This window comes from Magnetospirillum sp., from assembly GCA_027532905.1.
Lineage (GTDB): Bacteria > Pseudomonadota > Alphaproteobacteria > CACIAM-22H2 > CACIAM-22H2 > Tagaea.
On the sequence record JAPZUA010000001.1, the window covers coordinates 569,110 to 682,582 of the forward strand.

General features: G+C 65.7%; 109 protein-coding genes and 1 riboswitch (2 of these 110 running past the window's edge). Of the genes, 38 read left to right on the forward strand and 71 right to left on the reverse strand.

The window, feature by feature from the left end; all coding sequences use genetic code 11:
• Together O9320_02710 and O9320_02715 are read left to right on the forward strand one after the other, a co-directional pair.
• On the forward strand, positions 1-424 hold the end of the coding sequence (locus O9320_02710; GenBank protein ID MCZ8309735.1) for a metal-dependent hydrolase. Its footprint begins 692 nt before the window's first position; only the last 424 of its 1,116 coding nucleotides appear in the window; its start codon lies beyond the left edge, outside the window; it ends in the stop codon at positions 422-424.
• A gap of 31 nt (positions 425-455) precedes the next feature.
• Entirely contained in the window at positions 456-686 is a 231-nt protein-coding gene (locus O9320_02715; protein MCZ8309736.1) for a cyclase, read from the forward strand.
• Here O9320_02715 and O9320_02720 read toward each other — a convergent pair.
• Both O9320_02720 and O9320_02725 read right to left on the reverse strand, forming a co-directional pair.
• Positions 683-982 (reverse strand): transcriptional regulator, encoded by a 300-nt coding sequence (locus O9320_02720; GenBank protein MCZ8309737.1) that lies wholly within the window; start codon positions 980-982, stop codon positions 683-685. The two genes, O9320_02715 and O9320_02720, sit on opposite strands and share 4 nt — an antisense overlap.
• Position 983: 1 nt before the next feature.
• Entirely contained in the window at positions 984-1,952 is a 969-nt protein-coding gene (locus tag O9320_02725; GenBank protein MCZ8309738.1) for a sodium-dependent bicarbonate transport family permease, read from the reverse strand.
• 111 nt (positions 1,953-2,063) lie between these two features.
• Between O9320_02725 and O9320_02730 the strand changes: the two genes are divergently transcribed.
• Both O9320_02730 and O9320_02735 read left to right on the forward strand, forming a co-directional pair.
• Positions 2,064-3,467 carry a sodium:proton antiporter gene (locus O9320_02730; protein ID MCZ8309739.1) on the forward strand — a complete coding sequence of 468 codons (1,404 nt, stop codon included), beginning with the start codon at positions 2,064-2,066 and terminating at the stop codon, positions 3,465-3,467.
• Between the two features lie 30 nt (positions 3,468-3,497).
• Positions 3,498-4,904 (forward strand): sodium:proton antiporter, encoded by a 1,407-nt coding sequence (locus O9320_02735; protein MCZ8309740.1) that lies wholly within the window; start codon positions 3,498-3,500, stop codon positions 4,902-4,904.
• Here the strand turns inward: O9320_02735 and O9320_02740 are convergent.
• The 6 genes from O9320_02740 to carA form a co-directional block, all read right to left on the reverse strand.
• Complete coding sequence (locus O9320_02740; protein ID MCZ8309741.1) at positions 4,897-5,214, reverse strand: RNHCP domain-containing protein; 318 nt, start codon at positions 5,212-5,214, stop codon at positions 4,897-4,899. The two genes, O9320_02735 and O9320_02740, sit on opposite strands and share 8 nt — an antisense overlap.
• Positions 5,211-6,515 (reverse strand): chromate efflux transporter, encoded by a 1,305-nt coding sequence (gene chrA, locus O9320_02745; protein ID MCZ8309742.1) that lies wholly within the window; start codon positions 6,513-6,515, stop codon positions 5,211-5,213. Before chrA ends, O9320_02740 begins: the two co-directional genes overlap by 4 nt.
• A gap of 27 nt (positions 6,516-6,542) precedes the next feature.
• The gene (locus O9320_02750; protein ID MCZ8309743.1) at positions 6,543-7,451 is read right to left on the reverse strand and encodes a rhodanese-like domain-containing protein; all 909 of its coding nucleotides are present in this window, start codon (positions 7,449-7,451) and stop codon (positions 6,543-6,545) included.
• Between the two features lie 152 nt (positions 7,452-7,603).
• Positions 7,604-8,077 (reverse strand): transcription elongation factor GreA, encoded by a 474-nt coding sequence (greA, locus tag O9320_02755; GenBank protein MCZ8309744.1) that lies wholly within the window; start codon positions 8,075-8,077, stop codon positions 7,604-7,606.
• Between the two features lie 153 nt (positions 8,078-8,230).
• Complete coding sequence (carB, locus tag O9320_02760; GenBank protein ID MCZ8309745.1) at positions 8,231-11,482, reverse strand: carbamoyl-phosphate synthase large subunit; 3,252 nt, start codon at positions 11,480-11,482, stop codon at positions 8,231-8,233.
• 3 nt (positions 11,483-11,485) lie between these two features.
• On the reverse strand, positions 11,486-12,655 hold the full coding sequence (carA, locus tag O9320_02765; GenBank protein ID MCZ8309746.1) for a glutamine-hydrolyzing carbamoyl-phosphate synthase small subunit: 1,170 nt from the start codon (positions 12,653-12,655) through the stop codon (positions 11,486-11,488).
• 197 nt (positions 12,656-12,852) lie between these two features.
• Here carA and O9320_02770 point away from each other — a divergent pair, with 197 nt between their 5' ends.
• Positions 12,853-13,410, forward strand: coding sequence for a TetR/AcrR family transcriptional regulator (locus O9320_02770; GenBank protein MCZ8309747.1), 558 nt, complete (start codon positions 12,853-12,855; stop codon positions 13,408-13,410).
• Here O9320_02770 and glcF read toward each other — a convergent pair.
• The 4 genes from glcF to ykgO form a co-directional block, all read right to left on the reverse strand.
• Positions 13,399-14,700 (reverse strand): glycolate oxidase subunit GlcF, encoded by a 1,302-nt coding sequence (gene glcF, locus O9320_02775; protein MCZ8309748.1) that lies wholly within the window; start codon positions 14,698-14,700, stop codon positions 13,399-13,401. The genes O9320_02770 and glcF overlap by 12 nt on opposite strands.
• An 11-nt stretch (positions 14,701-14,711) precedes the next feature.
• On the reverse strand, positions 14,712-15,917 hold the full coding sequence (locus O9320_02780) for an FAD-binding protein (GenBank protein ID MCZ8309749.1): 1,206 nt from the start codon (positions 15,915-15,917) through the stop codon (positions 14,712-14,714).
• Positions 15,918-15,932: 15 nt separating this feature from the next.
• On the reverse strand, positions 15,933-17,414 hold the full coding sequence (locus O9320_02785) for an FAD-binding protein (GenBank protein ID MCZ8309750.1): 1,482 nt from the start codon (positions 17,412-17,414) through the stop codon (positions 15,933-15,935).
• A 142-nt stretch (positions 17,415-17,556) separates the two neighbouring features.
• A complete protein-coding gene (ykgO, locus tag O9320_02790; protein ID MCZ8309751.1) occupies positions 17,557-17,682 on the reverse strand; it encodes a type B 50S ribosomal protein L36 in 126 nt (41 codons plus the stop codon).
• 230 nt (positions 17,683-17,912) lie between these two features.
• Between ykgO and O9320_02795 the strand changes: the two genes are divergently transcribed.
• Positions 17,913-18,506, forward strand: a complete 594-nt coding sequence (locus tag O9320_02795; GenBank protein ID MCZ8309752.1) for a DedA family protein — start codon at positions 17,913-17,915, stop codon at positions 18,504-18,506.
• A gap of 5 nt (positions 18,507-18,511) precedes the next feature.
• Here O9320_02795 and O9320_02800 read toward each other — a convergent pair whose 3' ends face one another.
• Genes O9320_02800 through araD form a run of 6 tightly spaced genes read right to left on the reverse strand, consistent with a single transcriptional unit; the run spans position 18,512 to position 23,408 of the window.
• Entirely contained in the window at positions 18,512-19,474 is a 963-nt protein-coding gene (locus O9320_02800) for a methyltransferase domain-containing protein (GenBank protein ID MCZ8309753.1), read from the reverse strand.
• Between the two features lie 2 nt (positions 19,475-19,476).
• A complete protein-coding gene (locus O9320_02805; protein ID MCZ8309754.1) occupies positions 19,477-19,779 on the reverse strand; it encodes a hypothetical protein in 303 nt (100 codons plus the stop codon).
• 38 nt (positions 19,780-19,817) lie between these two features.
• A complete protein-coding gene (locus O9320_02810) occupies positions 19,818-20,153 on the reverse strand; it encodes an AzlD domain-containing protein (protein MCZ8309755.1) in 336 nt (111 codons plus the stop codon).
• On the reverse strand, positions 20,150-20,887 hold the full coding sequence (locus O9320_02815; GenBank protein MCZ8309756.1) for an AzlC family ABC transporter permease: 738 nt from the start codon (positions 20,885-20,887) through the stop codon (positions 20,150-20,152). The genes O9320_02810 and O9320_02815 overlap by 4 nt, the downstream gene beginning before the upstream one ends.
• Before the next feature lie 5 nt (positions 20,888-20,892).
• Positions 20,893-21,693 carry an aldolase/citrate lyase family protein gene (locus O9320_02820; GenBank protein ID MCZ8309757.1) on the reverse strand — a complete coding sequence of 267 codons (801 nt, stop codon included), beginning with the start codon at positions 21,691-21,693 and terminating at the stop codon, positions 20,893-20,895.
• Positions 21,693-23,408, reverse strand: coding sequence for an L-arabinonate dehydratase (araD, locus tag O9320_02825; protein ID MCZ8309758.1), 1,716 nt, complete (start codon positions 23,406-23,408; stop codon positions 21,693-21,695). Before araD ends, O9320_02820 begins: the two co-directional genes overlap by 1 nt.
• Before the next feature lie 149 nt (positions 23,409-23,557).
• On the opposite strand from araD, the gene O9320_02830 reads away from it, so the two are divergent.
• The gene (locus O9320_02830) at positions 23,558-25,795 is read left to right on the forward strand and encodes an alpha-xylosidase (protein MCZ8309759.1); all 2,238 of its coding nucleotides are present in this window, start codon (positions 23,558-23,560) and stop codon (positions 25,793-25,795) included.
• On the opposite strand, the gene O9320_02835 is transcribed toward O9320_02830, so the two are convergent.
• The gene (locus O9320_02835) at positions 25,744-26,544 is read right to left on the reverse strand and encodes an amidohydrolase family protein (protein ID MCZ8309760.1); all 801 of its coding nucleotides are present in this window, start codon (positions 26,542-26,544) and stop codon (positions 25,744-25,746) included. The two genes, O9320_02830 and O9320_02835, sit on opposite strands and share 52 nt — an antisense overlap.
• Positions 26,541-27,494: an aldose 1-epimerase gene (locus O9320_02840; protein MCZ8309761.1), complete on the reverse strand. Its 954-nt coding sequence runs from the start codon at positions 27,492-27,494 to the stop codon at positions 26,541-26,543. Before O9320_02840 ends, O9320_02835 begins: the two co-directional genes overlap by 4 nt.
• A 78-nt stretch (positions 27,495-27,572) precedes the next feature.
• Here O9320_02840 and O9320_02845 point away from each other — a divergent pair, with 78 nt between their 5' ends.
• A complete protein-coding gene (locus tag O9320_02845; GenBank protein ID MCZ8309762.1) occupies positions 27,573-28,340 on the forward strand; it encodes an SDR family NAD(P)-dependent oxidoreductase in 768 nt (255 codons plus the stop codon).
• Positions 28,341-28,420: 80 nt separating this feature from the next.
• Positions 28,421-29,638: a hypothetical protein gene (locus O9320_02850; protein MCZ8309763.1), complete on the forward strand. Its 1,218-nt coding sequence runs from the start codon at positions 28,421-28,423 to the stop codon at positions 29,636-29,638.
• Here O9320_02850 and O9320_02855 read toward each other — a convergent pair.
• Positions 29,635-30,027, reverse strand: coding sequence for a RidA family protein (locus tag O9320_02855; protein ID MCZ8309764.1), 393 nt, complete (start codon positions 30,025-30,027; stop codon positions 29,635-29,637). The two genes, O9320_02850 and O9320_02855, sit on opposite strands and share 4 nt — an antisense overlap.
• Before the next feature lie 78 nt (positions 30,028-30,105).
• Between O9320_02855 and O9320_02860 the strand changes: the two genes are divergently transcribed.
• Both O9320_02860 and O9320_02865 read left to right on the forward strand, forming a co-directional pair.
• Positions 30,106-30,909 (forward strand): creatininase family protein, encoded by an 804-nt coding sequence (locus O9320_02860; GenBank protein MCZ8309765.1) that lies wholly within the window; start codon positions 30,106-30,108, stop codon positions 30,907-30,909.
• Between the two features lie 11 nt (positions 30,910-30,920).
• Complete coding sequence (locus O9320_02865) at positions 30,921-31,475, forward strand: hypothetical protein (GenBank protein MCZ8309766.1); 555 nt, start codon at positions 30,921-30,923, stop codon at positions 31,473-31,475.
• Here the strand turns inward: O9320_02865 and O9320_02870 are convergent.
• The 5 genes from O9320_02870 to O9320_02890 form a co-directional block, all read right to left on the reverse strand.
• Positions 31,472-32,287, reverse strand: coding sequence for an ABC transporter permease (locus O9320_02870; GenBank protein MCZ8309767.1), 816 nt, complete (start codon positions 32,285-32,287; stop codon positions 31,472-31,474). The genes O9320_02865 and O9320_02870 overlap by 4 nt on opposite strands.
• Positions 32,274-33,206 (reverse strand): ABC transporter permease, encoded by a 933-nt coding sequence (locus O9320_02875; protein ID MCZ8309768.1) that lies wholly within the window; start codon positions 33,204-33,206, stop codon positions 32,274-32,276. Before O9320_02875 ends, O9320_02870 begins: the two co-directional genes overlap by 14 nt.
• A gap of 6 nt (positions 33,207-33,212) precedes the next feature.
• Positions 33,213-34,682: an ABC transporter substrate-binding protein gene (locus O9320_02880; protein ID MCZ8309769.1), complete on the reverse strand. Its 1,470-nt coding sequence runs from the start codon at positions 34,680-34,682 to the stop codon at positions 33,213-33,215.
• Positions 34,679-35,146, reverse strand: coding sequence for a DUF1636 domain-containing protein (locus O9320_02885; GenBank protein MCZ8309770.1), 468 nt, complete (start codon positions 35,144-35,146; stop codon positions 34,679-34,681). Before O9320_02885 ends, O9320_02880 begins: the two co-directional genes overlap by 4 nt.
• Before the next feature lie 111 nt (positions 35,147-35,257).
• Positions 35,258-35,454, reverse strand: a riboswitch (cobalamin riboswitch).
• Between the two features lie 4 nt (positions 35,455-35,458).
• Positions 35,459-36,082 carry a DUF1826 domain-containing protein gene (locus O9320_02890; protein MCZ8309771.1) on the reverse strand — a complete coding sequence of 208 codons (624 nt, stop codon included), beginning with the start codon at positions 36,080-36,082 and terminating at the stop codon, positions 35,459-35,461.
• 116 nt (positions 36,083-36,198) lie between these two features.
• On the opposite strand from O9320_02890, the gene O9320_02895 reads away from it, so the two are divergent.
• From O9320_02895 to O9320_02910, 4 genes are all read left to right on the forward strand, one after another.
• Entirely contained in the window at positions 36,199-37,158 is a 960-nt protein-coding gene (locus O9320_02895; protein ID MCZ8309772.1) for a GTP-binding protein, read from the forward strand.
• 184 nt (positions 37,159-37,342) lie between these two features.
• Complete coding sequence (locus O9320_02900) at positions 37,343-38,581, forward strand: extracellular solute-binding protein (GenBank protein ID MCZ8309773.1); 1,239 nt, start codon at positions 37,343-37,345, stop codon at positions 38,579-38,581.
• A gap of 75 nt (positions 38,582-38,656) precedes the next feature.
• Positions 38,657-39,529: a sugar ABC transporter permease gene (locus tag O9320_02905; GenBank protein MCZ8309774.1), complete on the forward strand. Its 873-nt coding sequence runs from the start codon at positions 38,657-38,659 to the stop codon at positions 39,527-39,529.
• Positions 39,529-40,356, forward strand: coding sequence for a carbohydrate ABC transporter permease (locus O9320_02910; protein ID MCZ8309775.1), 828 nt, complete (start codon positions 39,529-39,531; stop codon positions 40,354-40,356). The genes O9320_02905 and O9320_02910 overlap by 1 nt, the downstream gene beginning before the upstream one ends.
• A 26-nt stretch (positions 40,357-40,382) precedes the next feature.
• On the opposite strand, the gene O9320_02915 is transcribed toward O9320_02910, so the two are convergent.
• From O9320_02915 to pdxH, 7 genes are read right to left on the reverse strand one after another with little or no spacing between them, the layout of a single operon-like run.
• Positions 40,383-41,120, reverse strand: a complete 738-nt coding sequence (locus O9320_02915; protein MCZ8309776.1) for an SDR family NAD(P)-dependent oxidoreductase — start codon at positions 41,118-41,120, stop codon at positions 40,383-40,385.
• Between the two features lie 33 nt (positions 41,121-41,153).
• The gene (locus tag O9320_02920) at positions 41,154-41,510 is read right to left on the reverse strand and encodes a hypothetical protein (GenBank protein MCZ8309777.1); all 357 of its coding nucleotides are present in this window, start codon (positions 41,508-41,510) and stop codon (positions 41,154-41,156) included.
• 7 nt (positions 41,511-41,517) lie between these two features.
• A complete protein-coding gene (locus O9320_02925; GenBank protein MCZ8309778.1) occupies positions 41,518-41,796 on the reverse strand; it encodes a hypothetical protein in 279 nt (92 codons plus the stop codon).
• Positions 41,797-41,848: 52 nt separating this feature from the next.
• A complete protein-coding gene (locus O9320_02930) occupies positions 41,849-42,676 on the reverse strand; it encodes a universal stress protein (protein MCZ8309779.1) in 828 nt (275 codons plus the stop codon).
• Positions 42,677-42,734: 58 nt separating this feature from the next.
• Positions 42,735-44,213: an AAA family ATPase gene (locus tag O9320_02935; GenBank protein MCZ8309780.1), complete on the reverse strand. Its 1,479-nt coding sequence runs from the start codon at positions 44,211-44,213 to the stop codon at positions 42,735-42,737.
• A complete protein-coding gene (locus O9320_02940; protein MCZ8309781.1) occupies positions 44,213-45,136 on the reverse strand; it encodes a cation diffusion facilitator family transporter in 924 nt (307 codons plus the stop codon). Before O9320_02940 ends, O9320_02935 begins: the two co-directional genes overlap by 1 nt.
• Positions 45,133-45,759, reverse strand: a complete 627-nt coding sequence (gene pdxH, locus O9320_02945) for a pyridoxamine 5'-phosphate oxidase (GenBank protein ID MCZ8309782.1) — start codon at positions 45,757-45,759, stop codon at positions 45,133-45,135. The genes O9320_02940 and pdxH overlap by 4 nt, the downstream gene beginning before the upstream one ends.
• 111 nt (positions 45,760-45,870) lie before the next feature.
• Here pdxH and O9320_02950 point away from each other — a divergent pair, with 111 nt between their 5' ends.
• The 5 genes from O9320_02950 to O9320_02970 all read left to right on the forward strand — a co-directional run bounded on the left by O9320_02950 (position 45,871) and on the right by O9320_02970 (position 50,199).
• Positions 45,871-46,338 (forward strand): RT0821/Lpp0805 family surface protein, encoded by a 468-nt coding sequence (locus O9320_02950; GenBank protein ID MCZ8309783.1) that lies wholly within the window; start codon positions 45,871-45,873, stop codon positions 46,336-46,338.
• A gap of 123 nt (positions 46,339-46,461) precedes the next feature.
• On the forward strand, positions 46,462-47,304 hold the full coding sequence (gene fabI, locus O9320_02955) for an enoyl-ACP reductase FabI (GenBank protein ID MCZ8309784.1): 843 nt from the start codon (positions 46,462-46,464) through the stop codon (positions 47,302-47,304).
• Positions 47,301-48,374, forward strand: a complete 1,074-nt coding sequence (aroC, locus tag O9320_02960; GenBank protein ID MCZ8309785.1) for a chorismate synthase — start codon at positions 47,301-47,303, stop codon at positions 48,372-48,374. The genes fabI and aroC overlap by 4 nt, the downstream gene beginning before the upstream one ends.
• Positions 48,371-48,949, forward strand: coding sequence for a hypothetical protein (locus O9320_02965; protein ID MCZ8309786.1), 579 nt, complete (start codon positions 48,371-48,373; stop codon positions 48,947-48,949). The genes aroC and O9320_02965 overlap by 4 nt, the downstream gene beginning before the upstream one ends.
• On the forward strand, positions 48,949-50,199 hold the full coding sequence (locus tag O9320_02970) for a nucleoside:proton symporter (GenBank protein ID MCZ8309787.1): 1,251 nt from the start codon (positions 48,949-48,951) through the stop codon (positions 50,197-50,199). Before O9320_02965 ends, O9320_02970 begins: the two co-directional genes overlap by 1 nt.
• On the opposite strand, the gene O9320_02975 is transcribed toward O9320_02970, so the two are convergent.
• Genes O9320_02975 through O9320_02990 form a run of 4 tightly spaced genes read right to left on the reverse strand, consistent with a single transcriptional unit; the run spans position 50,193 to position 54,129 of the window.
• Positions 50,193-50,930: a TlyA family RNA methyltransferase gene (locus O9320_02975; protein MCZ8309788.1), complete on the reverse strand. Its 738-nt coding sequence runs from the start codon at positions 50,928-50,930 to the stop codon at positions 50,193-50,195. The genes O9320_02970 and O9320_02975 overlap by 7 nt on opposite strands.
• Positions 50,927-52,927, reverse strand: a complete 2,001-nt coding sequence (gene dxs / locus O9320_02980) for a 1-deoxy-D-xylulose-5-phosphate synthase (protein ID MCZ8309789.1) — start codon at positions 52,925-52,927, stop codon at positions 50,927-50,929. Before dxs ends, O9320_02975 begins: the two co-directional genes overlap by 4 nt.
• A gap of 8 nt (positions 52,928-52,935) precedes the next feature.
• A complete protein-coding gene (locus tag O9320_02985; GenBank protein ID MCZ8309790.1) occupies positions 52,936-53,832 on the reverse strand; it encodes a polyprenyl synthetase family protein in 897 nt (298 codons plus the stop codon).
• A 30-nt stretch (positions 53,833-53,862) separates the two neighbouring features.
• On the reverse strand, positions 53,863-54,129 hold the full coding sequence (locus O9320_02990) for an exodeoxyribonuclease VII small subunit (GenBank protein ID MCZ8309791.1): 267 nt from the start codon (positions 54,127-54,129) through the stop codon (positions 53,863-53,865).
• Positions 54,130-54,354: 225 nt separating this feature from the next.
• Between O9320_02990 and O9320_02995 the strand changes: the two genes are divergently transcribed.
• Positions 54,355-55,599: a hypothetical protein gene (locus O9320_02995; GenBank protein MCZ8309792.1), complete on the forward strand. Its 1,245-nt coding sequence runs from the start codon at positions 54,355-54,357 to the stop codon at positions 55,597-55,599.
• A gap of 48 nt (positions 55,600-55,647) precedes the next feature.
• Positions 55,648-56,805 (forward strand): serine protease, encoded by a 1,158-nt coding sequence (locus tag O9320_03000; GenBank protein MCZ8309793.1) that lies wholly within the window; start codon positions 55,648-55,650, stop codon positions 56,803-56,805.
• Positions 56,806-56,818: 13 nt separating this feature from the next.
• Here O9320_03000 and sthA read toward each other — a convergent pair whose 3' ends face one another.
• The 12 genes from sthA to O9320_03060 all read right to left on the reverse strand — a co-directional run bounded on the left by sthA (position 56,819) and on the right by O9320_03060 (position 68,854).
• Complete coding sequence (gene sthA, locus O9320_03005; GenBank protein ID MCZ8309794.1) at positions 56,819-58,240, reverse strand: Si-specific NAD(P)(+) transhydrogenase; 1,422 nt, start codon at positions 58,238-58,240, stop codon at positions 56,819-56,821.
• A gap of 16 nt (positions 58,241-58,256) precedes the next feature.
• On the reverse strand, positions 58,257-58,697 hold the full coding sequence (locus O9320_03010) for a CBS domain-containing protein (GenBank protein ID MCZ8309795.1): 441 nt from the start codon (positions 58,695-58,697) through the stop codon (positions 58,257-58,259).
• Positions 58,697-59,722, reverse strand: coding sequence for a patatin-like phospholipase family protein (locus O9320_03015; protein ID MCZ8309796.1), 1,026 nt, complete (start codon positions 59,720-59,722; stop codon positions 58,697-58,699). The genes O9320_03010 and O9320_03015 overlap by 1 nt, the downstream gene beginning before the upstream one ends.
• A 73-nt stretch (positions 59,723-59,795) precedes the next feature.
• Positions 59,796-60,572 carry an ABC transporter ATP-binding protein gene (locus O9320_03020; protein MCZ8309797.1) on the reverse strand — a complete coding sequence of 259 codons (777 nt, stop codon included), beginning with the start codon at positions 60,570-60,572 and terminating at the stop codon, positions 59,796-59,798.
• On the reverse strand, positions 60,569-61,390 hold the full coding sequence (locus O9320_03025; GenBank protein ID MCZ8309798.1) for an ABC transporter permease: 822 nt from the start codon (positions 61,388-61,390) through the stop codon (positions 60,569-60,571). Before O9320_03025 ends, O9320_03020 begins: the two co-directional genes overlap by 4 nt.
• Before the next feature lie 2 nt (positions 61,391-61,392).
• Positions 61,393-62,439, reverse strand: a complete 1,047-nt coding sequence (locus tag O9320_03030) for an ABC transporter substrate-binding protein (GenBank protein MCZ8309799.1) — start codon at positions 62,437-62,439, stop codon at positions 61,393-61,395.
• Positions 62,440-62,542: 103 nt separating this feature from the next.
• Positions 62,543-63,472 (reverse strand): histone deacetylase family protein, encoded by a 930-nt coding sequence (locus tag O9320_03035; GenBank protein MCZ8309800.1) that lies wholly within the window; start codon positions 63,470-63,472, stop codon positions 62,543-62,545.
• Positions 63,473-63,528: 56 nt separating this feature from the next.
• Positions 63,529-65,034: an FkbM family methyltransferase gene (locus O9320_03040; GenBank protein MCZ8309801.1), complete on the reverse strand. Its 1,506-nt coding sequence runs from the start codon at positions 65,032-65,034 to the stop codon at positions 63,529-63,531.
• A complete protein-coding gene (locus O9320_03045; protein ID MCZ8309802.1) occupies positions 65,027-65,776 on the reverse strand; it encodes a pyridoxine 5'-phosphate synthase in 750 nt (249 codons plus the stop codon). The genes O9320_03040 and O9320_03045 overlap by 8 nt, the downstream gene beginning before the upstream one ends.
• The gene (gene pdxA / locus O9320_03050; protein MCZ8309803.1) at positions 65,773-66,780 is read right to left on the reverse strand and encodes a 4-hydroxythreonine-4-phosphate dehydrogenase PdxA; all 1,008 of its coding nucleotides are present in this window, start codon (positions 66,778-66,780) and stop codon (positions 65,773-65,775) included. The genes O9320_03045 and pdxA overlap by 4 nt, the downstream gene beginning before the upstream one ends.
• A 13-nt stretch (positions 66,781-66,793) precedes the next feature.
• Positions 66,794-67,579 (reverse strand): phytanoyl-CoA dioxygenase family protein, encoded by a 786-nt coding sequence (locus O9320_03055; protein MCZ8309804.1) that lies wholly within the window; start codon positions 67,577-67,579, stop codon positions 66,794-66,796.
• A 99-nt stretch (positions 67,580-67,678) separates the two neighbouring features.
• Positions 67,679-68,854 carry an EAL domain-containing protein gene (locus tag O9320_03060; protein MCZ8309805.1) on the reverse strand — a complete coding sequence of 392 codons (1,176 nt, stop codon included), beginning with the start codon at positions 68,852-68,854 and terminating at the stop codon, positions 67,679-67,681.
• A 215-nt stretch (positions 68,855-69,069) separates the two neighbouring features.
• Here O9320_03060 and O9320_03065 point away from each other — a divergent pair, with 215 nt between their 5' ends.
• The 6 genes from O9320_03065 (at position 69,070) to O9320_03090 (ending at position 77,457) form a co-directional block, all read left to right on the forward strand.
• Positions 69,070-70,194 (forward strand): efflux RND transporter periplasmic adaptor subunit, encoded by a 1,125-nt coding sequence (locus O9320_03065; GenBank protein ID MCZ8309806.1) that lies wholly within the window; start codon positions 69,070-69,072, stop codon positions 70,192-70,194.
• A gap of 50 nt (positions 70,195-70,244) precedes the next feature.
• Complete coding sequence (locus tag O9320_03070) at positions 70,245-73,418, forward strand: efflux RND transporter permease subunit (protein ID MCZ8309807.1); 3,174 nt, start codon at positions 70,245-70,247, stop codon at positions 73,416-73,418.
• Between the two features lie 23 nt (positions 73,419-73,441).
• Entirely contained in the window at positions 73,442-74,569 is a 1,128-nt protein-coding gene (locus O9320_03075) for an FAD-binding oxidoreductase (protein ID MCZ8309808.1), read from the forward strand.
• A 91-nt stretch (positions 74,570-74,660) separates the two neighbouring features.
• Positions 74,661-75,293 carry a hypothetical protein gene (locus tag O9320_03080; protein MCZ8309809.1) on the forward strand — a complete coding sequence of 211 codons (633 nt, stop codon included), beginning with the start codon at positions 74,661-74,663 and terminating at the stop codon, positions 75,291-75,293.
• A gap of 5 nt (positions 75,294-75,298) precedes the next feature.
• On the forward strand, positions 75,299-76,267 hold the full coding sequence (locus tag O9320_03085; protein MCZ8309810.1) for a cation diffusion facilitator family transporter: 969 nt from the start codon (positions 75,299-75,301) through the stop codon (positions 76,265-76,267).
• Positions 76,268-76,653: 386 nt separating this feature from the next.
• Positions 76,654-77,457: an inositol monophosphatase gene (locus O9320_03090; GenBank protein MCZ8309811.1), complete on the forward strand. Its 804-nt coding sequence runs from the start codon at positions 76,654-76,656 to the stop codon at positions 77,455-77,457.
• Here O9320_03090 and O9320_03095 read toward each other — a convergent pair.
• Complete coding sequence (locus O9320_03095; protein MCZ8309812.1) at positions 77,427-78,896, reverse strand: hypothetical protein; 1,470 nt, start codon at positions 78,894-78,896, stop codon at positions 77,427-77,429. The two genes, O9320_03090 and O9320_03095, sit on opposite strands and share 31 nt — an antisense overlap.
• 20 nt (positions 78,897-78,916) lie before the next feature.
• On the opposite strand from O9320_03095, the gene O9320_03100 reads away from it, so the two are divergent.
• Entirely contained in the window at positions 78,917-79,813 is an 897-nt protein-coding gene (locus O9320_03100) for a hypothetical protein (GenBank protein ID MCZ8309813.1), read from the forward strand.
• Here the strand turns inward: O9320_03100 and O9320_03105 are convergent.
• From O9320_03105 to O9320_03145, 9 genes are read right to left on the reverse strand one after another with little or no spacing between them, the layout of a single operon-like run.
• Complete coding sequence (locus tag O9320_03105) at positions 79,810-80,739, reverse strand: NAD-dependent epimerase/dehydratase family protein (GenBank protein MCZ8309814.1); 930 nt, start codon at positions 80,737-80,739, stop codon at positions 79,810-79,812. The genes O9320_03100 and O9320_03105 overlap by 4 nt on opposite strands.
• Positions 80,740-80,742: 3 nt before the next feature.
• The gene (pelG, locus tag O9320_03110) at positions 80,743-82,134 is read right to left on the reverse strand and encodes an exopolysaccharide Pel transporter PelG (GenBank protein ID MCZ8309815.1); all 1,392 of its coding nucleotides are present in this window, start codon (positions 82,132-82,134) and stop codon (positions 80,743-80,745) included.
• The gene (gene pelF, locus O9320_03115) at positions 82,134-83,681 is read right to left on the reverse strand and encodes a GT4 family glycosyltransferase PelF (GenBank protein ID MCZ8309816.1); all 1,548 of its coding nucleotides are present in this window, start codon (positions 83,679-83,681) and stop codon (positions 82,134-82,136) included. Before pelF ends, pelG begins: the two co-directional genes overlap by 1 nt.
• On the reverse strand, positions 83,678-84,808 hold the full coding sequence (locus O9320_03120; protein ID MCZ8309817.1) for a hypothetical protein: 1,131 nt from the start codon (positions 84,806-84,808) through the stop codon (positions 83,678-83,680). Before O9320_03120 ends, pelF begins: the two co-directional genes overlap by 4 nt.
• A complete protein-coding gene (locus tag O9320_03125; GenBank protein MCZ8309818.1) occupies positions 84,805-85,794 on the reverse strand; it encodes a GAF domain-containing protein in 990 nt (329 codons plus the stop codon). Before O9320_03125 ends, O9320_03120 begins: the two co-directional genes overlap by 4 nt.
• Complete coding sequence (locus O9320_03130) at positions 85,782-87,377, reverse strand: hypothetical protein (protein MCZ8309819.1); 1,596 nt, start codon at positions 87,375-87,377, stop codon at positions 85,782-85,784. Before O9320_03130 ends, O9320_03125 begins: the two co-directional genes overlap by 13 nt.
• A complete protein-coding gene (locus tag O9320_03135) occupies positions 87,374-90,520 on the reverse strand; it encodes a hypothetical protein (GenBank protein ID MCZ8309820.1) in 3,147 nt (1,048 codons plus the stop codon). Before O9320_03135 ends, O9320_03130 begins: the two co-directional genes overlap by 4 nt.
• Positions 90,517-92,775, reverse strand: a complete 2,259-nt coding sequence (locus O9320_03140) for a hypothetical protein (protein MCZ8309821.1) — start codon at positions 92,773-92,775, stop codon at positions 90,517-90,519. Before O9320_03140 ends, O9320_03135 begins: the two co-directional genes overlap by 4 nt.
• Positions 92,772-93,581, reverse strand: a complete 810-nt coding sequence (locus O9320_03145; GenBank protein ID MCZ8309822.1) for an endo alpha-1,4 polygalactosaminidase — start codon at positions 93,579-93,581, stop codon at positions 92,772-92,774. The genes O9320_03140 and O9320_03145 overlap by 4 nt, the downstream gene beginning before the upstream one ends.
• Before the next feature lie 301 nt (positions 93,582-93,882).
• On the opposite strand from O9320_03145, the gene O9320_03150 reads away from it, so the two are divergent.
• A complete protein-coding gene (locus tag O9320_03150) occupies positions 93,883-94,116 on the forward strand; it encodes a hypothetical protein (protein ID MCZ8309823.1) in 234 nt (77 codons plus the stop codon).
• Between the two features lie 22 nt (positions 94,117-94,138).
• On the opposite strand, the gene O9320_03155 is transcribed toward O9320_03150, so the two are convergent.
• From O9320_03155 to O9320_03175, 5 genes are read right to left on the reverse strand one after another with little or no spacing between them, the layout of a single operon-like run.
• The gene (locus O9320_03155) at positions 94,139-94,747 is read right to left on the reverse strand and encodes an SPOR domain-containing protein (protein ID MCZ8309824.1); all 609 of its coding nucleotides are present in this window, start codon (positions 94,745-94,747) and stop codon (positions 94,139-94,141) included.
• Between the two features lie 47 nt (positions 94,748-94,794).
• Complete coding sequence (locus O9320_03160; protein ID MCZ8309825.1) at positions 94,795-95,586, reverse strand: hypothetical protein; 792 nt, start codon at positions 95,584-95,586, stop codon at positions 94,795-94,797.
• The gene (gene hrpB / locus O9320_03165; GenBank protein MCZ8309826.1) at positions 95,586-98,084 is read right to left on the reverse strand and encodes an ATP-dependent helicase HrpB; all 2,499 of its coding nucleotides are present in this window, start codon (positions 98,082-98,084) and stop codon (positions 95,586-95,588) included. Before hrpB ends, O9320_03160 begins: the two co-directional genes overlap by 1 nt.
• Positions 98,075-98,368, reverse strand: a complete 294-nt coding sequence (locus O9320_03170) for a DUF3572 domain-containing protein (protein MCZ8309827.1) — start codon at positions 98,366-98,368, stop codon at positions 98,075-98,077. Before O9320_03170 ends, hrpB begins: the two co-directional genes overlap by 10 nt.
• Before the next feature lie 7 nt (positions 98,369-98,375).
• Positions 98,376-99,209 carry a methyltransferase domain-containing protein gene (locus tag O9320_03175; GenBank protein MCZ8309828.1) on the reverse strand — a complete coding sequence of 278 codons (834 nt, stop codon included), beginning with the start codon at positions 99,207-99,209 and terminating at the stop codon, positions 98,376-98,378.
• A 29-nt stretch (positions 99,210-99,238) separates the two neighbouring features.
• Between O9320_03175 and O9320_03180 the strand changes: the two genes are divergently transcribed.
• The 6 genes from O9320_03180 to O9320_03205 are packed head-to-tail and all read left to right on the forward strand — an operon-like array spanning position 99,239 to position 103,431.
• Positions 99,239-99,436 carry a DUF2842 domain-containing protein gene (locus O9320_03180; protein MCZ8309829.1) on the forward strand — a complete coding sequence of 66 codons (198 nt, stop codon included), beginning with the start codon at positions 99,239-99,241 and terminating at the stop codon, positions 99,434-99,436.
• Positions 99,437-99,450: 14 nt separating this feature from the next.
• Complete coding sequence (locus O9320_03185) at positions 99,451-100,305, forward strand: RibD family protein (protein ID MCZ8309830.1); 855 nt, start codon at positions 99,451-99,453, stop codon at positions 100,303-100,305.
• Positions 100,298-101,260 (forward strand): zinc-binding alcohol dehydrogenase, encoded by a 963-nt coding sequence (locus O9320_03190; GenBank protein MCZ8309831.1) that lies wholly within the window; start codon positions 100,298-100,300, stop codon positions 101,258-101,260. Before O9320_03185 ends, O9320_03190 begins: the two co-directional genes overlap by 8 nt.
• A complete protein-coding gene (locus tag O9320_03195) occupies positions 101,253-101,657 on the forward strand; it encodes a 6-carboxytetrahydropterin synthase (protein ID MCZ8309832.1) in 405 nt (134 codons plus the stop codon). Before O9320_03190 ends, O9320_03195 begins: the two co-directional genes overlap by 8 nt.
• Entirely contained in the window at positions 101,654-102,667 is a 1,014-nt protein-coding gene (locus O9320_03200; GenBank protein ID MCZ8309833.1) for a glycosyltransferase family 4 protein, read from the forward strand. The genes O9320_03195 and O9320_03200 overlap by 4 nt, the downstream gene beginning before the upstream one ends.
• Positions 102,664-103,431, forward strand: a complete 768-nt coding sequence (locus tag O9320_03205; GenBank protein MCZ8309834.1) for a class I SAM-dependent methyltransferase — start codon at positions 102,664-102,666, stop codon at positions 103,429-103,431. Before O9320_03200 ends, O9320_03205 begins: the two co-directional genes overlap by 4 nt.
• Here the strand turns inward: O9320_03205 and O9320_03210 are convergent.
• From O9320_03210 to O9320_03220, 3 genes are read right to left on the reverse strand one after another with little or no spacing between them, the layout of a single operon-like run.
• Positions 103,358-104,815, reverse strand: a complete 1,458-nt coding sequence (locus tag O9320_03210; GenBank protein MCZ8309835.1) for an FkbM family methyltransferase — start codon at positions 104,813-104,815, stop codon at positions 103,358-103,360. The genes O9320_03205 and O9320_03210 overlap by 74 nt on opposite strands.
• Positions 104,812-106,419, reverse strand: a complete 1,608-nt coding sequence (locus O9320_03215; protein MCZ8309836.1) for a hypothetical protein — start codon at positions 106,417-106,419, stop codon at positions 104,812-104,814. Before O9320_03215 ends, O9320_03210 begins: the two co-directional genes overlap by 4 nt.
• Complete coding sequence (locus tag O9320_03220) at positions 106,416-107,363, reverse strand: glycosyltransferase family 2 protein (protein ID MCZ8309837.1); 948 nt, start codon at positions 107,361-107,363, stop codon at positions 106,416-106,418. Before O9320_03220 ends, O9320_03215 begins: the two co-directional genes overlap by 4 nt.
• Before the next feature lie 56 nt (positions 107,364-107,419).
• Here O9320_03220 and arfB point away from each other — a divergent pair, with 56 nt between their 5' ends.
• The gene (gene arfB / locus O9320_03225) at positions 107,420-107,839 is read left to right on the forward strand and encodes an alternative ribosome rescue aminoacyl-tRNA hydrolase ArfB (GenBank protein MCZ8309838.1); all 420 of its coding nucleotides are present in this window, start codon (positions 107,420-107,422) and stop codon (positions 107,837-107,839) included.
• On the opposite strand, the gene O9320_03230 is transcribed toward arfB, so the two are convergent.
• Together O9320_03230 and O9320_03235 are read right to left on the reverse strand one after the other, a co-directional pair.
• On the reverse strand, positions 107,836-108,759 hold the full coding sequence (locus O9320_03230; GenBank protein ID MCZ8309839.1) for a pseudouridine-5'-phosphate glycosidase: 924 nt from the start codon (positions 108,757-108,759) through the stop codon (positions 107,836-107,838). The two genes, arfB and O9320_03230, sit on opposite strands and share 4 nt — an antisense overlap.
• Entirely contained in the window at positions 108,756-111,080 is a 2,325-nt protein-coding gene (locus tag O9320_03235; protein ID MCZ8309840.1) for a xanthine dehydrogenase family protein molybdopterin-binding subunit, read from the reverse strand. The genes O9320_03230 and O9320_03235 overlap by 4 nt, the downstream gene beginning before the upstream one ends.
• Before the next feature lie 80 nt (positions 111,081-111,160).
• Here O9320_03235 and O9320_03240 point away from each other — a divergent pair, with 80 nt between their 5' ends.
• A complete protein-coding gene (locus O9320_03240; protein ID MCZ8309841.1) occupies positions 111,161-111,895 on the forward strand; it encodes a DUF2877 domain-containing protein in 735 nt (244 codons plus the stop codon).
• Here the strand turns inward: O9320_03240 and fdrA are convergent.
• Both fdrA and O9320_03250 read right to left on the reverse strand, forming a co-directional pair.
• Positions 111,887-113,401 carry an acyl-CoA synthetase FdrA gene (gene fdrA / locus O9320_03245; GenBank protein MCZ8309842.1) on the reverse strand — a complete coding sequence of 505 codons (1,515 nt, stop codon included), beginning with the start codon at positions 113,399-113,401 and terminating at the stop codon, positions 111,887-111,889. The two genes, O9320_03240 and fdrA, sit on opposite strands and share 9 nt — an antisense overlap.
• A protein-coding gene (locus tag O9320_03250) for a DUF1116 domain-containing protein (protein ID MCZ8309843.1) crosses the window boundary here: on the reverse strand, positions 113,401-113,473 show its final stretch. The gene runs 1,346 nt beyond the window's last position; only the last 73 of its 1,419 coding nucleotides appear in the window; its start codon lies off the right edge, out of view; its stop codon occupies positions 113,401-113,403. The genes fdrA and O9320_03250 overlap by 1 nt, the downstream gene beginning before the upstream one ends.

Here is a 113,473-nt window from a genome sequence, read left to right on the forward strand (position 1 = left end):
CGGCTTTGCAACGGCGGACCAGAAAGACGCGATCGCGTGGCTGTGCTTCGTGCGTCCCCAACATCCGGCGATCGACGTCGCTTTGGCGACCCCGGAAGGCAAGCTGTTTGCTTGGTTTGCGATGGGCGAGGTGTGGCCGAGCCTCGCTGCAGCCGACGACGGCTCGACCGTGGTGCGGCTCACCGATCGGCGCTACGGCGTGCCAGGGCCGACCGCGCAAGGCTGGTGGGGCATCGAAATGCGCATCGCCGCCGACGGCAGTATCGCCGAAGCGCCGCGCCGCATCAATCTGCCGCGCGGCGCCGACGGCAACGCGATCGGCCAGCTTTTCGCGGCATCGCGCGGGGAAGCAAATGCGTTGTTTGCGCAAGCCGAGAGTGCCGAGGAGGCGGCCGAGAATTGCCGCACGTCGCGCAGCGGTTAGGTCTGCTTTCGCGAGCGAGAGGGCGCACAGAATGGATGAGGCAACCACAGACAAGCGCGTCTGCTTCGATTTCGAGATCGATTTCTCGAACGGCGGCGGCCTTCAAGGGCAAGGGTTCCGGCTCGACATCGACGGCGACAACATCACAGACGCAGAGCTGGCCGCCTACATCGTGAAAGACTTGCGGCTGTTGATGGTGGGAAGCGTCCGGATCCTGAAGAAGTCGATCATCACCGAGCGGCACAAACGGCGCGCGGACTAAACGTATTTATCGCCGCGCAGAACCGACACGTCGCCGAGCCACGCGATCGTCGCGAAACGCGGGAAGTAATGCTCCGAAAGCCGGGCCATGATTTTTTCGGCCACGGCTTCGCTGACCACCGCGTCGATGCGCAGATTGAGCTCGCCCACCCGGCCCATGCGCTTGCCGCGCGAACCTTGGCCGTGTGCTTCGACCATCGTGTAGCCGGAAGCGCCCAGCCGCATCATGTCTTCGGCGATCTTCGGGGCCACGACCTCTTCGGCCACAACGGTGATGAGTTTAAGCGCCACAGTCATGTCACGGACCTTTCAGCATCTGCGCGAAGGCAAAGTAAAGCGGCAATCCCACCACCAGATTGAACGGAAACGTGATCGCAAGCGACGCGGTCAGATAGAAGCCCGGATTGGCCTCGGGCAACGCAATGCGCACGGCGGCAGGGGCGGCGATATAGGAGGCGCTCGCCGCGAGCACGCCAAGGATCGTCGCCCCGCCGACCGACAGGCCGATCTCGTAGCCCACAAACACGCCGAGAATGCCGTGCAGAACCGGCATCACAATCGCAAACGCAATCAGGAACGGGCCGACCTGCTTGAAGTCGCCAAGGCGGCGAGCCGCAACGAGCCCCATATCGAGCAAGAATAGGCACAGCGCCCCCTGGAACGGATCGGCGAAAAAGGGTGCGACCGATTTGTAGCCGGTAGGCCCGGCCAAAAAACCGATCGCAAGCCCGCCCACCAGAAGCACGATGCTTTTGCCCGCCAGCACTTCGGGGAGCGCAGAGCGCCAATCGCCGTCGGCCGCACCCTTGAGCTTGGCGAGAAGAAGCGCCACGACGATGGCCGGCACTTCCATGACCGCAAGCACGGCCGGCATGAAACCTTCGGCCGGCAATCCGGCCGACTGCAGATAGGCCGTGGCCGCAATGAAGGTGACGGCCGAGACCGAGCCGTAGTGAGCCGCGATCGCGGCCGCGTTCGATGCGTCGAACTTGCCGAGCCTTGTCAGGATGTAGAACGACCAGAGCGGGATCGCCGTGCCGAGCCCGAAGCCTGCGAGCAACGCCAGTATCACCGTACCGAACGGTGCAACCGACAAGGCCACGCCACCTTTGAGGCCGATCGCGAACAGCAGATAAATCGACAGGGCCGTATAGACCTGGTCCGGGAATTTGAGATCGCTGCGCACCAAATGGGCAAGCGCGCCCAGCACGAACGACAGCACCATCGGCGACAGGAGGTTGAGGCGAACAAGTTCGAGCGTCGTCATGTCGGGGAAACTCGCAAGCGCAGAACTACAGCAACGATACGCAGTATGGCCGGGCAATCCGCTCGCCACAATGGCTTGGCTTTCGCCATTCGGGTAGGCATATTCGCGCGCATGAAAATTCTTCCGATTGCCGTCGCGCTCGTCTTTGCCGCCTTCCCCGCCCTTGCCGCTTCGGCCGACGCGCCCAAGCTCGCCGGCGAATTGATGGGCCTTGCCTGGGTCTTGCCGTTTGCCGCGATCCTGCTTGGCATTGCGTTGGGACCGCTGCTCGCGGCGCATTTTTGGCATGCGCATTACGGCAAATTCGCGGTTGGCTGCGCAGTCGCATTTTTGGCACCGTGCGCCGCGATCTTCGGCGCCGATGTCGCACTCTACGAATTTCTGCACACGATGCTGCTCGAATACATTCCGTTCATCGTGATGCTGTTTTCGCTTTATGTCGTGGCCTGCGGCGTGCGGTTGCGCGGCGATCTGGTCGGAACGCCGGCACTCAATACCGGCATGTTGGCCTTCGGCACGTTGATCGCGAGCGTGATGGGCACGACGGGTGCGTGCATGCTGCTGATCCAGCCGATGCTGCGCGCCAATGCGTGGCGCAAAAAGAACGTGCACGTGTTCGTTTTCTTTATCTTCCTGGTCGGCAATATCGGCGGCAGCCTGACGCCGCTGGGCGACCCGCCGCTCTTCATCGGCTTTCTGGAAGGCGTGGACTTCTTCTGGACCACAAAGGCAATGCTGGCGCCGATGCTGCTTGTCGCGGTCCCGCTGCTGGTCGCTTTCTACGCGCTCGACAGCTATTTCTATCGCGGCGAAGGAACGCCGCCCAAACCATCGGGCGAAGCCTTCGCGGTCGAAGGCAAGATCAATCTGCTTCTGCTGGCGGGCGTCGTCGCGGCTGTGCTCATGTCGGGCGTATGGCGCCCGAATCTACCCGTCGAGATCTACTACACGCCGGTCGCCCTCGAGAGCATCGTGCGCTCGGTGCTGCTGCTGGCCCTTGCCTGGGCCTCGCTCGTGCTGACGGACAACGACAGCCGCATGGCGAACGGATTCAGCTGGGAGCCGATCGCGGAGGTCGCCAAGCTCTTCGTCGGCATATTCGTGACGATCGTGCCCGTGCTCGCGATCATCCGCTCGGGCCAGGACGGCGCCCTCGGCGGGCTCATCGCCCTGCTCAACAGCAACGGCCAGCCCGACAATCTGATGTATTTCTGGATCACGGGGATCCTGTCGGGATTCCTCGACAATGCGCCCACCTATCTGCTGTTCTTCAACCTCGCGGGCGGCGATCCCGAAACGCTGATGGGGCCGCTTGCGACCACATTGCTGGCGATCTCCTGCGGCTCGGTCTTCATGGGGGCGCTCACCTATATCGGCAACGCGCCCAATTTCATGGTCAAAGCGGTCGCCGAAAAAGCCGGCATCAGGATGCCCAGCTTCTTCGGCTATATGCTGTGGTCGTGCGCGTTCCTGCTGCCGCTTTTTGCGCTCGTCACACTGGTCCACTTTCGCTAGGTTCGAAAAAAACCAAGCGGAGCCGGGTCGATGCGCGTTGCTGGATTAGCCGTTGCGTTCCTTCTGATTGCCACACCTGCCCTCGCCGCCGAAGGCCTCGACGGCTCGAAACTCGGCATCGTCTGGGCCGTGCCGTTCGTCGGCATTCTGCTCTCGATCGCGATCTTGCCGCTCGCTGCCCCGCAGCTTTGGCACCATCATTACGGCAAAATCGCGCTCGGCTGGGCGCTGGCATTCCTGCTGCCCTTCGCCGCAATCGCCGATCTCGACACAGTCGCGGAGACGACCGCGCATGTGCTGCTTGGCGAGTACATTCCGTTCATCATACTGATCGGCACGCTGTTCACGGTAGCCGGCGGCGTGCTGCTGCGCGGCAACATCCACGGCAGTGCGGCCACGAATACGGGCATGCTTGCCATCGGCACGGTGATTGCGAGCTTCACCGGCACCACGGGTGCCGCCATGCTGATGATCCGGCCGATGCTGCGCGCCAACGACAATCGCCGCCACAACGCGCATGTTTTCGTGTTTTTCATCTTCCTCGTCGCCAATGTCGGCGGCAGCCTCACCCCGCTCGGCGATCCGCCGCTGTTCCTGGGTTTCCTCAAGGGTGTCGATTTTTTCTGGCCGACCGTGCACCTGTTCTTGCCGATGCTGACGGTGACCGTGCTGCTGCTCGTCGCGTTCTATTTCGTCGACAGCTACTACTACCGCTTCGACACGCATCTGCCGCCCAAGCCCGATCCCACGCCGGACACGAAGCTGCGCCTGGAAGGGCGCCTCAATCTGCTGCTGCTGGGCGGCGTGGTCGGTGCCGTGCTGCTGTCGGGGGCTTGGAAATCGGGCGTCGCATTCAAAGTTCTCGGCGTGGCGCTGACGCTCGAAGGACTGGTGCGCGATGTGCTGCTGCTGAGCTTGGCAGCCGTGTCGGTCGCGGCAACCTCGAAGCAGGTGCGCGACGACAACGGCTTCAGCTGGGGGCCGATCCTCGAGGTCGCCAAGCTGTTCTTCGGCATCTTCGTGACCATCGTGCCGGTCATCGCGATGCTGCGCGCAGGCACGGACGGTGCCTTTGCGGGCCTCGTGCATCTCGTGACAAGGCCCGACGGCACGCCCAATGTTGCGATGTATTTCTGGATGACTGGCATCCTGTCGAGCTTCCTCGACAATGCGCCGACCTATCTCGTGTTTTTCAATCTCGCAGGCGGCGACCCCGAGACGTTAATGGGGCCACTCGCGGCCACGCTTGCCGCGATCTCGGCCGGGGCCGTGTTCATGGGGGCGAATTCGTATATCGGCAACGCGCCCAATTTCATGGTCAAGGCCGTGGCCGAAGAAGCGGGCGTGCGCATGCCGAGTTTCTTCGGCTACATGGGCTGGGCGTTCGTGTTCCTGATCCCGTGTTTTGCGCTGACGACCTGGCTCTTCTTCATCTGACGCGCGCTTGGGCGGCCGCGCGCGCCACGGCGAGCAGCGCGTCGCGGTCGTCGGCAGCGGCACTCTTGCAGCGCCGCTCGGTGCCGCAGGTCTCGCAGGTATGCGTCAAGGTCCAGCCGCCGCGCGCGGGCTCGACCGCGACAGGCCGCATCGCCCCGCCGCATTCGGCCGCCCGGTCGCCCGGATTGACGTCGACATGGCGCGACCACAGGCAATGCGGGCAATGGTTGGTGTAGCCGTCGCCGACCACATGCATGCCGCAATGGCCGCACGCAAAATCCTCGATGCGGCGTTGGAAGCGTTTGCTCATAGCCCCGACAAATAGCGCGCAAGGCCGAAGGCGGCGCCTGCGATCACCAGCCAATGGATCGCAAGGCCGACGCGCACAAGCAGAACAAGCGCCACGACCGCCACCGCAATCGCGACGTGATCGATACCGCTTGCGGGCCAGAATACGGCCTGGCCCAGAAACACGCCGAGATTGAGAATCACGCCCACGACCGCGGCGGTGATTGCCCCCAAGGCGGCCGAAGCGGCCTTGTTCTCGTGCAGGCCCTCGACGTAAGGGGCACCTGCGAGAATGAACAAAAAGCTCGGCAGGAAGGTGACGTAAGTGGTTAACAGCGCCGCAGCGGCCGCGGTCGTCAACGGGTCGGCCGCACCGGCGTTCCAGCCCGCGAAGAACCCGACATATTGCAGCACCAGAATGAGCGGCCCGGGCGTGGTTTCGGCGAGTGCCAAACCGTTCAGCATGTCGGCGGGCGTGAGCCAGCCATAGAGATTGACTGCCGCGTCCGCGACATAAGGCAGCACGGCATAGGCACCGCCGAACGTGACGAACGCCGCTTTTGTGAACAGCGCCGCCACGTCGGCAAATGGCTTCGCTCCCATCATGAACAACACGCCCACGACCGGGATCGCCCACAGCACGGCGAACACCGCACAGAGCCCCGTGAAACGCAACATCGGCCGTGCCGGCAGCAACACATCGTCCGGCACGTCGCCGCCCGCCGCGCTCGCGTGCCCGCCGGCCGCAAAGGGCGAGGTCGCATCCCCGCGCGCTGACAGCACGCCCACCAAAGCCGCTGCAGCAACCACCCACGGAAAACCGATGTCGAGAAAATGGATGGCCACGAAGGCTGCGACGGCAAGCGCCGCCGCTTGCCAGGTCTGCAGCGCCTTCTTGCCGATGCGCCAGACCGCGTGCAGCACGACGGCAACGACGACGGGTTTGAGCCCGTCGAAAATCGCACCCACCGCGCCCGTCTCGCCGTGCACGGCCGCAATGTAGGAAAGTACGAGCATGCACAAGGCACCCGGCAGCACGAACAGCGTTCCCGCCGCAACCCCGCCCCACGTACCGTGCAGGCGCCAGCCGATATAAGTTGCAAGCTGCTGCGCCTCGGGGCCCGGCAGCAGCGTGGCGAAGGAAAGCCCGCGCAAGAAGCTGCGCTGGCCGATCCAGCGCTGCTTGTCGACGAGATCGTGCTGCATCATCGCGATCTGGCCCGCAGGACCGCCGAAGGACAGGCAGCCGAGCTTGAACCAATAGGCGAGTGCGGTGCGGTAGCTCGGCCGGTCGCCGAAAGCGGGGGCGGAAGCGTCGGGCATATGCGCTCCTGTGGAATGAAATCGTTTCTAGCGTGTTGCGTCTTTAGCGGTCACGGGCTTGCCCATCGCGCGCCAACCGACGATGCCGGTGTCGAGATAGTCGGCATCGTAGCCTTGCGCGCGCAAGGCGGCAGCCGTGTCCTGGCTGAAGGAGAATCCGTAGACGCAATAAACCACGAGTTTGCGCCCCTTCGGCAGGCCCGCTTTGGCGCCGTCCGGCTCGGCCGGGTCGATGCGCATCGCACCGGGAAGAATGTCGGATGCCGCCACAAAAGCCGGCCCGCGCCTGGCATCGACAAATACGCCATCGAACCCGTCGAGCGCTTCGATCGCCACGGCATGCAGGGCAGCGGACGGCATACTGTCGCGCCAGCGCATCGCCGCCCGCGTCCAATCGATCGTCGCCATGAACGCATCGACATAGCGCCCGGCATCAGCACCGTAGTCGAGATGGTAGGCATGCTCGTACATGTCGAGGGCGAGCAGCGGTGTCGCACCCGCAAACCCCATCGCATGGTCGGCTCCCCATTGGATCACGAGGCGCCCGTCGCGATTTTCGCGCGCCAGCACGACCCAGCCCGAACCACCCGCCAACGCTTTGGCGCAGGCCGCAAAACGTGTGTGCCATTCTTCGAAAGACCCGAAATCGCGCGCGATTGCCGCACCAAGATCGTTGGGCACCGGTGTCGCCGGTGCCAGCGCCTCGAAATAGATCTCGTGCAGCACCATCGAATTGTAGGCAATGAGCTCGTGATGCTTGAGGCCGTTCCACTCGAATCCAGGCGCAGCCGGATCGAGTGCCTTGAGCCGTGCGGAGATCGCGTTCAGCCGCTTTACGGCGCCCGCATAGTTGTTGGCGTAATGGCTGGCGACGAGTTTTTCGCTGAACCCCGGATAGGATTCGGGCTTGGCGGCCAAGGGCTTCAGATAACGCATGTCCATCTCCTCTCAAGCCGAACCTGCTTTGCAGGCTCGCTCAAAAGGCAGCGCTTGGACGAGCGGATCGTCTTGGAAAACTCGGGGCGACTGCCGACGGCCCCGCGTAATTCGGGATATACGCGCAAAAGCCGCGGCAATGCAAGTCTCGCTTACTTGAAGCGGACCTTCATGATTTCATAGGCCTTGCTGCCGCGCGGCGTGGTCACTTCGACCGTGTCGCCGGCCTGCTTGTTGATGAGGGCGCGCGACAGAGGCGAGGTGATCGAGATGCGGCCCTTCTCGACGTCGGCTTCGTCGGCACCGACGATCTGGTAGGTGGCCTCTTCGTTCGTGTCGATGTCGGCCAGCGTGACCTTGGCGCCGAACTTGATGTGTTTGCCCGAGAGCGACGCCACGTCGATGATCTCGCCGCGGCTCACCTTGTCCTCGAGCTCGCCGATGCGCCCTTCGATGAAGGATTGGCGTTCGCGCGCGGCATGGTATTCGGCGTTTTCCGAAAGATCGCCGTGGTCGCGGGCTTCGGCGATGGCGCGAATGACGGCCGGACGCTCGACGGTTTTGAGGTTCTTAAGTTCCGCTTCGAGGCGTTCGTAGCCCTCGCGCGTCATCGGAATCTTGTCCATTGCTTGCCGATCCGTGCCCTAACGCTTCCTGTTTTTGCGTCGCCGATTTTGCATCGACGCCAGCCGCCCAAAGCGAGCCATCAACGCTGGTCCATCGCGGGCGGTCTTCCATGACCGGCCGTCGCGCAAGACCCGCTGGTGAGGGGATCGCCGTCAGAAGGCCCCTTTAAAGTACGCTTGCAGCGGCGCAACTTCAAGACTGCCGGCGCGGAGTGCCGAGATCGCCTCGCCGGCCGCGCGCGCCCCTGCCAAGGTCGTATAGTAGGCAATCCCGCCCATCAAGGCGGCATGGCGTAGGCTGAACGAGTCAGCAACAGCCTGCGCGCCGTCGGTCGTATTGAACACAAGGTGAACTTTGTTCGATTTGATGGCGTCCACGATATGCGGACGGCCTTCGAGTACCTTGTTCACGTGGACGACGTCGATCCCGTTTTTGCGCAGGAACACGGCCGTTCCCCCGGTCGCCATCACGCCGAAACCGAGTGCGACCAATTTTCGCACCGGTGCGAGGATCGCCTTTTTATCGGCATCGCGCACCGACACGAACAACGTGCCGGCGGTGGGGAGCTTCTGCGAGGCGCCGATCTGCGCCTTGGCAAAGGCGTGGCCGAAATCGGCATCGATGCCCATTACCTCGCCGGTCGATTTCATCTCCGGCCCCAAGATCGTGTCGGAGCCGGGGAAGCGGGCGAACGGAAACACGGCTTCTTTGACCGCGACATGGTCGAGCTTGCGCTTCTTGAGCTTGAAGCTTGCAAGGCTCTCGCCCGCCATCACGCGCGCGGCGATTTTGGCGATCGCAACGCCCGTCGCCTTGGCCACAAACGGCACCGTGCGCGAGGCGCGGGGATTGACCTCAAGCACGTAGACGCGCCCCTCTTTGACCGCGAACTGCACGTTCATGAGCCCGACCACGCCAAGCCCGCGCGCCAGGGCCGCCGTCTGGCGCTCGATCGCGTCGAGAATTTTCTTGGGCAGCGAATAGGGCGGCAGCGAGCACGCACTGTCGCCCGAATGGATGCCCGCCTCTTCGATATGCTCCATGATGCCCGCCACGTGCACGGTCTCGGCATCGGCCACCGCATCGACGTCGACCTCGATCGCGTCCTGCAGATAGCTGTCGATCAGTACCGGGTTTTTGCCCGAAACGCGCACCGCTTCGGCGATGAAGCTGCGCAGCTGGTCGACCGAATGCACGATCTTCATCGCGCGCCCGCCGAGCACGTAGCTCGGGCGCAGCAACACGGGATAGCCGATGCGTGCTGCTTCCGCTTCCGCTTCGACGGCCGAAAATGCCGTGCCCGAGGCGGGCTGCTCGAGCCCGAGCTGCGACAAGAGCTTCGCGAAACGCTGGCGATCTTCGGCCAGATCGATCGCGTCGGGCGTGGTACCCAGGATCGGAATGCCGGCTTCGGCCAACGCATCGGCGAGGCGCAGCGGCGTCTGGCCGCCGAACTGGCAGATCACGCCGAGCACCTTGCCGTTGCTCTGCTCGCGCCGCACGATCTCGATCACGGTCTCGGGTGTCAGCGGCTCGAAATAGAGCCGGTCGGCCGTGTCGTAGTCGGTCGAGACGGTCTCGGGATTGCAGTTGACCATGATCGTCTCGAAGCCCGCCTCGCGCAGTGCATAGACCGCGTGCACGCAGCAATAGTCGAACTCGATCCCCTGGCCGATGCGGTTGGGCCCGCCGCCCAGGATCACGACTTTGGTGCGGTCGGTGGCGTCGTCTTCGCTCTGCGCCGCACCGAATGCGGGCGTTTCGTAGCTCGAATAAAGATAGGGCGTGAGGCTCGCAAATTCGGCCGCACAGGTGTCGATGCGCTTGAACACAGGCACGACGCCTTGCGCGCGGCGGGCTGCCGTCACTTCCGCTTCGCTTTTGCGCGCAAGCTGGGCGAGCTTCGCGTCGCCGAAGCCCATCTGCTTGAGCCGCGTCCAACCGGCGGCGTCCTTGGGCAGGCCGGCGGTTTTGATCGCGGCTTCTTCGGCGACCAGCTCTTCGACCTGGCGCACGAACCACGGATCGAAGCTCGAAATGCGGCAGATGTCTTCGACATTGAAGCCGAAGCGCAGCGCCTGCGCGATCACAAGCAAGCGGTCGGGCGAGGGCCGTGCGAGGGCCGCCACGATCGCCTCGCGGATCTTGCCCGCATCGTCGTCGGGGATGTCGATCTCGTCGAGCCCGCTGAAGCCCGTCTCCATCGAGCGCAGCGCCTTCTGCAGCGCTTCCTTGAAATTGCGGCCGATCGCCATCGCCTCGCCGACCGACTTCATCGAGGTCGACAGCAATTGCGGCGTGCCCGGAAACTTCTCGAACGTGAAGCGCGGCATCTTGACCACGACGTAGTCGATGGTCGGCTCGAAGGCGGCGGGCGTGACACCCGTAATGTCGTTCTTGAGTTCGTCGAGCGTGTAGCCAACCGCGAGTTTGGCCGCGATCTTGGCGATGGGAAAACCCGTTGCCTTCGAAGCGAGGGCGGACGAGCGCGACACGCGCGGATTCATCTCGATCACGACCATTCGCCCGGTCTTGGGATCGACCGCGAACTGCACGTTCGAGCCGCCGGTGTCGACGCCGATCTCGCGCAACGTCGCGATCGAGGCGTTGCGCATGATCTGGAATTCTTTGTCCGTCAGCGTCAGAGCGGGGGCCACCGTCACGCTGTCGCCGGTATGGATGCCCATCGGGTCGATGTTTTCGATCGAGCACACGATGATGCAATTGTCGTTGCGGTCGCGCACGACCTCCATCTCGTATTCTTTCCAGCCCAGCACGCTTTCTTCGACAAGCGTCGAACCGACGGGGCTTGCGCGCAACGCGCCGAACACGATCTGCTCGTATTCGTCCACGTTGTAGGCAATGCCGCCGCCCGTGCCGCCCATCGTGAAAGACGGGCGGATGATGGCGGGCAGGCCCACCGCTTCAAGGGCGGCCTTGGCGTCGTCCATGCTTTTGACGAGCACGGATTTGGGACTTTCCAGGCCGATCTTCGACATCGCGTCGCGAAAGCGCAGCCGGTCCTCGGCCTTGTCGATCGCGTCGCGATTGGCGCCGATGAGCTCGACGCCGTATTTTTCGAGTACGCCTGAATCCGCGAGCGCCATCGCGACGTTGAGCGCGGTCTGCCCGCCCATCGTGGGCAGCAGCGCATCGGGCCGTTCCTTGGCGATGATCTTCTCGACGATGTCGGGCACGATCGGCTCGACGTAAGTGGCGTCCGCCAGCGACGGATCGGTCATGATCGTGGCCGGGTTCGAATTGACCAGCACGATGCGGTAGCCCTCTTCCTTGAGGGCGCGACAGGCTTGCGTGCCCGAATAGTCGAACTCGCACGCCTGCCCGATCACGATGGGCCCGGCCCCGATGATGAGAATGGATTTGATGTCGGTGCGCTTGGGCATGTGTCAGGCCGCCTTCGAGTTGGTCATCAATGCCGTGAAGCGCGCGAACAGATAATGCGCGTCTTGCGGGCCGGGGCTGGCTTCGGGGTGGTACTGCACCGAGAAGGCCGGGCGGTCGAGGCAGCGCAAGCCTTCGTTGGTCTGGTCGAATAGCGACACGTGCGTAACCTTGGCCAATGCGGGCAGCGTTTCGGGCAGCACCGCAAAGCCGTGATTCTGGCTCGTGATCTCGACCTTGCCGGTTTCGAGATCTTTGACCGGATGATTGGCCCCGCGATGGCCGCGCGCGAGTTTTGTGGTCTTCGCACCCAAAGCAAGGGCCAGCAATTGATGGCCCAAGCAGATGCCAAAGATGGGAATACGCTTGTCGAGCAGCGCCTTGATCGTCGGCACGGCGTACACACCCGTCGCCGCCGGATCGCCGGGGCCGTTCGACAGGAACACGCCGTCCGGCTTGTGGCGCAACACGTCTTCGGCGGTGGCTTGGGCGGGCAGCACCGTCACTTTGCAGCCGGCTTGCGCCAAGCAGCGCAGGATGTTGCGCTTGGCCCCGTAGTCGAGCGCGACGACGTGGAACTTGGGTTTCCCCAATTTGCCGTAGCCTTTGCCGAGCGCCCACACGGTTTCGTCCCAGGCGTAGCTTTGGCGCGCGGTCACTTCCTTGGCGAGATCCATGCCTTCGAGGCCCGGCCATGCGGCGGCCTCTTCGACCAAGGCACTCGCGTCGATCTTGCCGTCGGGGCGATGAATGAGCGTGCCGTTGGGCGCACCCGCATCGCGGATATGGCGCGTGAGGGCGCGCGTATCCACGCCGCAAATGCCGGGGATGCCGCTCGCCTTCAGCCATGCATCAAGCGTTTGCGTCGAACGGAAATTCGACGGAGCGGTGATGTCTTCGCGCAGCACGAGCCCGCGCGCGGCCGGCACCAAAGTTTCGATGTCTTCGGGGTTGGTCCCGACATTGCCGACATGCGGGAACGTGAAGGTCACGATCTGGCCCGCATAGGATGGATCGGTCAGAATTTCTTGGTAGCCGGTGATCGAAGTGTTGAAGCACACCTCGCCGGTCTTCTTCGCGGCGGCCCCGAGCCCCTTGCCCCAGAAGATCGTGCCGTCGGCCAGCGCCAAAGCGGCAGTTGCACCAGGCGGCGGGCTCGATTTGCGGTTGGGCATCGGCGATCTCCTCGAACGGCGGTGGGCGCGCAATGCGAGCCGTCTACGCAAATCGCCGCCAGCCGGTCAATCGCCGCTTTTCCACAGCCCAAAACCCTGATTCAACGACATTTTTCGGCGCATGGTCGCCTAGCGCCATGCTTCCGCCCGCGCGAATCACTGGCGTTTTGTGGACTGTTTGGATAAGTCTGTACCAAATGGTAAAACAAATTGCCGAACGCGCCGATTTGCTGCCAAAGCTCGCCCAGCTCTTCCGTCGGCGCGGCTACGAGGGCACGTCGCTTGCCGCGATCGCGACGGCAACGGGTTTGGGCAAAGGCAGCCTCTACCATTTCTTCCCAGGCGGTAAGCCCGAGATGGCGCAAGCCGTGCTCGACGAAACGGCCGCGTGGTTCGCGCGCGAAATCCTTGGGCCGCTGCGCCATCCAGGCCCGCCGCGCGTTGCCATTCGCGAAATGTGCCGTGCGCTCGAGGCGCATCACAAGGGTGGAACGCAGATCTGCGCCTTCGCACTTTTCGCGGCCGACGAAACGCAAACGCTGTTTGCGGCCCCGTTGCGCGCGCATTTCCAGCAATGGATCGAAGCGTTGGCGCGCGTGCTCGTGCTTGCGGGCCGCGGTGCGGCTGCCGCGCGCACCGAAGCGTTCGATGCGGTCGCCTGCGTGCAGGGCGCGATCATTCTGGCGCGTGCGGCCGAAGACGGGCGCGTCTTTGCAGGTGCCGTGGCACGGCTCGAAGCGCGGCTATGCGCCTAACGCGGCTGGCTTCGGCCCGCCGGTCGCCCAATCCATAAGCTCGACCGTGTGCACGACCGGCATGTCGGCGGCCGCTGCGATCTGCGCCATGCAGCCGATATTGCCGGCCGCGACGAGGCTCGCACCCGTGGCCGCAAGATTAGCAACTTTGCGCGCCTGCAATTGCTTGGCGATTTCGGGCTGCATCAGATTGTAGGTGCCGGCCGAGCCGCAGCACAGATGCCCCTCGGCCGGATCGCGCATCGCAAATCCGGCATCGGCGAGCAGCTTGCGCGGGACCGAACCCAGCTTCTGCCCATGCTGCAGCGAGCAGGCGGAATGGTAGGCGACGACAAGCGCCTCGGGCGCCTTTGCCGCCGGCTTCAAATCGCGCAGAACTTCCGAAATGTCGCGCGCCCGGCTTGAGACGGCCTCGGCCATTGCCTTCAACTGCGCGTCTTCGCGGAACATGAAGCCGTAATCCTTGACCGTAGTTCCGCAGCCCGACGCGTTGACGACGATCGCGTCGGGGCCGCGCCCGCTCCACATTCCCATCCAGGCGCGGATATTGGCCGCCGCCGAAGCGTGGCTCGCATCGACATTGCCCATGTGGTGCGTGAGCGCCCCGCAGCAGCCCGAGCCGGGGGCGATCGCGACCTCGCAGCCAAGCCTTGTGAGCACGCGCACGGTTGCTTCGTTGATCTGCGGGGCCAGCACTTGCTGGGCGCAGCCTTGCAGCAGGGCTACGCGCATTTTTGTTTCGCCTTGCGCTGGGAAAATCCGCGCGTCGCCGATCTGCGACGGCGACGGAATCGCGGTCGGCGCCATTTCCAACATTGCGCGCAGGCGTGCGAGCGGCCCGGTCTGCGGCAGCAGTCCCTTCAAAGGCCGCGCAAGCAACGCCCCGACAAGCGCCACGCGAAAACGCTGGGGATGCGGCAGGATTGACGCCAGCACACGACGCAGCAGCCGCTCGTGCCACGGCCGCACATAGGTCGCCTCGATATGCGCGCGCGCATGGTCGACGAGATGCATGTAGTTCACGCCCGACGGGCACGTCGTCATGCAAGAAAGGCACGAGAGGCACCGGTCCACGTGCTTGACCGTGCGCGCATCGGCCGGCCGGTTCTTCTCGAGCATGTCCTTGATCAGATAGATGCGGCCGCGCGGACTGTCGAGCTCGTCGCCGAGCAGCGTATAGGTCGGGCACGTCGCGGTGCAGAAGCCGCAATGCACGCATTTGCGCAAGATGGCTTCCGACGCCTTCATGTCGGGATCGGCCAACTGCGCGAGGGTGAAATTGGTTTGCATCTGGGGCGCTCTCAGTAGGCTTCCGACAGGCGGCCGGGATTGAGGATGCCCTTGGGGTCGAACTGGGCTTTGACGCCGCGATTGAGGGCGGCCACACCCGCCGACGGCGGCTCGAACACGGGCACGGCCAAGCGCAACGCATCGGGCGCGCGCATCAAGGTCGCGTGGCCTTCCGAAAAGCTTGCACGAATGGCGGCGGCGTGCGCATCGCCCGAGGCGGGCACGGCCAGCCACACGAGGCCCCCACCCCAATCGCAGAACCAATCCGCGTCGGGTGCGGCCGCCGCAACGGCGGGTCCATGCGTGGGGGCGACCGACACACGCCAAATGGCGGCGTTGCGGTCGGGCAGCAGGGAAGCGACGTCGCGGATCTCGCGCCAGAGTTTGAGGCTGCGCATCGTATGCAGTTCTTCGACAGGTCCGAACGCGCCCAAGTTACGGCACAAGGCTTCGCAGCGGGCCGCAACCGAAACGGCCGTACCCTCGACGCGGATGGCGGTCACGCTCGCACTTGCCTGCGCCACATGGTCCACACTCGAGCGTGCTGCCGCACGCTTGGGCAGATAGGCGGCCCCCGACACTTCCCACGGGCTGTTGAGCGCGTCGGCCATCGCAGCGACGGCCTTGGCGGGATCGAGGCCGAAGACGAGCACGTTGCGCGTCTTGGCACCGGCTGGCATCACTTTGACCGTGACGCGGTCGAGAACGGCAAGCGTGCCCATCGAACCTGCCACGATCTTCGGCAGATCGTAGCCGGTCACGTTTTTTACGACTTTGGACCCGGCCTTGAATTCCTCGCCGCGCCCCGACACGCCCGAGAATCCCAAGAAATGGTCGCGCGCCGCGCCCATCTTGATGCGCCGCGGCCCGCCGAGATTGGCGGCCAAAGCGCCGCCGATGCTGCCGCTGTCGGCCTCCGCGATCCCGTAGAGCGCACCCAGATCCGGCGGCTCGAAGGCCAACATTTGCGCGCGCTGTTCGAGCAGCAGCAGAATGTCGCGCATCTTGGTGGCGGCGTTGCAGGTCAGCACGAGCTCTTCGGGCTCGTATTCGACGTCGCCCGCGAGTGCGGACAAATCGAGCGTGCGCGCGGCCTTCGTCGGCCGGCCGAGCGATACCTTGGTGCCGAGACCCTGCACGCGCAGCGTCTCGCCTTCGGCGGCCGCGTAGGCGACGCACTCTTGCAGCTGTTTGGCGTTTGTCGGTTTGAAATCCATTGGCGGATACAGCCGTCAGAATCGCGGCAGATCGGGGAACGGCACTTGGCCCTTGTGCACGCGCATGCGGCCCATCTCGGCGCAACGATGCAACTGCGGGAATACTTTGCCCGGATTGAGCAGCCCGTCGGCGTCGAACGCGCATTTGAGGCGCATCTGCGTGGCGAGATCGTCTTCGTCGAACATCGCGGGCATGAGGTCGCGCTTCTCGATGCCAACGCCATGTTCGCCGGTCAACACGCCGCCCGCCGCCACGCACAGGCGCAGAATATCGGCCCCGCACGCTTCGGCCGCCAACAACTCGCCGTCCTTGTTGGCGTCGAACAGAATGAGCGGATGCAGATTGCCGTCGCCCGCATGGAACACGTTGGCGACACCCACGCCGTGCTTGGCGGCAATGTCGGAAATGCCGCGCAGCACGTCGGCTAGGCGTTTGCGCGGGATGGTGCCGTCCATGCAGATATAGTCGGGGCTGATGCGCCCCACCGCCGGGAACGCCGCCTTGCGCCCGGCCCAGAAGCGCATGCGCTCCTCCTCCGATTCGGAAATGCGGCTCGTGACGGCGTTGTTCTCGCGCGCGATACGCTCCACGTTCGCGATGAGCTCGTCGACTTCCGCCTGCGGCCCGTCAAGTTCGACGATGAGCAGGCTTTCGACGTCGAGCGGGTAGCCGGCGTTCACGAAGGCCTCGGCCGCATGGATCGCGGGTTTGTCCATCATCTCGATGCCGCCGGGCACAATGCCCTCGGCGATGATCTGCGCCACACAATTGCCGCCGTCTTCGAGCGAGGGGAAGCCCACGAGTACTGCGCGCGCGGTCTCGGGCTTGCGCAGCAGGCGCACGGTCACTTCGGTAACGACGCCCAATAGCCCTTCCGAGCCCACCACAATGCCAAGGAGATCGTAGCCGCCCGCATCGAGATGCTTGCCGCCGAGCCGGATCACCTCGCCCGCCATCGTCACCATCTCGAGCCCAAGCACGTTGTTCGTGGTGAGGCCGTATTTGAGGCAATGCACGCCGCCCGAGTTTTCGGCGACGTTGCCGCCGATCGTGCAGGCGATCTGCGACGACGGATCCGGCGCGTAGTAGAAGCCTGCATGCTGCACGGCCTGGGTGATGCCGAGATTGGTGACCCCCGGCTGCACGCGCGCACAGCGATTGGCGAAATCGATATCGAGCACCTTGTTGAACTTCGCCATGCCGAGCAAAATGCCGTCTTCGAGCGGCAAGGCCCCGCCTGAAAGGCCGGTTCCAGCCCCGCGCGGCACGATCTTGATGCCGTTGGCTTGGCAGTATTTCATGACGGCCGCGACTTGGCCCACATTCGAGGGCAGGACCACGACCATCGGCAATGCGCGGTAGATGTTGAGCCCGTCGCACTCGTAGGCGCGGCGCTCTTCTTCGGCGTCGATGACGCCCTCGCCGGGCACGATCGTGCGCAGATCGGCCACGATCTGGCTGCGGCGCGCCAGAATCGCGGCATCGGGTACCGGCATCGTCGGCATTGGCGGTCTCCCAGGGACGTCGTTTAACCGACTATAGAAGAGGGAGCCGCCGGGCAGTCAAAAGAAAACCCGCGCCGGGCGGACCGACGCGGGATTTTTCCGCGATACAGAAAAAGACGCGCGCGCGACTTGGTCAGCCCTGGCGGGCCTTGAAGCGCGGGTTCTTCTTGTTGATCACATAGACGCGGCCCTTGCGACGGACGATCTTGCAGTCCTTGTCGCGCTTCTTGGCCGACTTCAGGGAGTTTACGACCTTCATGGCACGTCTGTTCCAGCGATAAAGTTGCGCGTCCGAGCCGGTTTTCCCGGCCCCGAAAGAGCGCGGAACATAGGGGGGTATGCGCCGCCTGTCAACCCGCCCAAAACCCTTTGATAAAAAAGTGAATACAGGAACGGGACCGATAGACAGGCGGCATCCCCGCCCCTAGGATGCCGCCCGGCGTTGCCGAAGAACCGGTGCTTCCCCAACCCGGCGACCAGAAGAAGTCGATGATCGAGTGGATCGAAAGTCACGGCGAGTGGTTCTACCTGATCACGTTCGTTTGGACCTTCTTCGAAGGCGAAACTTTCGTGATTTTCGCCGGTGTCGCGGCCCAGCTCGGCATTCTGCGGCTCGACTATCTGATCGCCTGCGCTTGGGTCGGCAGTTTTCTCGGTGACAATCTCTATTTCTGGCTCGGTCGGCGCTACGGCGATCGGCTGGTCGCGCGCTTTCCGCGCATCAAGCCCGGCACGGATCTCGCCATCCTGTGGCTCAAGAAATACAATACCGGCTTCATCCTGAGTTTCCGCTTCATCTATCTCGTGCGCAATTTCAGCTCGTTTGCCTGCGGCATGAGCGGCATCTACTGGCCGCGCTTCATGCTGCTGAATTTTATCGCCGCCGGCGTGTGGGCCACGACTTTCGCCGGAGCGGGCTATCTGTTCGGCGTAGTGTTCACGGAAGCCGCTCTGCCGATCAAGATCGGCGTCTTGTGCGTGTTCGGCAGCCTGATCGGCTACGCGATCTACATGCACCGCAAAAACAAGAAGACGACCGAAGCGCTGAAAGCGGCCGAAGCCGGAATTCCGCCGGCGCCCTAGAAACGCTAGGCCTTTTTGGCGGCCACGATCCGCACGACGCGCAGGTCGCCGCTGTCCATCGCCGCCAAGCGCCGCGCCCACAATTTGGCCTCGCCCATCAAAGCCTCGCCTTCAAGCGCTTCGAGCTGGCCGCGCGAAACGAGCCGGTCGATCTGCGCCCAGCCGACGAGGAGTTCGGCGCGGAACGCGGCCGTAAAATCCTCGTTGGCGGCAATCGCGAGGCCAGCCGCCTCGATCTGGGCGGCGAACTGCGCTTGCGTCGAAAGGCGCGGGGCCGTCGCCTCGCCAAGACGATAAGCGTCGAGGGCCGCCCCGTGCGCGTCTTCGCGCGCGATCGCCCAATCGAAGACGACGAGCTTGGCGCCCGGCTTCATGCCGTGGGCGAGGCGCGTGAGCAGCTTGGGCTTGTCCGAAATCAGCGAGAAAACGTTGCGTACGAGCACGCCGTCGTAGCGTTTGGGCTTGAAGCTGCCTTCGGCCACGTCGAGAAAGCCGATCGGGGCTTTGCTCTCGAGGCCGGCGGCACGCGACAGGGCAGCCCCGTTCTGCGCAAGCTCGAGCGACAGATCGTAGCCTTCCATCCATGCCCCGCTTGCTTGCGCAAGCGCACGCGTGCCGCCCCCGAGCCCGCAGCCGAGATCGAGGCCGATCGCGTCGCGGGCCAGCGTCAGCGGGACCGCCAGCTTCAGCACGAAATCGACGGCACCCGGAAACGTGAAACCGTCGCCCCACACGAGTTGGGCTACCTTGATGCGTTCGCGCGACCACTGGTCTTTGACCACGACCTTGCCGGTCATTGGCGGCTTGATCGGATCGGGGTGTGCCGCCTCTTGTGCGGAAACCGGTTCGGCCTGCTGCCCTGCCGCCGCCGGCTTGTCGTATTCGTAGCCTTCCCACCAGGCATGAAGGCGCGCGCGCAATTCGGGCTTCAGGATCTTGCCCGACTCCTTTTTGGGCGGATCGGCCATCGTCAATCGACTTCGCGAATGCCGTCGCGCGGCGGTGCGAAACGCGGGCGCGCACCGCCCGTGCCCAAGCCAAGTGCAATGAGCTCGCCCGCCTCGTCGAACGTCAGCAGCACCACGTCGCCCGCAGGGTTGCGCGCCTCGACGCGGTAGCAGCCTTCGACCAAGGTCATCTTTTCGAAACCGACGAAGCCCATGTCGAGCAGCCGGTCGGTGACCTTGTTGACGGTCGCGCGCTCGAAGCCCGACGCTTTGCACGACGGACCGTCGGACGGCGGGGTCTGCGCGACCGCCGCCGCAGCTGCCATGCACAAAACGATAGACAGAAAGAAACGACGCATAGCGCCTAGCTTAGCACGCCGCTGGCCGCCGCCGCGATAACGGCGGCGGCGGCAAAACAGCCCGCGAACAGGCTGCGCCCGAACAGAACATACGTGCCGAGCGCCGCTGCACATGCGCCCAAACGCACCACGAGTGCGATCTCGCGCAGTTCGCCAGACGGAAACACGACGAGCCGTACGACCAAGGCCGCCAGAATCGCGTAGGCGACGGCGGCGAACCATTCGAACAGCAGCCCGTTGGGATCGAGCCTGCCGCCGACCGCCACGCCGAAGCCGCGCCAGAAATACGTCGCCGCTGCGGCCGCCACCGCCGCCCCGTAGAGCCCGAGTTCCGCACTCATCGGCGCACCATCGCATAGCGGTAGAGTGCTGCGAGCGTGCCGCCGCCAAGACCCGCGATCAGCAGGCTCCATTCGGGGCTGTAGAGATGGGCGGGCACGCACAGCGCCCCCCCCGTCAGCAATGCGACAAGCCGCGTGGCGTCGCGGGCGCCCTGCGTGCTCTGCAAAAACAGCAGCAGGAAATAGACCGGATTCAAAAACACCAGGGCGAGCGTGAGCGACACCGGCAACTCGGCCGCCGCATAGAACCCCACGACCGTGCCGACAAGCGAGGCCGACCACAGCACGAGCGAGCAGCCGATGAACCAGCTCAAACGGTCGCTTCGCGCCATGTTCGGCGCTTGCGCCATCGTCATTGCCCAGCACGTGACGGCCACAAAAAACGCCGACGCGTAGAGCCGCCACGCCGGCCGGCCAGGGGCTGCCACCAGCGGCATCATCGCAACCGTCATCGGCGCCAAGCGCATATTGGCAAGCCCGACCGCCAGCATGATCGCAAGCACGCCGGATCCAGCGAGGTAAAGCTCGACCAGCACCACCTGCCCCGGCAAGGCCCAGGCCGTCAGCGTGTTGAACAGGGCGAATTCGAGGCTGAGTTCGTGCGCACCCACAAGCGAGCCGAAGCCGACATACGAGGCTCCGAGCACAAGGGCCGGCGCCAACGCCGCCGCGCGTACGCCCGCAAACAAAGCGCCGCGCGGCCCAAGTTCGGGCGGCGTGATGTCGTCCCTCACCTGCGTCAATACGGCCCCGTCGGTTTGGCGGGGGCGGCGTTCTGGCCGCGCAGGGCGGCAAGGAACTCGGTGGCGCGGCTCACCATCATGCCCATGTCCGACGCGACCGCGACGTAGCTGTAGCCCATCGCGATGAACTTGCCGACCATGTCGGGATTGGGGCCGACGATGCCGCAGGGTTTTCCGAGCTTCCTGGCTTTGGCGGCGCACTCGGCCAAAGCGGCTTGCACGTTCGGGTGTGCGATGTCGCCCAGATGGCCCATGGCGCCCGACAGATCGCCGGGGCCGACGAACAAGGCGTCAACGCCTGGGACTGCTGCAATCTCGTCGATGCGCGATGCTGCGGCCGGCGTTTCGATCTGGCAGATCACGCAGATCTCGGCCGACGCGTTCTTGAGATAGCCGGGTACTGTGCCGTAGCGCGAGCCGCGATGCACGGCGGCTATGCCGCGAATGCCGTCAGGCGGATAGCGCGTGGCGGCCACCGCGCGGGCGGCTTCGTCGGCGTTTTGAATCATCGGGAACATCAGCGTCTGCGCGCCGATGTCGAGCGCACGCTTGACCGGGACCGCGTCGTTCCAGGGGATGCGCGTCACGGCCGAGGCGCCCGTGCCGGCCACGGCCTGCAGGGAGGCGTAGGTGCGCTCCCAATCGAGCGGCACGTGCTCCATGTCGATCACGAGAAAATCGAAGCCCACACAGCCCAAGGCCTCGGCCGTGGTCGTCCCGCCCGACATGATCCAAGTGCCGACCATCGGCGGTACGCGCAGCAGGTTCTGCTTGAAGAGGTTCTTGGGCATATCCATCAGAAAATCTCCGGTTCGGGCACTGGTGCGCCCTGTTCGAGGAAATCGAAATCCGCACCGTCGTTGGCCTGGCCGATATGGCGTTCGAGCAGCACGCCGTAGCTGCGCGCATAGCGCAAGGGCGGCGGGGCCCAAGCGGCTTTGCGGCGCGCAAGCTCGGCGTCCGACACGTCGAGATGCAGGCGGCGCGCTTCGACATCGAGCTCGATGAAGTCGCCATCCTGCACGAACGCAAGCGGCCCGCCGACATGCGATTCAGGGGCGACATGCAGCACGCAAGTGCCGTAATGCGTGCCGCTCATGCGCGCGTCGGACACGCGCACCATGTCGCGCACACCCTGCGCCAAAAGTTTTTTGGGGATTGGCAAAGCACCCCATTCGGGCATGCCAGGGCCGCCCTTGGGACCCGCACCCTGCAACACAAGCACGCTGTCGGCATCGACCGGCAAGGCGGGATCGTCGATGCGTGCGGAGAGATCGGCGTGGTTCTTGAACACGACCGCGCGTCCGCGATGTTTGGCCAAACGCGGATCGGCGGCCGAAGCTTTGATGACCGCCCCGTCGGGAGCGAGATTGCCGCGCAGCACGGCGATGGGCGCACCCTTCGTGACAGGATTGGCAAGCGGGCGGATCACGTCGGCGTCCCACACTTTGGCGCCTGCGACGTTCTCGCCCAGCGTCTTGCCGTTGACCGTGCGGCAATCGAGGGCGAGCCGGTCCTGCAATTGCGCCAGCAAAGCGGGCAGGCCGCCTGCGAAGAAAAAATCTTCCATCAGATTGTCGCCGGCCGGGAACACGTTGGCGAGCACTTGCGTTTCACGGCCTGCCGCGTCGAACGCGTCGAGATCGAGCTTCAAGCCCGCCCGACGCGCGATGGCCACCACATGTACGACCGCATTGGTCGACCCGCCCAACGCCATTAGTGTTACGAGCGCGTTCTGCAAAGCGCTTTGCGTGAAAATGTCGGCGGGTTTGAGGTCTTCGGCGATCATGGCGACGATGCGTTCACCCGCTGCGTGCGCCATGCGGGCATGGCCCGAATCCGACGCGGGAATCGACGACGCCCCCGGCAGCGTGAAGCCGAGCGCTTCGGCGATCGCCGTCATGGTCGAGGCGGTCCCCATCGTGTTGCAGGTACCGATCGTGCGCGTCATGCGGCTTTCGAGTTCGATCCAATCCTCCGGGCTGATTTTGCCCGCGCGCAGCTCGTCCCAGAATTTGCGCGTGTGCGTCCCCGCCCCCACCTTCTGGCCGCGCCAGCGCGCGTTCGACATCGGGCCTGCGGGCACGTAGATCGCCGGCAAGCCCATCGAGATTGCCCCCATCAGCAGGCCCGGCGTGGTCTTGTCGCAGCCGCCGAGCAGCACGGCCCCGTCGATCGGGTGCGAACGCAAGAGCTCCTCGACCTCCATCGCCAGAAAATTCCGGTACATCATTGTGGTCGGCTTGACGATGACTTCGCCCAGCGACAGTGCCGGCAATTCGACCGGAAAGCCGCCCGCCTGCCAGATGCCGTCTTTGACCTTCTGCGCGCGTTCGCGCAGATGGATGTGGCACGGGCTCATCTCGCTCCAGGTATTGACGATCGCGACGACGGGCTTGCCCATGAAATCCTGGCGCCGGAATCCCATCTGCTGGGTGCGCTGGCGATGAGCGAAAGCGCGCATGTCGCTTGCCATGTACCAACGCGCGCTGCGCAATTGCTTCGCCGCCACCGTCTGCCCTCCCCCGGTATCGTTCGTTCGCGGCATCGTAACGAGGCGCGCGGCCGGGTCCAAGGAAAACGACCGGTCGATTTTTGCGGGGCCAATGACTATTGTGGCGCCGTTGCACCCAAAAACGGTCAAGCCCTCGAGAAGCAAACGTGCAAATCGATTTCACGCAATATCTGCGCGCCGAAACCCTGACCCGTGCCGCCGATACGCAAGCAGCCATCGTCTTCGAGACCGAGATCGGGCCGCTTGCGATCGCCAAACATGGCGGCGACTGGCGCTTGACCTTCGGCGTCTCAAGCCTTCCCGACTATGCCCTCGTCGACGCTTCGGCCTATGTGCGGCCCGCATGCGTCGAAACGGCACCGGGGCGCTATCGCCTCGGCGACGATTGCGAATGGCTCGAGATCACGAGCGCGCCCGTGCGCGTGCGCGTCGGCCGCAAGGGCTGGCTCGACGATCCGCTGACGTCGCTGACCGACGAACATTTCCGCGGCTGGACGCGCCTGCCCGCGTTTGCGCGCGGCCCCGAAGGCTGGCTTGCGGCCTTTGCACTCGACAGCGGCGAGCCGGTCTACGGGCTTGGCGAAAAATTTGGCCCCCTCAATCGGCGCGGCCAGTTCGTGACCAACCGCATCGAAGACGCGCTCGGCGTCAATACCGAGCTCTCCTACAAATCGATTCCGTTCCTGTGGGGTCTCAAGGCGGCGGGCGGCTGCTGGGGGGCGCTCGTGAACACGCCGGCACACGTGCACCATGCGGTCGGGTATCCGCAATGGTCGCATCGCAGCTACGCCGTGCTGTGCGAGGATGCGCAGCTCGATCTGTTTTTGCTGTGCGGGCCGGATCCAGCGCACGTGCTGGGGCGCTGCGCCGAGCTCACCGGCAAACCCGCTTTGCCGCCTTTCTGGTCGCTCGGCGTGTGGCTCTCGCGCGCCTATTACCGGACGGAAGCCGAAATCCTGGCCGCCGCCGACGAATGCCGCGCCTCGGGTTTTCCCGCCGACGTGATCACGTTCGACGGCCGCGCCTGGATGGTCGTCGAAACGCGCGCCACGCTCGACTTCGATCCCACGCGCTATCCCGATCCCAAAAAGACGATCGACAGACTCAAAGCGCAGGATTTCAAGATCTGCTGCTGGGAGTATCCGCTCGTTTCGATCCACAATGCCGAATATGCCGATCTGGAAAGGCGCGGCCTTTTCCTGCGCGAGGCCGACGGCAGCCCGCATGTCTACGATTGGGACGTGAAGCCCGGCACCTCGCCCTTCGGTGCGGTCCTCACGCCATTGCCGCCCTCGGGCATTCTCGATTTCACCAATCCCGAAGCGGTCGCGTGGTGGAAGGCGCGCCACGACCGGCTCTGGGCCTTGGGTGTAGACACGATGAAGACCGACTTCGGCGAGCAGGTGACGGACCGCGTCGTTGCGCACAACGGCGACAACGGGCGGCGCCTGCACAATGTCTATCCGCGCCTCTACAACCAAGCCGTATTCGAGGCGACCTCCGCCGCCAAGGGCCGCGAGAATGCCTGCGTGTGGGGCCGCGACGGCTGGATCGGCGCGCAGCGTTTCCCCGTGCAATGGGGCGGCGACCCGCAGACCGACTGGGAAGGCATGGCGGCATCCATCCGCGGCGGCCTGTCCTACGGGCTTTCGGGCGTGCCGTACTACTCGAGCGACGTCGGCGGTTTCTACGGCTCCAAGCAGCCCGAGCCCGAGCTCTATCTGCGCTGGATCGCAGCTGGCGTCTTCTGCTCGCATTTCCGCTTCCACGGCATCGGCATCCGCGAGCCGTGGAGCCTCGGCGACGAGGTCGCGCGCCATGCGCGCGCGTGGCTCGACCTGCGCTATCGCCTGCTGCCGTATCTGTGGGGCTGCATCGAGATCGCGACGCGCACGGGCCTGCCGGTCATGCGTGCGATGGCGCTCGCCTTCCCGCGCGATCGCGCGGCACGCGCCTTCGAAGAGCAATTCATGTTCGGGCCCTCGCTGCTGGTCGCACCCATTCTGAAGCCGGGCCATGCCGTGGAAGTTTGGCTGCCCGAGGGCGGCTGGTACGATTTCTGGACCGGCCAGCGCGTGGAAGGCGGGCGCATGCTGCGCATCCACAATGTGCCGCTCGACCGCTTGCCGGTCTATGTGCGCGAGGGCCATATCGTCGCACTGGGCCGTCCAGTTTCGCATACGGGCCAAATCGACCGCAAACATCCGATCGCGGAAGTGCGCGCCTACGGCATGCCGGCGAACGAGCCGGTCGCAGGCGACGGCGTGTTGTCGCTGCGCTTCGAGGGGCCGCGCGTCTATCTGTCGGGTGCGGGGGACGCGAGCTTGCGCCTCTACGACTGCACGGCCACGCGCGAATCGGCTGCGATCGCCTTCGGCCGATAGAGCGCCACGGCGTTTTCGTAGAAGGCTTTGCGCGAAAGTTCCGGCCCCAGCACGCCCGCGACGAGCGCCATGTCGGCCGGTTCGAACGGGCGGCGCGCGCGCGTGGACGGCATGTCGGTGCCGAACATCAGCGCGTCCGGGTTGGCGGCGGCGACCTTTTCCATCGCAATTTCGGGATCGACGAACACGCGCCCGAAGCCCGTAGCCTTGACCTTGGCCCCGGCCTTTGCCAGTGCCACAAGCCGTGCAAGGCCGCCTTCGCTCAAACCCAGATGGTCGATCACGAGCTGCGGCAAATCGCCGAGTGCGTCGATCTCGGACGGGCGCAAGGCCGCAAGGTCGGCATAGAGCTCGACATGCCAGCCGCACAATTTATGCACACGCCGCGCAAACGCCGAAATCGCCGCGAAACTCTCCGAGCCGCCGCGATGCTGGTTGAAACGCACGGCGCGCACGCCCGCCTCGTCGAGGGCCAGGAGCTCGTGGTCGAGCGTGGAGGCCGGCAGCTGCGTCACCCCCACAAAAGACGGTCCGAGCTTGGCCAAGGCCGCAACCATGTAATCCTGGTCGAACGCCTGGAACGAGCCCGACACGATCGCCCCGCCGACGATGCCGAGCGGGGCCGCGGCAGCACAATACTCCGCGGCCCCGAAGGCGGGCGGCAGATAGCCGTCGTTGGCGACAAGCGGGAAATGCGGATCGACGATGTGCAGATGCGCATCGAACACGGGACCAAAGCCAAGCGTCACGCCGACAACCTCGAAAACGAAAAAGCCACAGTTCCTTTCAGCGTCTCGCCGGGGGCGAGCACGACGGTGCCCGTATCGGCATGGCCCTTGGCCAACATGTTGAGCCCGTCGTTGCGGTTCGAAACGGGCTCGATGCAGAAAAACGGCTTGCCCGGCGGCACATAGACCACTAGATGGCCGAACACCGGATCGGCTGCAATGTCGAGTGCGAGATCCCATTCGGGCCACTCGATGCGCGCTTGGCCGGTCCAGCCGGCAAAACAATTGTCGAGCGACAAGGCGGCGACGAGTTTGCCCTCGGCCATGTTCCAGGCGGGCGGGACGGGATCGAGCGAGATCGGCATCATCGCCTCGTCGTTGCGCCACACGCCGGTGGTTGCCGCCACCACGCGGGTACCTGCGGCACGCTGAAAATACGGATGCAAACCAATTCCGGCCGGCATCGGGCTGGTTCCGGTATTGGCGATCTCCAGCGTCTGGGAAAAGCCGCCGTCGCGCGCCGCGAAGATCTGGCGTGCTTCGAAGGCGAACGGCCATTCGGCGACTTGGTTGCCGGTCGCGGCGTGCACGAGCCGCAGCGTCGCGTTCGCGTCGTCGGCCGATTCGACGTCCCACGCGCGCTGCCAGCCAATACCGTGGATCGAATGCGGATGGCTGCCGAAATTGGGCGCCAAGCGATAGCGCTTGCCCGCGAAATGCAGCGTGCACTCGCGCATGCGGTTGGAATAAGGCAGCAGCGCAAACGAACCCGCCAGGCGCACGTCGCGTGCGGCCAAGGCTGCGTCGGACATGCGACGCAGCGGCTCGATGCCGCCAGGCGTGGCCTCGCTCGGCCAGCCAAGATGGAGCCCCGCAAGCGCACCACCGACTTCGGGGGCGATGTCGAGCGCAAATGCGCCCGCGCGTAAGGTCAAAAGGCCCGAGATGACGGCGGACGAAGTTTGCGGCACGATCCGATTCCAGAGACGATTGGTCCGAAGACAGTTGAAACGAAGCACGAAGTCTAGCGCAAAAACGGGGGGAACGGCATGTCCGGATACGCGATCTATCCAAGCCTCAAGGGACGCGGCGTTTTCGTGTCGGGCGGCGGCTCCGGGATCGGAGCAAGCTTCGTCGAGCATTTCGCCGCCCAAGGGGCGCATGTCGCCTTTGTCGATCTGGCCGAAGACGCCTCGGCCGCCCTCGTCGACAGAATCGCGGCGGCGGGCCATCCCAAACCCTTTTTCCAGCGCTGCGACGTGACCGACACAGCCGCCTACCAGAGTGCGATCGCGGCTGCGAACACGGAAGTTGGGCCACTGCGTGTGCTCGTCAACAATGCCGCGCGCGACGACCGCCACAAAATCGACGACGTGACGCCCGAATACTGGGAGAAGTGCCTTGCGGTCAATCTGAAGCACCAGTTCTTCGCGATCCAGGCGGCGGCCCCCGCGATGCGCGAAGCGGGCGGCGGCTCGATCGTGAATATGGGGTCGGTATCGTGGATGCGGTCGCGCGACATTTTCATCGGGTATGCGACGTCCAAATCGGCGATCAACGGCATGACGCGCAGCCTCGCGCGCGAGTTGGGACCTGGCAATATCCGCGTCAATTGCCTGGTACCCGGTGCCATCGTGACCGAACGCCAGACCGCCTTGTGGCGCAATCCCGAGGAGGATGCGCGGTTCTTCGAACTGCAGTCGCTCAAGTTTCGCTTGGGCCCGCAGCATTGCGCGCGCCTGGCCTTGTGGCTCGCCGCCGACGATTCCGACGGCTGCACGGGCCAGAACTTCATCGTCGATGGCGGGCTCGTGTAGGCGAGGTTGCGTGCGGTTGCGCGAATCAGGCCAGTCCAATAGGGTCGAACCCCGATCCTCGCCACAAGGTCGCCTTACACGTGAACGAGCCGCGCAAGAAAAAATCGCTATCGCCGATTCTCGATCAGATCGCCTATGGCGGATCGTCGGTGGCGCTCAACCTCATTCGGCTGACGGCCCTGGCGCGCGACCGGCACATGTTCCGCCAGGAAAGCCTCAACCGCACCGTAATCTTCAAATACCCGAATTTCGAACAGCAGATCGCCGAACAGCCGGCCGCCCCGCCGCCGAGTGCTGCAAAGCCAAGCGCGCCCAAGCCCGCACCGGCCCCCAAGCAAGCCGAGCCGCCGGCGCCGCCCGCACCCGAGCGGCCCATCGAAACCGCGATCTACGTGCCGTACGATTCCGAGCAGATCGGGGCTGGTGGCTACGGCATCTATCTGCGCCAGCGCGAATTCGAACGGCTGCTCAAAGACCATGTCGGCATCGATTTCGAAACCAAGAGCGAGGCCTTCGAGCGCGACGTCGCGATTCTGCGCACGATCGACTCGGTGCCCTCGCTTGATCCGTTCCTGCTCAAGAGCGCGTTGCTCAAATACAGCGCCGACATCCATCCCGCCTATTTCGCGATCTCGGAAGCCGAAGAAGAGAGCATCAAGGGTCTCATCGCCAGCAAGGTCAATCCGATCGTGGCGCGCGCCCTCGGCCTTAAGGACGTCGCCGACGTCAACGAGCGCTCGCAGCGCTTCCTGCAGGCTTTGTGGGATCCCTCGATGCCGGAGGCCAAGCTGTTCGTGTCCGCCTTCGGCATTTCGGGCGACCAGGCGTCGCTGATTTTTGAAGGCTGGAAGGGTGTCACGTTCTACGAGCATACGTTCACGCGCAACCTGCACCAGGTCGCGGGCGTGCTGCGCTGGCTCACCTCGCCGGACGCCACGCCGCTCGATATCCGCGAATTCAAGCACTACAAAGACCAGCAGGACATGTTCCGCCAGGCGGTCGTGAAAAAGCTGCGCAATCTGATTTCGAACGTGAACGGCATCTTCGCCGAATACACCGAATGCCACGGACAGTTCCTGCACGGGGGCGACGCCAAGCCGTTCCGCAATTTCCTTGCGGGCGTCTACCGGCGCTACTGGGTGCTCGGCTACTGCTCGATGGCCGTCTTGCACACCTGCAACATCCACGAACGCTTCATGCGCGAGGCGATCCAGAATCGCCTGCGCTTCGAGCAGATCGAAGACATGCTGAAGCGCATGGATGCCTCGCTCTCGAGCCAGGCGAACGCGTCGATTTAGGCACCTTCGCGCGCCGCCACGATCTCGATCTCGACCTTGAATTCAGGCCGCGTGAAGCCGCCCACCATCATCAGCGTCGAAGCGGGCGGCGGATAACCTTCGAACCAGCGGTCGCGCGCGTCCATGTAGGGCTTGAAGTCGTTGCGGTCGAGCACGAAGGCGTTCACGCGCACGACGTTCGAGCGATTCATGCCGGCGCCTTTGAGGATCGCGTCGAGATTGGCGAAGATGAGATCGCATTGCGCATCGATGCCTTCCGGCACCGAGCCGTCCTTCGCGATCGCGAGCTGGCCCGAGCTGAACAGCAGCCGGCCCGGCATGTCGACGGCGATGCCGTGCACGTAGCGCGCCAGCGGGGCGGCAAGTTCGGGCGGGGTCAATCTCTCCATGTCGCGTGCACTCCCTGGCGTCGATGCGGGGAAGCGACTATATAACGGCCGACTTCGAAAAACAGGGAGCGACGGCAGATGGCGCAGGCATGGCGGTGGTGGCTCGACATGACGACCGAGGATTTCCGCGGTCTCGACCCTTCGAAAACGGTGGCTTTGCTGCCGGTCGCGGCGGTCGAACAGCACGGGCCACATCTGCCCGTGTCGGTCGACGCCACGCTCAATCGCGGCATCGTCGAAGCCGCGACCGCGCATTTCGAGCCCGATCTCAAAGTGCTGATCCTTCCGCAGACCGACATCGGCAAATCGAACGAGCATCTGGCGTTTCCGGGCACGCTGTCTTTCTCCGGCGAAACCTTGATCCGCATCTGGACCGAGATCGGCGAATGCGTGCACCGCGCGGGCATTCGCAAATTCGTGATGTTCAACAGCCATGGCGGCCAGCCGCAGATCATGGACATCGTCGCGCGCGATCTGCGCGTGCGCCTCAAGATGGCGGCGGTCGCGGCCTCGTGGTGGGCCTACGGTATGCCCGAGGGCCTGTGGCCGACGCCGGAAATGAAATTCGGCATCCATGCGGGCGGTGTGGAAACCTCGATGATGATGCATCTCGCCCCGCATACGGTGCGCGGGGACAAGATCGCCAATTTCAAGCCGGGCCAGCTCGATCTCGCCGAACATTTCAAGCTGCTGACCTACACAGGCTCGAGTGCGCTTGCCTGGCAGAGCCAGGACCTGCATCCGTCGGGGGCCGTCGGCGACGCAACCGACGCGGATGCGGCGCGCGGGGCGAAAGTCGTCGACCATGCCGCGCGCAAGCTTGCGTCCCTACTGGCCGAGGTGGCACGCTTCCCGCTTGACCGCATCAAGGACTACGCGTAACGGGTCTTCCCATGCCGCGCTTTCGCGACCAATCGCTGATCCCGACCGAAGCCGTGCGTTTGACGGCCTTGGGCGAATTGGCGCGCGCGGAAATGAGCTTGGGTGCTTTGTCGGCGGCCGTGCGCGGCTTCGTCTCCAGGCTCATGGGCCCATCGCTCGACGTTTTGGGCCTGTCGATCGAACAGCTGCGGTACGAAGACCTCGTCGAGCCGCGCGGCAAGCGGGCCGGGCCGGGGCAGAGCCTGTCGGCCGACACGGTGCTGGCCCTCACCGACAAGGGCCGCGAAAAACTGTGCGACATGCTACGCAGCCCCGTGCGGGCACCCATGACCGATCTTTCCAAGATGGTCGTCGCCCTCAAAATGCGCTTTCTCGATCTTCTGCCCGAAGAAGATCGGGGTCCCCAAGTCGAGCAGCTCGTCGAAATGGCCGAGATGGAAATCGCCAGGCTGCAGGACCTTGCCGCACGAAACGCCGACGGTCTCTTGGGCGAATGGCTCGCGCACGACATCGGCGAAGCCATGCGTTGGCGCGACTGGTATCGCGACCATCTGGCGAAGCTCTAAGGCGACGAAACGCGCGCCGGCGCATCCTTGTCCCAACCGATCGCTTCGCGCAGCGCCACGCACAGCAGCACGATCGCCAGTCCCGGCCACAGCATCAAAGTCGGTTGGTCGAACATCATCAGCCGATATTCGAACAGCATCGCCCCCCAGTCGGGCCGGCTCGAATCCGCCCCCAACCCCAGAAACGCAAGCGCCGAATACGCGATCACGATGCGCCCTATCTTGGCGCCGAGATAGGCGAGTTGGGTGTCGAGAATGGCCGGCAGCACGTGGCGGCGCAGCAGATGCGCCGAGCCCGCCCCGAGTGCGGTCGCAGCCCGAACATAGGTTTCGCCGCGCGCCCGTTCGGCAAGGCCGAAAGCCAGCAGCGCATGCGGCCCCCAAGCCCCCGCCGCCAGGGCCAATCCCACGACAAGCGTACCGTTGCCGAACATGGCGACGATCGCGATCGCCGCGACAAGGTTCGGCACCACGCTCGCGAATTCGGCCGTCCGCAGCAGGACAGCACGCGCAAATCCCTGCAGCGACGACGCCAGAATGCCCACCGCCATGCCGACGCCGATGCACACGCTCGCGACGATCGCAACCGCCCCGAGCGTGTTTGCGAACCCGACCAAGATGCGCGACAGCACGTCGCGGCCCAAATGGTCGGTGCCCATCGGATGGGTCCACGACATGCCGACATTGCGCAGCGTCAGATCGACTGCATCCGGCGCGTAAGGCTGCCAGAGCGCAGCAACGGCGGCGAGTGCCGCGAGGCTCGCCAGCAGGGCCGGCGAACGGCGCACGCCCGACGGCCTATGGTGCGACATCGCAAAACCCGCCTGGTGCGACGAGGCGACGCGCCAAACGCGCCGCGAGCGAGGCCAGCAGCATCCAGGCGACCGCGACCATAAAAAACGCCTGCAGCACGAAAAAATCGCGCACCGCAATACTGTCGACGACGAACTGGCCAATGCCGGGCAGGCCGAAAACGGTTTCGACGACGGCCGTGCCCCCGACGACGGTGCCCGCCTCGGCAGCCGCCGTCGAAAGCAACCCAAGCGCTGCATAGCGTCGCCCTTGCTGGGCGACGACGCGCGCGCGCGGCGCACCGCGTGCAAGGGCGGCGCGCACATAGTCGCTGCGCGCCACCTCGCGCAGGCCCGCGCGATAGACCTGGGCGAGCGGACCCAGCACGGCCAGCGCCACTACGGCGATCGGCAGCACATAGCGCTGCGGTCCCGCCTCGAACAGCGCGATCGCGCGCAGCTCGACCGCAAATACCCAGATCAGCAGGCAGCCGAGCCAGAATCCGGGTACTGCCTGCGCGCCGAGCGTGGCCGCGTCGAGCACGCGGTCCTGCCAGCCGTGCGGGCGCGCGGCCGCCGCCTCGGCGAGCGGTCCTGCGACGCCAAGCGCCAGCGCAAACGCGCCGAACCCCACCGTCAGCGTGACCGGCAGACGTGCGGCGAATTCCTCGAAGATCGGGCGGCCGGTGCGGAAGCTTGTGCGCCAGTCGCCCGCCAAAAAATCGCCGAGCCACGCCGCATATTGTCCCGGCAAACTGCGGTCGAGGCCCCATTGCGCATGCAGGGCCGCCACGGTCGCAGGATCGGCCGCCTGGCCCTGCGCCAGCAGCAGCAGCACGGCCGGATCGCCGGGCATTGCGCGCACGATGAAAAAAGCGAGTGCCGAGGCGGCCAGCAGATGAATTGCCGCGCGCCCAACCTCGCCCAAAATGCGGCCCAACGCCGTTCAGTCGCGCGCGCGCAGATCGGCGCGCACGATGTAGTAGTCCGACGGATAGGGCACGTAGTCGGCCACGCGCGCCGACAGCCCGACATGCCAGACCGGCGTCATCAGATAGACGACGGGCGCTTGCGCGAAGACCAGCGCTTCGGTCGCGCGCACGGCTGCGATGCGCGCGGCCGGCGCGTCGGTCGTGCGCAGCCGGTCGAGGGCTGCGTCGATGCTTGCGTCGGCGATGCCGGTGAAATTGGTCGGCCCTTGGCTGCGCAGATACTGCTCGAGCACGTAGGCGCCGTCGCCGCCGGGGGCCGCATGCATCGCCCAAAAAGCCATTTCGAAGCGCTTGGCCTGCAACTGCGGCGTGATCGCCTCGCTCGTTTCGAGGCGCACGCGAAAGCCGAGCCGCTCGAGTTGGGCGCGCAAGACCGGGGCAAGTGTGACGAAATCTGGGCGTTGCGGATAGGCGGTCAGTACGAATTCGAGTGGGCGGCCGTCTTTGAAGCGCTGGCCGTTCGCTCCCGCGATCCAGCCTGCCGCGTCGAGCAGACGTGCTGCCTCAACCGGATCGGTCAGGCGCCTTTCGGGCGTCGCGAACGGGAAGAAGCGCGGATACATGCCGGTCGCGACTTCGCCGCCGCGCACCGCTTCGACCAGCTGCGCGCGGTCGACGCCAAGATCGACAGCACGGCGCACGCGTACATCGTCGAAGGGTGCGCGCGCCGTGTTGAGAAACGCCATGTACTGGTAGGCGACCGGCGTCGATTTGACGCTGAGGCCGGCACGGCGCGCGAGCCGCGGCAGCGTTTCGACCGCAAGATTGAACGCGATGTCGATCTCCCCGCTTTCAAGGCCCAGCGCCAAGGTCTGCGTGTCGGCAACGCGCCGCACGACAACGGGCGGCCGCGCGGCCGGCACGCGATAGTGCGGATTTGGCTCGAGGCGCAGCAATTCGCCGCGCCGATACTCGACCGCGCGATAGGGACCGGTGAAATGGAACCGTTCGCCCGCGACGCGGTAGACGACAAGCGGAAATTCGGCCAGCACGCTGTCGGCCGCAGCCAGCGGCAATTCGGTGCGCAGACGCACGGCATGCGCGCCCAGAATATCTATTTCGACGTGCCCGGTCTGCGCGCGCGCGCGCGGATTTTCGCGCGTCGAGCGCACGAACGCGTCGCGCAAGGCAGCCGCATCGAACGGGCTGCCGTCGCCGAAGCGCACGTCGTCGCGCAGCTCGATGCGCCAGGCCTCGCCGTCGCGTACCACGCTGCGCGCGAGGTTCGGCACGATGCGGCCCTCGCGGTCGACCGTGAACAAAGTTTCGGCCAGCCCGTGCGACTGCAAGGCCCAGCCCGCACTGCCCTGCGCTGGATCGAGCGATTCGGCGATGAATGTCTGCCCGACGACGACGGGCCGTTGCGCCAGGGCCGGCGCTGCGGCGACGAACGAAAGAAAAGCGAGAAAGAGCAGACGGATCATTTTGCGTCTCCGAATTGGGCTTCGATATGCACGGACGTATCGACCAAAGGTCCGCACCAGCCGGGCGGCGGCACGCGCGCAAGGATGCCCGCACGCAAGGCCGCAGGACGCTCGAAGCGTTCCATGAGGCCGTCGGGACGGGCGAGGTAAAGCGCGAATGCGTCGGCGACGGCTTCTGCGTCGCGCAGTGCCACAAGGTCGCCGAACAGATAGGTGAAGCGCCCCGGTGCGCTGAACGCGACCGCACAAGGGCGTTTGCACTGGCTGATGCAGCGCACGTTACGGCGCACCGCATGCGGCGTCGCGCGCACAGCCAACGCGCGATCGACCGCTTGCGCCAGAATGGCGCCGGGCCGCGCACCCTCCGACTGGCTCCAGTCGGGCGGACGGCACAGCACACAAATGTCGAGAATCGGCGCGTCGAAAACACGCCTCGGCACAATGCCGTCGGAACAGTCGCTCATTGGTCGGCCTCGCGGCAACGCAGCACGTCGTCCGCGAACCAAAGCCGCTTGGCGTCCGGTTTCCCGAACGGCCTTTTGGCTCCATCGGGGCACCCCGCCCGACGTGTACGCGACGCGACTACACTCGCCGGCAGGTCTCCTGGCTTGCGGGTCTGGGCGGACGCGCCGCCTTCCCGGTTGCCCAGTGGCGAGATGACGCGCCGCTCGCCGCTTACAGTTGCGGGGGCAGCCGCAGAATCGGCGCGCAAACCGCGCCTCACTGCATTCCCTATCAATTCCCGAAGGAAACCGACGGATCGACGTTCGCAGACGTCAGGCATCGGCGTCAAGCGCGCGATCGACGACAAACACGAGGCGCGGTGCGCGCGGGCTCGCGGGCGGCGAGCGGTGCACATGGCCTGCCCCCGCGCGCGCAGGATCGGCTTCGCCACGAAAAAAACCGACGGCGTAGAGCGGCAAGCGCTTCACCTTCGTCGGATCGGGTACGATGCGCCGGTTGTCGCCGCAGCCCAAGGCCGCCCTGTCGACGTCGCCGTCCTCGACATATTCCGTGCCCCCGCCGGCATAGGTCGTGATCGCCCGCAGATCGACGACGTCGATATGGAAAAACTTGCAGCCCGGACCGACGATGCGCGCAAAGCGGAGTTTGAGGCGTGCAGCATCCGTGCGCGCGACATATGCGCGCGCAATATCGGCCATATCCGTTGCTAGCGCTGCGTCCGCGACGTGACGGGCAAGTGCGGCCGCGACGTCGTCGCGATCCGCCGGAAATTCGAACGACGGATCGGGACCGAAGCGAAGGGCCGCAACGGCGCGACGCACAGCCTCCGCCGGGCGGCGCAGATCGACGATCGGACCGCAGGCCTGAGAGTCGCCGCGCGAAATCCCGCCGATCGCACGCATGTTCGGCGCGCATGCGCCCATCGCACCATCCATCGAAACGCTCCTCGGCGCCGGGCGCCTTGAAATTTGTTATGTTATACTATAACTATCGTGGCCGCGAACAATGGTCAAGCTGCCGCGCCGCCGTCCGCGCGAAAAGGAGCGCTGAAATGTCCGAAATTCCCGTCACAGTCCTGACCGGCTATCTGGGAGCCGGCAAAACCACGCTGCTCAACCGCATCCTCGGCGAAGACCACGGCAAGAAATACGCCGTCATCATCAATGAATTCGGCGAAGTCGGCATCGACAACGAAATCGTGGTCGGCGCCGACGAAGAGATATTCGAGATGAACAATGGCTGCATCTGCTGCACGGTGCGCGGCGATCTGGTGCGCATCATCGGCGGTCTAATGAAACGCGCGGGCAAGCTCGACGGCATCATCGTCGAGACGACCGGTCTTGCCGATCCGGCACCGGTCGCGCAGACGTTTTTCGTCGACGACGAGGTGCGCGCCAAGACCCGGCTCGACGCGATCGTCGCGGTTGCCGATGCGCGTTTCCTGATCGACCGGCTGGCCGACAGCCACGAAGCGGAGGAGCAGATCGGGTTTGCCGACGTGGTGCTGCTGAACAAGATCGACCTTGTCTCCCCCGCCGAACTGGCGCAAGTCGAAGCGCGGATCCGCGCGGTCAACCCCTACGCAAAGCTGCACCGAACGCAGCGAAGCGAGATTGCGCTGTCCGATATCCTCGATCGCGGGGCCTTCGACCTCGGCCGCATTCTGGCGCTCGAACCGGATTTTCTCGAAAGCGACCACGCGCACGAACACGATGCGGCGATCGGTTCGGTCAGCGCCGTCGTGGACGGCCCCGTGGACGTCGAAAGATTCCAGAAATGGATCGGCGGCGTGCTTGCGGCACAGGGCCAGGCAATCCTTCGGTCGAAAGGGATCCTTGCAGTCGCGGGCGCCGACCAGCGTTTCGTCTTCCAAGGCGTGCACATGCTTGCCGACAGCGCATGGGGCAAGACTTGGCAGCGCAACGAGGCCCGCGTCTCGCGCCTGGTCTTTATCGGCCGCGATCTCGACGCGGCAGCGCTCAAAAGCGGCTTTGCGGCCTGTGCCGCCTAAAGCAGCTGCCTTCTGACGGTCGCGTCGCCGATATCGGCGTCGCATAGCTGGCAGCTGCCACCCGCGGCCTCGAGGCGCACGGCGTTCCACAAAACGTCACAATTCCGAAACCCGGCGAGAACACGCGCGTGGCAAATCCGTTGGATGCGCGCCCGGACTGGACGCGCCGAAACGGAGAAAAATTATGCGCAAACCCATCGCAGCACTTGCTGTTGCCGCGGCATTGGCCGTCGGCGCCGTCGACGCCCAAGCCCAGGATCGTCTGGTCATTGCCGGGCGCGACGCCGCTTTCGGCACCGCCCTCGCCCGGATGGTCGAGGCCTACCAGCAGCGCAACCCTTCGGTTCGCATCGAACGGCTCGAATTGCCCGGCGGCCCGCTCTACGAGCGCATCGCCCTCAATGCCCGCGAACGCGCGCGCGCCCTCGACGTGGTGATGCTCGACGACATCTGGGCGCCCGAGTTCATGGCCAACAACTGGCTCGCCGACCTCGACCGCCTGGGCGGCGTTCCGGGCACTTTCGTGAAGTCGGCCGACGCCGTGTCGCGCAATCCGGTCGGCACCGGCCCGCGATTTGCAGCCCCGATGGTCGGCAATGTCGCGATGTTCGCCTATCGCGCCGATCTGCTCGCCAAACACGGGCTGCAGGCGCCGCGCAGCTGGACCGAAGTCGCCGCCGTCGCGCGCACGATCCAAGAGCGCGAACCGGGTGTGGCGGGTGTGGCGTTCCGCGGCATTCGCGGCAACCCGATCGTCACGGGCTTCCTACCGATTCTGGGCGCTTTCGGCGGCGAAATCATCGACTCGCAAGGCCGCGCTGCCCTCGATTCGCCCGCAGCTCTTGCGGCACTCGAACAGTTTCTGGCCTTGCGCCCGCTCGCACCGCGCGGCGTGGAAACCTGGAACGCGACCGAGGTGCGCGAAGCGATGGAACAGGGCCGCATCGCGATGTCGGCCGAGTTCTGGCCCGGCTGGGCCGGCACGCTCGACGACGCGTCGCGTTCGCGCGTGGTCGGAAACGTCAACCTCGTTTCGCCGCCGGGTCAGACGCGGGGGCCTGCCCCCATGCTCGGCGCCTGGATGCTCGGCGTCGCCGCCGACAGCCCGAACGCCGCACGCGCGCTCGACTTCATCCGCTTCGTCGTGTCGGCGGAAAACCAGAAACGCATTGCGATCGAGACCGGCAACCCGCCGACCTTGGCCGCACTCTATGCCGACGCCGATTTGGTGCGCCAGTTCCGCTGGTATCCCGCACAGCTTCAAGCACTCGAGAACGCGGTCGCACGCCCGCGCATCGCGCAGTGGAACCGCGTCGAAGCGATCTTGGGCGAGCATCTGCAGATGGCGCTCGTCGGCCAGGCGCAGCCACGCGAAGCGCTCGCCGAAGCCAACCGCGAAATCCAGCGCGCGATCGCGCGCTGAGACGGAACGGGAAGCGGACCGGGCTGCGGCAGACGTCGCCGCCCGGCCTCGCATCGCTTCGCTCGATTTAGTCGGATGCGCGCGCTAAACCGCCCCTGGCTGCTGCTCGTACTGCTTGCACCGGCGGCTGCACTTTTTTTGCTGCTGACCGTTTACCCGTTGGCGCGCGTGTTTTTGCTGTCGTTTGCGGCAAGCGACCACGGCTTCGAAGGTGCCCGGTTCGTCGGCCTGGAAAACTACGCCGAACTTCTGCAAGGGCGATCGTTCCGCCGGGCGGCCTGGAACACGGCTTTTTTCGCCCTCGTCGCGACGGTCGCCGAAGTGTTGGTCGGTCTGGGCCTCGCCCTGCTGCTCGACCGCGCTTTTGCGTTTCGGCGCGCGCTGACCCTGGTGGTCCTGGCGCCCTATGTGCTCTCGACGATCGTCGTCGCGGCGATCTGGCGCGCCTGGTTCCACTACGATGTCGGGTTTCTGAACAACACGCTACGTGCCCTTGGACTCGACGGCGTGCCGTGGCTTTTCGACCCGAATATCGCCTTGCTGTCGATTGCCCTGGCCGATGTCTGGCAGAACGCGCCCTTCTGCTTTCTTATCCTCTATGCGGGCTTGCGCTCGGTCCCGCCCGAGCTCTACGAAGCGGCGCGCATAGACGGTGCGGGCGCATGGCTGCGCTTTCGCGACATAACCCTGCCGCTGCTGCTCCCCTATCTGTTCGTGGCAGCCCTGATGCGCACGCTCGACGCCTTCAAGCTGTTCGACAAAGTCTACGCCATGACCGGCGGGGGTCCCGGCAACGCGACCGAAACCCTGTCGATGCACGTGCATCGCCTGGCCTTCCGCTTCTTCGACATCGGGCTCGCGAGTGCGGCGGCCGTCGCGATGATCCTCGTGGCGGGCACGCTCGGCGCTGCATACGCCGTACAGCTGCTGCGGTCGGAGGCTCGGTGATGGACAATGACCGGCCTGCGGGGCTTGTTCGCGTAGTCTCGGCGTTTGCCGTCGCAGCCCTGTTCGCCCTGCCGCTCGTCTGGGCATTGGCGACGTCGCTCAAACCGTCGGGCGAGTATGTTTCGGCGTCGGCGGCATTGCTGCCGCGCGAATTCACGCTGATGCACTACGAGGCGCTTGCGGACTCGCGCGTCTGGCGCTTGGCGCTGAACAGTCTCGCCGTCACGCTCGGCACCACGGCGCTGGCGCTGGCTGCCGCCCTGCCGGCCGCTTACGCGCTCGCGCGCTTCGACTTTCCGCACCGCCTCGACGCGCTCTTCCTTGCCTTCGTGCTGCTCGTGAAGCTCACGCCGCCGATCGTGCTCGCGGTTCCGCTCTACCAGGTGCTGCGCACGCTCGGCCTGCTCGACACGCTGGCCGGGCTCGTTCTCGTCAACCAGATCTACGCGATGCCATTCGCACTCTGGATGCTGCTGGGCTTCGTTCGCGACGTACCGTTCGTCTACGAAGAAGCGGCCGCCATCGACGGTGCCGGTCTCGCACGGCGGATCGTCCAGATCGTGATCCCGATCCTGGGGCCGGGGCTCGCCGCAACCGGCGTGCTGGTGGCGATCGCGGCCTGGAACGAGTTTCTCTTCGCGTTCCTGTTCCTGCAGTCGCCCGCGAATTTCACGCTGCCGACCTATGTCGCCACGCGCATCAACGAGGACGAAACGCTGTGGGGCCAGCTGTCGGCGATCGGCGTTCTAGCGTCGCTGCCGATCCTGGCGCTGATCGGCTTTGTGCATCGCGCGCTGTCGCGCGGCTTTGCGGGCGGACTGAACTGAACTGAAAGCCGCTTCGGCCAAACTGCCTAAAGCAGCTGCTGGCCACCGGTCACAAAAATTTCGCTGCCCGTCACGTAGCCGAAATCGGCGTCGCACAGCCGGTAGATGACGCCCGCCACCTCGGCCGACGTGCCCATGCGATGCATCGGGATGCGCGTGATCAAGGGTTCGTAGTCGGCCGAGATCATTTCGGTTTCGATCTCGCCGGGGGCGACGGCGTTCACGCGTACGCCCAGCTGCGCGAACTCGACCGCCATCTCGCGCGTGAGGCCGGAGAGGGCGGCCTTCGACGTCGAATAGGCCGAGCCCGCAAACGGATGCGCGCGATGGCCCGCGATCGAGGTGATGTTGACCACGGCCCCCTTGGCGCGCGCCAAAGCGCCCGCAAAGCCGCGCGCGAGTTCCAGAGGCGCGAAAAAATTGAGCTCGAACACCCCGTACCAGCCCGCGATTTCGCCGTGCAGCACGCCGAGGCGCTCTTTGTAGGTCGTCTTGGGGCTGATGCCGGCATTGTTGACGAGCGCATGCAGCGGTCCGTCGCCGAGGATCTCGGCGACCTCGGCCACGAAGCGACGGCGCTCCTCGGGCTTCGACAGGTCGCACGGGATGTGGTCGGTCCAATTCGGATCGAACCGGCAATTGGCCGGCACATCCTCGCGCGAACAGGTGATGAGCCGCCAACCCTCGGCGGCAAAACGTTTGACGGTGGCATGGCCGATGCCCTTGGAGGCTCCGGTCAGAACGATCGTGCGCGATTCTGTCATGGCAGACAGGTTAGCGGCTGCCGCCGCAGATGGCTAGCGCACGGAAACGATGCGGAACGGCCGTGCGACGCCGTCATGCTCGGTGATCGTCACGTACTCGCCCGGCACAAACGCATGCCGGTCGAACTTGAAGATGGGTTCGTCGTCCGCGTCCCCGCGCGCATAGGAGAAGGACCAACGCCCGTTTGCGTGCACAAGCAAGCCGTGCTCGTCGGCCGCACCGCGCCAGTAGCGGCGCACGGTGCAAAGCTGGCGCAATTCGGCCCAGCGGGCGGCATCGAAGTTTCCGTGCGCGTCGAGCGGGGCGGCGAATTCGTAGCCGCACGCGGCGTCGCCTGCGGGCGACTCTTTCGTGCGCGCAAGTTCGAGCTGGATATGTTTGAGCGGCATGGGGCGTTTATCCTGTCTTGGCGGCGTTGTTTTCGGGGTGGGTGTCGCAGAAATGGCGAATCGTCGCGCGCAATTCGGCCGCGCGCGCAAAATCGCCGCGCGCACTCGCGGCTTCGAGCTCGTCCAAGATGAGCCGCTTCAGGCGCTGCGAGCCGTCGGGCAAATGGACCAGCCAATTGCCGAGCTCGAGAGCCGCAATCTGGGACAGACGCTCATGATCCGCGATCGCGCGGATCTCGTCGGCCGTCAGGTCGGATAACGCAAGACAATCAATCCAAGCGAGCATTGTACGCCTCCATCGTTCGATGTGGCTGTCCGGTGTCGCTTCTTGCTAAGGGCTAGTGCGCCATCAGCACCGGCAGATCGGCATGCTGCAGAATGTGACGCGTGACCCCGCCGAACACGAGCTGGCGCAGGCGACTGTGCGTGTAGGCCCCCATCACGAGCAGGCCGCAGCCGTGTCGGCGCGCTTCGGCCAGCACATGCGGGCCTGCCTGGATGGTCGGCACGTCGGCACGCGCGATTTCGATCTTGAGGCCCTGGCGCGCCATATAGGCTTCGAGCGGCTTGGCGTCGTTTTCGGCGACGTTTTTGCCCGCGACGATCGCGACGATCTTGGCGGCCCCCGCCATGAAAGGCAGGCCTGCCCCCAACGCGCGTGCGGCCTCGCGGCTGCCGTTCCAGGCAAACGCAATCGGCTTGCTCAAATCCGTCGGGCCGGCAGGCGGTGCGATCAACACCGGGCGGCCGGTTTCGAGCAAAGCCGTTTCGAACGCGACGGTTGAGGCGATGGCTTCGTCCTCGATCGGGCGCGGCAGCACGATGAGGTCGCTGAAGCGCCCATTGTGCATGATCGAATCTTCCTCGGAGCCGGACGGCTCGACCAAAGCGCTCGACACGCCCGCCTCTTTCGACCAGCTCTCGAAATGCGCGCGGGAAGCGGCACTGCGGCGTGCCAGATCCTTTTCTGCCGCGACGACGATCTGCTCGACGAGCGCGCCCGAAGCGCCCTCGCCCACGAACGGGATTGCGTCGCGCGGGTCGCCCGCCGCGTGCAGCGCGTCGACATGGCCCGCGAATTTGCGCGCAACAGCCGCCGCACATTCAAGTGCGCGCAGGTCCGACGCGGTTCCGGCCAAAGGCACCAAGAGATGTTTGTAGGGCATGTGCGTTCTCCCTCTTCTTTCGAACTACTCTACTACGTTACGCCTTTCGCACGGTTTTTCATTTGACCTGGCGCAAAAGTGCCGCGGCCAAGGTGCGTTCGGGCGGTCCACCGGCATCGATCGTTTCCCAGTCGCCCGCATCGGCACCCAAGCCAGACTGGAAGCGCACAACCGCTTCGTCGGCGTCCGAAGCGTCGCCCGCCCGCGCACCCACGCGCGCCAAGCGGATCGGCTCGGGACAGTCAAGCCACAGGCCGATGAACCTGCCCGGCGGGGCAAGGGCGGCCACGGCCGCGCGCCCGGCCGCATCGGCATAGACCGCATCGACGATGACCGAATGCCCGGCGCCAAGTGCGGCCTGCGCGCGCTTATGCAGGCTCGCATAGACCGCCGCACTTGCCTCTTTTGTGTAAGCCGATGGTGGCAGCTTCATTTCGGGTGCGAGCCCTGCAAGGCGCTTGCGCTCGACGTCGCTGCGCAGCACGAGTGCGCCCGGTGCGGCGCCGACCGACGGGGCCAGGGCGGCGGCAAGCGCACTCTTGCCCGTGCCCGACAAACCTCCCACGGCAATGAGGCGGGCGGGCGGCGGCGATAGAAAGCGGGCGGCCATGTCGAAGCAGCTTTGCGCTTCCTCCATCGCGCCTGCCATCGCACGCGTCTTGGCCTTGACGGCGGCGCGCAAGCTCAAGAACAGCGGCAGCAAGGCGAGCCCCGCCTCGTCCGGTCGGCGCTGCAAATAGCGGGACAAAGTCTGGCTCGCAAAATCGCTGCGGCCGACTCGCAGCCAATCGACGAGCAGGAACGCCACGTCGTAGAGCGTGTCGATGCACGATATGCGGTCGTCGAACTCGATCGCATCGAAGGGCACGGGCTTGCCGCCGAGCGTAGTGATGTTGCGCAAATGCAGATCGCCATGGCAGCGCCGCACATGGAAGTCGGCGGCGCGTGCGGCGATCAGCTGCGCGTGTGCGGCGATCTGTGCGGCCGTCTTCACGTCGAGCGCGACACAGGCAGTGCCGTCGAAAAAGCGCACGAGATCGACCGCGTTGCCGGCCCGCGTCCAGTCGAGATCGGCAACGCTGCCATGCGCTGGCGTCGTCTCGGCGGCCGCATGAAACGCCGCAATCGCGTCGGCAAGATCGCGCACGTCGTCGGCTGCGATGCTGCCTGCGGCAGCACGCGCATCCCACAACGCATCGTCTGGGAAGCGGCGCATCACGACGACCCAGTCGACGATCTCGCCGTCGCCGTCGAACGTCAGCCGGTCGCCGACTCGGCGGACGGCGCGGATGTCGAGATAGAGCGCGGCCGCCGTGCGCCGGTTCACGGCAAGCTCGGCCGCGCACGCGGCATGGCGCTGTTCGAGCGTCGAGAAATCCACGAATGGCAGCGTGACCGCGCGTTTGAGCTTGTAGGCGAATTCGCCCGCCAGAAACACGGCCGACAGATGCGTGTCGATGCGTTCGACCGCAAGGGAAGGCTGGCCGTAGCTGGCGGGATCGGCAAGAAAGGCCAGCGTGGCGGCCTGGTCGTCCATCACGCGGCCGTCGGGCGATGCCGTTCGACGATGTTGTCGGGATCCATGTGCGCGATCACGTCGGCCCCCGGAAAGGCCGCTTCGATCGCCGCTTCGACCGTATCAGCGGCTGCGTGCGCGCGCAGCAGGCTGAGGCTGCCGTCCATCTCGAGATGGATCTGCACATGGATGCTCGAACCGTTGGCGCGCGTGCGCAGCTCGTGCGCGTCTTTGACGTCCGGGACCGCGCGCGCGATGGCGAGGATGCGATCGCGCGTGGCCTCGGGCAGTTCGCGGTCCATGAGATGATCGAGCGACTGCGCCCCGATCGTCCACGCCCCGCGCAGGATGAAAGCGCCGATGGCAAGGCCGCACAAAGGATCGATGAGGTCGATGCCGAACCACATCGACGCGAGCAGCGACAGGCCCACGCCCCCGTTCAGCAGAAAATCCGACATGTAGTGCATGCGATCGGCCCCGATGGCGACCGAGCCCGTGCGCGCCACCACGTGGCGCTGGTACTGCACGAGCGCGAAGGTCAACGCCATCGAGAGGGCCGTCACGGCAAGGCCGATCTCGCCCTGTTCGATCGCGACCGGCGCCCATAGCCGATGCAGCGCTTCGGAAAACAGCAGCAAAGCCGAGCCCGCAATGAAGGCCGACTGCACGAGGCCTGCGACGGCCTCGGCCTTGCCGTGGCCGAAGCGATGTTCTTCGTCGGCCGGCACGAGCGCCTGGCGCACGGCCACGAGATTGACGAGCGAGGCCGCGGCATCGAGCAGCGAATCGAGCAGGCTCGACAGGATCGACACCGAATCGGTCACGATCCAGGCCGCAAGCTTGCCGCCGATCAGCACGCACGCCACCGCGACCGACGCGTAGGTCGCATGGCGCATCAAGCGACCGCGCGCCTCCGGGGATAGCGGGGCGGCGCTTTCGCTCACGGGAACAGCCGCTCGGTTGCCCAAGCGCCGTCGGAAGCCGGGCGGTAGACGATACGCTCGTGCAGGCGGAAGGCGCGGTCGGCCCAGAATTCGATGGTCTGCGGCGAAATACGGAAGCCCGACCAATGCGGCGGGCGCGGCACTTTGCCGAGCCCGAATTTGACGCCGAATTCGGCGACACGCCGCTCGAGCTCGAAGCGGCCGGCCAGCGGGCGCGACTGGGTGGAGGCCCAGGCGCCGATCTGGCTGCCGCGCGCGCGGCTGGCGAAATATTCGTCCGCCTCGGCGTCGGACACGGGCGCCACCGTGCCCTGCACGCGCACTTGGCGGCGCAGGCTCTTCCAATGGAACAGCAGCGCCGCCTTGGGATGGGCGGCAAGCTCGGTGCCCTTGCGGCTCTCGAGATTGGTGTAGAACACGAAGCCGCTGCGGTCGTAGCCCTTCATCAGCACCATGCGCAGCGACGGCATGCCGTCCGGCCCCACGCTCGCCAGCGCCATGGCATTGGGATCATTGGGCTCGCTCTTTTCGGCTTCGGCGAACCATTCGGCAAAGCGGCGATAGGGATCGACGCTGGCGTCGAGTTCGGGGGCGGGGGCATCGGGGCTGGAATTTTCGAGCATAGCTCCTAAATAGTCCGAGATGCGCAGCCGGTCTATGGGCGGAATAGCCGCCATGAGCCGTGCGTTTAGCTGTGGACCGGCTTTGCCGGCAAAGACCCAAAGGGGATAAACATGCGCGCTCTCAAGATTTTCACGGTTGCAGCCTTGGCTTTGGCGTTGGCGGCCTGCCAGGACGGCGGCAACAAACAGACGATCGGTACGGTTTTGGGCGGTGTGGGCGGTGCGGTCGCGGGTTCGCAGTTCGGCGGCGGGCGCGGCCAGCTCGTCGGTACGGCCATCGGCACGCTGGTTGGTGCCTTTTTGGGCAACGAAATCGGCAAATCGCTCGACAAAGCCGACCAAACAGCCGCCCAGCGCGCAACCCAAACGGCGTCCAGCGCCCCGATCGGCCAGAAAATCACTTGGTCGAACCCCGATTCAGGCAATTCCGGCGCGGTTACGCCGACGCGCGAAGGCCGCGATGCCTCGGGTGCGCAGTGCCGCGAGTACCACACCACCGTAAATGTCGGCGGCAAGCAGGAAGAAGCCTACGGCACGGCCTGCCGCCAGGCCGACGGAACCTGGAAATTCGTCAACTAAAGCAGGCAATTGCGGCGAATCCCCGAGCCGATCCGCAATCGGCGGGGGTTCGTCGTTGAACAAGCACCCGGTTCGTGTAGGATGCGCGCTTCTTTCGCGCGTGCACATAACGGACTTGGTGAAATGAATCAATCGCATGGCCTCATGGCCGGCAAACGCGGCCTGATCATGGGGGTTGCCAACGATCGTTCGATCGCGTGGGGAATCGCCAAGGCCGTTGCGTCACACGGCGCCCAACTCGCTTTCACGTACCAGGGCGAAGCGCTCGAAAAGCGCGTTCGCCCGCTTGCCGAACAGCTCGGGGCCGCGCGCCTGCTCGAAGCGGACGTCACAAACGCGGCCTCGCTCGACGCGGCATTCGCAAGCCTCGCGGCCGATTGGGGCACGCTCGATTTCGTCGTGCACGCGATCGCCTATTCGGACAAAGAGCAGCTCAAAGGCCATTACGTCGATACGACGCGCGAGAATTTCCTCAATTCGATGGACATCTCGTGCTTCTCCTTCACGGATGTGGCGCGGCGCGCTCTGCCCTTGATGCCGAACGGCGGCTCGCTGCTGACGCTCACCTATATCGGTGCCGAGCGCGTGACGCCGCACTACAACGTGATGGGTGTCGCCAAGGCGGCCCTTGAAGCGTCGGTGCGCTATTTGGCAGCCGATCTCGGCCCCCGCAATGTGCGCGTCAACGCGATTTCCGCCGGCCCCATCAAGACGCTGGCGGCCTCCGGGATTGGCGATTTCCGCTACATTCTCAAATGGAACGAGCTCAACGCGCCGATGCGCCGCACCGTCACGATCGACGAGGTCGGCAATTCGGGCGTGTATCTGCTCTCCGACCTCGGTGCCGGTGTGACGGGCGAAACGCTGCACGTCGACAACGGCTACCATGTGGTCGGCATGATGGCGACGGAGTCGGCCGGCGAAATCGCCGAGCTCCTGTCCAGCTTCAAGAACAAGGGCGGATGAGCGCCAACGCGTTCGGAACGCTCTTCCGCTTCTCCACTTGGGGGGAGAGCCACGGACCGGCCATCGGCGCTGTCGTGGACGGCGTGCCGCCGCGTCTGCCGCTCAGCGCGGCCGACATCCAAAGCTATCTCGATCTGCGCAAGCCCGGCACGTCGCGCTTCGTGACCCAACGCCGCGAGCCCGACCAGGTCGAAATCCTGTCGGGCGTGTTCGAGGGGCTCACGACCGGCACGCCGATTTCGCTGCTGATCCGCAACGAGGACCAGCGCTCCAAAGACTATTCCGAGATCGCCGAGACCTTCCGCCCCGGCCATGCCGACTACACTTACTGGGCCAAATACGGCATTCGCGACTATCGCGGCGGCGGGCGTTCGTCGGCGCGCGAAACCGCAAGCCGTGTCGCCGCAGGGGCCATCGCGCGGCTGATCTTGGGCAAGCAGATCGTGCTGCGCGGTGCGGTCGTGCAGATCGGCTCGCACAAGATCGACCGCCGCAATTGGGACTGGGCGCAGACCACACAGAACCCGTTCTGGTGCCCCGATGCCGCCGCCGCCCAAGCCTGGGAAGGTGTGCTCGACGCCACGCGCAAATCGGGCTCGTCGATCGGCGCCGTAATCGAGATCGTGGCCGAAGGGGTGCCGCCGGGCTGGGGAGCACCCCTCTACGGCAAGCTCGACAGCGATCTTGCTGCAGCCCTCATGGGCATCAACGCGGTGAAGGGTGTCGAGATCGGCGACGGGTTTGCCGCCGCCGAATTGTCGGGCGAGGAAAACGCCGACGAAATGCGCGCGGGCAACGACGGCCCGATCTTCCTGTCGAACCATGCCGGCGGCATTTTGGGCGGCATTTCCACGGGCCAGGCGATCGTGGCTCGTTTTGCCGTGAAGCCCACAAGCTCGATCCTGTCGGCCCGCCGCACGATCACGACCAAGGGCCTCGACACGGAAATCTCGACCAAAGGCCGCCACGATCCGTGCGTGGGCTTGCGCGCCGTTCCCGTGGGCGAGGCGATGGTTGCGTGCGTGCTTGCCGACCACAAGCTGCGCCATCGCGGCCAAGTCGGGCCGTGACTTCGAGCGACGAAAGGCGTGCCGCCGCCGCCGCATTGACCAACGCGGCGCTGGGCAAAACCAAATTGCCGCTGCTGGTCGTGCGCCGCTCGCGCCGCCATGCCGGCTTCGGCCTGCTTATGGGCTCGCTGATTTTCGGCTTCGCGGTCGCCGTCGTGTGGTCGGCGGTCGAAAGCGGCGACGCGATCGGCGGGCCGCTGCTGCTGCTCGCCGTCGCAGCCTGGTACGGCGTGCAGACCGGCAAGATCTTCCGCGACGACAGCCCCAAACTCGTGATCGAGCGCGCGGGCCTTGCCATGCCGGGCGTCGCCCCCCATCCGATCCCATGGGCGCACATCGGCGAAATCCGCATCGCGACCGGCTTTCGCGCGCTCGGCGGCGGGCGCATCGATATCGGGCTCGACGTCGAAGCATTCGCGAGCCTCACGCTCGGCCAGCGCTGGATGGGCGATCCCATCGTCAAGCGCGCGGGCCTGTCGCCCGTCGTGTCGGTGCTGGCCGCAAGCCTCGACACGGACGCACGCAAGATCCTCGACGCCATGCGCCATTACTGGCCGCCCGAGGACAGCAACTGATGGAACGGCTGCAGGCCGCCTTCGGGCTGTTTGCCCTGCTCGCAATCGCGGCCGCTTTGTCCGAAAATCGCCGCGCCATCGATTGGCGCCGCGCGGGCCTTGCCTTCGCCGCGAGCATCGCCGCCGCCTTGCTGTTTTTGAAGGTGCCGTTTGCGGCCCAAGCGTTGGGCCTGCTCAATGTGCCGGTGCAAGCCGTGGCCGACGCCACTCGCGCGGGCACTTCTTTTGTGTTCGGCTATTTGGGCGGCGGGCCGTTGCCGTTCGCCGAAGCTTCGCCGGGCGGGGCGTTTGTGCTCGCCCTGCAGGCCTTGCCGCTCGTGCTTGTCGTCTCGGCACTCACCACGCTTTTGTTCCATTGGGGCGTCTTGCCGAAGATCGTGCGCGCTCTTTCGTTCGTGCTCGAGCGCAGCCTCGGCGTGGGCGGAGCCGTAGGCCTTTCGACCGCCGCCAACGTGTTCGTCGGCATGGTCGAAGCGCCCTTGTTCATCCGCCCGTATCTCGCCCGCCTCACGCGCGGCGAATTGTTCGTCGTGATGGTGGGCGGCATGGCCTCGATCGCGGGCACGGTGATGGTGCTCTACGCAACCATCGTCGGCCGCGTGGTGCCCGACGCGTTCGGTCATATTCTGGTGGCTTCGCTGCTCTCCGCACCCGTCACGATTCTGATTGGCCGCATCATGGTGCCCGATGCCGCCGCCACGCGCACGGCGGCAACGCTCGACGCAGGCGAGCCGATCGCCGTCAGCGCGATGGACGCGATCGCCAAGGGCACGTCCGCCGGTCTCGAATTGCTGCTGAACATCGTTGCGATGCTGATCGTGCTGATCGCGCTCGTGGCACTCGCCAATTCCGCCCTCGGGCTGCTGCCCGAGATCTTCGGCGCCAAGCTCACGCTCGAGCGCGCGTTGGGCTGGGTCATGGCGCCGATCTGCTGGCTCATGGGCATTTCCTGGGCCGAAGCCGCAACGGCCGGCGCGCTCATGGGCGTGAAAACCGTGCTCAACGAGTTCGTGGCCTATGTGCAGCTTGCCAACACGCCCGCCGAAGCGTTATCGGACCGCGCGCGCCTGATCCTCGTCTACGCGCTGTGCGGCTTCGCCAATTTCGGCTCGCTCGGCATCATGATCGGCGGCCTTACGACGATCGCCCCGCAGCGTCGCGCCGAGATCGTGGCCCTCGGCATGAAATCGCTGGTCGCGGGCACGCTCGCAACCTGCTTCATGGGTGCGCTCGTGGGCGCGCTTTACTGAATCTTCCGCGCCGCCACCAGAAACTCGCGATTGCCTTCGGGGCCGAGGATCGGGCTCGGCTCAATGCCCAGCACCGCGAAGCCGAGTGTGGGCAGCCACGCGGCGATGCGCGCGCACACTTCGTCGTGCAACGCCGCATCGCGCACGACGCCGCCCTTGCCCACGCGCGCGGGACCCACTTCGAATTGCGGCTTTATCAATGCGACGACGCTGCCGCCGATCTTGAGCAATGCCAACGCGGCAGGCAGCACGGTTTCAAGCCCGATGAAACTTGCGTCGCACACAACCATGTCGACTTGCTCGGGGATTTCGGCCGCACTCAAGCGCCGCGCATTGGTCTTCTCGAGCACCACGACGCGCGGGTCCGTGCGCAGCTTCCACGCCAACTGCCCCTGCCCGACATCGACCGCATAGACGCGCAACGCCCCGTTCGTGAGCAGCACGTCGGTGAAGCCGCCGGTCGACGCCCCCACGTCGATCGCGACGGTGCCCTTGGGATCGAGCGCAAAGTGGGCAAGCGCATGCGCAAGCTTGACGCCGCCGCGACTGACCCACGGATGCGGCTGCCCGCGTACTTCGATGGCGAGGTCTTCAGCCGTCGGCGTGCCGGGTTTGTCGAGCCGCTTTTCTCCGGAGAAGACGAGGCCTGCTAGCACCAGCGCTTGCGCCTTCGCCCGGCTCTCGGCAAGGCCGCGATCGACGAGGATTTGGTCGAGCCGCTTTTTGCTCACGCGCGGGCGGCGCTGCTCGTACCGGCACCGAGCGCTTCAATCGCGGCCTTGGCGATCGCGGCGGCGTCGAGCCCGGCTTCGGCGTATTGGCGATCCTGCGTGTCGTGGTCGATCAGGCGGTCGGGCAGCACCAGTGTGCGGATTTTGAGGCCGCGATCGAGAATGCCGGCCGACGCAAAGCCGTGCAGGATCGCCGCACCGAAGCCGCCCATCGAACCTTCTTCGACCGTGAGCAGCACCTCGTGTTCGCGCGCAAGGCGCAAAGCGAGATCGAGATCGAGCGGCTTCAGGAAACGCATGTCGGCAAGCGTGGCGCCGAGGCCGCGCGCGGCCAGAATGTCGGCGGCCTTGGCGCATTCGGCGAGACGTGCACCGAGATTGAGAATGGCGATCTTTCCGCCTTCGCGCACGATGCGGCCCTTGCCGATCGCGAGCACGCGGCCGCGTTCGGGCACGGCAACGCCCGTGCCCTCGCCGCGCGGGAAGCGGAAGGCCGACGGGCCGGCATCGTAGGCCGCCGACGTCGCCACCATGTCGGCGAGTTCGGCTTCGTCGGACGGCGCCATCACCACCATGTCGGGCAGGCAGCCGAGATAGGCAAGATCGTAGGCCCCGGCATGCGTGGCCCCGTCCGCACCCACAAGGCCCGCACGGTCGATCGCGAAGCGCACGGGGAGTTTCTGCAGCATCACATCGTGCACGAGCTGGTCGTAGGCGCGCTGCAGGAAGGTGGAATAGATCGCCACGAACGGCTTCAGCCCGTCCGCCGCCATGCCGGCCGCGAACGTGACCGCATGCTGCTCGGCGATGCCGACGTCGAAGCAGCGTTTGGGAAAGCGCTTGGCGAACAGGTCGAGCCCCGTGCCGGTCGGCATCGCGGCCGTGACGGCGACGATGCGCGGATCGGCAGCGGCTTCCGCGATCAATGCTTCGGCGAATACTTTGGTGTAGCTGGGAGCCGCCGGCTTCGACGCCTTCGGGCTCGCCTTAAGCGCGCCTGCGTCGCCCACCACGAGGTCGAAACTGCCGACGGCGTGATAGCGGTCGGCCGCATCGGCCGGGAACGGATGGCCGCGGCCCTTCTGCGTGACCACGTGAATGAGCACGGGCCGTTCGTCAGCCGCGTCGCGCACATTGCGCAACACCGGCAGCAGATGTTCGAGATTGTGGCCGTCGATGGGGCCCACATAATAGAAGCCGAGCTGCTCGAACAACGTGCCGCCGCCCGCCCCGAAACCGCCCGAGACGAGGCCGCGCGCCAGCTCGTCCGCGCGCTCGACCGCATGGTAGAGCGGGCGCGGCAGATGGCTTGCCATCTCGCGCGCGAGGCTGCGCAGATTGAGGAACGGCTTCGACGAGATCAGTTTCGAGAGATAGGCACTCATCGCCCCCGTGGGCGGGGCGATCGACATGTCGTTGTCGTTGAGGATCACGATCAGGCGCTGGCGCATCGCACCGGCGTTGTTCATCGCCTCGTAGGCCATGCCGGCCGACATCGCCCCGTCGCCGATCACAGCGATCGCGTGGCGACGCGGCGCATCCGCCCCCGCATTCGTTTCAGGGGCCAACATGTCGCGCGCCACGGCCATGCCGAGCGCTGCCGAAATCGACGTCGACGAGTGTGCCGCACCGAAAGGATCGAATTCGCTTTCGCTGCGTTTGGTGAAGCCCGACAAGCCGCCGCCCTGGCGCAGCGTGCGAATGCGGTCGCGTCGGCCCGTGAGGATCTTGTGCGGATAGGCTTGGTGGCCCACATCCCAGATCAGCCGGTCGTGCGGCGTTTCGAACACATGGTGCAAGGCAACGGTGAGTTCGACCACGCCTAGGCCCGCGCCCAGATGCCCGCCCGTACCCGACACGGCCGCGATCGTCTCGCGGCGCAGCTCGTCGGCAACATGGCGCAGATCGTCGGCCGACATGCGGCGCAATTCGGCCAGATCGCCCGCGCGGTCGAGGAAAGGGGTCGCCCCCGAATTATGGCCGACGGAAGAGGTCATCGCGCCGCTCAGTTCTGCCGCCGCACGACCCAGCGTGCGAGGGCGCGCAACGCATCGGCCTTGGCGTCGAACATGTCGAGATGGCTTGCGGCTTGGTCGGCCAGCAGCAGCGCTTGCGCGCGCGCGCGCTCGATGCCGAGGATCGACACGAACGTGGCCTTGCCGAGCGCTTGGTCCTTGCCGGTGGCTTTGCCGGCCGCATCGGCCGAGCCTTCGGCGTCGATGAGATCGTCCGCGATCTGGAAGGCGAGCCCGAGATCGTGCGCGTAGGCCACCAACGTGTGGCGCATATGGGCGGGCGCTTTGCCGAGGATCGCCCCCGACTGGGCGGCAAAGCCGATCAAAGCACCGGTCTTCAGGCGTTGCAGGCGCGTGATCGCACCGATGTCGAGCGTCTGGCCTTCGGCCGACAGATCCATCTGCTGGCCGCCGCACATGCCCTCGGCACCCGCCGCGAGCGCCAAGGCGAGCACGAGGTCGGACCGCACGCCCGCATCGCCGTGCGTGAGCGGATGGGCCAGCACTTCGAAGGCGCGCGTGAGCAACGCGTCGCCCGCAAGGATCGCGGTCGCCTCGTCGTAGGCTTTGTGCACGGTCGGTCGGCCGCGGCGCAGATCGTCGTCGTCCATGGCCGGCAAATCGTCGTGCACGAGGCTGTAGCAATGCACGAACTCGATGGCGCAGGCCACGCGCAGCGCGCACGCTTCGTCGACGCCGAAGAGCTTGGCGGTTTCCATCACCAGGAACGGCCGCACGCGCTTGCCCCCGCCCAGGCACGCATAGCGCATGGCCTCGTGCAGATCGGCCTCGAAGCCTTCGCCCTTGGGCAGCAGGGCCTCGAGGGCGCGTTCGATGCGCTGGGCGGTGTCGGCCAGAAGCTGTTCGACGGCAAGCGAAGTGGGCATGGGTGCTGGCATGAGGCTGCGGGCCGACCGTCAGGCGGCGTCGAACGGTGCGGCCGTCGCCCGGCCCGCCGCGATCTGGATGCTTTCGATGCGCGCACTCGCCTGGGCGAGTTTGGCTTCGCAATGGCTCTTGAGGGCGGCCCCACGCGCGTAGGCGGCGACCGATTCGTCGAGCTTGCCCTTGCCCTGCTCGAGCGCCCGCACGATGTCTTCGAGCTCTTTCAAAGCCTCTTCGAACGACATTTTGGCGATGTCGGCGGGGACCGGTTCGGGCGCTTGGCTGGCGGCATTTTTCATGGCGCCGTTTATAGGCGGGAGGCCGCCCGGAGGCAAGGCGGGGGGTGGGGGCGGAGGCCATGGCCGGTCGCGAGCGCTCGAACCGTCGCTCGACCTTCGCGACTACAGGCGTATGAATTTCTGAAAAACACGCCTTTCCCGTATAATTTTTATTGCGTCGATTGCATCGTCCAAAAGAAGCTCGTGCAAACGTCCGTAAAAAAACCACAAAAACAGGAGCCCCGCATGCCGACCCGTTTTCTTAAGTTCGCGCCGTGTCTCCTGATTCCGGTTGCGCTGTCAACGGCGGGGTGCGTTACGACGGACAAGATCTATTACACCCAAAAACCGCCAGCGAAGAGACTTCAGTCAACAGTTGAGGTCGAGAGCATTAGAGAATACGCCAAGGGGCTAAAGGGCCACTATAGCGAACAGATCAATTCCGCGATGACAGAGCAGCGTTGGATCGATATCCCGCTGATCGGGTTGGCCGCTGGGACGCTGGCGTCGGTCGTCTACAAGGGATCGACAGATCTGACGATCGGGCTTGGACTCGCGACCGGGGCGGTTGGTGCATATCGGGTCTATGTTTCGCCGCAGACGCGGATTCAAGCTAACCTGAAAGGGTTAACTTCAACTGAGTGTGCAATCCAAAATTTTGAGAAACTTGTCGAACTGCTTCCTACAAAAGAAGAAGCTATCCGAGACAAAGTATCAACTCCAGGTAACGCAGTTGGCAATACTGGCGCCGCGACTGCAGTCACTGGCGCGACAACTGCAAATATCGGAGCCGCACCGGCTACCGGCGGTGCACCGGCAAGCCCTGTTGCCGCCCCTCCAAATCAAGATAACGCGAATGCCACGAAAAAAATCGTAGCTGGTATCGCAGCAGACGTCCTTAAAGACGACAAGCAACAAGTGTCTAACATTGTCGATATATCCGAAAACAAAGAGCTAGTCGCTATGTCAATACCTACCGGCATCACGCCCAGTGTTGCAGCGGCTTTCTCTGTTGCGCAGACCGCTTTGCAAGAAGCCTTCGCTTCCGCCAAAAATGCCCAGCGTATAGCATCAGACGCGTCCGACGCCGTGATTCGCGCACCCGATACTGCTGATAGCGTTTTCTCTGCGATCCAAAGCAAAATCCTCCAAATCATAGTAACAGGCACCCAAGATTTAGCTGCCGCTCGTGCAGAGTTGCTAGCGGGCGCCGTCGCGGCGGCACAATTGTCCTCAAATCGAGACGCGATTCGCAGCGGTACGTTAAATCTGCCTCAAGCGTCACCAGATACGGGACAGTCAAGGACAATCGCGGCGCAGAGGAGCGGAGACTCTGCACCTGACCAAGCGACACTAGACGCAAACGCACTTCAAGTGGCGCAAAAAATGGCGCGTTTATCAAATCAACTCTCGGACGCTTCGCGTAATCTCGCAGATCGTTCCACTCGCGCTCTCACAATTAACGAAACCTTCAAGGCGTGTCCGGTCTAAGAGTAACGTCGGAGAATAGACAATTTTAAAGACGATGAGAGGATTTCCATGAATAAAAAATTGAAAAAATTTCTGCACTTAGGACTCTTCGTTGGGACGCTGCTAATGAGTTCGATAATTGATCCCTTCGCATCACCCACTTTTGGCCAGGAGGTAGTAGGGTCGCCAACGTATGTCGTCGAGCGTGTAAACAACTTTCAAATCATTTTTCGGCAACTTGGGAATTTGGAGAATTCACAATATGCAACACCGCTAAACCAGGATTTAGTAAATTATCTCAATCGTATTGGCCGACGATTTTCAAACGGAAGTATTGTTGTCTCCGGTTCATTCAATGAAATCTTAAATCTCTGGACGATTTCCAACAGGAATGCCGGTGCAGCACGAGTTGTTGGACCCGGGTCCATAGCCGCTCCAGAGGAGCACATCCCTTGGCAAGTTGCGCTAATTGACAAGAAGAACTTCAGATCCAATCTGGATTCTCAAAGATGTGGAGGATCTATCCTTGCTCCCACCTGGGTTGTCACCGCTGCACATTGCTTCAATGGCATTAGAAGAGCCGATTTCGAGGAATCGACATTTGTCGGCTACGGGACAGCAGATTTAGAGAAAGGCAACGTTCAAAAAGTCGAGATCGAGAAGGTATTTCTTTCGGAAAGATTCGAACACGCCCCCCCGGGAGCGACAGGATCGAGTCAATCTTACCGAAATGACATTGCGCTACTTAAACTTAAAAAACCAATCATGCTGAACCAAACTGCAAAGCCAATAAGATACTTACCTGCAAGCGAAGCTGTCCGTCTTGTTCGCGACGGAATGCAGCTTCAAGTATCAGGCTGGGGACATGTCGTACCCGCCAAGCCCGGCCAAGAACCAAGAATTAGAGCACAAATTGTACGCAGTCCAAATTTACTTTTTACATCTGTCGATGCGATCACGACCGAAAGGTGTAGATCGATGCCTTTCGTTGGAGCTCACGCAAGCGATCACTTTGTTTGCGCGCTCGGCTCCGACGGCGGTGATGCATGCACAAACGATTCGGGGGGTCCGCTCGTTTCTTTTCAACATCCGAGTCGTGAACCGGCACTTGTCGGAATTGTGAGTTTTGGGTTCGGATGTGGGCAACGAGGCATTCCAGGAATGTACACCAACGTTGCGCTGCATTTCGATTGGATCAGCCGCATAATTAGCCAAGCTGGCCAATGAATCCCGAGCTTCCCTACCCCAACCGATTGATCCCGTCGAAGGCCGCCGTTTTGTAGCATTCGGCGAGCGTCGGATAGTTGAAGACGGTGCGCACGAAATAGTCGACCGTGCCGTCGAAGGCCATCACGGCTTGGCCGATATGGATGAGTTCGGAAGCACCCTCGCCAATGATGTGCACGCCCAAGAGCTTGCGCGTGTCGACGTGGAACAGGAGCTTCAGCATGCCGATCTTGTCGCCGATAATGGCGCCGCGCGCGATTTCCTGGTAGCGCGCTTTGCCGATCTCGTAGGGCACGCCCTCTTGCGTGAGCTCTTCTTCGGTTTTGCCGCAGGTCGAGATTTCCGGGATCGTGTAGATGCCGTAGGGGAACAGCTCGGGCACCGATTTGGTCGCGACACCAAACGCGTGGCACGCGGCAAGACGGCCCTGCTCCATCGAGGTCGAGGCAAGGGCCGGAAAGCCGATCACGTCGCCGGCCGCGAAAATGTTCGGCACGGACGTGCGGTAGTGTTCGTCCACCGTCACGCGGCCGCGACTGTCGGCTGCGAGGCCGGCGGCCGGCAGGTCGAGCGCGTGCGTGGCCCCCGTGCGGCCGATCGAATAGAGCGCTTTTTCGGTGAGGATGGTTTTGCCCGAGCGCAGCTTCACGCGCACGCGCAGGCCGTGCTCTTCGTCCTCGACCGTGTCGATGCCTTCGACCTCTTCGCCCAAGCGCAAGGTCACGCGGTTCTTGCGCATCTGGTACACGAGGATGTCGGTGATTTCGTGGTCCACGAAATCGAGCAGGCGCTCGCGCTTGTCCACGACCGTCACGCGCACGCCGAGCGTTGAAAACATCGTCGCGTATTCGAGGCCGATGACGCCCGCCCCGATCACGCACAGCGATTTGGGCAGCTTCGCGAGGCCCAGAATGTCGTCGCTGATGATGATGTTCTGGCCGTCGAACGGGATCGAATTCGAGCGCGTGGCAGCCGTGCCCGTCGCGATCACGACGTAGCGCGCGCGCACTTCGCGCCGCCCCCGCCCGTCGAGCCCGGTCAGCACGATCGTTTCGGGGCCCGCGAACTTGGCGTCCGCGACGATGAGCTCGACGCCATTGCGCTGCATCTGGTGGCGCACCACGTCGAGCTCGGCCTGGATCACGGCCGACGCACGGTAGAGCAGATCCTCCATCGTGATGTTCTGTTTGACCTGGTAGGAAGCGCCGTAGACGTTGCGCTCGCGGTAGCCAGACAGATGCATCACCGCTTCGCGCAAGGTCTTGGACGGGATCGTGCCGGTATTGATGCACGCCCCCCCGACCACGGCCTTGTGCTCGATCACAGCCACGCGCTTGCCGAGTTTGGCCCCCTGGATGGCGGCTCTTTGGCCTGCGGGCCCCGAGCCCATCACCAGCAGGTCGTAGTCGTAATTGCCGTTTTCCGTCGTACCCATCTTCGCCTCGTATCGGTTAGCCCTGCAGCAGCGTTTCGGCCAGCAGCAGAATGTCGGATTCCATCTGGTCTTTGACCGAGCGGTAGAGATCGCGGATCGACACGATCGCCACGATGCGCGTGTCCTCGATCACCGGCAGATGGCGGAAGCCTTTGGCCGCCATGATGTCGAGCGCTTGCTGCACGGTCGCGTCGGGCGCAATCGTGATCGGATCGGGCGTCATCACGTCGGCGAGCGTTGTCGTCGCGGGATCGAGCTCTTTGGCGAGCACGCGCGTGAGGGCATCGCGCTCGCTGAAAATACCCACGAGCTTTTCGCCCTCGACCACCATCAAAGCGCCGATGCGCAAATACGCCATCATGCGCGCGGCCTCGACGATCGTGGCGCCGGGTTCGAGTGTGGCCAGGCTCTGTTCGGAGACGGCGTGCGGGACGACGGTGCGTTCGGTCTGGATCATCAGAAAAATAGCTTCTCGAGATCGACCGACGAGTCCGTGCCGATCACGTCGAAGTTGGCGGCAAGCCACTGGTCGGCGCGTTCGCGGCCGAGCTTGCGCAAGGTGCACAGGAAATCCCAGTCGAGATTGTATTTGGACGACACGCCGAACGCGGCCATTTCTTCCTCGGCCTGGACCATGTGGAAGAAGATGCGCCGGAGCCCCGACCGCCCGGTGAGGCGATGGCGCTCGAGCAGGCGCGTGACGAAGGCGATCGTGCGCATCTCGCGCATCATCGTGGCGTTGAAGCTGATCGAGTTCATGCGGTCGGCGATGCCGCGCGCGGTCGTCGGCAGCTCTTCGATGCGGATCGGATTGATCTCGACGAGCAACACATCGGTCGCGCGGCAATTGTAGATCAGCGGAAACATCGCCGGATTGCCCATGAAGCCGCCGTCCCAGTAGTGCTCGCCCTCGACCTCGACCGCCTGGAAGAGATGCGGCAGGCACGCCGAGGCGAGCAGCACGTCGGCCGAAAGCTCGTGGTTGCGGAACACGCGGATTTTGCCGGTGCGCACGTTGGTCGTCGAGATGAACAGCTTGACGCCGTCGGCCCCGCGCACCTTTTCGAAATCGATGAGCTTGGTCAGCGCCTCGCGCAGCGGGTTGGTGCCCTGCGGATTGAGCTGGTAGGGCGACATGGTGCGCGTGAGCAGATCGAAGCCCTGGTAGAAGGGCGAAAAATCGAGATTGGCCGGGTTGCCGAACATGCGGTCGAACAGCGAGGGCTGGAAGATCGAATAGCGCCCGCTCTCGGCGACCTGTTCCCAGAAACGCTCGAGCAAAGCTTGGGCGGCCGGTGCGCCGCCTTCGGCCATACCGGCCACCACGACGGCCGCATTCATGGCCCCCGCCGACGTGCCGGAAATGCCCTCGATCACGATCCGGTCGTCTTCCAGCAGACGGTCGAGCACGCCCCAGGTAAACGCCCCGTGCGAGCCCCCGCCTTGCAGCGCCAACGTCAGATTTTTCCGCCCCTCGGACATCGTCCCTACCTTCCCTGCCGGTACTCTAGCAGAGAACGCGCCCAGGGCTAGATAAGGAGTTGAAATGTAACGATTACGTCGCCAAGACCGGAGCCGGAACGCCGTCCAGAGCGGCATGGATGGCGGCCACGAGGGCGGATTGGGCCGCTGCCTCGCGGCTGCGCGGGGCTGGCAGGTCGATGCGATGCACGCCCGCAATGCGCGCGGGCGAACCGGCCAGCACCACCACGCGGTCGGCGAGATAGACCGCCTCTTCCACATCGTGCGTCACGAAAATTACGGTCTTGCCGGTCGCGGTTGCGACGTCGCGCAGTTCGTCTTGCAACGTGCGACGCGTGAGTGCGTCGAGGGCGCCGAACGGCTCGTCCATCAGCAGCAAGGCTGGTTCGACCGCCAAAGCGCGCGCCAACGCCACACGCTGGCGCTGGCCGCCCGAAAGCTGGTGCGGCCATTTCTCGGCATGGGCCGCGAGCCCGACGCGTTCGAGAGCGGCCAAAGCGCGGCGATGGCGCTCATGCTTCGCAAGGCCCAAACCTTCGAGCCCGAGTGCCACGTTGGCCGCAATGCGCCGCCAGGGCAGCAAGCGGCTGTCCTGGAACACGAGGCCGGGGGGGCGCAACGCCGCACGACTATCGACGTCGATTTCGAAGCGACCGGCACTGGGGGCCGCAAGTCCGGCCAAGATGCGCAGCAACGTCGACTTGCCGACGCCCGAGCGGCCGACGATCGCCACGAACTCGCCGCGCGCGACCTCGATATCGAAATTCTCGAAGATCACGCTGGGCGTTGAATTCGCGCGCGCCGGAAACGCGAGCCCGAGATTTTCGACGACGATGGCAGGATTGCTCATGGTTTCCACCGCAGCAAACGGTCGCGCAATTTGACGAAGCCCCAATCGATGGCGCCGTAGAGAGCCGCCATCGTCAGCATGTAGACGACGACGAGTTCGATCGCGAGCAGGCTCGAAGCCTGCATCATACGCTGGCCCAGGCCGGGCACCCCGAACAATTCGGCCGCCACCACGGCCATCCAGGCCTGGCCCAAGCCGGTGCGCAAGCCGCCGAGAATGGCAGGCGACGCGGCCGGCAAGATCACCTTGGTCAGGCGCCCGAAGAAACTGCCATGGCCGAACGCGTCGGCGACTTCGACCAAATCGCGGTCGACCGCTTGCACCGCACTCAGCGCCGCGAAGAAATTGATCCAAAACACGCCGACCGCGACGATGAATGTGGCGGCACCCGTGCTCACGCCGAACCAGATGATCGCAAACGGGACCCAAGCGAGCCCCGGGATCGGCCGCAGGATGCGCACGACATAGGCGAGTGCGGCATCCGCGCGCGCCGACGCACCTGCCGCCACGCCCAACACGATGCCGCCGATCGAGCCGATCGCCAGACCCATCGTGTAGTGGCCGAGGCTCGCGAATATCGCGCGCTGCCATTCCCCGCTCGTGAGCTCGCGCCAGAACGCCGATGGGATTGCGCTGGGTGGGGGCAGCAGCATGATCGGCACGAGGCCCAAGCGCGGCACGGCTTCCCAGACCCCAAGCAATAGCGCAAGGCCGAGAAGGCCCCACACAGGTGCCGGGAACGGCCACAGCCGATCGCGCACGCGCGCGGTTTGCACGGTCGGAGCCGGTGCTGCGAAATGGCCAGAAGCGTCGGGCATCGTCAACCTTGGGCGGCGATCGCGCGGCGGTAGAAGCTCGCATCGAACAGCCCGTCGAGCGAGGCAGCACGCTGCAAGGCGCCGATCTTGACCTGGAAATCCTGCAGCTTGGACGTGGCCGCGACGATCGTCTCGGGATTGTCGGCGAATTTGGCACCTGGCGAGCGCAAAGCGCGCTTCATCGTGTCGAGATCGACAATGCCCTTGCCGAGCGCGTTCAGCACATGCGGCGCTGCCCGGTCGGGATCCTCGCGCAGCAGCTTGGTGGCGCGCACCGTGAGGTCCACGAGCTTCTGGCTCGCATCGGGTGCACGCTTGATGAACCCGCCCGTCAGCGCAAACACGCCGCCCGGCTGGTCGGGGAACATCTGGCCGCCGGACGCCACGAGGCGCGCATCGCGCGCGCGGTCGAGGATGATTGTAAGGGCAGGCTCGCGCACCGTGGCCCCGTCGACCGCTTGGGCCAGCACGGCCTGCTGCGTGGCGTCGATGCCCATGGCGACGATCTCGACATGCGCCTTGTCGACTTTGCCCACTTCCCACAGCCAGTATTGCAGGATGCTGTTGGGCACCGAGCCTGCGGGCTGCGTTGCCAGGCGTGCCGGCCGCTTGTTGGCCTCGAAGAAGCGCTTGAATGCGTCGGCGGGCGCGGCATTGGAAGCGAAGAACGGCTGCAACTTTCCGCCGGCCACGAAAGCGAGCTCTTCGGTCGCGGTTGCGATGACGACGCGAATGTCGAGCCCGCGTTCGCGCGCCACGCCGAGCGGGCCCACGCCCGCCCAATAGGCGTCGAGCGTGCCCGAGGCGAGGGCTTGGATCATGTTGGGGCCGGAATCGAACTGCGACAGTTTGAGATCGATGCCGGCCGCGTTGGCCCAACCTTCCTGGTCGATCACGAAGAGCTGGGCCGAACCGACGACCGGGATGAATCCTGCGCGCAGCAGCGGGCGCGCGCTTTGCGCACGCGCCGCCTGCACACGCAAGGCCGGGGCTGCAAGGGCAGCGGCGGCGACACCGCCCAGAAATACGCGACGCGAAGAAACGCTCATGGCAACCCTCGAAAATCCGATTGGGGGGCCACACGCGTACAGGCGGGCTCGTACTGCCGACAGACAGTTCTTCTAAAGCGGTCGCGTACTTATTCTAACCACCTCAAGCGGCCATCAGCGCTTCGACATGCGCGGCCGCCGAGCGGCCAAGCGCATCGAGGTCGTAGCCACCTTCGAGCGCGGAGACCACGCGGCCCTTGGCGTGGCGGTTGGCCACGTCCATCAGGGCGCGCGTGACCCAGGCGAAGTCGCTTTCGTGCAGGCGCAGGCTCGCAAGCGGGTCTTCCTCGTGCGCGTCGAACCCGGCCGAGATCATCACCAACTCGGGTGCGAACGCATCGAGGGCAGGCAGTATCTTGGTCTCGAACGCGCGGCGGAAGGCGAGCCCCTCCGAGCCGCTCGGCAAGGGCGCGTTCACGATGTTGCCGAAGCGTCCGGTTTCGTCGCTCGCACCCGTGCCTGGATAGAGTGGCCATTCGTGGCTCGACGCGTAGAAAAGATCGGCATCGTTTTCGAACATATGCTGCGTACCATTGCCGTGATGCACGTCGAAATCGATCACGGCCACGCGCCGCAGCCCGTGTTTGACGCGCGCATGCAGCGCCCCCACGGCGACGTTGTTGAAGATGCAAAAGCCCATCGCCTGCGCCGCCTCCGCATGGTGGCCGGGCGGGCGCACGGCGGCAAAGGCGTTGCGCGCGGACCCGCCGCACACGGCATCCACGCCTGCGATCACGGCCCCAGCTGCACGCAAAGCCGCATCCTCGGAGCCGGGCGAGACGATCGTATCGCCGTCGATCTGGTGGCGGCCCATCGGCGGAATGGCGCCGAGCACGGCTTCGACAAAAGCGCGCGGATGCACGAGGCACAACGCGTCGTCGCTGGCGCGCGGGGCCGCGACGCGCTCAAGCCCGCCGAAGCGCGCATCGTCGAGAGCGGCCAAGACGGCCGCAAGCCGGCGCGGATTCTCCGGATGGTGGTTGCCCGGATCGTGGTCCAGACACGCCGGATGCGTGATGAGCTGAGTTGCCATGTTTCCCCCCGATTTGCGCCAGTGTGGCGCATCGGCGGGCAAATGCCAATCGGGGGCTACCGGCGGTCGGCGACCGCAACCCGCCACAAATCGCGATTGCGGAAGGTTTCATCCGTGCCGTCGAACAAAGGCGACGCGACGGGGCCGGTCTGTCGCCCCAGGACCATCGCGCACAGCTGTCGGCGCCGTTCGCTTGCCGCCGACGCGTAGCCGAGCTCGGCGATCTCCGCAGCCAGCTGCAGCGTCGCGTCGGGCATGAATTTGGTCGTGTAGTCGTACTGCTCGAGGCAGAAGGTGAACGCCACAGCTTTGAGCCACGCCGCCGCATCGCCGCCGCGACAAAGGCTTTCGAACCGCGCGAACGGCACAACGAGCGGCTCGTCGGGCGTGAAATCGGCAGGACCGGTCGCGGCGTCGAGCAGCGACTGCCCCATCGAGCGCACCGCCGCTTGGTTGCCAAGCGCCAGCATGCAGCTGAGCAGGCTCGTGGCGCGCGCGGCGGACGGCCGCGCACGAGCGGCCGCCACGAGGTTCTTCTGCGCGCGTTCGAGCAAACCCGCGCGCACGCAAGGGGCAAGGGCTTGGTTGCGCGCGGCGACCAGGTCGGCGCAGCCCGCAAGATAATCGCGCGCGGCTGGGCTTGCGAAAGCCGCACGCCATCGCCGCGCAAGAGCCGCGTTCTGGCGGAAGGGTGCGAGCGCTTCGACATAGGCAAGGAAGGCCGCATCGATTTCGGCCTGCGGCACCGCTTGCGCATCCGCCGCATCGGGCACGCGGGTCGCAAGAAACCCCCGCGCCTCAAGTTCGGCCGCGCGCGTCGGCTTCACCGCAAACGCGTTCAACGACACGAGGTCCTTCGATTGCGGCATCGGCGCCAGCATGTCGAGCCCCGGCACCAGCCGGTAGGGCACATAGCCGTGCGCGGCGAGTGTGGCCAGCGGCGCGAAATCGAAGATGCCGCAATTGTTGACCTCCAGCATCACCACCGGATCAGCATCAGCGAGCGTACGCGCCGCCCCGGCAAGTGCCGCCTCTTCGGCGCCTTCGACGTCGATTTTCAGAAAATCGAGCCGCGGCCAACCGAGATCGCCGATCAACGCGTCGAGTGCCACGGTTTCGACCTCGATATCGCCGCCGCCATCCACCAAGCCCGACAATTCGCTGCTGGTGCCGAAACGAAACGACTGGCGCCCGGCACCTGCCGCAACCGCCCGCCGCTCGGCATGGATCGGCGCTTGGCATGCCGCAGCGGCGTTGCGCGCCAACAAGGCGCCCGCCACCGGATGCGGCTCGACCGCGACCACGCGGCCGTGCGGGCCCGCCGCATGCGCAAGGGCTGCCGAATAGACGCCGACATTGGCCCCGACATCGGCGATGTAGGCACCCTTCGGCAAGGCGCGCTGCAGAAACGCGACCTCGTCCTCGAACCAGGCCTCGCGCTCGAGCAGCGCAAAACTCATGATCGAACGCAGGTCGTCTTCGACGGCAATGTCGACGCCGTAATTGGTGCGCACGTCGAGCGGGGCGTTGCGGCCGAGAAACGGGATCGGCACTTCAGCCATCGGTGCGCCTCGGCGTGCGCGCCGCAGCCATGAGCCCGCGCATTCTGCCGATCGCAGCGTCGAGGCCTTCGAACACGGCAGCACCGACGAGAAAATGGCCGATATTGAGCTCGACCAGTTCCGGGATTGCGGCGACGGGGCCGACATTATCGAAGGTGAGGCCATGGCCGGCATGGCATTCGAGACCGATTTTGGCGGCGTACGCGGCAGCCGTTTGCAGGCGCGCGAGTTCGCGTGCCACCGCCGCTTCGCTGTGCGCGTGCGCGTAGGCACCTGTGTGCAGTTCCACAACCGGTGCGCCCACAGCTACGGAAGCGTCGAGCTGGGCTTGGTCGGGGTCGATGAACATCGACACGCGAATGCCCGCGGCTTTGAGCTTGGCAACGTAGGGCCCGAGTTCGCTTAAGTGCCCCGCCACGTCGAGCCCGCCTTCGGTCGTGACCTCGGTGCGCTTCTCCGGCACGAGGCAGCTTGCGTGCGGCTTGAGTTCGCACGCGAGCGACAGCATCTCGGCCGTCGCCGCCATTTCGAAATTGAGCGGGGCGGCAATCTCGGCGCGCAAGCGGCGCATGTCGGCGTCGCGAATGTGGCGCCGGTCTTCGCGCAAATGTGCGGTGATGCCGTCGGCGCCCGCCGCGATCGCCTGTTTGGCGGCCGCAACCGGATCGGGATAGAGGCCGCCGCGCGCGTTGCGCAACGTCGCCACATGGTCGCAATTGAAGCCCAAGCGCAGCTTGTTCATGGGGTCCGTGCTCCTGTCGCCCGTTTTGTCGCCAACTCGTCCGCCAGCCGCAACGCCGCCAGCAGACTGCCCGGATGGGCAAGCCCCTTGCCCGCAATGTCGAGCGCCGTTCCGTGGTCGGGCGACGTGCGCACGAAGGGCAGACCCATCGTGACGTTCACGCCGCCGTCGACGTCGAGCGTCTTCAGCGGGATCAAAGCCTGGTCGTGGTACATACAGATTGCGACGTCGTAGCCTTCGCGCGCGCGGGGGCTGAACATCGTATCCGGCGGCAGGGGGCCGACCGCGTCGATCCCGCGTTCGCGCAACTGCGCCACGGCCGGGGCCACGATGGCGGCGTCTTCCGCCCCCATACTGCCCGCCTCGCCCGCATGCGGGTTGAGGCCGGCGAGCGCCAAACGCGGCCGCGCGATGCCGAAATCGCGCTGCAGGCCTTTGGCGACGAGCAGTGCCGTCGCCACGATCGCGTCCGTCGAAAGCGTTGCGATGGCGGTACGCAGCGCCAAATGAATCGTCACGGGTACGACGCGCAATTGCGGGCACGCGAGCAGCATCGCCACGGGCACGTCGCCCGCTTTGGCCGCGAGATATTCGGTGTGGCCCGGATAGGCGAAGCCCGCATCGTAGAGATTGGATTTCTGGATCGGGTTCGTGACGATGCCGCCAGCCTCGCCCGCCAGCGCCAACGCGACCGCCCGATCTATCGACGCGATCGTGGCGACGGCATTCGCCGGATCCGGATGGCCTGCGCGCGCAGGAATGGCAAGCGCCACCGGCAGCACCGGCAAAGCGCGCGCGAACACGGCGGCGGCATCTGCGGCCGACGCGACAATTTCAATCGAAACGTCGAGGCCAAGCAACTTTGCGAGTTCCGCAAGCCGTGCGGGATCATCGAGGGCCACGAAGACAGGTCCTATGCCGCGCAACGCAAGCCATGCGCGCAAGGTAAGCTCGCCGCCGATCCCGGCAGGCTCGCCCATCGTGAGGGCAAGTGGCAATGTCACTGGAGACTCTCGGTCACAGGAAAATCTCGGGGCTGGCGGCCGAACGCGTGCCCGCGAGCGGCGCATTGTCGGCCGCCCGATAGGTGAAGACGAGCGAGAATTTGACGGCACTCGAGGCGTTTCGCCCCGCCGCATGGAAGAGGCGGCTGTGGAAGAACAGCGCGTCGCCCGCGTCGAGTTCGACCGCACGCTTGGTCGCGATGAGCGCCTGGTTGGCGGCAAGATCGGGGCGCAGAAACTTCGCGGCGTCGTAGCGTTCGGGTTCGATCTCGAGCACATGCGTGCCCGGCAGCACGAACAGCCCGCCGTTTTCAGGCCGCTCGGAGCCCAAGGCGAGCCACAGCGACACAAGCTCGGGCCGTGCGAACGACCAGTAGCGAATGTCGCGATGCCAATTGGTCTGGCTGCCGAAATCCGGATGTTTGGTCATCAGGCAATTGTGGTGGGCACGCGACATCACGGGCGGGCCGCCAAGCAATTGCGCCATGCGCGCGACGGCATCGGCCCCGCATGCCCAGTCGCGCATCGCATCGTCGCGGTCGACTGCCCCCAAGAGGCGCCGCACCGTGCGCCCGCCGGCCGCGTCGAGCGATTGCGGTGCGCCTGGATAGCCGACGCTTGCTTCGTATTCGAGCGGCGCTTTTGCCGCCGCAAGGTCGCGCGCGCCCGCATCGCGAATGCGCGCGCACAGATCGCTCGACGCAAGCCCGCGCACGATCGCGTAGCCATCGGTCGCGAATTGCCGAAGTTCGGCGGGCGTGAACAAAGACGTTTGGGCGCGGGCGGCGTTTTCGACCATGTGAAAAGAGATAGTCGAACTGCGCCCCAAACAAAAGAACCCCTTGGAACTCAATTGTTTCGCGACAATTCCGCGCACGCCTTCAATTTTGCAGCGCCCTCAGCTGCGGTCGAACACGGCGGCACAGGCTTCGTTGGCGGGCAGCGGGCGGCCGTAGAGATAGCCTTGGCCGTAGAGGCAGCCCATTTCGCGAAGCAGGGCGGCTTGCGCTTCGTCTTCAATACCTTCGGCGATCGCGTCGATTTGGAGCTGGGCGCCGAGTGCAAGCATCGCGCGCAGAATGTCGGCGGATTTGCGTTCGTCGAGGGCGGCGGCCACGAAACTGCCGTCGATCTTCAGATAGTCGATCGGGAATTTTGACAGATACGACAGGCCCGAATAGCCGGTGCCGAAATCGTCGAGGCTGATCGACATGCCGCGATTGCGCAGCTGCGCCAACGCCTCGCCCGCTTTGGGATTGGAGATCAGCGTGGATTCGGTGATCTCGATCTTGAGCCGCTCAGCGGGTAGCTGCGCTTCTTCGAGGATTTCGGCAAGCCGTGCGGCAAGGCGCAGATCGGCGAAATGTGCGGCACCGAAATTGGCGGCGACGAACACCGGCCTGCGCCCGGCGAGCGTGAGGCGCCGGTTGAGCGCCCCCACCATGGTCGCCGCCTCGCGTACCACCAGCAGGTCGAGCGCTTCCACGAGCCCTGCGCGCGCCACGGCCGGCAGTAGCGCCTCCGGCCCCAGCACGCCCAAGCGCGGATGGTGCCAGCGCGCCAATGCTTCGAAGCCGATCGGCACGCCGTCGTCGAGCCGCACGATCGGCTGCAGATAGGCTGCGATCTCGCCGCCTTTGAGCGCTTGGCGCACCTCGTGTTCGATCTTGATGTGCGCCATCGCCTGGGCCGTCACGTCGGGGATCACGGCATTCGCCCAGATTTGCGCGCCTGTGTTCGCCGCGCGCAGACGCAAGATCAGCGTGCGCAAAAGCAGCTGCATCAAAGGCGTCGCGCGGTCGATCTCGCGCAAGATTTGTGCACGCTCGACAATCACGCAATCGGCGTCTTCGAGTACGCGGGCGCCCGCCGAGCGCGGCGTATCGTCGACGAGAGCCATCTCGCCGAAAATTTCGCCGGGCCCCAACAGCGACAGGCGCTGCACATCGCCCGCATTGCGGACGAAAATCTCGACCCAGCCTTTTTCAACGATGTAAGCGGCATCCGCTGCATCGCCGGCTTCGAACAAAACATGACCGGCGGCAAAGTGCCGATGGGCAAGCGACTCTGTCATTGCGCGATTTACCTTATCTATTACGTCCTGTTACCGAAGCAGCCCTTTTCTTTCGCCGTTCGACACATTACATGATTTCCGCATGGCATAGGTGGTATGCAAACTCTGCCACGCTTGGCGCGGGGATTGCTAGCATTGGCCTGAATTCAACACACTACGACGGTAGTCAGGTCCGCTCATCTCTTGAGCACGTTCGCAGATAAGGCAGCCAGACCATGCGCGTGATCACCCAACTCGCCATCATCGCGGTTCTCGGCGCTGCCGGCGGCGGCGGTTGGTATTATTACCAGAATATGGGCGGCCAGGCCGTTGCCGCCGCACCGGCCGCACGGCCGCAAGCGCCCGCGGTCGGGGTCGAATACATCAAACCAAAGCGCCAGTCGGTGGTCGAAAAGGTCGAGGCCGTGGGTACGGCGCGCGCCAACGAATCGGTCGTCGTCGCCGCCAAGCAGACCGGCAACATCGCGCGCATCAATTTCCAGGAAGGCCAGACGGTGCGGGCCGGGGCCGTGCTGATCGAACTCGAAAGCCGCGAGCGCGCCGCCGACACCGAGGCCGTGCGCGCCGAAATCGCGCAGTCGCGCGCCCTCGCCGACGAAATCCGCCAGCAGCTCGATCGCGCGCGTGCGCTGCGCCAGAGCGGCAACGCGCCCGAAGCGCGCGTTGACCAGCTCGAAAGCCAATTGCGCGCCGCCGAAGGCCGCGTGCGCCAGAACGAATCGCGCCTGCGTGCGGCCGATGCGCGCTTCGAGGATTTCCGCATCACGGCCCCCTTCGAGGGCCGCGTGGGCCTGCGCCAGGTCAGCCTCGGCGCATTGCTGCAGGCGGGCACGCCGATCACCACGCTCGACGACGTGCGCGTGATCAAGATCGAATTCTCGGTGCCCGAACAGTTCCTGGGGCAGCTGCGCGTCGGCCTGCCGGTGGCGGGCATCACGCCGGCCTTCGCGGGCCGCGACTTCAAGGGCGAGGTCAGCGCCATCGACACGCGCATCGATCCCGCCACGCGCGCGGTGCGCCTCAACGCCTCGTTCGACAATACTGAAGGGCTCTTGAAGCCCGGCATGTTCCTGACGATCTCGCTGTCGGTCGCCACGCGCGAAAACGCGCTCGTGGTGCCCGAAGACGCGCTTGTGGCCGAGGGCGTGCGCCAGTTCCTGTTCATCGTCGTCGACGGCCGCGCGCAGCGCCGCGAAATCAAGCTCGGCATGCGCATGCAGGGCGAAGTCGAGATTCTGAGCGGCATCGGTGCGGACGATTCCGTGATCGTGCGCGGCCTGCAGCGCGTGCGCCCGAACCTGCCCGTCGCCGCCCGCCCCTTCACCCCGCCTGCTTCCTGAGCTCTCGCGCGTCGTCTTTCCCGCCTCCCACAGCACAAAGCGGAAAAAACATGCTTCTGTCCGACGTTTCGATCAAACGCCCCGTCTTCGCGACGGTGATCAGCCTGCTCATCGTGGTGCTCGGCGTGGCGGCCTTCTTCCGCCTGCCGGTGCGCGAATATCCGGCGATCGATCCGCCGATCGTGTCGGTCACCACGGTCTACAAGGGCGCTGCCAACCAGGTCGTCGAAACGCGCGTGACCGAGATCATCGAAGCGGCGGTCGCCGGCATCGAGGGCGTGAAGTCGATCAACTCGCAGAGCCGCGAAGAGCGCTCGTCGGTCACGATCGAATTCCGCCTCGGGCGCGACATCGACGCGGCCTCGGCCGACGTGCGCGACCGCGTGGCGCGCGTGCGCGCGCGCCTGCCCGACGGCGTGGACGATCCGATCATCGCGAAGGTCGACGGCGACCAGCGCGCCATCGTGTGGTTCACGCTCTATTCGGAACGCTACAACCAGCTCGAACTCACCGATTTCGCGCGCCGCAATCTCGTCGATCGTCTGTCGATCGTGCCGGGCGTGGCCCAGGTCAACATCTCGGGCGAGCGGCGCTTCTCGATGCGCGTGTGGCTCGATCGCCAAGCGCTCGCCGCACGCGGCCTCACGGTCGACGACGTCGAAGCCGCGATCCGGCGCCAGAACGTGGAGCTGCCGTCGGGCCGCATCGAATCCACGCAGCGCGAACTCACCGTCAAAACCGACTCGCGCCTGTCGAATGTCGAGCAGTTCAACAACGTCATCGTCGCCACGCGCCAGGGCTACCAGATCCGCTTGGGCGAGGTCGCGCGCGTCGAAGTGGGGGCCGAAGACGAACGCTCGGGCCTGCGCGCCAACGGCAACACGGCCGTCGGCCTCGGCATTCTGCGCCAGTCGACCGGCAATACGCTGTCGGTCGCCAAAGGCGTCAAAGCGGAGATGGACCGCCTGCGCGAGACCTTCCCCGACGGCATCAATTTTCTGATCGGCTACGACGAATCCGTGTTCATCGAACAGTCGATCTACGAGGTCTACCATGCGTTCGGCATCGGCATTCTTCTTGTCGTGGCCGTCATCTTTGTGTTCCTGCGCTCGTGGCGCGCTACGATCATTCCGGCGGTCGCGATTCCGGTGTCGATCATCGGCTCGTTCATCGTGCTGGGTGCCCTCGGATTCTCGCTGAACGTGCTCACACTCCTCGCCTTTGTGCTCGCGATCGGCATCGTCGTGGACGACGCGATCGTCGTGCTCGAGAACATCCATGCGCGCATTGAAAAAGGCGAGCCCGTACTGCTGGCCGCCGTGCGCGGTGCGCGCCAGATTTCGTTCGCCGTCATCGCGACCACGCTCACGCTCGTGGCCGTGTTCCTGCCGCTGTCGTTCATGGAAGGCAACACGGGCCGGCTGTTCACGGAGTTCGGCATTTCGCTTGCCGCCGCCGTGCTGTTCTCTGGCCTCGTGGCGCTGACCTTGTCGCCGATGATGTGCTCGAAGCTGCTCGTGGCGCATGCGGGCGAAAGCAAGTTCTACACGATGACCGAGAAGGTCTTCGTCGGCATGAACAACGTCTATCGCTGGATGCTGGAGCGCTCGCTGCGGGCACCCGTGCTGGTGCTCGCGATCGGCTTTGCGCTGTGCGCTGCCGCCTACGGCTTCTGGGCCGTGCTGCCCAAGGAGTTCACGCCGACCGAAGATCGCGGCAACGTCGTGATCCCGGTGACCGCGCCCGAGGGCGCTTCCTTCTCCTACACGTCCGATGCCGTGCGCCAGATCGAAAGCATCCTGCAGCCCTATATCGACAAGGGCCAGGCTGCCGTCATCATGGGCAACATCGCACCCGGCTTCCAGCGCCCGGCGCCCGTCAATTCGGGGCTGCTGTTCTTGCGCCTGAAGCCGTGGGGCCAGCGCTATCCGGGCTCCGAGACGGGTGCGCCGCCGCCCGAGGGCAAGGAAATCACGCAGCAGCAGATCGTGCGCGAGATTTTCCCGCGCATCGCCAACCTGCCGGGCGTGCGCGCGTTTGCGATCAACCCGCCGTCGCTGGGCCAGCGCGGCTTCCAGCCGCCGATCCAGTTCGTGCTCGGCGGCTCGGACTACGAAACGCTGCGCGGCTGGCGCGATCTCCTGATGCAGCGCACGGCGCAGGATCCACGCTTCCTCAACGTCGATTCCAACTACCGCGAGACCAAGCCCGAACTGCGCGTGCGCATCGACCGGGCGCGCGCCGCCGACATCGGCGTGTCGATCGAGACGATCGGCCGCACGCTGGAGACGATGTTCGGCGCGCGCAACGTGTCGACCTACGTCGATCGCGGCGAAGAGTACAACGTGATCCTGCAGGCACGGCTCGCGGACCGCGCCACGCCGAGCGACCTTGCGAACGTATTCGTGCGATCGAGCACCACGCAGCAGTTGATCCCGCTATCGACGCTCGTGACGCTCACGGAAGCCGCCGGCCCCGCCGAACTCAACCGCCTCGACCGTCTGCGCGCGATCACGATCTCGGCCTCGCTTGCACCGGGCTTCACGCTCGGCGAAGCGCTGACGCTCATGGAGAGCTTCGCGCGCGAAGTGCTGCCGCCGGAAGTGCGCATCGGCTATCTCGGCCAGAGCCGCGAGTTCAAGGAATCGGCCTCGTCGATGTACTTCACCTTCGGCTTGGCCCTCCTCGTCGTGTTCCTGGTGCTTGCGGCCCAGTTCGAAAGCTGGATCCATCCGCTGATCATCATGCTGGCCGTACCGCTCGCGTTGACGGGCGGCCTGGGTGCGCTGTACCTCACCGGCATCTCGCTCAACGTCTACAGCCAGATCGGCATGATCCTGCTGATCGGACTCATGGCCAAGAACGGGATTCTGATCGTCGAGTTCGCCAACCAGCTGCGCGACGAAGGGGCCGACGTGCGCTCGGCCGTGCTCGAAGCGTCGGTCGCACGCTTGCGCCCCATCCTGATGACCTCAATCGCGACGGTGTGCGGTGCGATCCCGCTCGCCGACGCGCGCGGCGCCGGTGCCGAGAGCCGCGAGGCGATCGGCTGGGTCATCATCGGCGGCGTGTCGTTCGCGACCGTGCTGACAAGCTTCGTGATCCCGTGCCTCTATCTGCTGCTCGCCCGCTTCACCAAGCCCGCAGGCGCCATCGCCCAGCGTCTGGCGCAGCAGGAGCGGTCGCACAAGGGTGCCCACCCCACGCCGCACGCGGCCGAGTAAAGCGGCTGCGCACGGGCACGCGCGTGGCGCAAAGCTTCGACGTTGCGGTCGTGGGTGCGGGCATCGTCGGCGCTTCGGCCGCGATGGCGCTCGGCGCCACGCATCGCGTGCTGCTGCTCGAAGGCGAAAGCCAGCCCGGCTACCACACGACCGGGCGCTCGGCCGCCGTGTTCGAGGAAGCCTATGGGCCCGCCGCAATCCGCAAGCTTGCCAATGCCAGCCGCGCCTTCCTCGCCGATCCGCCGCCGGGTTTTTCGGAGCATCCGTTGCTCAAGCCCCGCGGCGTCGTGTTTGCCGCCGCCGCCGCCGCCAGTGCCTCGATCGACAAGGCGCTGATCGACGCCCTGCCCGGCACGGTCGTCGAAATCGAGCGCCGCGAAGCCGTCGCCTTGTGCCCGGCGCTGGATGCCGATTGGCTCGACCGCGCCCTCTACGAAAAGGGTGCCATGGACATGGACGTCGCCGCGATCCATCGCGGCTACTTGCGCAAATTTGCGGCGGCGGGCGGCACGATCGTATGCAACGCCGCCGTGAGCGGCCTCAAACGCGCCGGATCGAGCTGGCGCATCGCGACGGAAGCAGGCGATTTCGAAGCCGCGCACATCGTCAATGCGGCCGGTGCCTGGGCCGACGTAATCGCAGCGCTTGCGGGTGCGGCATCCATCGACATCGAGCCGCGCCGGCGCACGGCCCTCGTGTTCGCGGCCCCCGCCGACGCTGGCCCCACGCACGCCTGGCCGATGGTCTGCGAGATCGACGAGGCCTTCTATTTCAAGCCCGATGCGGGCCTGCTGCTCGCCTCGCCCGCCGACGAAACGCCGTCCCCGCCGTGCGACGCGCAAGCCGAAGAGATCGATGTTGCGACGTGCATCGACCGGCTCGAAACGGCGACGCGGCTGCGCGTTGCCGCCGTCAAACGCAAATGGGCGGGCTTGCGCTGCTTTGTTGCCGACCGCCGCCCGGTGCTGGGGCCCGATCCGGCAATCCCCGGCTTCCATTGGGCGGCCGCCTTGGGCGGCTACGGGATTATGACCAGCCCCGCCACGGGCCGCATCGTCGCGGCCGGCGTGCGCGGCGAAGATCTGCCCGCCGACTTGATCGCGGCCGGCTTCGCGTGGGCCGATTTTTCGCCCGCACGCCTGAGCCGTTGATCGTCTGCGCGCGAAAAACCCCGCGCGCACGTACCCCGATAAGCGCTAGATTGGGAAAGTTGGATTCGAAAAGCCTGCCCGGATATTGCCGATGCGCCCGATGCTCTCTGTTTTTGCTGTTTTTCTTGCTGTTGCCGGTGCGGCCCCCGCTTCGGCCCAAACGACGCCCGCCGCCCCTTCGCCCACGCCGGGCGAAACCGTCGATCTGCGCGCACCCGGCCGGCTCAACGCGCAAGCCTATCGCGACGTGCCCGCGACCGGCTCGGTACGCGTGCGCCCCTACGACGACACGCGCGAAAACCGGCGCCTGCAGACGCAGATCGAGCGCGCGGTGGAGCGCAAAGGTCGGCGCATCGAAGACAAGGCAGCCGACCTCTCGCTGAGCTTCGAGATCGAAGTGCGCCAGGTCGGGCGCGCAGGGCCGCCGCAGGGCATCGGCAGTTTCACAGCCGACCGCAACGACGCACGCCTGCGCCTCAATCTCTATTCCAATTCCGAGGACAGCCTCGTCAATCCGCGCCGTGCCGAACTCGGCAGCTCGGGCTCGGTGCAGTACACGATGGTGATCTCGCTCGACGATGCGCGCGGCACAAGGCTGTGGCAGGGCACGGCCACCTTGCTGGGCGCCCCCGGCGACGAGACCAGCGCCTACGGCTCGATGGCGCGCGCCCTCATCGACGAATTCGGCCAGACCGCGCGCCAAAAACCCTTCCGCGTCGAGTAGCAACAATGGCCGCGAAGGATCATGGCCACGACGACGACCATCACGGCCACGATCATCACAGCCATGACCACCACGGCCACGGTCATGCGCATCTGCCTGCCAGTTTCGGCCGCGCGTTCGCGATCGGCATTGCGCTCAATCTCGGCTTTGTGATCGTCGAAGCGGGCTACGGCATTGTCGCCAACTCGATGGCGCTGCTGGCCGATGCGGGCCACAATCTTTCGGACGTGCTAGGCCTATGCGTGGCGTGGCTTGCGACCGTGCTTGCACGGCGCAGGCCTTCGGCGCGCTACACCTACGGCCTGCGCGCAAGTTCGATCCTTGCGGCCTTGTTCAACGCGGCGTTTTTGCTCATCGCCGTCGGCGCAATCGCGTGGGAGGCGGCCCAGCGCCTTTTCGATCCTTCAGGCGTGGAAGTGGCGGCCCCCACCGTGATGGCGGTTGCGGCAATCGGCATTGCGATCAACGGGGCGACCGCGTGGCTGTTCGCGCGCGGGCGCAAAGGCGATCTCAATATCAGGGGTGCTTACCTACACATGCTGGCCGACGCCGCGATCTCGGCCGGTGTGGTGGTCGGCGGGCTTGCCGTACTGCTGACAGGCTGGGCCTGGATCGACGGTGCGGTCGGCCTTGCGATCTGTGCGGCGATCGTGTGGGGCACCATGGGCTTGCTGCGCGAAAGCGTGGCGTTGTCGCTGGCGGCCGTGCCCGCAAACGTGGACGCGGGCGACGTGCGCGCATTCCTCGCAAGCCAGCCCGGCGTCGCGGGCCTGCACGATCTGCACATCTGGGCGCTCGGCACCGACCAAACGGCGTTGTCGGCCCATCTCGTGATGCCCGCAGGCCCGCCCGGCGACGCGTTTTTGGGGGCACTCTGCGCGCAATTGCGCACGCGTTTTTCGATTGCCCACGCGACCATTCAAATCGAGACGGATGCAAGTGCGTGCGCACTCGCCGCCTGCGGTGCGGCGTAAAGCGGCACGCAGGCGCCCGACGCAAAATTTTTTGATCGCGACCTCGGCTCCATCTGGGTCGAGTGGAAGGCGATTGGAGGATATGGTAATTTATCCTTTAACAGTATGTTTGCTTAGTTCTTGAAATAAACATTTTCCCGTGCTTTGATCAAGCATCGCTGCTGGGTTTATCCCCGGCCGCGTCTGCTGTTTGACATGTGAAGAAAGACGAAGCGGATCCCGCTCAAACGCGGGTCTTGCAACATGTAACCTTCAATCGTCGTCGTGGTTACATCTATGGAATATCAATGGTTTGATTAGGCGACGGTCGCTGTTTGTCGCGTTTGGTCACCTATTTCGGGCGGTTGGGCCTTGCCCTGGGGCCTGGGCTGGGGTACCCCCGGGGCATGCTTGAAGCTGCTGCCATTGATCAGGTTTCGGCGCGGATTGCCGAGATTGCGGCAACCGCGATCGTGCCGCGTTATCAGGCGTTGGCGGCGCACGAAATCGCGCTCAAAGGCCCTAGCGACTACGTGACGGCCGCCGATCTCGAGGCCGAAGCGCTGCTCGAGCGCGCGTTGGCCGACATTCTGCCCGGCAGCGTCGTGGTCGGCGAGGAAGCCGTTGCCAAAAACGCAAACGTGCTCGACCGCCTTGCCGAGGTGGGACCGGTGTGGATCGTCGATCCGCTCGACGGTACGGGCAATTTCGCGCAAGGCCGGCGGCCCTTCTGCACGATCGTTGCGTTGGCGATCGCCGGCAAACCCGTGGCGGGCTGGATCTACGAACCGCTCTCGGGCGATCTTCTGGTTGCGGTGCGCGGGAGCGGTGCGCAGTTTCGGGGCACACCTGCAAAGCTTGCCGGCGGCACGGTCGGGGCGGTCTACGGCAACAAGCTGCGCAAGCGCGCGGTTGAGAGCGAGCGGTTCGCCGGATTCGTGGACGAGCGCTGTGCGGGTGCGGTCTATCTCGACCTTGCGCGCGGGCGCATCGGCTTCGGCGTGTTCACGCGCGCATTGCCGTGGGACCATGCGGCCGGCTGCCTTGCCGTTGCCGAGATGGGCGGCGTGTCCGCCTTCATGGACGACCGCAGCGCCTACGACGTGCGCCGCCATGTGGGGCCTCTGCTGCAGGCGGCAACGCAAGAAGCGTGGGACGATATCGCTTCCGTGCTGGCCGATCAGGAAAACGCCGCGAGCAACGCACCGTAGGCGGCCAAGCATACGACCGCCCACGGCAGATTCCAGCGCGCGAAGATGGTCGGGTTACGGCCCAGAATGCGGCCCAGAATCATCGAGCCGCCCGAATAGGGCGACAGGGTTGCCGACAAAGCCCAGCCGACCTGGATCGCAAGTACGAGCCCGAGGGCGGACAGCGGCGAGGCCTGCATGCCGAGCACAGCACCGCCCGCGATCGCACTCGTGATCAGCGCCACAATGCCGAATTGCGAGCCCACGATGATGAAGAGAGCGATCGCAAGGGCCAGCACCGGGCCCGGCAAGGCGAGCGCATCGAGCAAGGCCGACACGCCGAGGCTTTTGAGCAGGACCGCAAGTGTGACGCCCAAAGCGCTCGAGGCCCCCAGCACCACCTGTTCGCCGCGCATGTCCGGTACGTAAGCCGCAACATGGCGGCGCAGGCGCAAGCCCCAGATGCTGGTGGCACGCACGAAACCTAGATTCGCATACTGCAACCAGAGCCAGCAGAGGGCGAACAAGGCGGCGACCCAGGCAATCGCCTCGACCATGCCCATGCCGCTGACCGCTTTAAGCGTGAGCACGCTCGCCACCAGGCCCGCGATGATGAACAGCATCGGGGCTGCCTGGCGTGCGGGCGGGATAGGTTCGGTTCGCGGCGGGGCGCGGCGTTTGGACGGCGGCCAACGGACGCGGTCGACCGCCCAGCCGATCGCGATGAAGAGCGCCGCCATCGCTGCTGCGGGCGGGCCCATGTCGAACCAACTCACGCCCGGCACCATCGCCAGCGAAAACGCCACCGAGATCGCCATCGGCGACCATACGAGCATGCTGAAAAAGCCCTGCAGCAGCGCTACGTTCATGCGCTCCTCGCGAATCGCCACAATGCCGGCGTCGCCGCCCGCCGCCTGCAGCGTGTTGGCTCGGTTCACGAGCGTGCCGAGCAGCGTGACCGCCCCCATATTGAGGGCGATGCCGAAACCGTGGCCGCCGAGGGCGAGCGCCAAAAAGCGCCGGCTCGGCGATTGGGCGATGAGCCAAGCGCCGCAGCGCCGCACGGCCGCCGAGGTGCGCGCGGCATCGCGCAGCAGGCCAAGCGCCGTGAGCAAAGCCACGAACACCGTGGCGCGGTCCAAGGCGGTGCCCAGAGTCTGCGGCCAATGCGGATCGAGCCACACGACCGGCACGCAACTGCCCAACGCCGCTGCCGCGAAGATCCGTTCGGTCGCACGCATGCGGGCAGCAATCGCCACCAGCCATAGCGCCAAAAGCGGCAAGGTGAGCGGGCGCAAAACGGCAAAACCGACCGCCGTCTGCAGCAGGGTTGCGAATGTAAGCGCCACCGGCAGCCAAACGGCCAAGCGGTCGGCCAAACCATGTGGAGGAATAGGACGCGGCACGAGAAAGCCAGTGTCGCGCGGCAAACCGCAGGCTGGCAAGAGGGGTGCCTCCACGCCTATAGTCCGGCCCGCAAATGACGCAGATCGCCGCATATCTCGCCGCCGAAGGCTTCGTGGAACCGCTGCGCGAAGAGCTCGGCACCGTCGTCGCCGAATATGGGCGCCTGCTGATGGCGGAAGGGCCGCCGCGGGCCGCCGCCTGGGCACAAAATGTGTGGCGCAATCCGCGCGAAATTCCGATCGTGTCGATCGGCGACGGGGTCAAGGCCTTGCGCGCGCTGCAGCGCAACTGGGCATACCTGCCGCATCTCGCCCACCGCCGCGGGGCGTTGATCCAGGAGGGCTTGCCGAAAGTATCGGGCAAGCCGCTCGAATTCGGCACCTTCCCGCCGGCAGCCCCCATGGGGTCCTGGATGCTGCTCGCCCCCGATCGGCTTCTTGCAAGCCCCGATTGCAGCAGCGCCTTCGCGCACGGCGAATGCCGCTTCGTCGAGGATCGCAGCGGCCCGCCGAGCCGGGCCTATCTGAAGCTCTGGGAAGCGCTGACGCTCGCGGGCGAAATGCCGCAGCCGGGCCAGCGTTGCGTCGATCTGGGTGCATCGCCCGGCGGCTGGAGCTGGGTGCTCGCCAAGCTCGGCGCTTCCGTGCTCGCGGTCGACAAGGCGCCGCTCGATGAGAATGTGATGGCCCTGCCCGGCATCGAATGGCGCCAGGCAAGCGCCTTCGCCCTCGAGCCCGCCGAGATCGGCCCGGTCGATTGGCTGTTCAGCGATGTGATCTGCTATCCGGCGCGGCTCTACGAACTCGTGCAGCGCTGGCGCGAATCAGGTCTCGCCCGCCGTATCGTGTGCACGCTCAAATTCCAGGGCGCCACCGACCACGAAACCGCGCAGCGTTTCGCGGCGATCCCGGGCAGCCGCCTGCGGCATCTGTTCCACAACAAACACGAGCTGTGCTGGTCGTCGTTTTAGGTCGCAGTACGGCGCAGCCAGTCCAACGTCGCCTCGAGCCCCGCTTCGAGGCTCGTGTGCGGCGCCCAGCCCAAGGACCGCAGCCGCGTGCAGTCGCTGAGCGAGAGCCGGATGTCGCCCGCGCGCGGAGGGGCGAACGCCGGATCTGCGTTCGAGCGCGCCAAGCGCTGCAGCAGCCGCGCCAAATCGAGCACGCTGGTGGCATGGCCCGTGCCCACGTTGAACACCGGCGCCGAAACGGAAGCTGCGTCGAGCCCCTTGCGCAAGGCGGCCACCACGTCGGCCACGTACACAAAGTCGCGCGCTTGGCCGCCGTCGCCCTGGATCGTGCAGGCCTGGCCCTTCTGCACGCGGGCCGCAAAGATCGAGATCACGCCCGAATAGGGGCTGGCCGGATCCTGGCGCGGGCCGAACACGTTGAAGAAACGGAAGCCCGCACTCGGCACGCCGTGCACGAGCCCCGCCACGTGCGCATGCAGCTCGCAGCCCAATTTGTCTGCCCCGTAGGCCGACAGAGGCTTGGTCGCACTATCTTCGGCCAGCGGCAACTTCGGATTGTTGCCGTAGACCGCCGCCGACGACGCGTAGACGACCGGAATGCCGCCATCCGCACGGCGCGCCGCATCGAACACATGGATGGTGCCGGTCAAGTTCGTGCGATGCGTGCCCGGCCAATCTTCGGTGCTGCGCTGCACCGACGCTATCGCCGCCAGATGCACGATGCCGTCCATGCCTTCGGCGGCAGCAGCGACTGCCGCAGCGTCGCCGACATCGCCCACGACGAGTTCGGCGCGCGCATCGAGATTGGCGCGCTTGCCGGTCGAAAGATCGTCGAGCACGCGCACGCGATGGCCAGCGCCAAGCAAAGCGTCGCACAGATGCGAGCCGATGAAGCCGGCACCGCCGGTCACGAGATATTTCGCCATGGATCAGTCTGCCTTGTGCGCGCGGATCGAGGGGTTGGATTCGACGAAGGAGAGATAGGGAAGGTTCGCGAGCTTGCGCAGCATGATCGTGTAGGCAAGCATGAAGCTCGCAAGTGCCGACGCGAAATAGCCGTAGCCGTACCAGGTGAAGCCCGCATAAAGAGAGAGCGCGGTGCACAATGCGTTGGAGGCGAGGAAGAACAGCGTGATCTTGAGGGCGAGCATGCGCAGATCGAAATAGGCGAACACGATCAGCACGAACAGCAACAGCGAATGAAACAAAGCGCCCAGCACGCCGAGGCGGAACATGCCCATCTCGGCAAAGCTCACGCCGAGGGCGGTGAAGATCGTGGGGGCCAGCAGGATCGCGAGATAGGTGATGGCGCCTTGCAGCACCACGAGGATACGGAAGCCCTCGCCCACCGTGTCGATAAGGTCAAGCTGGGCCGCCCGGATCCGCGCCCATGTACCGTGGCCGCGGATCTGCGCGAAGAAGGCCATGTAGCGTTCGAAGAACGCGGTTTCGACGATCAGCACGAACAGCGCCATCGCGGGCAGGATCGTCATGTAGGCGAGGAACATCGCACTGTCGTAGAGCGGATACGACACGAGTGCCCCCGCCTCGACCGTGCGGTCGGGCTCGAGCCACATGATCCATTTGTCGACCCAGATCGCCATATTGTAGGCAAGGGCCGTCAGCGCCAGATCCCAATAGCGCTTGAAATACGGCGCAAAGCCGAGCGGGTTCAGCACGGGATACGGATATTCGGCGAAGATGCGCGCCACGAGCGCGTAGAGCACGATGCAAAGCCCGATCGTGAAACCCGACAGGAGCCCGGCAGCCCCGAACTTGCCGAGCACGATGCCCGCCGCGAGCCCCGAGCCCATACCGACCAGGAACGCAGTCGTGATGGTGCGGAAATCCTTGAGCGTGGAAAGAAACACGCCAGCGATCCACAAGGCACCCGTCACGAGATAGCTTGCGATCGCGGCCAAGCGCACTTCGAGCGGGGCGTCGATCGCAAAGCCGTAGAGCCCGACCACGAACGGCAGTTGGATCGCCGCCATCATGCCGAGTGCGCCCAGCAGCATGCCGGGGCCTTCGCTCACATTGCGCACGTAGATCTGGTCGGCGAGATAGCGCGTCACCACGATCGCGACGGGGCCGGTCAAGGTCAGCGAGAAGCCGAAATTGTAGATCACGACGATGCGGAAGATCGCCACGTCCTGGTCGGCAGCAAGATCGGTCGCAACGATCGACAAAGTGCCGAGGCACAGGATCGTCACAAGCCACGGGCCTGCGGCCACCAACGTCGCGTGCATGAAGGCGCGCAGCGTACCGAGCACGTCGTCGCGCCTGGCGAGGTCCCGCAGCGAGAAGCCGATCCCTGCCATCAGGCCGCCTCGCTGCCAGTACGCGAAACCGCTTTGGTCGGCGCATCGCGGTAGCTTTCGTAGAGCGTGCGGTAGATGCCGTCGATGGTCTTTTTGTTGTAGTAGAGCTCGACGCGCCGCTTGATGGCGGCGGCGCAGCGCGCATGCCAGGCTTTGTCGCGCAGCAGGCGCGCAAGCGCACGGCCCGTCGCGGCCGGATCGGCAAGCCCGGTGATCTCGCCGCCGGGTCCAAGTGTTTCGGCTTCGTCGCTGCGCCCTTCGAGCATCTCGCGGCACGCACCCACATCGGTCGCCACGGTGGGCACGCCGGCCGCCCCGCCTTCGAGGATCACGAGCGGCTGGGCTTCGGACACCGAGGTGAGAGCAAGCGCATCGATGCGGCCGAGCCAGTCGGTGAGCTTCTGCCTTCCCATGAAGCGCAGCGTGCTTTCGAGGCCGAGAATGCGCACGAGATCGCGGCACTCGGCCGCGTAAGCGGGATCTTCGTCCTCGGGCCCGAGTACCAGGGCTTCGACGTCGGGCACCTCGCGCTTCACGGCGGCCACGGCACGGATGAAGGTTTTGACGTCTTTGATGGGTACGACGCGGCCGATCAGCGCAACAGTGGGCTTCCGCCCTTCGTCGGCGCGCGGCACGGCCGCATAGGCGTCGTAGTCGATGCCGTTGGGGATCACGCGCAAGCGCTCAAGCGGCGCGCCGTCGCGCCGCTGCATGGCTTGGTTGCCTTCGTAGAGGGTCACGATGGCGCTTGCGGTCGAATAGATCGCGCGCGAATAGGCCACGAACGTGTCGATCCACAGATCCTTGAGATCGCGCCGCGAGCGGTCGACCGCCAGCATGCGCGGCCGGTTCGCCGACAGCCAATCGGCCATCGTGATCTCGATGCGCCGCTCGTTGGTGTAGATGCCGTGCTCGGTCACGAAACATGGCCGCCCGGTTTCGAGGTGCGCACGTGCGGCCATCAAACCCGCATAGCCGGTCGATATCGTATGGTACACGCGCGCCTGCGGCAGCGGTGCGAGCAAGGCCGCAAACAGCCCGCCGAGCTGCGCGCGCCACGTCCAGAAATAGTCGAGAAACGAGCAGTCTGGCACGCTTGCATGGTACATGCGCACAAGCGCGTTCCACGCGGTCTGCGAATTGAGCAGCGTCTCGGCCCCGAGCCGCGTGCGATAGGGTGCCACAAGCTCGACGATGCGCGCGAGATCGGAAATGCCGCCGCGCGCCTGGATCGCGAGCAGCGAAGGCTCGAGTGCATCGAACAGCTTCTTCAAACCGCGCACATGCTTAGGCCCCGCCGCAGGTTGCTGCAGATACACATGCGTGAGGCCGACCACGTTGTCGGCGATCGGATATTTGAACGCGCGCGCGCGCCGGTCGGCCAGCAGCGCCACGCAATGGAAGGTCAGATGGGGCTGCGCGCGAATGAGGTCGTTCACCCACGTGGACACGCCGCCCGACACGTACGGGTACGTACCTTCGAGCAGCAGACACACATCCGCGCTCGGGAAGTTCGCAAAATCGACTCCGGGCTCCGCGATGCTCATGCGATCTGGCGCCCGCCCCACAGATTGGCGGCATCGCGCAGCAGCGGATCGGCAGCGGGATCCTTGTCGAGCAGCGGTGCAATGCGTGCCGCCACATTGCGCAGCCTTGCATAGGCGCGCTGGCGGAACAGGCATTCGAGATACCAGATCGTGCCGACCGGCGGCAGGCGTCCGGCCTCGGCCGAGCGGGCGAGCAGTTGGCTTGCCTCTTCGAAAGCTTCGAGCCGCACGAGCAGACGGCCCTTGGCAAGCTCGAGGGTACCGTTCTCGGGCGTCTTTTCAAGTGCCGCCGAATAGAGCGCCAAAGCGCGCTTGCGGTTTTCGTCCTGGCGTTCGGAATCGAGCAAGCCCGTGAACGCGTATTCGTCGTAGTGCCGGGCGGCGGCGGCGATCAGCGGCACGTCGCCGGGGCGGCGCGCAAGCTCGCCCTCGAGATCGACCGAGCGGCGCATGAAGCGCTGTTCGATCTGGGCCACGGCGGTCGCAGCCTGCACGCGGATCGCAGGTTCCTCGTGCGCGAGCGCCGCTTTCAGGGCCGGCGCAAAGGCCGGTTTAAAATAGGTGGCGATCAGTGCGAGCAGACCTTGCTTCTGTTCGAACGTGCCGAAGGCCAGTATGTCCGTGAAGCTCGCAACCGAACGGGCGGCCGCGCGATCGTCGGTGCCATCGCCGACGATCTCCTGGAAGAGGGCACGCGCACTTGCTGTCTTCTGTGCCGGAAACAGGGCCGCATACCATTCCTCGAAACTCGACGTATGGCGGCGGAACAGCGCGTAAAGAAGTGCGCACAAAACCGTCCCTGCCGCACCGAACGGCCCGGTAAGAGCGGCCGATCCGACCAGCAGATACGGCAAACGCAGATCGCGTTTGCGATTGGCAACGCTCCAACTCCACGCGCCCAAAACGCCGACCGCACCCGCATGGATCGCCAAGGCCTCAACCACGCCGATTTGGCCCACGATCGCCGCAAACCAGCCGAGCGATATTGCAGCACAAGCGGCAAGGCCGAGCAGACAGGTTTCGACGATCGGCACTTCGGCCGCCAGCGACGACAATTGCGCCAGCATCGCCGTATGTTCGCGGTCGCGCCGCGCCTGCCGCCGCTCGTTGCCTTGTGTCTGGCTCATGGATCCGCCTTCAAACGCGCCGTGCGGCTGGCATTGGCGTAGGCGGTACCGATCCATTCGCACAGCAGGCGAAAATTTTCGATCGTCGTGGCCGTGAGATCGAGAAAGCCCATCTCTTCGATCTTGAGCATGCCGACGACTTCGCCCGTATCGACATTGAGCAGCGGGGCCGCAAGCAGGCCTTCGCCGCGCATCGCCAGGTCATCGGCCTCTACCGCCGCCACGAGCGTGCGGCGCGAGCCGACGACGGCCTGGAACAAGGGCGAACTGCCGTCGAAGCTGCGCGCGTTTTCGCCTGCTTGCGACGGCCAGCCTTCGTTCATCGCGAGCTCGAGCACGTCGCCGCGCAGCAGGAACAGCGAATAGCGGCGCGGCCCCATGACCGTGCGCACAAGCTCGCCCACGCCCGCCTCGACCTGCTGGGCCGACATGCGCTCAATGCCTTTGGCGGCGTTGTAGATCGCGAACACGGTGCGCAGCTGGCCCGCCACGCGCGCTTCAAGGCTTTCGCGCCGTATATCGAGCCTGCGATAGGCGGCTGCGATAACCTCTTCGCGCCGGCGCGACTGTTCGAGTTCGGTGCGCAGACCGTCGCGTTCGCGCCGCACGCGGCCCTGCAGCTCGCCGAACAGCACGGCCGCCACCGCCCACATCAGCGGATCGAGCGTGGCGCGCAAGAGCCAGCCATAGAGATCTTCGTCGAAACTTTGGGCCGGCATATTGCCGACGAGCAAAGCCGCCGTCGCAGCGACCGCCGCCAGCAGCGCTTCGCCCGTGCCGTACTGCACCGCGCACAGCAGCACGATGAGCCAGAACGGATGCGGCTGCAGGCTGGCATAGCGGCTGAAGTCGAGGAACAGGAAATCGATCGCCAAGGCCACGATGAAAAAGACCGCAATCTCGACCAACGCCGATTGGCGCACGCCCAGCAGACGCGGTGCGGCGTCCTTGGCTTCCGGCACTTGAGGTTGGACTACATCCGCCATGTCAGATATCCGCCGATCGTCGTTGCCGCCGAAGAATCGCGCCCCACGCCGCGCCCATAGCCGGTGCGCAAACCGCCATGCAACGCGCCGTCGCCCAGCCAAGCGGCACTTGCCCCCAGCAAGGGGCCGCCGCGATGGCCGTAGCGGTCGTAAGCGGGGCCCGCCGAAAAATCCGCCACGATCGGCCACACCGCGTCGAAGGCGCGCTTGAAATCGAGCGTGTAGCCCGCGAGCACGGCATGCACTTCGCGATAGCGCACCGGAATGGGCCGGTATTCGGCCCCTGCCAACGTGGGGTCGGCGGCGCGCGTGATGCGCCACGGATATTCGCCGTCGAACGCGTAGGCAAGCGATGCGCCCTGCACAATGCCGTCGAGCGGCAAGCGCAGCTCGCCGTCGAGCGTTGCCAAGCGCGCACCGTCGATCAAGCCCGGCAGGCCGTAGCGGCTGAGGCCTGCGCGCACGCGCAGATCGAGCCCGAGGAACGCGCGCTCGCCGTATTCAGCGAAGACGCGATCGCGCGTACCGCCGGCCACGAGGCTCTCCGAAAAATCCCAGTAGGGACGCGCAAGCTCGACGCCGAGGCCGTAGCGCGCAAGATCGCTGACAAGGTCGGTGCTGAGCCCGACACCCAGACGTTCGGCATTCGCGAATATCTGGCCGTGCACGCGCGTACCCTCGTCGCCGCGCCAGGCGAGCCCGACGGCGCCGCGCTGGCGCCCGCCTTTGAAGGCGCCGGTCTGTCCGTTCGCGCGGCGCACGCCGGGGCTGTCGAGCTGCACCGTGTCGAAGGCGGCCGTTGCGCGCCAGGCAAGATTGATCGGCGCTTCGGCCGTCGTTCCGACGAGATATCGCTTCTCCTGCGAACTTGTGCGCCGATATTCAGGCTCGACGCGCGTGAAAGCGGCGTCGCCGCGCGCAAGTTCGGCGCGTGCCGCGGCGATGTCCGGATTGCCGGGATCAAGGGCTGCCGCACGCGCTAGCAGATTGGCCGCGCGCAACGGGCGGCCGATCTGACGCTCCACGCTTGCAAGCTGCGCCAGCGCTTCGGCGTCGCTCGGATCTTCCTGCGTGAGGCGCGCCAGCCTGCCGCGCGCAATGTCGGTCTGGCCGCTCTGCGCTTCGAGGACGGCGCGCAAACGCTGCAGGCGCCGCTCGGCACGTTCGACCGCTATACCATCGGGGGCCGTTTCGTCGGCCACTTGGCGTTCCGGCAAACGCAGCACGAGCAGCACGCCGCCGTCTTCGCGGCGCAGCGTGGGGCTCGCATCCTGCGTGCCGACAAACACAAGCGTATCGAAGCCGCTGGTCACGGTCTCGACGAAACGTGCGAGGTCGCGCTGCAGCCCGCCCGCCTCGAAGGCCGCAACGGGGCGCGCAAATCGCAGCACGGCTTCGCGGCCTTTGGTTTCGAGGCGCATTTCGACCGGCGGCACCGCCACGATGCGCACATTGGCAAGCGGCCCTTCGCTCGACCACGTCATGTCCAGGCGCGGCGGGGCCGTTTGTGCGGCAAGCGGCACCGCGACGCCAAGCAACGCCGCGAAAGCCGCAACAAGGAAGAGGCGGATCCGCGCGCTCATGAGCGGTCCTCCAGAACGACGCGCGCTTCGGCATTGCGGCCAAGCTCGATCAGCACGCCCGCATAGTCGGCGCGCAGATCGCGATTGCCGGGCTGGGCGCGCAGCAGACGCTCGAACAGTTCGACCGACTGGTCGGCAAGGCCGACGCGGAACAGCGCATAGGCCTTAGCCGCCTGCACATAGGCGGGCGGGGCTTGCAGCTTGTCGATGGCGGCGATTGCGGCTGCGTGCTGAACGCGTGCGGCGGCACGGTCGCGTAGCCGCACCGCGATCTCGCCAAGCGCGTAGTGCGCCTCCCAATCGCTGGCTGTTTGGCCAACGGGCCCGGCGAGATAGCGCTGCAGCAGATCGCGCGCACGCGCAATGTCGCCGGCCGCATAGGCTGCAAGCCCAGCAAGGCGCTGGGCGGCCGGGCGCGAGGGATCGAGCAGGAAGAGTCGGTCGAACGCCTGGCGTGCGAGATCGTTGCGGCCCAGCGCTTGCGCAAGTTCGCCCGCACGCTGTGCGAAGTCCGGCACCGTTTCGTTTGCGATGCGCGCTTCGATGAGCCGCAAGGCTTCGGCACGCCCACCTGCGGCCAGATAGATTTCAGCCGCAAGCAACGCCGCCGCTCCGCCGGCACGGCTGGGCTGGGCTGCGTCTTGCGCCAGCAATTCGGCCGCACGCGGCGCGGCACCCACATTGCGCAGCACGTTGATCCAGCCCATGCGCGCGTTGCCCGACGAAGCCTTCGCCTGCGCTTCGATCCAGGCAAGCTGTGCGGGCTCGGGTCGCGGACCCATCACGTAGAGCGCTTGCTGCGCGGCCGTGCTGTCGGCCGGTTGGCCCTCGGCGATCTGTTGGTAGAGTGCAAGGGCCGTGGCCTTGTCGCCAAGATCGAGAACGCGATAGGCCAAAGCGCTGCGCTGGCTTTCGTCGAGGCCGGGCTTCTGCGCGCGCGCCACAAGGCTTGCCAGCAACTCGCCCTGCAGACCCGCGCGCTCGAGCGCCAGATCGAGCGCGTCTTGCCATTCGCCGCCAATGTCGGCCGCCATGCGGCGCAAGACGCCGAGCGCTTGGGCGGGCGCAAGCTCGAGCAGCGCATAGGCCGCGTTTGCGCGTGCTTGCGGCGGCAAAGCACCGTCGCCCGCCACCGCCTGCAGCAAGTCGACGACAGCCGATGCACGCCCGGCCGAGCGCGCCACGCTCACGTAAGCGCCGAGCCATTCGCCGGGATCGCGGCGGGCCCGGCGAGCAAGCTCGGGCAACGCGTCGTCCCATGCGCGCTGGTCGATCAGCGCATAAAGCGCTTCGTCGCGTGCGGCTTGGCGCAAGTTTGCGTCGGCAAGGCGGCTGCGCCAATACGTGCGCAATTCGGCGCGCGCACCGGCATCGTTGCGCGCCGCCTGGCTCAAGCTTTCGCGATAGAGATATTCGGCCTCGTCGCCGCCCGGATCTGCGCGCAAGGCACGCGCCTCGGGCAGAGCTTCGAGTGCGCGACCTGCGGCTAGTGCGGCCTGCGCCACGCGCAGGCGCGATTGCGGCGTGGGGCCTTCGAGCGCGCGGAGGCGGCGTGCGGCGGCAAGCTGCAGCGAAGGCGCCTTTGCGTCGGCACCCACAAAAAACAGATCGGTCAATGTCTGCGACGACAGCGCGGAACCGTCGGCATCGAGCCACGCGGCCACCGCATTGGCTCTGCCCGACAACGCACTCGTAAGCGCCCAGCCCGTGACGGCCGCCAACGACTGCGGCCGCTCGCGGCGCAAGCGCTCGAACACGACGGCCCCGTCTAGCGTGCGCTTGAGGGCGATATAGAGCTGCGCCATGTCGCCGATCGCCGTTTCGGGCAGATCGGCATCGCGCGCCGCTGCTTCGAGCAGGCGCAAAGCGCGCTCGGGCATCTCGAGGCTCGCGAATATCTGCACGAGGTCGAGCGTGTCGCCAAGCGTGCGGCCAGGCACTTCGGCGGCGCGCATGGCAGCAGCAACGGCGAGATCGCGCTGGCCGACCGCCAGATGCATGCGCGCCGCCAGCATCGGCGCTGCCGCGAGGCGGGCGGGATCGATGCGGCGCGCAATCGTTTGCAGCAACGCCGTTTGGCGCAAAGCCAAGGTCTGCTCGATCAACTGCACAAGCTGCGCGTCGCCGAGCGCGCTTGGATCGAGCCGCTCGGCCAGTGCAAGCGCTTGCGTCTCGCGGCCGGCGGCAAAGCCGAACTCGACGAGATCGCCGAGATAGCGCGGTGCAAAATCGGCGACCCCGCGCGCCATCTGCAAATCGAACAGGCGTGCGAGCAGCGGGAAGGCTTGCGCATCGGATGCAGCACGCATCAGCGCCATGTTGACGGCCGGGTCGTTGCCCAAACGGCCTTCGACGGGTGCAAGGGCACCCAGCGCCTCGGCCGCCCGCCCGCGCCCCAAAAAGGCGGACGCGACGACGCCGACAATTTCGCTCGGCGCGTTGGGCGGCAAGCGCGCTTGTGCGATCGCGAGTGCTTGCGACACCGCCCCGCTCTCAAGCGCCATGCCGATCCACAATTCGAGCACGCTTGGTGCGATTGCGGTGGGAAAGCGTGCGGCCAATGCGGCGAGCGTTGCCGCCGCGTCGGCGAATTCGCGCCGGGCCGCGCGCAGCTCGGCCAGATCGACGAAATCCTCGGGCTCGGCGTCGGGCAAGGTGGCGAGCTGGGCGAGCGCCGCAATCTGCTGGTCGGTGTCGTTGGCAAAACTCGCGAGGGCCACGAGTTCGCGGATCGCAGCACGTGCGGGCTCGAGGCGCACGAGTTCGACGAGATTCTCGCGCCGTGCCGGCTCGCGGTTGGCCCAGCGAAGATAGATCTGCAGAAGCTTGCGCGTGTCGATAAGTTCAGCGCGTTCGAGCGAACCCGTCGCGACGAGGCTGTCGAGCATCGCGATGGCGCGCGAAACGTCGCCTTGCTGGGCGTAGAGACGCGCAAGCGGTGCCACCGTCGCGACCTGCGGGCCATTGCGCGCGAGGCGCGCTTCGAAAAGTTCGAGCGCCTCGCCGAATTCGCGGTCGCGCAGATGCATGGCTGCCCGCTCGGCTTCGCCGGGCAGCACCAGCAGGCTTGCGGCCACACTCGCCCCGGCAAGCGCTGCCACCATCGCGTACTGGCCGGCCATGCGCCGATAGAGGCCGCTCACGATTGCACCCGCCGCAAACGCACCGCGACGCGCCGCCCGTCGGCGCGCGGCAAGGACAATGCGAGCGTGCCGTGCGCGTCGGCGCGCACCTCGCCCATCTCCGTGCCGTCGACCGCGAGCGCGTATTGCGCATCGGGTGCGACGCGCCAATGCATGGTGCCCGCGCCAAAGCCTTCGGCAGCGAATTCGAAGGTCCCCTGCCCCCGCTTGAGATCGGCGATGGGCCAGCGCGAATCGATCAGATAGACGGTGTTGGCGGGCCCCGCACGCCCGAGGGCCACGACCGGTGCGGCCTCAGCCGGATCGAGGGCCACGTAGAGCGCGCCCGCCTCGCGCCGGAAGCCGAGCACGCCGCGGGCGCGCGCGAAGTCTACGGCCGCGTCGTCGAACGGCGGATCAAAACGCACCGTCTGTAAAGCGCCGCGATCTTCGATGCGCCACGCGCGGTCACCCAAGGCGATGATGCGCGCATGGTAGAAACCCTCGGCGATCGCGGCGTAGTGGCTTGCAAAGATCGGCGCGATCTCGAGCCCGCGCGCATAGGCAAGATTGCCGAGCAACGCTTGCAGGGCGGCATCCTTTTCGCCCGAATAGACATGGTAGTACACATTGACGGGCGTGAGACGGCGCGGGGCACCTGTGTTGGCGATCGTCTCGGCGAGATCGCGAAAACCGAAATAGCGGTCGCTCCACAGATCGGTGTAGGTGTTTTCGTTCGACGCGGCCGCGTAGATCTGCCAGTGCGCGCCGACGCGCCTTCCGATCGGGGCGACGTAGGACAAAGAATTGAACTCGGCGTCGAAGCGCGTGTCGCCGCCGTTGATGTTACGCAAGCCCGCCTGCGTCGCCAGCGCAAGCGCCGCCTCGCCCGGGGCCGTGTTGCCCGACCATTGCACGAGGCCGAGCGTTTTGCCCGGCGGCAGCAGCGTTTGGATGTAAGCGGCAGCCCCGCCGATTTCGTCGGTGAGCGCATAGGGTTTGCCTGCATATGCGCGCGGCGTGTTGTAGGCACCGGCAGCCCCGTACTGGCCGTCGAATTCGGCGGCGCGTTTTTTAGCTTCCGTATTGCCCGACACGCGATTGCGAACGCGCGCGACCATTTTCGCAATCCAGCCTGCATTTTCCTGGCAACCCGGATAGCGCGACGCGACCGCGCGCTCGAGCGCTTCGGCGTCGGGCCGCTCGAAAAACGGCCAGTCGAACGGATGCGTCCAGGTGTGGCTGCCGGCCTCGACCTGCGGCAGTGCGAAGATGCGCCGTGCGATCGCGCGCCCTTCTTGGGTGCCGCACCATTCGGAGTGCAGATCCGCCACAATGGGCGCCATCGTCACCGGCAGGTCGGGAAACGGTGCGATCGCTTCATCGAGCACGATTTCTGCCGAAAGTTTGCGCAAGCGGCGGCCAGGCTGGATTTCGGTCACGTTGCGCCAACCGTCGCCGTCGATATGACTGAAATAAATGCGCCGCCCGACGAGGGTCGTCACGTCCGGGATCGGCGCGTCGTTTGCCCCCAGCGTGCGCGCAAGGAAGACGATCGGATCGATGCGCCATTGGCGCCGCCGCAATTCGGGCTCGTAGAAATGCGAATAGCCCAAGGCCGCAAGCCCGCCCTGTTTTCCAACCATCACGACATGGCTCTCGGTCTCGGGCCGGTCGCGCTTTCGCAAAACAAGGGCCGAGATCGTGCCCGTATCGCTCGGCCGCCACACCGCGAACGGGGCGAGCGGCGGCTCGAGGGCGCGTTCGTATTCGACCAAGGCCGGCACGCGCGGATCGGCCTCGACGTCGAAAGTGAGGCGCACATATTCGTCGAGTAGGCGGAAGCCCGCACGCTCGAAGACGGCATTGGCAGCGGCAAGCGATACGCCTTCGCCGCCGCTGCGCGCGCGCAGGAAGCCGGGCTCGCCGATCAGCACGAAGCGCAAGCCAGCGCGCGTGGCGCGTTCGAGAAAGGCGAGCATGTCGGCGGGATCCGGCACGCTGTCGGTATCGATCCAGGCGACGACTGCGTGCGCATCGGCAAAGCCTGCGGGATCGGGCAGCTTCTTGGCGACGTCGAGCGGCTCGGCGATGTAGCCGAGCCGATTGAGCGGCATCTCGAGCATCGAATGCGCGAAGCTGTTGCGCCAATCCTTCGCGACCGACGTCGAATCCCACAGCACCAGCACGCGGCGCGGCACCGGCTGGGCCTGCGCTTGCGCGAACGCGGACCCGAGCAGCGCCAGCAAGAGGGCGAATACAAGAGCGCGGATCATCGCGGTTCGGGCACCACGCGGTCGAGGGCGACGGTCGCGACATAGGGCGCGAAGCCGAGTGCCCGGACTTTGGCATAGATCTCCTTCAGCATGGCGCCGTCTTCGGGCGGCCAGTACTCAAGCGCCAGCAGCTTCAATTTGGGATTGCGGCGGGCCGCTTCCCGCAGCATGGCGCTCTCGGCCTCGTGCTGGGGTGCCGGTGCGAGGCGCGCGCGGTTGTTCTGGAAATCCCAGGCCGTCACCAGCGATTCGGCAAGCACCATGTCGACCGAGTTTTCGACGGCCGGCAGAATGTCGTAGCCGCGATTGAGCACGACGATGGCCGACGGGTGGCGACGCTTGATCGCACGCACGAGTTCGATCGTGGCGAGCGTCGCCCCGGCAAAGCGCGCGCGGTCGCGCCGTTCGAGATCGGTGCCGGTGTCGACCGTGTCGAGAAACACGCCGTCGAAACCGCGCGCGAGGATGGCGGGTACGAGTTCGTCGAGGATGCGCGCGTGCCAGCGCTTGTCGCGGATGTCGACCGCGAACGCACCTTGCCAAGTCGGATTTTCGTCGAGCAGCAGCCCTTGCTGCCGCACCTCGTCGAAATAGCTGCGCGTGCGGTGCACCTCGCCCACACTCAGATAGCCAATGGCGAGCGTTTTGCGCGCGCGCAAAGGTCCGAGATCGGGATGCCGGTCGCTGTCGAAAACCACCATGTCGAAGGGAGCAAATGCCTCGGGCGGTGCCGCATCGGCGTAGTACACGGCCCATCGGAACGATGGCGGCTGTGCGCGCACCAATCCCAGCAGCGTCGATAACACGAATAGAACCCCACAAAATGTAGCAATCGCGCGAAGCCCCAAAGCCGTTGCAAGCATCTGCGCATAAGCCCCAAACGATGGCCAAATCGGCCTGCGAATCGATTTCCGAATCGAGGAAGATTCTACCATTTTTCACTCTGTCAAATGCGGCGAAGATAGGTTCCGCAACGTCGTTCGCAGCGGCATTCGCAACGTCATTTGCAAAATGCAAATACGCTAAATATTGCGGGCACTGCGCAACGCTTTACGCGGCCGCGCCAAGCGACTAATGTTCGCTTCCAGCAGTCAGGCGATTTGAAAAATGTCGATGTTTCGGAACAAGAGCGACGGGTTCAAAGTAGGCGATCGCTTCATCACGATCGGCCGCGAAACCCACAACTGGGAAATCGAACTGGTTTTCCAGGACCCGAACAAGATTCCGCATGCGCGCCTGCGGCGGCTCGACAATACGTCGATCCAGCGCACCTTCTCGTTTGCCGCACTCATGAACCCGGAAATGTTCCGCCGGGCGGCAGTGCCCGAAACGGCGAACTGAGTTTCAGTACGAACCTACCGGCTCAGCCTTCCGGACGAATCACGCGGCAGCCTGCGTTCATGTCGCGCAGCTTGGCGCAGATGTCGCGCGCGCGCTCTTCGCTGACAGGGCCTGCCTGCACGCGCACCACTTGGCCGCCGTCCGGCAGCGTGAAAAGCGGCGCCACAAGATCGGTACCCGCAAGAATCTCGCCATATTGGCGCGCCAAACGGCGGAATTCGCGCTGAGCGGATTCAGGCGTGGGCACGGTTGCGATCTGCACGCGCCAATGCTCGAGCCCGCCGACAGGATTGCCAGACGAGAGCGCCGCCGTTGCGGGCGTTGCGTCGGTTGCGCGCAGAAACGCCAATTGCTCGCGCGCGCGCGCGTGGCCCTTCTGGGCAGCCTGGCGCCAGAGCTGCTCGGCACGCGCCATGTTGGCAGCGACGCCGTCGCCGTTGGCATAGAGCGTTCCGAGCGCATATTGCGCATCGGCGTTTTCCGCTTCGGCTAACGGTGCGAGAATTTGCCGCGCCAGTTCCCAATGCCCGCGTTTCAGCGCGTCGCTCGCACTGCGCATATCCTGTGCGGACGCCGGAAGCGCCCAGAGCCCAAGCAAAACCGCCACGAGAATCCGCCCCAGACCGGCCATCGACCCTGCACTCCGTTTTTGCGCGAATGAAATGCGACTCGGCGATTCTACGCGATTCGCATCGAGTCGCGCAGCTCTCGAATGGCGATGACGCGGTTGCACACCGAATACTCGCGCGATATCTCGCCAAGCGGTGCAAGGTCCCAGTCCCACGCCGCATCGGCCGGCGGCGGGGCCACGCCGAACCATGCATCCTGCCGGTCGGTCTCCACACCGTTGCGGTCGAAAAAGCGGCGCTCGGCATCGCCCACGAGGCAGACCGATCCGGCAAAACGGCGCAGATGCGCAAGATGGGCCGCCACAATGCGTGCGGCATAGGCGTCGCACAGGCTTTCGCTCCAGCCGCGCTTTTCCTCGAGCCACTCGGAGGCCGCCAACGGCAGTTGCGAAACCAGATTGAGCGAAACGACGAAATCGACGCTTGGATCGTCGAGCCCGAAATCCGATTGCGGCTCGGGTAGATCGCCCGCCACGAGGCCTGCACCCACACCCGTGAGATCGCACACGATGTGGCGCACATTGGGATAGCGCCGGGTACGCCAGCGCGTGGTGGGTAGATGCACAATGTCCACAAGATCGACGCGCGCAAAACGGCTGGCGAGATGGTCGAGCGGCAGATCGGCCAGCAGGCCCGAGCCGAACACGAGGGCCGTGCGCCGCCTGGGTGCGGCATTGGCAGCCTCGGCCACGAAATTGCGCGTGTTGGCAAGATGCGGCGCCCACAGGCGCTTGCACCGGCCGAAACGCGACCACAGCCGCACGGCCCCTGCGCGATAGCCGATGCGTTCGACCCATTTTTCCGTGCGCATGCAGCGATAGAGCAGCATTTCGGCGAGCATCACGTCCCTCGCGGCTTGGCGCGCGCGGTGGGCAGTGCTGACAACGGATCGTCGGGCCAGACATGTTTGGGATATTGGCCCTTGAGGTCGCGCTTGACCTCTTTGTAGCTGCCCGCCCAAAACCCCGCGAGATCCTTGGTCACCTGCACGGGCCGACGTGCGGGGCTCAGCAAATGCAGCAATACAGGCACTTTGCCGTCGGCCAGGCGCGGCGTTTCGCGGCAGCCGAACATTTCCTGGAGCCGCACGGCCAAGACCGGCTCGTCGCCTGAATAGTCGAGTGCGAGCCGGTTGCCGGTTGGCACCTGCCAATGGGTGGGGGCGTGCGCATCGAGCCGCTTGCGCAACTGCCAGTCGAGTTGCGAGAGCAATGCCTCGTGAAGATCGATGTCGGCCAAATGGCTCGCGCGCGATGCTTTGCCCAAATATGGACCGAGCCAATCGTCGAGCGTTGCCAGCAGCGCTTCGTCCGAAAGGTCGGGCCATGTCGCTTCGTCGAGGCGGCGCAAAAACGCCACGCGTCGGCGCAAAGCATGGCACGCGTCGGTCCAAGGCAGGCGTGCAAGGCCCATCGCGCGCACGCCCGCGAGCATCGCCACACGCAACTCCTCGGGTGCGAGATCGCGCGCCGGGCGTTCGTCGAGCACGATCGCACCCAACAGCCGCCGCTCGACCGCCGCCACGGCTTCCAGACGCGGCTGCCATTCGACGACGCGTTCGACCACGATGCGAGCGGCAAACGCCGCTTCGATCTCGGCCTTGGTCGTGGGCAAGGCTGCAAAGATGCGCGCCTCGCGCGCGGCTCCGTCGAGATCGGCCGCAACGATCCAGTCTTCAGCGGCAATGCTTTCAGGGGCTGCAAACGCCGCCCCGCGTCCGTTCGACAAGAGATAGCCGGGTGCGGTTCCGCCACGGCGCTTGCCGATACGGTCGGGATAGGCAAAGGCAAGCACAAGACCGGCCGACGCTTGGCTCTCGATCGCTGCACCCAGCCCCAAGCGCTTGCGCCAAACGCGCGCGGCTTCGCGCACGCGTGCGACAGCCGCTTTGTCGATGCTCGCACCCGTCGGCAGGCGACTGTCGACGTCGCGCGCGAGGATCTCGAGCCGCACGCGCAGATCGGCTTCGCGGCAGCCGCGCAGAATGTCGCGCTCTTCGACGAGCGCCGCCAACTCCGCCGCCAGGGCCCCCTGCCCCACACGTTTGGCTTCGATCATCATGTGCGCAAGTCTCGGATGTGCCGCAAGCTCGGCCATCGCGCGCCCATGCGCGGTGATTTTGCCCGCCGCATCCAGTGCGCCCAATTCGACCAGCAAGGACTGCGCTTGGGCAAACGCCGCTGCGGGCGGCGGATCGAGCAAGGCCAGCGATGCCGGATCGGCAATCCCCCACGCCGCAAGTTCGAGAGCGAGCGGTGCGAGATCGGCGGCTGCGATTTCCGGCCGGTCGTAAAGCGCAAGCTGCCGATGCTCGGCCTCGCCCCACAGGCGCCAGCATGTGCCCGGCCCCACGCGGCCCGCACGCCCGCGCCGCTGCTCGGCTGAAGCCTGGCTCACGCGCACCGTTTCGAGGCGCGACATGCCGCTGCGCGGATCGAATCGCGGCGCGCGCTTGAAGCCGCTGTCGACGACGATGCCCACCCCGTCGATGGTCAGCGACGTTTCCGCGATCGCAGTCGCCAGCACGATCTTGCGTCGGCCTGCAATGGCGGGCTGAATCGCGCGGTCCTGCGCTTCGGCCGACAGATCGCCGTAAAGCGGCAAAATGTCGTAGCCCGACCCAAGCCCGTCGAGCCGGTCGGCGACACGGCGGATTTCGGCGACACCGGGCAGGAAGGCCAACACGTCGCCCGGATCGCGCGCGAGTGCCTGACGCACCGTACGCGCGGTCGCGTCCGCAAGGTCGCGGATCTCCGGGCGCGGCTGCCATTCGACGGCGACCGGAAAGGCGCGGCCATCGGCGCGCACGATTTGTGCCTCGCCCATGATGCGCGCCACGCCCACGCCGTCGAGCGTGGCCGACATCACCAGGAGCCGCAGATCGGGCCGCAGATTGGCTTGCGCATCGAGGGCGAGTGCGAGGCCCATATCGCTTTCGAGGCCGCGCTCGTGGAACTCGTCGAACAGCACGATCGCCACGTCTTCGAGCGCTGGATCGTGCTGGATGCGGCGCGCGAAAATGCCGTCGGTGACGACCTCGATGCGCGTCGAGGACCCGATGCGGCTGTCCATGCGCACGCGATAGCCGACGGTTTCGCCGACCGCTTGGCCAAGCGTATGCGCCATGCGCCTTGCGGCCGCGCGTGCGGCAATGCGGCGCGGCTCGAGCATCACGATCTTGCGGCCCGCAATCCAGGGTGCCTCGAGCAAGGCGAGCGGAACGCGCGTGGTTTTGCCGGCCCCCGGCGGGGCTTCGAGAACGACGTTGGAATGAGCGGCGAGGGCGGCCAGCAACGGGCCCATCGCAGCATCGATGGGCAAGGATGCCGTCACTCCCATAACGGGGCTCCGGGCAATTGGCGGCGCACGCGCGCCACCGCCTCCGGCTTCAGCCCGGCCGCTTGCGCAAAAGCCACGAGCAAGGCTTCGTTTTCGAGCACGAAATCGAGCACACCGCCCAAGAAGGCGGGCTCGGAAGCGCGCGCGCGCAATTCGTCGACCGACAGCCCCGCAAGCCCCATGAAGCGCGCAAGATGGTCCTCCTCGCTTGCAAGCCAGGCGAGCGCTTGCAGGGCGATGGTCTCGGCGTTCTCGGCCGCTGGATTGGACTGGCGAATCGGCATGGCGCGACTATAGCGCCACAAACAGCCGATACGCACTTTGGCCGCGCGCATAAAGCCGTTCGAGCGCCAAACCGCCGCGATGCGAGGCAAGGACGGCGCGCAGACCCGCGTGCGGTGCCAGGGCGCAAGCGGCCGTATTGAGCAAGCTCAAGGCAGCGCGCTGCCAGGTACGGCGCTGGCGGATGCGGGCCGTGAGATCGACATCGCGCGCGACCCGCAACCCCGCTTGCGCGAACGCCGCCAGCCAAGTTGCGTGCGGCACGAAGCTCGGCACCTGCCAGCCCGCCCTGAACAAGGCCGCATCGCCTGCATCGGCCGCCGGATCGGCAACATCGTCCACGACCACCAGCCGACCGCCGGGGGCAAGGCTCTTGGCGAGATTGGCGATGCTGGCGGCAAGATCGGGCGCGTGCGCGAGCGATTCGATCGCGACGATCGCGTCGAACGCGTGCGGCGGCAGAGGGCCGTCGAAACTTGCGACTTGGAAGCGGCAGCGTTCCTCGAGCCCGGCTTTGCGCGCATTGTCGCTTGCCGTCTGTACTTGGCTCGCCGACACGGCAATGCCGTCGCACTGCGCGCCGCGTCGGTGCGCGAAATAGAGGCTCGTCCCGCCCAGACCGCAGCCCGCATCGAGCAGGCGGTGCAACGCGGCGGGGCCGAGTTCGGCATCGATCAGGCCATGCACGACCTCGAACGGAGACTCGCCAGTTTTGGTCGGGCGCAAGGCGCGATGCACGGTGGCGGCGCCATAGCCCGCATCCGACCCAAGCCAGCGCGCCAAGCGTGCATAGAGGGTCAGGCGGTCGTAATAGCGGTCGAGCGAAAGGTTGGGGCTGGACATTCTGGGATTCCGTCGCATCTATATGCCTTATGCCCCGTTTTCGCTCCACCTTCGCGTTCGTCGCGATCCTCGTATTCCTGGCCGTCTATATCTGGCTTGCGGCCACGCTCGGCGACTGGCTGCCGGACCATTGGGCGATCGATCTGGCGTTCTATCTGGTCGCTGGGATCGCCTGGGTTCCGGTTGCAGGCCGCATCTTGCAGTGGGGGGCACGCAGCCCTTCGTGATAGCCTCCATTCCCATGCTTGCCACGCCCGCCATTCGCCCTGCTCCGCGCCCGCTCGATGCCGATGCCGCCTGGCAGCTGGTGCTGGCGCTGAACAAGGCTGCCGACGGTGACGTCGGGCGCGCCGGCCCCCTCGCGATGGCCGAAGACGGCGGTTGGCAATGTGCCGGCCCCTTCACGCCGGCCGCACAAAGCATTTTCGACATCTATGTGCCGCTCTTGGCCGCCCGTGTGCGCACCGCGCGCACCCAGGTCGTGGCACTGCTCGGCCAAAGCCTCGACGGGCGCATCGCGACTTTGTCCGGCCATTCGCACTATGTGAACTGCGATGCGGCCCTCTTGCATCTGCACCGCATGCGCGCCCTCGCCGATGCAGTGATCGTGGGCGCGGGCACGGTCGCCCTCGACGATCCGCAACTCACCGTGCGCCGCTGTGCAGGGCAGACGCGCTTGCGCGTCGTCGTCGATCCGGATGGACGTGCGCCGGCCGCGCGCCGCATCTTTGCGAACCCAACGCCGCCGACGCTGCTGGCACGCTGCGGTCCCGGCCCCGTCTGCGGCAGGGCCGAAACGCTTGAGCTGCCGCGCGTCGCCGAGGGCGTGGATATCGACGCGCTGCTGGCGGCATTGTACGCACGCGGCGTGCGCCTTGCCTTGGTCGAAGGCGGCGGCAAGACGGTTTCGCAATTCATGGCTGCCGGCCGCGTCGATCGGCTGCAGCTTGCCATCGCGCCGCTCGTGATCGGCTCGGGGCGGCCGTCGATCCAACTGCCGCCGATCGAGCGGCTCGACGACGCGCTGCGCCCGCCCACACGGCGCTTTTCTCTGGGCGAGGACACGCTGTTCGAGTGCCAACTGCGCGATGGCTGAGGCCGCCGCTTTGTGGGTAACAGGCCCCGGCGAGTGCGAAATACGCCGCACGACGCTGCCATCCCTCGCGCCCGGCCATGTGCGCGTGCGCGCAAAATTCAGCGGCATCAGCCGCGGCACGGAACGGCTCGTGTTCGAAGGTCGCGTGCCGCCTTCTGAATATGCGCGCATGCGCGCACCCTTCCAGGACGGCGATCTGCCGGGGGCCGTGAAATACGGCTACTGTATGGTCGGCACGATCGAAGCGGGCAATTCTTCGCGCATCGGCGAAAACGTCTTTGTGCTGCATCCGCATCAAGATGTCTTCGACGTGCCTGCCGATGCCGTCTTGCCGCTTCCTGCAAACCTGAAGCTGCAGGCGGCGCCTCTCGCCGCCCATCTCGAGACCGCCCTCAACGCGCTGTGGGACTATCCCGCGCGCATCGGCGACCGTGTCGCGATCGTGGGCCTCGGCGCCGTCGGGCTTTGCCTTGCAAAGCTGCTCGCACCCACGCCCGGCATCGAACTTTACGGCCTCGATCCGTCGGAGGCCGCACGCGCGCGTGGTGGGCTCCAAGACGATTGCCCCGGCGGATGCCATCTGGTGTTCCATTGTTCGGGCAGCGAGGCGGGACTTGCGCAAGCGATCGAGCTCGCGGGCTTCGAAGCGACGATCGTCGAAATGTCGTGGTACGGCGAAGCCGCACCGCGCGTGCCGCTCGGCGGCGCCTTTCATTCGCAGCGCCTGACGCTGGCAGCAAGCCAAGTCGGCAGTATCGCGACCGCGCGCCGCGCGCATTATCGCTACGGCACGCGTTTGGCGCTCGCATTGCGCCTGCTGGCCGAACCTGCGTTCCAACTCGATCTGGGCACAGCCACGCGCTTTGCCGATCTCCCCGCAAATTATGCGCGGCTGCTTTCCGCACCCAATGCCTCGCCCTTGCCGCTCGTCGCTTATGGAGATGTCGATGTATAGCCTCACCGTCCAAGACCACATCATGATCGCGCATTCTTTCAAGGGCGAGATTTTCGGGCCTGCCCAGCGCGTGCACGGGGCGACCTTCGTGGTCGAGTGGGAATTGCGCCGCGCGACCCTCGACCGCTACGGCCTCATCGCCGATATCGGCCTCATGCGCCAATTGCTGCGCGCCGCCCTCGACGATCTCGACTACCGCAATCTCGACGACGTCGAACCGCTCAAAGACACGAACACCACGACCGAGTTTCTGGCGGGCCTCGTCTTCGAACTTCTCAAAGGCAAGATCGCGGCCGACGCACTCGGCCCCCAGACGGCCGGTTTGTTTCCGAGCATGAAGATCACGTTGCGCGAATCGCCGGTTGCGTGGGCAGCCTACGAGGCCAGCCTGTCTTGAGCGTAAGCCTGCGTTTGGCCATCCCCGGGCCGCTCGACCAAGCGACCGGCGGCTATCGCTACGCAGCCGCCATGGTTGCGGCGTGGCGTAAACAAGGCCATCGCGTCGCGGTCGAAGAACTTGCCGGTACCTATCCCGTATGCGACGACGCCGCGCGCAAAGCCGCGAAGGCCTGCATCGCGCGCGCGCGCGGCGACGAAACGCTGCTGATCGACGGGCTTGCTTTGCCGGCGTTCGACGGACTCGCCTTGTCCAAGCGCACGGTTGCCCTCATCCACCACCCGCTCGGCCTCGAAACGGGATTGGAACCGACTGTCGCGCGCGCCTGGCTCGCAGCCGAGACAACGCGTCTTGCGAAGATTGCTGCGGTCGTCGCCACGAGTGCGGCCACACGCCGCGATCTGGTCACGATGGGCGTGGACGGCGCCAAGATCGCGGTCGTGGAGCCAGGTACGGCGACCGCACGCACAAAGCTTGCGCGGCGCGGCAAACCAACCGTGCTGTGCGTCGCCACACTCACGCCGCGCAAAGACCATGTGGCCTTGCTGCGCGCTCTGGCCCACGTGCGCGACATCGCATGGCGCGCGGATTTTGTCGGCGCCACCGACCGCGACCCGGCCTGTGCCGCGCGCGTGCGCAGCGAAATCGCGCGCCTGCGCTTGGGCCACCGCGTGCGGCTTGCGGGCACGCGCAGTGCCAACGCACTCGGCCGCCATTACGCATCGGCGCATCTGTTTGCCCTCGCCTCGCGCCACGAAGGCTACGGCATGGCGTTCGCCGAAGCGCTAGCACATCGCCTGCCCGTCGTTGGCCTCGCAGCAGGAGCGGTACCCAGCGTCGTGCCCGCGCGCGCAGGCATTCTCGCACCACCGGGCCAAGTTGCACTCCTCGGCCGCGCCTTGCGCCGCTTGCTGGGGCCGCAGCGTCGGCGCTATGCGCGCAATGCCACCACTTTGCATTTTCCCGAGTGGCCGCAACAGGCCGCACGTCTATGGGCGTGCCTACGATGAGCGATTTCTCCGCCGATTGGCTCGCTCTTCGCGCGCCCGCCGATGCTGCCGCGCGCAGCCGAAAACTCGCGCGCGCGTTTGCAAAAGCGCTCAGGCGCCGCGCATGCGTCGCCGATCTGGGATCGGGTACCGGAGCCATGATGCGCTGGCTTGGCCCGCTGCTGCCGCCGCACGCACGCTGGCGCTTGGTCGAAGGCGATGCACGCTTGCTCGCCCAAGCCCCAGTGCGCGCGCAGAAAATCCGCCGCAGCCTTGGCGCAAAATTGCCGCACGCTGACGCCTACGTGTCGAGCGCCCTGATCGATCTTGTCGGCGCCGCATGGCTGCACAAACTGCTGCGCGCCGCGCGCGGCAAACCCTTGCTGATGGGCCTCGCCGTCGACGGGCGCCACGAACTTGCCCCAAAGCATCGCGACGATGCGGCCCTGTTCGCAGGCTTTGCGCGCCACCAGTGCCGCTTCAAAGGCCTCGGCCCGGCACTCGGCGGTGCGGCACCTGCAGCGCTGGCACAGCTTGCGGCTCGTGCGGGCTATCGCGTCGAACTTGCGGCGAGCGACTGGCAGCTGCCGAGCGGGAAGCTGCTCGAAGCCACACTCGACGGCATTGCGGCGGCTGCCTGCGAAGCCGATCCGTCGCTCGACCTAAAGGATTGGCGGCGCGTGCGCGCACGCCAATTGGCGGCGGGCCAACTCACGCTGAAGGTTGGCCACCGCGATCTGTTTGCCGTTCGGCATAGACGTCGCCCGATTTGTCGTCCGGGCTGAGACATGCAAGCCAGCCGCGCATGTCGGCTGCCGAGACGAAGTCCGGCAGCACGAGGCGCTGGCTTTCGCCGGTCGAGCGATTGAAGCGATAGGTACCCAATTTCTCGAGCCGATCGATGCAGGCAATGGCCGCATCCTTGGCCGCCGGTACATATTCGAACGACAGGGCCGCCACAGCGTGGCTCAAGCCGGCGAGCACGCGCGGCTCTGCCCCTTCAACATCGATCTTGATGAAGTCGGGCATGCCCTCGCGCGCGATCAGCGCATCGAGTGTGGTGGCTTCGGCCGCCAGCACGCGCTCCCACGCCACGCCTTGGAAAGATTTGGCTGCGGCCGCCGCGCGCATGAAATCGCCGCTCGCCGTCGCAAGCGTGGGATATCGGTCGCTTAAGTGCAGCGCCACCGTGCCGGGCGTCGCATCGAGCAGTTTTTCTTCGATCCGCACGGCCGGATCGTCGAGGAAAAAGCGGCGCAGGAGATCGGCGAAGACAGGCTGCGGTTCAACCGCAACGACGCGGGCACCCAACCGCCGCCACGATGCCACGCGATTGCCGGCATGGGCACCCACATCGATCGCCAGCGAACCGGGCCGCACGAAACGCGCATAGAAACGGTCGAGCTGGCCCGCACGGCCTGGAATCGCATGGTAGATCGCAAGCGAGCGCAGCAACCCGAACAGACGGGCCGCAAACGCGACGGGTGCGCGGCTCGTCGCATTCGCCCACAAAAACCGCACATCGACCGCAAACGACCACAGCAGAATCGCGAGCCCCACCGCCCCCACGAGCGGGCCGACGGATAGCGGGCTCAACGCGGCGAGGGCGGCAATGCCCTGCAGCACGCACACGATGCGGCGCCGCTCGCTGTGGGGCAAAGGCTCGGCCAGAAACGGGTAGCGCCATGCGGCGGCCACGAACACGTAGCGCGGCAAACCGAGCAGCACGACCCACAGACCCGCCTCGCCGAAACGTGCGGCCAGCAGGCACAGCGCCAGCATGAAGGCGCTGTCGGTTTCCATGTCGAAGCGCGCGCCGAACGCAGACGTCTCGGCGCGGCGGCGCGCGATCCAACCATCCACGCCGTCGAGCGCGAGCACAGCCGCACCGGCAGCGACCAAAATCCAACGCGCGCCCACGTCAAGTTCCGGCACGCACAGGAGGCCTGCAAGGAAACATACGAAGGCACCGCGCGCCCAGGTCACGCAATTGGCAAGGCCGAAGCGCTTATGCGGATGGTCGGCAAGACCAAGCCGCACGCCTACCCACAGCACGCATAGGCCCAAAAGGCTTGCTGCAACGCCGACGATCCCCACGATGGGAAGGGTCGCGAACAGAACCGCTGCCGCAATCCACGCCAGACGTCGCAACGACGCGGTGCGTGTCATTTCGCGGTTCCGAAATCGGCGAGGAATCCGGCCAGGAAATCCTCCATGCCGGCCGTCGCCGCGCCCGGCGGTACGGCGAAACCCGGCACGTAGCCGCGCGCTTCGAAAGGTTCGATCAATTCGCGCGCGCGCGAGAAAACATGGATCGGAACTGAGAAATCGCCGGTACGGCGCGCGGTCGTCAGCGGGGGTTGATGGTCGCCCAGGACGATGAACAAAGTTTCGTCGTCCGTGCGGTCGGCAGCAAAGCGCACGGCCGATTCGAGCGAATAGGCAACGGCCGCAAGATAGCCCGCATCCTGGTCGAACACTTGGCCCATGCGCACCGGAAATTCGCGCACCGGCAGATCTTTGTAGGGATCGGCCTTCGCGAACGCGGACCAATCGTCCAAGAAAGCGGGCACGCGCTCGAACGGCGTGTGGCTCGAGGCGAGCACGATTTTGGCGAAGAGCGGTGCTGGCTGCAGTTCGTTGCGCGCGAACCAATCGAGCACCCATTGGTCGGGCAGCGACTCCCACGCAAAGCGCGGACCGCGATAGCCGAGATCGAGCTGGTTGCGGATCTGCGCAAAACCGAGCAGGCGCCCTTCGGGCCAAGGCTGGTCCATGCGCGGCATCAAGGCGAGCGTGCGGTAGCCCGCCTCGCCGAGGCGATGGGCGAGCGTGCGCGACCGCGAGACAAGCATCACCTCGTAGGCGTCTTGCGCCGCGATCTTCACACCCGCGAGCAAGGTGCCGTGCCCCATCCACGAACCGCCGCCGGTGATGGGCGAGCGCACCAAGCCCGTCGCAGTTGCCAAGCCCGCCTGTTCGAGCAGGCCTTGCAGGCGGCTGCGCAGCGGATCCATCGTCGCAGCGAAGACGGGATCGCGCGCGGTGATCGCACCGTAGGATTCGACAAAGATCAGCACAACGTTGCGCTGCCCAAGTGCGGCAAAGTCGCTTTTATCCGGCAGCGCGGCTTGGGCAGCATCGATGCGCGCGCGGTGCGCTCCGCGCAAACCTTCGGCACGCAGCACGGCATCGAAAGCCTGCACGACCGCCAGCGACGCGTCGCGCGACACGATCGGCCGTTCGTCCGGCGTGGACGGCGCGTTGGGCATTGCCGCCCAGCCTGCGACGAGGGCCGCAAGCCCGAGCGCCAAGCCGGGCCAGCCTTGCAGCTCGACCGCGCGCGAAACGGTGTGCAAGGCGGTCTGTACAAGTGCCACCGCCGCCAGCACCACGCCGAAAAGCAGCAACGCCAATGCCGCAAACTCGAAGGCTGGCATCGAATTGGCCAAGAGCTGCACAAAAAACGGCACGAAGCGCGCATCGACCGCGACGTTGAGATCGCGCCCGAAGAACCACGGGATCGCAACGGCTGTGGCGCGCAACGCAAACGCCGCAAGGCTCAACGCCGCAAGGCCCCACAGCAGCAGCCCCTGCGGCCGCCCGACGACGAAAAACACCGCGACAATGACGAGCAACTCGACCGCGACGGCAGAGGGCAGCATTTGCAACGGCTGTTCGACGAAGTCGCCCGACGAAAACAGCAGATTCAAAAACACGATCGCAACGAGCGTGGCGATCAGGCCGGGCGGCCGGCGGCTGCGCGGTTTCATGGCCGTCTCGGTACGCGGATGATGGGCTTCAAAGCAGGCCCGGCCCCCAGATGATAGACCGGCATCGTCTTCTCGATGAACGAGGCCGCATCGCGGGGCGAGCACAGATAGCTTTGCAGATTGAGCCACGGATAGCGGCTCGTCCAGCCGAGGCCCGCCGCACGCCGCGCATATTTCCAGGCACGGCCCGCGGCACGGCGGCAGGCAAGCTCGCCGTAGGTTTCGGCGAGTTCGGGATGCTGTCGCAGGAAATGCACGAGGGCCAACGCGAAATCGTGGTGCGCCTGGTGCCCTTGGCCGACCATGATGCGCGTGTCGTCGGCGGCCGGCCCCCACGTGACGATGTGCTCGAAGCGAGCGATCGCGGCAAGCCGCGCCACGCGCAAGGCCAACGCAAAATCCTCGACGAACAATTCGGGATCGCAGCCGCCCGCCGCCTGCACGATCGACGTGCGAAACAAGGTCGGCGACGTGCCCGAGACGCCGTAGCGAATGACCTCAGCGAGCGCGTCTTTGGGCACGGTTGGGACCGTGGCGGCGGCAGCCGCTTCGTCGAAGCGGATTTCGGCCGGATCGCTGTAGAAGCCGATACGTCCGAAAACACCACCGGTGCGCGTCGCCTCCATCACGTCGATCAGGCGCTGCGTAGCGTAGGGTGCCAGCACGTCGTCCGAGCCCACGAGCTTCAGATAGGTCTGGGTCGCAAGCTTGATGCCCGTGTTCGTGGACGAGGACGGGCCGCCATTGGGCTGCTCGACGATGCGGCAATTGGGCCAGTCTTTGGTGAGTGCGCGCACGATCGCGACCGAGTCGTCGCGGCTGCCGTCGTCCACGAACAGGAATTCGCGCGGCCGGTCGGGCACTTGGCGCCAGATCGCCGCCACCACGTCGGGCAGGAACTTGGCCTTGTTGTAGACGGTGCAAAGGAACGTGACGCCGGACATGGCCGTCTTCCTAAAGGCGCTTGCGCCGTTGCGCAAGCCGCGCGACTCTGCTGCCCATGCCGCGCGTGATTCCCGAACTCGACCTCGACGACCGCGACCTTGCCTGGCGCTTCGTGCGCGCCAGTGGTCCCGGCGGCCAGAACGTCAACAAAGTATCGACGAGCGTGGAATTGCGCGTCGATCTCGGCGCCACGCGCCTCGAGCCCGAGATCGTCGAACGGCTCAAGGCTATCGCGGGCAAGCGCGTGTCGGGCGAGGGCCATCTCATCGTCGAATCCTCGCGCCATCGCACGCAGGAGATGAACCGCAAAGACGCGCTCGAAAAGCTCGCCCAGTTGCTGCGTGCCGCGCGCCACAAGCCGAAGCCCCGGCGTGCCACCAAGCCCACCAAAGGCTCGAAGCGCCGCCGCCTTGCCTCGAAAGCCGCGCGCGCGACCGTGAAAGCGACGCGCGGCGGACCGATCGATCTCGACTAAAGGGCCGCATAGGCCAAGGCGATCTCGCCCGCGACGGCCACGTTGTTGCGTACCAACGCGATGTTGGCGGCGAGCGACGTGCCGCCTGTCGCTTCGTTGAGGCGCCCCAGCAGAAAGGGCGTGAGAGCCGCGCCCGCAATGCCGGATGCCGCAGCTGCCTCAACCGCCGCAGCGATTTCGCGTTCGATCGCGTCGGCATCGAGCGCATATTCGGGCGGGATCGGATTGGCGACGAGAAGGCCGCCGAGCCCCAAACGTCGCTGGGCGGCGATCAGCTTTGCGGCGTCTTGGGCTGTATCGCAACGCCGGTCGGTTTTGCGCCCACTCGTGCGCGCATAGAAAGCCGGGAAATCTTCGGTGCGATAGCCGAGCACGGGCACGCCGAGGCTTTCGAGCAGTTCGAGCGTCTTCGGGATATCGAGAATGGATTTCGCCCCTGCGCACACCACGGCGACCGGCGTGCGCGCCAGCTCGTAGAGATCGGCCGAAACATCCATCGTGCTTTCGGCCCCGCGATGCACGCCGCCGATCCCGCCGGTCGCAAATATCGCGATGCCCGCCAGTGCCGCGATCGCCATCGTTGCGGCAACGGTCGTGGCCCCATGCGCGCGCGTGGCAACGAGTGCCGCCAGATCGCGGCGCGAGGCTTTGGCGATATTGCGGCCCGTCGCGAGCAATTCGAGTGCGCGCGCATCGAGACCGACGCGCAAGCGCCCGTCGATGATAGCAATCGTTGCGGGCACCACGCCCTTGGCACGCAGATCGGCCTCGAGTGCCCACGCGGTTTCGAGATTGCGCGGATACGGCATGCCGTGCGCCACGATGGTGGACTCGAGCGCGACCACCGCTTGGCCGTCCGCCAAGGCCGCCGCGACCTCCGGTGCGATGTCGAGATCGGGCGGCAGCACGTGCTGGGTCAAGCGGCCTTGTGGATGGCGCGCCAGATTTTCTGCGGTGTGGCGGGCATGTCGATATGCGCGACGTCGTAGGGTTTCAACGCGTCGAGCACCGCATGCACGACCGCGGGCGGTGCGCCGATCGAACCTGCCTCGCCCGCACCCTTCACGCCGAGCGGATTGTTGAGGCACGGTACCTCGTTGTACGAGAAATCGATCGACGGCATCTGGTCGGCGCGCGGCATGCCGTAATCCATGAACGAGCCGGTCAGAAGCTGGCCGCTCGCCGGATCGTAGACGCAGCCTTCGTACAGCGCCTGGCCGATCCCCTGGATGGTGCCGCCATGCACCTGGCCTTCCACGAGCAGCGGGTTCATCACGTTGCCGAAATCGTCGACGATCGTGTAGCGCTCGAACGACACCGTGCCCGTGTCGGGATCGATTTCGATTTCGGCGATGTGGCAGCCATTGGGGAACGTCGCCCCCTTGGGCAGATGCGTTGCCTGGCCTTCGAGGCCCAGCGCTTGGTCGGGCGGCAGCTTCGCTTTCATGTGCGAAGTCTTGGCCATTTCGGCGACGGTGATCGCCTTGTCCGTACCCGCCACTTTGAATGAACCGTCTGCGAACTCGATATCGGCGTCGGCGGCTTCCATCAGATGGGCCGCAAGCTTGCGCCCGCGCGCGATCACGTCCTTGGCGGCGAGACTCACGGCGGTGCCCGTTACGGCAAGCGCGCGGCTGCCGCCGGTCCCGCCATTGTAGATCGCGACGTCGGTGTCGCCTTGCACGACGCGCACCTTGTCGAGCGGAATGCCGAGCGCTTCGGACACGATCTGCGCATAGGCGGTTTCATGACCCTGGCCGTTCGACTGATTGCCGACGCGCACGAACGCCCCGCCCGACGGATCGAACTGGATGTGCGCGGACTCGTCGCCGCCGCCGCCGCAGACTTCCGTGTACATCGCAAGCCCAATGCCGCGCAGCTTGCCGGCCTTCTTGGAAGCCTCGCGCCGCGCTTCGAACCCGTTCCAGTCGGCGCGCGCCAACGCGTCGTCGAGATTGCGCGCATATTCGCCGCTGTCGTAGGTGTTGCCAAGTGCGGTCTTGTAGGGCATCGCAGCGGGTGCAATGAAATTGCGCCGCCGCACTTCGGCGGGCGACAGGCCCAGCGTTTTGCCGATCTTTTCGACCACGCGCTCGACCACATAGTTGGCCTCAGGCCGGCCCGCACCGCGATAGGCATCGACCGGAGCGGTGTTCGAGAACACGCCCTTGTATTCGGCAAACGCCGCCGGGATCGCATAGACGCCGACGAGCATCGAAGCTCCCGCAGCTGTCGCAACGAACGTGCTGTATTGCGAGCAATAGGCGCCGAGATTGGCGTTGGTCTGCACATGCAGGCCCAGAATGCGCCCCTCGGCGTCGATGGCCGCGCGCGCTTTGGTCAGATGGTCGCGCCCGTGCGTGTCGGTGAGGAAGGCTTCGCTGCGGTCGGAGATCCAGCGCACCGGCCGCTCGAGGGCGCGAGCGGCAAACAGGCACGCCACGTATTCCGGGAACACGAAAATCTTCATGCCGAAACCGCCGCCCACGTCGCCCGTGACAACGCGCAGCTTGCTTTCCGGGATCTTGAAGATTTCGCCCGCCAGCACCTTGCGCATGCCGAAGCCGCCTTGCGTGCTGCAATAGAGCGTGAGGCGGTCTTCGCCGCGCGCATAGTCGGCGATGGCCCCGCGCGGCTCGAGCGAGTTGGGCACGAGCCGATTGTTCACGAGATCGATCTCGACGGTCTTCGCCGCCGACGCAAACGCGGCCTTAGTTTTGGCTTCGTCGCCGATCGTCCAGTCGAACGCGATATTGCCCTTGGCGTTTTCCCACACGACGGAGGCACCGGGGGCGACCGCGGCGGCAATGTCGCCCACGGCCGGCAAAGGTTCGTAGTCGACGACGACCGCTTCAGCGGCATCGCGCGCGTCTTCCGCACGCTCGGCCACGACGAGTACCACCGCTTCGCCCGCAAAACGCACGCGACCGCGCGCCAGAGCCGGGCGCGGCGGGGGCGTGAAGGCACTGCCGTCGCGATTCTTGAGTGGCGCCATGCACGGCACGTTGCCGATACCGGCGGCGGCGAGGTCGTCGCCCGTGAACACGCCGATCACGCCCGGCATGTCGCGCGCGGCCGAAACGTCGATGCTGCGGATCTCGGCGTGTGCATGCGGACTGCGCACAAAAAACCCGTAGGTCTGGCGCGCCAGTGCTACGTCGTCGAGATAACGCCCGGCCCCCTTCAGCAGGCGGGCATCTTCGACGCGGCGCGGCATCTGGGCTTTTCCGAACTTGCTCATTTTACGACCCTCGAATTTCCTTGGAGTGGCGACTGTGGCAAATCGCCTGTCGGCATGCAATGGCGCTAGAATTGGCGGCGATGGGAAACGGCAAAACGATCATTCTGGCGGGCATGGCGGGTGCGCAAGTGAGAGTGGGGCGCGTGATCGCCGCATTCAAGCGCAGCTTCTATGTGGCCGACGCCGAGGGGCGCATTGCCTGTGCCGGCGGCCCCGATCTGGGGGCGGGGCCCTTGAACATCCTCTATGCCGTCTGCCCGCCGATCCCGGACGTCGGGGCGGCGTGGCGCTTTGATCTGAACAATGTGCCGATCTGGCGGCCCGCGCCGTGGCCGCACTTCGATGCACCCGCCAGCCGTCGCGTGGCGGCGGCAATCCCGCGCGACAAAGGTTTGCTGACCCCGCCGGACGGCGATCCTTTCAAAGAAGCCGCCCAAGCCCCGCTTGCAGCCCTCGCTTTGTGGCAAGGCGGGCCGACACCGCCGATCCTCGCGAATCTGCTCGGGCTTGGGCCCGGCCTCACGCCGGCGGGCGACGACGCGCTTGGCGGAGCGGCGCTGGCCTTGCGCGCCTGCGGCCGGATGGAAGACGCCGATGCGCTCCGCAAATTTCTGGGCGCGCGGATGGCGACGGCCACAAGTGTGATATCAGCCGCGCATTTATCTGCTGCCCTCGACGGGATGGGCGCGCAAGCGCTGCACACGATCCTTGCCGATATCGTGCGAGGGCGTATGCCGGAACTCAGCCCCCTCGACGCGATCGGCCACAGCTCGGGCTACGACGCGCTCGCCGGGATCCTGGCCGTTTTAACGTAGGCGCGAAATCGCGAGCGCCAACTCGGCCGCGCGCGCGTTCGACGGGGCCACCAGAATGCCGGCCTGCTCGAGCTTGCGCACTTGGCTGGCGCGATGCTGCGGATCGAGATCGGTGCCGATCACGGATGCGATCACGGCCGGGCGCTGGTCGCCGGCGGCGCCTACGACGCGCGCGGCGGCCCCGGCCGGATCTTCATGCGCGCCAAAGCCGATCACGATATCCACGAGTACGACGGCCACGCCCGATTCCTCGAGCGCCTGAGCAAGGGCTGCGTCGCGCACCGTGGGATCGATCATCGGATGCGGGCGGCCAACCGTGTATTCGTCGGCCCCGTAATCGACGAAGCTGTGGCCCGAGGCAGGTTTCGTCTGCAAAGCGCCGGGTACGGGCGCGTTCGACCAGAACGCTTCACCCGCCGCGCGCAGCACCAGCTGCGCTTCGGCGCACAACGTGCCGCCGCTATAGACGCCGCGCACCCAGCGCCGCGCAGGTGCCAAATGCTCGCGCGCTTCGGCCGCTTTGGCCTCCACGTCGAAGCCCGCATCCACACCTGCCCCGCCAGTCGTGCGCGCAACCGCGTCGGCAGCAGCAGCCGCAAGCGTGGGCGCAAAGCGCGCATTGGCGGGCATGCCCGCGCCGTCCGCGCCCAGAAAACAGATTGTGAAATTCTTTGGGCTCTTGGCCACGCGCGCCAGCACGGTTGCCGCGACCGATGCAGCCGGCGGCTTCGAGACAATCACGATATGCGAAGTGCCTTCATCGGCATCGAGCGCGTCGATTGCCGAAAGCATCGTAAGACCGCCGACGCGCTCGGACAAATCGCGCCCGCCCGTACCGATACCGTGCGAAACGCCGGCCCCCGCGCGCGCGATCAGGCAAGCCACTTCCTGCAAGCCTGTACCCGCCGCCGCGACAATGCCGATCGGCCCTTGCGGCACTTGGTTCGCGAACGCGAGCGGTGTCCCCGCAATCATCGCCGTGCCGCAATCCGGGCCCATCACCAAAAGACCGCGTTCGCGCGCTTCGAGCTTCAGCGCGCGTTCTTCTTCGATGCCGACATTGTCGGAAAAGATCATCGCATGCATGCCGCGCGCAAGCGCTTTGCGCGCTTCGGCGGCTGCAAACGCACCCGGCACCGAGATCAGCGCCAACGTCCCGCCGCCAAGGGCGCGCATCGCGGCGTCGATCGACCGCGGCCGACGCTCGGCTCCGCCGCGCGCCGTGTGCTTGGGCCGGTCGAGCATCGCATCGGCTTCGTCGAGAGCTGCGTCGGCTGCCTTGGCATCGCCCGCCTTGACCGCGACCACGAGATCGTTGGCACCCGCTGCACGGCCCGTCGCGTCGAGCAGGCCCGCATCTTCCATGATGCGCAGATTGGACGGCGTGCCGATCATCAAGGCAGCCGAGGTGACACCCGGCAGCGCCGACAGAGTCTGCGACAGCCGCATGAGGGCGACCGAGTCGAGATAGAAACCTTTGCGGATGCGATTGGCTTTGGCCGACATCACGCCACCCCCATGATTTCGGCGACGGCGGCAAGTGCCTCGTCGAAACATTTGAGCGGCGCCTTGACCGTT

Bases quoted from the DNA above. Each gene is read 5' to 3' on its own strand.
- O9320_02845 (MCZ8309762.1), top strand. From the start codon at position 27,573: ATGTCCGGATACGCGATCTATCCAAGCCTCAAGGGACGCGGCGTTTTC.
- O9320_02730 (MCZ8309739.1), top strand. From the start codon at position 2,064: ATGAAAATTCTTCCGATTGCCGTCGCGCTCGTCTTTGCCGCCTTCCCC.
- O9320_02770 (MCZ8309747.1), top strand. From the start codon at position 12,853: ATGGTAAAACAAATTGCCGAACGCGCCGATTTGCTGCCAAAGCTCGCC.
- O9320_02995 (MCZ8309792.1), top strand. From the start codon at position 54,355: ATGCCGACCCGTTTTCTTAAGTTCGCGCCGTGTCTCCTGATTCCGGTT.
- O9320_03105 (MCZ8309814.1), bottom strand. From the start codon at position 80,739: ATGGCGAAATATCTCGTGACCGGCGGTGCCGGCTTCATCGGCTCGCAT.
- pelG (MCZ8309815.1), bottom strand. From the start codon at position 82,134: ATGGCAGGGATCGGCTTCTCGCTGCGGGACCTCGCCAGGCGCGACGAC.
- carA (MCZ8309746.1), bottom strand. From the start codon at position 12,655: ATGCCCAACCGCAAATCGAGCCCGCCGCCTGGTGCAACTGCCGCTTTG.
- O9320_03070 (MCZ8309807.1), top strand. From the start codon at position 70,245: ATGCTTCTGTCCGACGTTTCGATCAAACGCCCCGTCTTCGCGACGGTG.
- O9320_02725 (MCZ8309738.1), bottom strand. From the start codon at position 1,952: ATGACGACGCTCGAACTTGTTCGCCTCAACCTCCTGTCGCCGATGGTG.
- O9320_02810 (MCZ8309755.1), bottom strand. From the start codon at position 20,153: ATGAGTGCGGAACTCGGGCTCTACGGGGCGGCGGTGGCGGCCGCAGCG.
- carB (MCZ8309745.1), bottom strand. From the start codon at position 11,482: ATGCCCAAGCGCACCGACATCAAATCCATTCTCATCATCGGGGCCGGG.
- O9320_02925 (MCZ8309778.1), bottom strand. From the start codon at position 41,796: ATGCTCGCTTGGATTGATTGTCTTGCGTTATCCGACCTGACGGCCGAC.
- sthA (MCZ8309794.1), bottom strand. From the start codon at position 58,240: ATGGGTACGACGGAAAACGGCAATTACGACTACGACCTGCTGGTGATG.
- O9320_02750 (MCZ8309743.1), bottom strand. From the start codon at position 7,451: ATGCGTTATCTGAAGCCCTTGGCCGCCAAGCCCGAATCCTATCCGGGG.
- O9320_02780 (MCZ8309749.1), bottom strand. From the start codon at position 15,917: ATGGATTTCAAACCGACAAACGCCAAACAGCTGCAAGAGTGCGTCGCC.
- O9320_03215 (MCZ8309836.1), bottom strand. From the start codon at position 106,419: ATGAAACCGCGCAGCCGCCGGCCGCCCGGCCTGATCGCCACGCTCGTT.
- O9320_03100 (MCZ8309813.1), top strand. From the start codon at position 78,917: ATGACGCAGATCGCCGCATATCTCGCCGCCGAAGGCTTCGTGGAACCG.
- O9320_03175 (MCZ8309828.1), bottom strand. From the start codon at position 99,209: ATGTCCAGCCCCAACCTTTCGCTCGACCGCTATTACGACCGCCTGACC.
- O9320_02920 (MCZ8309777.1), bottom strand. From the start codon at position 41,510: ATGCCGCTCAAACATATCCAGCTCGAACTTGCGCGCACGAAAGAGTCG.
- O9320_03035 (MCZ8309800.1), bottom strand. From the start codon at position 63,472: ATGGCAACTCAGCTCATCACGCATCCGGCGTGTCTGGACCACGATCCG.
- O9320_03170 (MCZ8309827.1), bottom strand. From the start codon at position 98,368: ATGCCGATTCGCCAGTCCAATCCAGCGGCCGAGAACGCCGAGACCATC.
- O9320_02950 (MCZ8309783.1), top strand. From the start codon at position 45,871: ATGCGCGCTCTCAAGATTTTCACGGTTGCAGCCTTGGCTTTGGCGTTG.
- O9320_03190 (MCZ8309831.1), top strand. From the start codon at position 100,298: ATGGCTGAGGCCGCCGCTTTGTGGGTAACAGGCCCCGGCGAGTGCGAA.
- O9320_03020 (MCZ8309797.1), bottom strand. From the start codon at position 60,572: ATGAGCAATCCTGCCATCGTCGTCGAAAATCTCGGGCTCGCGTTTCCG.
- O9320_02905 (MCZ8309774.1), top strand. From the start codon at position 38,657: ATGCGCGCGCTAAACCGCCCCTGGCTGCTGCTCGTACTGCTTGCACCG.
- O9320_03120 (MCZ8309817.1), bottom strand. From the start codon at position 84,808: ATGAGCCAGACACAAGGCAACGAGCGGCGGCAGGCGCGGCGCGACCGC.
- O9320_03000 (MCZ8309793.1), top strand. From the start codon at position 55,648: ATGAATAAAAAATTGAAAAAATTTCTGCACTTAGGACTCTTCGTTGGG.
- O9320_03125 (MCZ8309818.1), bottom strand. From the start codon at position 85,794: ATGGCGGATGTAGTCCAACCTCAAGTGCCGGAAGCCAAGGACGCCGCA.
- O9320_03060 (MCZ8309805.1), bottom strand. From the start codon at position 68,854: ATGACAGAGTCGCTTGCCCATCGGCACTTTGCCGCCGGTCATGTTTTG.
- O9320_02860 (MCZ8309765.1), top strand. From the start codon at position 30,106: ATGGCGCAGGCATGGCGGTGGTGGCTCGACATGACGACCGAGGATTTC.
- O9320_02735 (MCZ8309740.1), top strand. From the start codon at position 3,498: ATGCGCGTTGCTGGATTAGCCGTTGCGTTCCTTCTGATTGCCACACCT.
- O9320_02800 (MCZ8309753.1), bottom strand. From the start codon at position 19,474: ATGGCCGATCCGCCCAAAAAGGAGTCGGGCAAGATCCTGAAGCCCGAA.
- O9320_02865 (MCZ8309766.1), top strand. From the start codon at position 30,921: ATGCCGCGCTTTCGCGACCAATCGCTGATCCCGACCGAAGCCGTGCGT.
- O9320_03235 (MCZ8309840.1), bottom strand. From the start codon at position 111,080: ATGAGCAAGTTCGGAAAAGCCCAGATGCCGCGCCGCGTCGAAGATGCC.
- O9320_03025 (MCZ8309798.1), bottom strand. From the start codon at position 61,390: ATGCCCGACGCTTCTGGCCATTTCGCAGCACCGGCTCCGACCGTGCAA.
- hrpB (MCZ8309826.1), bottom strand. From the start codon at position 98,084: ATGGGAGTGACGGCATCCTTGCCCATCGATGCTGCGATGGGCCCGTTG.
- O9320_02805 (MCZ8309754.1), bottom strand. From the start codon at position 19,779: ATGGCAGCTGCGGCGGCGGTCGCGCAGACCCCGCCGTCCGACGGTCCG.
- O9320_02915 (MCZ8309776.1), bottom strand. From the start codon at position 41,120: ATGACAGAATCGCGCACGATCGTTCTGACCGGAGCCTCCAAGGGCATC.
- O9320_03045 (MCZ8309802.1), bottom strand. From the start codon at position 65,776: ATGAACAAGCTGCGCTTGGGCTTCAATTGCGACCATGTGGCGACGTTG.
- greA (MCZ8309744.1), bottom strand. From the start codon at position 8,077: ATGGACAAGATTCCGATGACGCGCGAGGGCTACGAACGCCTCGAAGCG.
- O9320_03220 (MCZ8309837.1), bottom strand. From the start codon at position 107,363: ATGTCCGGCGTCACGTTCCTTTGCACCGTCTACAACAAGGCCAAGTTC.
- O9320_02795 (MCZ8309752.1), top strand. From the start codon at position 17,913: ATGATCGAGTGGATCGAAAGTCACGGCGAGTGGTTCTACCTGATCACG.
- ykgO (MCZ8309751.1), bottom strand. From the start codon at position 17,682: ATGAAGGTCGTAAACTCCCTGAAGTCGGCCAAGAAGCGCGACAAGGAC.
- O9320_02990 (MCZ8309791.1), bottom strand. From the start codon at position 54,129: ATGAAAAATGCCGCCAGCCAAGCGCCCGAACCGGTCCCCGCCGACATC.
- O9320_02880 (MCZ8309769.1), bottom strand. From the start codon at position 34,682: ATGATCCGTCTGCTCTTTCTCGCTTTTCTTTCGTTCGTCGCCGCAGCG.
- O9320_03030 (MCZ8309799.1), bottom strand. From the start codon at position 62,439: ATGAGCGTTTCTTCGCGTCGCGTATTTCTGGGCGGTGTCGCCGCCGCT.
- O9320_02930 (MCZ8309779.1), bottom strand. From the start codon at position 42,676: ATGCCCTACAAACATCTCTTGGTGCCTTTGGCCGGAACCGCGTCGGAC.
- O9320_03195 (MCZ8309832.1), top strand. From the start codon at position 101,253: ATGTATAGCCTCACCGTCCAAGACCACATCATGATCGCGCATTCTTTC.
- O9320_02720 (MCZ8309737.1), bottom strand. From the start codon at position 982: ATGACTGTGGCGCTTAAACTCATCACCGTTGTGGCCGAAGAGGTCGTG.
- O9320_03185 (MCZ8309830.1), top strand. From the start codon at position 99,451: ATGCTTGCCACGCCCGCCATTCGCCCTGCTCCGCGCCCGCTCGATGCC.
- fdrA (MCZ8309842.1), bottom strand. From the start codon at position 113,401: ATGTCGGCCAAAGCCAATCGCATCCGCAAAGGTTTCTATCTCGACTCG.
- O9320_03150 (MCZ8309823.1), top strand. From the start codon at position 93,883: ATGTCGATGTTTCGGAACAAGAGCGACGGGTTCAAAGTAGGCGATCGC.
- O9320_02900 (MCZ8309773.1), top strand. From the start codon at position 37,343: ATGCGCAAACCCATCGCAGCACTTGCTGTTGCCGCGGCATTGGCCGTC.
- O9320_03090 (MCZ8309811.1), top strand. From the start codon at position 76,654: ATGCTTGAAGCTGCTGCCATTGATCAGGTTTCGGCGCGGATTGCCGAG.
- O9320_02715 (MCZ8309736.1), top strand. From the start codon at position 456: ATGGATGAGGCAACCACAGACAAGCGCGTCTGCTTCGATTTCGAGATC.
- O9320_02985 (MCZ8309790.1), bottom strand. From the start codon at position 53,832: ATGCCCACTTCGCTTGCCGTCGAACAGCTTCTGGCCGACACCGCCCAG.
- O9320_02935 (MCZ8309780.1), bottom strand. From the start codon at position 44,213: ATGGACGACCAGGCCGCCACGCTGGCCTTTCTTGCCGATCCCGCCAGC.
- O9320_03130 (MCZ8309819.1), bottom strand. From the start codon at position 87,377: ATGAGCGCGCGGATCCGCCTCTTCCTTGTTGCGGCTTTCGCGGCGTTG.
- O9320_02820 (MCZ8309757.1), bottom strand. From the start codon at position 21,693: ATGGATATGCCCAAGAACCTCTTCAAGCAGAACCTGCTGCGCGTACCG.
- O9320_03065 (MCZ8309806.1), top strand. From the start codon at position 69,070: ATGCGCGTGATCACCCAACTCGCCATCATCGCGGTTCTCGGCGCTGCC.
- O9320_03080 (MCZ8309809.1), top strand. From the start codon at position 74,661: ATGCGCCCGATGCTCTCTGTTTTTGCTGTTTTTCTTGCTGTTGCCGGT.
- glcF (MCZ8309748.1), bottom strand. From the start codon at position 14,700: ATGCAAACCAATTTCACCCTCGCGCAGTTGGCCGATCCCGACATGAAG.
- O9320_03040 (MCZ8309801.1), bottom strand. From the start codon at position 65,034: ATGGCTGAAGTGCCGATCCCGTTTCTCGGCCGCAACGCCCCGCTCGAC.
- pdxH (MCZ8309782.1), bottom strand. From the start codon at position 45,759: ATGCTCGAAAATTCCAGCCCCGATGCCCCCGCCCCCGAACTCGACGCC.
- O9320_02885 (MCZ8309770.1), bottom strand. From the start codon at position 35,146: ATGAGCGACTGTTCCGACGGCATTGTGCCGAGGCGTGTTTTCGACGCG.
- O9320_02855 (MCZ8309764.1), bottom strand. From the start codon at position 30,027: ATGGAGAGATTGACCCCGCCCGAACTTGCCGCCCCGCTGGCGCGCTAC.
- O9320_03015 (MCZ8309796.1), bottom strand. From the start codon at position 59,722: ATGTCCGAGGGGCGGAAAAATCTGACGTTGGCGCTGCAAGGCGGGGGC.
- chrA (MCZ8309742.1), bottom strand. From the start codon at position 6,515: ATGCCCGACGCTTCCGCCCCCGCTTTCGGCGACCGGCCGAGCTACCGC.
- O9320_03180 (MCZ8309829.1), top strand. From the start codon at position 99,239: ATGCCCCGTTTTCGCTCCACCTTCGCGTTCGTCGCGATCCTCGTATTC.
- O9320_02785 (MCZ8309750.1), bottom strand. From the start codon at position 17,414: ATGCCGGTACCCGATGCCGCGATTCTGGCGCGCCGCAGCCAGATCGTG.
- O9320_02870 (MCZ8309767.1), bottom strand. From the start codon at position 32,287: ATGTCGCACCATAGGCCGTCGGGCGTGCGCCGTTCGCCGGCCCTGCTG.
- O9320_02910 (MCZ8309775.1), top strand. From the start codon at position 39,529: ATGGACAATGACCGGCCTGCGGGGCTTGTTCGCGTAGTCTCGGCGTTT.
- O9320_03010 (MCZ8309795.1), bottom strand. From the start codon at position 58,697: ATGATCCAGACCGAACGCACCGTCGTCCCGCACGCCGTCTCCGAACAG.
- O9320_03240 (MCZ8309841.1), top strand. From the start codon at position 111,161: ATGGGAAACGGCAAAACGATCATTCTGGCGGGCATGGCGGGTGCGCAA.
- aroC (MCZ8309785.1), top strand. From the start codon at position 47,301: ATGAGCGCCAACGCGTTCGGAACGCTCTTCCGCTTCTCCACTTGGGGG.
- O9320_03205 (MCZ8309834.1), top strand. From the start codon at position 102,664: ATGAGCGATTTCTCCGCCGATTGGCTCGCTCTTCGCGCGCCCGCCGAT.
- O9320_03210 (MCZ8309835.1), bottom strand. From the start codon at position 104,815: ATGACACGCACCGCGTCGTTGCGACGTCTGGCGTGGATTGCGGCAGCG.
- fabI (MCZ8309784.1), top strand. From the start codon at position 46,462: ATGAATCAATCGCATGGCCTCATGGCCGGCAAACGCGGCCTGATCATG.
- O9320_02895 (MCZ8309772.1), top strand. From the start codon at position 36,199: ATGTCCGAAATTCCCGTCACAGTCCTGACCGGCTATCTGGGAGCCGGC.
- pelF (MCZ8309816.1), bottom strand. From the start codon at position 83,681: ATGAGCATCGCGGAGCCCGGAGTCGATTTTGCGAACTTCCCGAGCGCG.
- O9320_03085 (MCZ8309810.1), top strand. From the start codon at position 75,299: ATGGCCGCGAAGGATCATGGCCACGACGACGACCATCACGGCCACGAT.
- O9320_03155 (MCZ8309824.1), bottom strand. From the start codon at position 94,747: ATGGCCGGTCTGGGGCGGATTCTCGTGGCGGTTTTGCTTGGGCTCTGG.
- O9320_03160 (MCZ8309825.1), bottom strand. From the start codon at position 95,586: ATGCTCGCCGAAATGCTGCTCTATCGCTGCATGCGCACGGAAAAATGG.
- O9320_02970 (MCZ8309787.1), top strand. From the start codon at position 48,949: ATGGAACGGCTGCAGGCCGCCTTCGGGCTGTTTGCCCTGCTCGCAATC.
- O9320_03055 (MCZ8309804.1), bottom strand. From the start codon at position 67,579: ATGGTCGAAAACGCCGCCCGCGCCCAAACGTCTTTGTTCACGCCCGCC.
- dxs (MCZ8309789.1), bottom strand. From the start codon at position 52,927: ATGACCTCTTCCGTCGGCCATAATTCGGGGGCGACCCCTTTCCTCGAC.
- arfB (MCZ8309838.1), top strand. From the start codon at position 107,420: ATGCCGCGCGTGATTCCCGAACTCGACCTCGACGACCGCGACCTTGCC.
- O9320_02890 (MCZ8309771.1), bottom strand. From the start codon at position 36,082: ATGGATGGTGCGATGGGCGCATGCGCGCCGAACATGCGTGCGATCGGC.
- O9320_02740 (MCZ8309741.1), bottom strand. From the start codon at position 5,214: ATGAGCAAACGCTTCCAACGCCGCATCGAGGATTTTGCGTGCGGCCAT.
- O9320_03140 (MCZ8309821.1), bottom strand. From the start codon at position 92,775: ATGATCCGCGCTCTTGTATTCGCCCTCTTGCTGGCGCTGCTCGGGTCC.